Here is a 115,343-nt window from a genome sequence, read left to right on the forward strand (position 1 = left end):
TTCCCGAACCTCACACGTGGGCGATCACGATTTCGGCCATAGGGCTGTTTGGCCTGATGCGGAGTCGTAGTTCGTAAAGGGCTAGCGGTAGGGTTGCAGGCGAGAACAAAGAGTTGTTCCAAACTATGGGAAGCGAATATGAACTGCATGCAAATAGGTGACAGGAAGTTGCGAAAAGGCTCTGGCTACGCCAGCCGCGTCGTGCCGAGCGGTTTTACGTTGGTGGAGTTGCTTGTTGTCATCGCGATCATAGGCATTTTGGTAGCGCTGCTCCTGCCAGCCGTGCAGGCAGCCAGGGAAGCGGCGCGACGAACGCAGTGCCTGAACAAAGCGAAGCAAATCGCCCTGGCGTGCCATAACTATGAATCAAATCGCAAGCACTTTCCTTCAGGCGCAGTGACGACGATAGAGTCGAGCGTCACGGACAACTGCACCATCTCGGCAAACACTGCAGGTGGTGTTCCCTGGACGGTGGCCATCTTGCCCTATCTTGAAGAACAAGCCTTGTTCGACCGTTTCGACTTGGAACAGCCCTTCTTTTCCCACTACCCCAGCGGGGGAGGACAAGTTGGCGAGCCGAACGAGTCGGCTCAACTGACGCCGCTCGACAAGTTCAAGTGTCCCTCCAATGGCAGCATCGCGCCCACCGATCCCGCCAATAGTTACTATGGCGTGATGGGCGGAGGGCCGTTGCCGACTCCCGAGTACGGTGGTTGCTCCACCACGGGCAATCAACGCGTGTACTTCTACAACGGCATCTTTTTCAATAATTCCGAGTTGCGCGTCGCTCGTATCACTGACGGTACTTCCAACACCTACTTGCTGGGAGAGACTCTCTATCACCAGTTGAAGGTCAGCCATCCCAACTGGTACGAATCTTGGGCGTCGACACTGTACATTCGCCCGAGTGACTCGCTGTATCTCAATGTCGCTGCGGCGCTGGTGGGTATCAACGCGCTAGATTGCGACCCTGAGTTCAGCAACTGCCACCAGCACGTCACACGTGGTTTCGGCAGCAAGCATGTTGGCGGATGCCACTTTGCGATGGCGGACGGTTCGGTGCGTTTTGAAAACGAAGACATCGACCTGCTGGTCTATCAAGACAACAGCATTCGCGACAACGGAGGAGTGATCAAGGCGCCAAGTCCCCCGCGTAGACAATGACCCGAATTTGGTGCACTTGGAATTAGTAGAATGAAGAAGTACATGCAGAGTATCGCTTACCGTCGACTGTTGCTATTAGCAGCATGCATGGTCATGTCCGCCAGCATCGGGTGCGGCAAACGGGATGGACCGCAGAGATTCAGCCGCCAGGGTGCCATTACATTCAACGGCCAGTCGGTGGGCAAGGGCGAGATCATTTTCTCTCCAGACCGTTCGAAGGGGGCTTCTGGCCCCGGAGCGACCGTCACTTTTGAGGATGGCACTTACCGTACCCGAAAGGGCAAAGGTACGTTGAGTGGGCCACACCTAGTGGAAATATCGGGATACGACGGCAACTCCGCTGCGAAGGATCCCAATCGAGAGCCTCATCCTTGGGGAAATACTCTTTTCGAGAATTACAGGGTCGAGATAGAATTCCCGGCGGAGAATTCTACTCACGACTTCAACGTTACTGAATAGAACACGGTGGGCGTAATGGGCATTGCTACAACTCGGCGGCAGGCTGTTACCAGCCTGTCCCGTCACTCTATGGAATGGGCGGAAGCCGCACAGTCGAGGCGAGCGTTTCTGAAGCAGGGAGCACTCATACTGGCTGGCACGGCCACGTTGGGCTCCATCTCGCGCACTTCCATGGCGTGTACAGACAGCGAGGCGGACGTTGCTCTTCGCTTCGGACTGCTGACAGACTGTCACTACGCGGACAAGCCGAGTTCCGGCAAACGATACTACCAAGATTCCCTTGGCAAGATGCGGGAGGCAGTTTCTCGGTTCACCAATGCGAAGGCGGAGTTTGTAGTGGAGCTGGGTGATCTGATCGACTCCGGATCCAATGTGAAGGAGGAGATCGCTTACCTCCAGGCCATGGAGAAGGAGTTCGCGAAGTTCAAGAAAGATCGACATTTCGTCTTGGGCAACCATTGTGTCTACAACCTGACCAAAGAGGAATTCTTCGACAACTGCGCGGCCAAGAAGCCGCACTATGCTTTCGATCAGGGAGACTTTCACTTCGTGGTGCTTGATGCGTGCTTTCGTGAGGATGGCGTAGCGTATGGGCGACAGAACTACGATTGGACCGACTCGAACATTCCCGCCAGCCAAATCGAGTGGTTGGCCGACGACCTGAAAGAGACCGACAAACCGACGATCGTATTCATTCACCAGCGGATCGACAAAGATGACGTCTACGCCGTGAAGAATGCACCCGAAGTAAGAGAGGCTTTGGAACGCTCCGGCAACGTTTTAGGCGTATTTCAGGGCCATACGCACCAGAACGACTACAACAACATTCGCGGCATCCACTACTGCACCCTGCGAGCTGTGGTCGAAGACCCCGACCTGAAAAACAACAGTTTTGCTCTGGTTGATCTGTTTGCCGATGGCTCCATCCGCGTGGACGGATTCCATCGACAGAAAGACTACACGTGGAAGCCACAAGAGCAGACAACGTGAAAGTCAGACGGGCGAACAGTAGACTTCGATACGATATGGCAAACGGTCATCAACTCAATTCGTCATTGCGCCACACGCTTGGAGTGATGAATGCTTTGGCAATGGCAACTGCGATCGCTGCTGGGGCAGCGGCCAGTGAACCTGCCGCTGCAATCGATCGTGAGTTCATCACAACATTGAGCACGGCAGGTGTATTGACCGCCGCGGAAGAGATGGGACTGGACGCGTCCACCTATCTCTTGCCATTGGCCGAGCGAGTCGATCATCCCTATCGCCAGTATCGTTGGTCGGTAGACTATGCGCCGGATGGGAGTTCGATGATCAACGCCCTCCCGCCTGAGGAAGAGGTGGGCTGGATCCCGTGGGAACGCTGGTGGAGAGACGGTGACACACTGCGGCATGAGTCGTGGGTGCTGTACCCCATCAAGCGTCCCTCTCAGGGCGGGATGCCTCGTTGGTACCAGCTCGACGAAGAAGCCTCTCTCTACCCTCGAATGATGTTCCCACCCAAAGACATTGAGGAGAAACTGCGCCTGGCTCGAGTGGATGAGGCGGCGCGGGTGCTGGGGTTTGATCACCGCGAGGTGTTGCTTGAACCGCTATCGGCCAAGGGTCGCGCTCGTTATCTCGAGTGTCGTTGGGTGGTCATTCCACACATTCTCGGCGCGGACCAACCGGTGATCTACTCGCTGCCGCCGATGCATCGCTCGGACACCTGGCCGTGGGAAACTTGGTACACCGACGGCAAGCGGCCCCTGATTTTGCATGTTCACTACACGGCCAAGTCGCCTCTGACCACGGGCGAGTGGACGCTCCACCCCGGGGCGCCGCAGCGACCTGCTGAACTCTTTGGCCGGCGATGGTATTGGTACGACAAGGCGGACCCCGCGCCCGTCATGTCGAACCCTTGAAGCATTTCTTGGCAGGCGGCGTCTTGCTGCGGCCAGAGAATCTACGTTTTCTAACTGAGGCAACCATGGACAACACGATGAAGTATCTACTAAAGACCCTGTGCCTTTGCGCAACTGTGTACGCGGGCGTGAATGCGGCCCATGCGGCCGAAGAGGACACGACGCTGGACGAAACGAAGCAGCTCATCTGGAAAGCTGCACACGTCACACCGCACGATCGTCAGGTTGCGTGGCAGGAACTCGAATACGCTGCGTACGCCATCTATGGCATGCCCACTTACCATGGCGGTGTCGAGTGGGGCACGGGCAATGAAGATCCACGGTCGTTCAATCCCACCGAGTTCGATGCTCGGCAATGGATGAAGATTTACAAAGACGCGGGCATGAAGCATGTGATCTTCATGGTCAAGCACTGCGACGGGTTCTGCCTATGGCCCAGTAAGTACACCGATTTCTCGGTCAAGAACTCTCCATGGAAGGATGGCAAAGGCGATATCGTTCGCGAAGTGGTGGACGCCTGCCGGGAGTTCGATCTGAAGATTGGATTCTACATCTCCCCCTTGGACCTGCACGAACCAACCTACGGCACACCCGCGTACGACGAGTTCTTCAAGAACCAACTGCAGGAACTTCTTACCGAGTACGGCGAGATCACTGAAGTGTGGCTCGATGGTTTCTACACGGGTCCCAAAGAGGATAAGCACGATTACGACTGGGAGGGATACTACCGCATCGTTCGCAGGCTGCAGCCCAATGCCGTGATCGCCGTCTGCGGGCCGGACGTACGGTGGGTTGGGAATGAGAGCGGTATCGGCCGCGAGACAGAGTGGAGTGTGGTCCCCGCGAGCATCGCCGACCAGGAAGAGGTGTCGAAAGACTTCTTCGAGCTATTCGCGATCGTACCGGAGGGGAGATCGCTGGATCTTGGCAGTCGCCCAAAGCTCTCCGACGCTTCACGACTCATCTGGTACCCGGCGGAAACCAACGTTTCGATTCGCCCCAATTGGTTCCATCGCCCCAGCCAAGACAATCAAATCAAATCGGTACAGCAGCTGCTCGATCTCTACTACCAGTCCGCCGGCCGGAACGGCCTGTTTCTACTCGGAGTTCCACCCGCGGTGAATGGGCTAATTCATGAGAATGATGCCAAACGACTGATGGAGTTCCGCCGGGTGCTTGATGCCATCTTCAATGACAATCTGGCATTGGATGCCACGGCAACCGCATCGGAGGTGCGCGGTGACAACCCTGCACACGGCGCGGACAGAGCCGTTGACGACGACAAGGATACCTACTGGACGACCGAAGACTGGACAGAGGAAGCGGAGTTGGAGTTGGACCTGGGCGAAGAGAAGACATTCAACGTAGTTCTCTTGCAGGAACAGATCCGAGTTGGGCAGCGCGTCGAAGTGTTTGCCCTCGAGGCCTGGGACGGCCAGAAGTGGAATGAATTCGCCAGAGCGACCACGATTGGCTACAAACGCTTGCTGCGATGCAACGACGTAACCACTCGGAAGGTGCGGCTGAAAATTACAGGGTCCCGCGTTTGCCCGACTATCTCAAACTTCGGTCTGTATTACGAACCACCCCTCGAAGAGATTCTTGGGGAATGATCTCGCTTATGTGGCTCGCCCAGATTCTTCGTGGATTTCACGAGGGCTCCAACCTGTTCGGATGAATCCAGGGCGGGCGGTCGTGCGGGCTACCGGTCCCGAGTGTGTAAGAAAATCGCGGTTGAAATCGCGCGCGATTGTGATCCAATAGAAGTGCGCCGTGTTGTGCCTGCTGTGGATCCTTGGCAACTTGGGAGCGGCTCAGGGCGATGAGCTGTCGGCCGGGAGCCTGCGTTCGCGCTGTTCGCCGCTCAACCCAGATCTCCTGGCGGAGCTACGCGCGCTCGTTCGCAGAGCGAACGGGGACCATTAGAGTTTTGTCCCCATCGAAAACATGCGGGGAACAACGTGGTGGGTTTTGTCGCACCCCCTGGATGGTTTAGTCGAAAAATATAGGGTTTTCGCCACTCGGGTGGGCCCAAAACGATTGGGGTTTTGGGCCCATGGATCGATTAGTGGGGCAAAACTCGGCGGGACCGTCTGCAACCTCGGGTGAGCCCATCGGACGTGGTGCAGGAGACGTTGTTGCGAGCGCCCAGCTGGAACGATCGATGCGGATGCCAAGGTTGGCATGGCTTGCCGAGATGCGGAACACTGTGTTGCTGATGGTGTCGCTGGAATACCCCTGCACAAGACAATTTCACTCTCCTTCTGAAAGATACTGGTAGCGGTAATCAACGATCGACACGCCATCCTCGCGACGTCAAGCATGTTTCATTGACCCTAGCTGCGTATCTCATAGTACGATACGACGCCAGTTTCAGTTACCAAGATAAAACCACTCGAATGCCTGGCGGGCAGAATGGCGATCGGTTTCCCAGTGTCGTGTTTATCACCCTTCACTTTTAATTGCTGGGTATTGGATTTTTTCAGGCTTTTGTATGATTGCGATTGGACAGCAGACGAATCGGCAGCGATCAGGAACCCGCCCTGATTCAGCCAGGCGCGTGGCGTCGTCAGTTCCGCAAAGACCGTTTTTGTATAGCCCTCCATACCGAGACGAATGATCGCTACGCCAGTCTCCATCGATGCGGTGAGGATTGGAGCGGCATAGGGGCTGCCACCGCCTAGGCCAATCACGCGACTCGGCAATTGTTCGAACACTTCGACTTGACCGTTCTTCATGCGCAACAATTGGTCCGCAACGGCAATCACGACCTCGTTGCCCGCTGCATGTATAGGTACTGGGTGAGCAACATTTTCCCAGGGCGCATCGGCAGCGGATAGGAGTGACTTGGTAGACACGACCGCACCTTTCGCGTCGACGCAGACAAGGACGGGGTCGTCACGGTTTGCGATGGCCCAAGTATGCCCTGTTTTCCCCAACGCGGCTCCCCAAACCACGTCCAAGCCGCGTGGAGTGCCCGCAGTGATGGCTGACGTGCTCGGTATCGAGGATGGAAAGATCGTTGTTTCTGGGAGCGACTGCTCGCCGATGGCAAATATCCGTACGCCAGTTTGGCTGGCGTGAAGTACCACTCGCGCATGGGACGAGATCGAAATTTTCGGCCATGGCGTTCGATTGCGATCAACTCTTCCGTCCTGGTGGCAGCGGGCAAATACAATCCGACCGTCCATGACTCCCGCCGCAATGATCACGTCGCCCACCGAGACGGCACTATGCCAAACGCCTTTCAGACCGAGGTCCACGTGCTTTGTCACGTGCATTCGATCTTTTGGCGTGGCTGCAATGGGTCTCTTGGGTTCCAGGGCACGCTGGGAGTCCACATACCTCCGACCATCACGACGGAGTAGGCGATCGTTGGATTCCAGTCTCGCGAGTACCGAGACAAGTCGATCGGCTTCACTTGTGGATGCATCTCGCAGACGGTTGGCGATTAGATTCTTAGAGAGCTTTCGCGATTCCTGCTGCACTTGGGCGTCGGGATACTTATCACATACATCGGCAAGCATCGAGGCGACATCGGCGTGCATGCCAAGTGGTTCGGCGTCCGCGTATAACTCGGCAGCGCGCTGCCGAGCGTCCTGGTGGTAGGCCAATCGGCCACGCATTTCGAAGCTTGCAGCAACACAGCGCCCCGCTTGTGGTGTGTTTGGCCAGCCACCATCAAGCGTTTCTAACGCTTGCCGATAATCGTCGAGCTTCTGCTCGTAGATGCGTGATGCACCGAGCAAGTCTTGCTTCCCCTTCAGCTCGTCAGCCGCCGCGTGATAGGCTGCGGCTGCGGCCTCGGGTTGATCGATGTGCGCCAGTAAATCGCCGACTTTTTCATGGCGGCCGAGGTCGCGATAGGCCTCGATCGCCTCGTTCCACAGTTCACCGCGTTCAAGGCAACCGGCGGCGGCTTGGGCGTCCTGGATCTTATCCCGGTATAGCACGGCAGCCTCCCTGAAGTGTCGGCCTTGTTCCAAAGTAGACGCTGCCGATCGGAGGTCGCCAAGTAGTTCAGCGTAGATATACGCGGCGCGGCGATAGCGGCCGAGCCGCGTCTCGCGGGCGGCAAGCTCTCTGTATTTTGTAATCAACTCTTGTTGGTAGTCATGCGACATGTCCCAAATGTCCGCAGGCCCACCACCACCAAGGCGACTCAAGCTGAAATCGACATTACGCCTATGCAGTTGGCCGCCCGGCGCTCTAAGACCACGGTGCGCCCCCTGAGCGCCGCCAAGTGGAATGGCGAACTTCAATCCTTGGTCTGGATCGCTGTCGAGCATGTGCAAGAGCCGCCCCACCTCCTTGTGCCGCTCTGCTTCCAACGACTTATCCACCTTCTGCAACAGGTTGTTCGCGAAGTTAGCCAATCTGCCAAGGCCCGACTCCCCACCGACGACACTGCCGGCTGCAGATCGACGAGGCTGGCCATGTCCGCCCATCGCGCCGGTAGGTATCATGTTTCCGAGCGCCGATAGAATTTTGCCGACTCCTAGGACAGGCAGCGCTACGCCCATTAATGCCGCCCGCAGTGCTGCACCGGCGACTCCCGAGAATGGCTCGTGCGGCGATTTCGGCAGTTGGGGAATTTCACCTGCTCGCTCTCCAATACCATTTCGCCCTTCACCAATGATGTCCTCGAACGACGGAGGCGAGTCGGGCAGAATGGCTAGCAGCCTGTTGGGAAATGCGACTCCCTGTACCGCCTGACTCCAATCGATCATCGCATCGTCGGGAAGTGCGATCAAATCGGCTATCTCTAGTACCTCATCTGGCTCAGCCGTGGTAAGCCCTCGTCCAGGTAGCCACGCGTAGATATAGTCATCCGACAGCAACTGCTGGATCTCATCTTGAGGAGGGGTGGGGAACAGCTCTGCGTCGACCGGCAGGTAGAGGTTCTCGCCCAACCTTCCCAACGCGATGCAATGTCCGCTGGGGGCGAAGGTTGTTGTAGCCGGCACTGCAATCACGCCGGCAATACCTGTGCCATCCGTGTCGCGGATCGCGATCAGTCGAATGGCCAAGTGATCGATCGGCCAGCTTGCTATCTCTTCCAGCCATAGAAACGGCGCATCACCCGGCAGGTACCACGCCGCAGGCTCGAGGGGCCGAGAATCGCTGAGTCGAATGGTAAGTTCAATCTGCGGCACGGATGCCCTCCACAAACTGCATAACGGTCTCCTGATAGATTCGCCGCAGCGGTGCGGCACGCTGACTCGGCTTTTGCCCGTCGGGCAAGAAATACTCTTTGCCGAAGAAACGCCCGTCGCTACACCACCCTGTCAGCTCACCTTCGGCGAGCACGAGTGTAAGTTCGGCAGTTTGAGTATCGGCGGGCTGTAGGTGCAGCAAGCCACGTGAATCGAGCACGGCGCGGTCACCACTCGGCCAAGTAGCGACCGACAACCGATATCTAAATCCGTGATCCGAGGCTGCTTCTAGAAACTCTTGCTCGTTGTGCAGCACGGTACTGCGTGGTCGCTGCCGAAAAACAGGCATGCCGGTTTGCTGCTCAAAGGCGACAACGCCTTTGGTCGACCGCAACGCGAGCGCCCCATTCTCATCAATCCCTATCGCGCGGAACCGCTTGCGGATTGAGGTACAGCGGGCGATGGCGTCGACGCGTGGATCGATGCGATTCCCAGCGCACGTGCGAATCTGCGGGTTCAAGTCGAGCGTTAGTTCGTACTGGACGCGATTTCGATGTTCGTCGCTGAGAACGACTCGGGTGCCATCGTGACTGACATCGACCACGGAGCACTTTCCGATAACAGGCATTCGTGCGAGCTTTTTACGATCGGACTTGGCGGCAAGCAGCCTTCCTCTAGTAGTGACCGCGAGCGGCTCGTCGAATCCCACTGCATCCCAAACATGTACGACCGGGTCGTTTGCTACGCCGAAAGATGGCAATGGGTCAATCGTGGCGGCGTGGCCGTCATGGGACAATGCATGCCAGGCATTGGTTGTGCGATCCACAAAGTACCTGCCAGCCGCCCATTGCAGGCGCGACGGGGTGGTCAATAGGCGGCCTGACTTACCGGTTTGAGGGTTTACCTCGGTTACTCCAAATGGTTGCAGGCAGAAAAAGGCCCCGTTGTGAAAGGTAAACCCCGATGTGACCGGGCACTGAATAGGTGTTTCTAGCAGCTCGCCGTTGGGAATATTCAAGCGGTAGAGCACTGGTTTATGCGAACTGCCATAAACGAAACTGGTCGACCCTTGAATACAGTCCGGCTCTGCCCACCAGAGTTGCCCCTTTGGCAACCGGTCGCTTAGTTGTTCGCCCCCCTTACCGCGGTTCGTCCACCGTAACAGCCGTCCGTCACCGGTGATAGATAACGCCCCCCAATTGCCTATCGACCAACAGGTCTTCGGATCCAACTCAGAAGGCATTCGCAAGGGGAACGGCTCGACGCGAAGCGATGCTGGCAGATTATCGAGATCGCGAGATTCTCTGAGCCGAGAACCATCCGCCACTATCTCATCAAGCGACAACACGGCCCGCCGGATGAGTTTATCGCCACGCAGGCCACGTTCGCAGAGCCGGAACTCCCCCTGCCTATCAAGTGTCGCAACGTATACTCTCTCGGCCTTTAGATCGCGAAGCGAATCTAAAAGAGCTGGTTCGGCGAGTGAGTCGGCAGGCATCAGTACAACTGCCTCGACGGGCTCGTCCGATCTCTCAACCTGGGAAGCAAACTGTGGCAACGCATTGCCCAAATGCGGGTCGGGCTCTAGTGCAGCAAGGTGGTCGATCAGCCCCTCTTTTGATAGTAGGTCGACCGCCTTCAGCTCGCTGCCACTACCGCGATAAGCACCAAACGTGGCACCTCTTGGCGTGTTGGCCGCAAATGCCAAAGCTGCGGCTGCAGCAAGCACTCGTGGAATTCCCCACGCCCGTACGCCGGAGTCTATGAGTAGCTCGCGTCGCAGTCGGGGCGTGCTCGGCGGTGTTTCTCGATGAAGGTACATGGCCTCGTTCATCGCTACACGGACTGCCAGCGTCAGCCCGTCTTGAGCAAGCTCACTCAGTAGCAACCGATCGGGAGTGCCGCGGTTTGCGATGTCGGAATAGCCGCCCATTTCGTGCTCTTGCGACTCCGACAGTTTGCGGGGAAGCGTGGCGCTCGCGATCAGCTGCTTCGCAAGATTCGCCATTGCTACATGCTGTGGCGAGTCGAGTAATTCTTGGATGACTGCACGTGCCGTATCGCTTGGGTATACTTGCTCTGGTTCCTCTTCAATTGGAGCCAGCAAAGGTAACGCATCGAGACCGGTCTTCAGTCGCAGCCGAACGGCCTCCGGCGTCACCTTATCGAGTCCGGGCGCAAGGTCGGCAAGGTCTCGTAGTAGCAGAATAGGCCCATAACTGCTGAAGACCGTGTCGGAAGCTGAGCCCAGTATGGCCAGTAGCCCAGGTCGGATGGCATCCGCAACATAAGTAGCCTGGTCTGCATCCACCGCGAGTTCGGTGCTGTCGAACACCAGCGATGCCAACGCTGCCTTCGCTTCCAGAGAATTACGCAGTGAACGGTCTAAAGCTCGCACGCTGTGGAGCTTCTGGAGGACCTGCTGCAACAACGACAGGCGATCTTCGGCTGAGGTGTCCGAATCGTGTACGGTCCGAGACTTCTTGCGTATCAACCGTGAGGTCAATGTCTGTTGGCCTTCATGGTCAGCTTCCTGTCCGGCTGCCAACATCGACGCTAGTATGCCAGCTTCGCTGCCATCGACTGCCCAATGGTCACGTGTCGCCGCCATTAGCAACAGCAAGGATCCAAATCTTGGTAAACCATGCTGCGCCATTTGCTTGAGAACGTACGAAAGCTCTTCGCTAAAGGCGATCAGCTTTCCGTCTCGCCACTCAACGGCCTCACCATCCTCGTGCCACTGCCAGAAAGAGTCACTCGTTGTTCCGTAGTAATCCCGGATCAGTGCTTCATTGCTTTCCAAAACTACCCCCTTCGGTAAGGCGGACAGCAGAACGCGACGCCGCGACGAACTGCTCGCTACGAATAACGGTGCTGCCACCCTCTGGCAACAGTAGCGCGATGTCGCCCTGTTCTAGGTCGAGCATTTTTTTCAGGACTCCCGCGTCCACCGCGGGAGTCCAGCGGAAACCGACGGGCGCGGCAACGCCATCGCGAAGCCAAAAACAAGTGCTGCGGATTGGTGGTATTGGCTGTCCATGAACAACGGTGTAGCGGTCGCAAGTGGCGAAAACTAGACGGTCGAGCCGGGCTTGGGGCGCATTCGCTGCGTACGACAGCCAGTCGGCACGAGTAAGTCGCGCTAGTGCGGCAGGTTCAACGCGACTCGACCGGGCCAACTTAAGTGGAATGGAATTGGCAGTACGGATCGGAAACCGCCCGGTCGGAAGGACCAGCGTCAACCAGCTTCGCAGCGGAACCCAAGGGCCTTGTGGCTCGTATCCTAGCGGAATGGCCTTGCCTTCAGGCACCAATTGACCATCGCCCAGCGTTCTGTACTGTCGGCAACCCAGCATCGAACGCAAGATGTCGCTAGCGTCTGCATCGAGCGACTTCCCCCGTAGCCACACGACCTCGTTGTCGACAAACACTTCTACGCCAACGTGTTGGCGAAGCGGACTCAGGCGATCCGCTCCTCTGCTAGGCAGGCAGGCGTACCAGTCGTATGTCAAGTTTGACCGTCCAAACTGTTCCATAACTCGTTGGCCTTGTCCTCTAGAAATGTGCGCTGCTGCGCGTCGACAATCCACTGACAACGGGCGGTCAACAAAGTAAGGCGGTCGCGAAGGACGCTTAGGTCGCCTGCGGTTCCGGTGGCGAGCATGCTCGCGGCTTGCGATAAGTCGGCCTCAAGTTGATCGGGGTCGGGGGCATCGGCGACCTGCGAACGCGGGTGTCCCATTGCACGCTGCTCATCGGTCGACGACTCGAGGGCTTGCGATACCAGCGATGCAAGCAGTTCCTGTTCATCTTCGGTGTCCCAAATGTATCGGAGTACCCATAAATCGGTCTGGTTCGCCTCCAATCGTCCACAGAGCAGTGCGCTTGCCCCGATGAGCCGTTGAAGCTTCACGGCGCGGCGGTCGGAGATGGTAATGCCGGCGCTGCGCAGTTTAACAACGAGTTCGACGTACTGCGGCCGAAGTCCTGTAAACTCCACCCGCGATGTAAGTCGCTGCAAGCCACGTAGATCTTCAGCCGTGACGCTAGCCCTATGAACGGGCTCGCGACCGTCCATGCGCCAACCGGCCGCGAGGACTTCCGCCAGGCCTTCATTCGGTACATTGTCGCAATTGACGCGGACCAGGAATCGGTCGAACAAAGCACCGAGCGCTTCGTCCTCGGGCAGGTGATTGCTCGCGCCCACGACCATTAGCGTTGGCAGTGCCCGCGTTTCGCGACCGCGACGGAACACCCGCTCGTTGAGCACCAGTAGGAGACTGTTGAGAATGGCGCTGTTGGCGTTCAAGAGCTCGTCTAGGAATACGAAGTCTGCCTCAGGTAGCATGCCGGAGGTGTTTGTCTCCAGTTCGCCATCGCGGAGCTTCCGTATGTCAAAGGGACCGAATACCTCATTCGGCTCGGTGAACCTAGTGAGCAAATAGTCGAACACACGCCCGTCAATCCGTCGCGCCAACGACTGGACCAGAGCGCTCTTAGCCGTACCCGGCGGGCCAAGCATAAACAAGTTTTCGCGGGCAACCAGGCACAACCCCAAGAGGTCGATGATTTCGTCTTTACCCACAAAACTCTGCTTGAGTGGCTCTAGGACTTCTGCCCTCAGCCGGTGCCCAAGCCGTTGGGTGTCCGGCTCGGTCGGATCCTCGTCAGTGTGCGATATATTCACGAAAGTCTTAGCCTAATGGGTTTCGAGATGTGTTGCGATGCTCGGGCATAGCTGCGGATAGTGTCCTAAGGTCTCCTTGACCATTTCGACAACCCAGTCATCATCGAGCCGGGAATAGTCGCTCGTGGCAATAACCCGATCTACATACAGACGCATCAACGTGGGCGAGGTTCGTATGGAAGTTGTGTCTACCTGGCCGACCAAATCTACTCCAACCGATGACAACGGCCAGGCCACCGCCCACTCCATAAGCCGTTTGACCAAAGGATCGTCGGTCGCGGCCGACTTGGCAAGCTTAATCAAGTCAGGCAAAAACCGCATCGTCAGGTCGACCGAATAGTGAGTACCGGCACTAGCCTTGTCTGGTAGGTTTTGGCCAAAAAGTGTGGGGAATTCCCCTTCTCCAAAGTCTCGATTGATTACCAGGGCTGCCGCTGAATAAAAGGAAACAGCAGCCCAGATGGCAGCCTCGGAGTCGAACGCCGGTGGCTCGCCGGGCAATGCAAGCCGGTAGGCTTGCTCTAAATCGGCAAGGAGTTCCGCTGCTTCACTCCTCGCATCCGGCTCAACCGGCTGTGGAACGCCAATCCGGACGCGACCAACATTCCATAGGTCCCGTAAAAACACAGGCAGCATTGGTTCCTCCTTGCCTGACTTGAAAAATCGCGTCTTCAGGTGATAGGTAGTTCGAGTTCGTTGTCCGAGGATTGGCCAAATTGCAGGGGAGGACGAACAGTCGAAGTAGAGTGATCCTACGACCCTAAGGTTCGGCGGATTAACCATCGGCTCAGCGCGCCGGAGTGACTGCACAGAACGAATTGGGGGCCCGTAACCGTTTCATTTGAGCATCAACACTTTAGTATGGGCAGTTTGACGAATGCAAGTATTTCTAGATTGCCTTTACCTCCCAGACCCCTCGAGCCCATAACAGCCACCTATTAGAGCTAGAAAAGAGCGAGATGCCCACGACATCAACTATCAGCTGTCGGGCCGAAATAGGTTTGAGATGACAGAATAAGGGCGGTTCCCATCGCCAGACGACGTTAAGCAATTGCAGCAAGATGGAGGCACCAGAGTCTAGCTGCCACCGAGCCGGGTCTTTGCCGCGCTTTTGACAATCTCCTGACTAGATTTCTCGTCACTCGATAGGCACCCCGCGGTGCATTTCCGCTATTGTATCTTGGATGCGCTCGACACAACCGCATAAACGTTCACTCCTCTCATCTCTCATGGAGCCTTCCACTGGTCGTTTGCCGTTTCCGTTGCAGAGAGATAGGCCTCGGAACTGCTGTGGTTAATTCAAGTCCAACAAACAAGTTGCGCCCAGACGCACCTCCACTTTCTCTAGCCGGATGTTGCGTTTTTTGTGGTCCGGTGCCGGTCCGATGGGGTATAACCACAGTGGCCTATCGGCCTGGGTATCTCCGTTTGCGCACTCGATGGAGCTGGTATGCCGCGTCGCACAGTCTCACTGCTGCTTTCCGCGATTTTCGTGCCAATTGGCGTCACCCTCCCGCTCTCGGCGGCTACGGTCCGGGAGGCGGAGAAGCTCTTTCTGGTGGGCAAATACGAAGAATGCGTAAGCATGGCGGCGACGGAGATTGAGCGCGAAGTGCGGTACGAGCCGTGGCGACGCGTCAAGGCCGAAGCGGAAATGGAACTTGGCCGCTACGCCGATGCCCGCGAAACGGTAGAGGAGGGAGTCAAATCTTATCCGTTGAGCATCGAGATGCGGCTACTTGCCTGCAAAGTGTTTCGGTACAACAACATGCCGCAGGCGGCCGCGACTCAATTGCGTCAGGTCGCAACCATCGTCCGCACTCGACTCAGCCGCCGTGCCTCGCCTGATGAACGGTTGGCAATGGGAGCATACTTGCTCGAGCAGGGTGCTGATGCGCGCCAGGTCCTCGAACTGTGCTACGACCCTGTTTCCAAAGGATTCCCCGACTACGTCGATGTCCACCTCGCCACGGCCCAGCTCGCTCTGGACAAGTACGACAATCGCTTAGCTGCAAGCACCCTGCTCGCCGTGGCCGAGCACTCTCGCAACCATCCCGACTATCACTACTTGTTGGCCCGTGCGTTCTCGGCCGACGATCGCGAGCGTGCCACCGAAGCGCTTCAAAAAGCGCTCGAGCTCAACCCTCGACACGCCCGCAGCCTGTTGATGGTTGCAGAAAGGTTGATTGACGGCGAACAGTACGACGAGGCGCACCAGACGCTTGCCAAGGTGCTAAAGACCAATCCAAAGCATCCCAAGGCGTTGGCGTACAAAGCCGTACTGGCGAACATTCAAGGTGAGCCAGACCAGGAGAATGCTCACCGCGAGGCGGCACTGGCGAATTGGCCGCAGAACCCCGAGGTCGATTACACGATCGGCGCCAAGCTCTCGGACAAGTATCGCTTTGCCGAAGGCGCCACATATCAACGCCGTGCCCTGACGATCGACAGCCATTACCTGCCCGCGCGAGTTCAATTAGCGCAAGACCTGTTGCGGTTGGGGCAGGAAGACGAAGGCTGGCAATTGATTCAGGACGTGTTTGCTACCGATGGTTACAACGTTGTCGCTCATAATCTAGTCACGTTGCACGATAGTTTGGACGAGTACCGCGTATTGCAAAACGACTCGTTCCGCGTGCGAATGCCCCAACACGAAGCGGCCATCTATGGCGAGCGAGTCCTCGAATTGCTTGACGAAGCGAAGCGTGTGCTGTGCGACAAGTACGAAGTCGAACTCGGTGGTCCGGTCGTGGTAGATATCTTCGCTAACAAAAACGATTTCGCCGTCCGTACGTTCGGCATTCCAGGCGCCGATGGGTTTTTGGGTGTCTGCTTCGGCAACGTCATCACGGCCAATAGTCCCGCCGCCCTCGGGCAGTCCAAGGCCAATTGGGAAGCCGTGCTGTGGCACGAATTCTGCCACGTCGCCACGTTGCAGAAATCGCACAACAAGATGCCTCGCTGGCTGAGCGAAGGTATTTCGGTCTACGAGGAACTCCAGCGCGACCGCGGCTGGGGACAGACGATGAACCCCACCTACCGCCAATTCATTCTCGATGGCGAGATGGCGCCGCTTAGCGAGCTGAGCTCGATGTTTCTGGCACCAGAGAGCCCCATGAAACTGCAGTTTGCTTACTTCGAGTCGGCGATGGCGGTGGAGTACATCGTCGACAATTACGGCATCCAGGCGATCAAGAACATTCTCGACGAACTGGCCAATGGCGAATCGATCAACGAGACGCTCGTTCGCCACGTTGCACCCTTGGGCAAGCTCGATGCCGAATTCCGCGACCATCTGCTGGAGCAGGCTAGACTATTGGGGCCAGAGCTCAACTGGGATGAAACAACTCTTTCACCCAGCGCCGATTCCGATGCAATCGCTCAGTGGCTGGAAGACAACCCCGACAACTTCTATGGATTGGCTCGCTACGCGCAAGCGTTGACGCGCGAGGAGGACTGGCAGGCGGTGCTCGAACCGGCCAAGCGCCTGCGGGAGTTAGCTCCCGAATACACCGGCGCGGGCAATGCGTACGCGCTGTTGGCTCGAGCTTACCGCGAGTTAGGCGAAACGGCCGCCGAGCGCGAAGCACTCGAAGCGTGGAGCGAGCGCGATGGCGATGCGATGGACGCTTATGTACGTCTTATTGAAATTGGCGTGGCAGCCGAAGATTGGCAATTGGTAGCGGCCAATGCTCGACGGATGCTGGCGGTGGACCCGCTCACGCCGATTCCGCACCGCCACATGGCGGAAGCTGCCGAGCAGCTTGGCCAGTCGTCCGAAGCAATTGCCGCCTATCGGGCGCTACTGCAGTTCGATACGGTCAATCCGGTGAACACTCATTTCCGCTTGGCCCAGTTGCTGCGCGACGAAGGCCACACCGATCAGGCCCGACGCGAAGTGTTACTCGCTCTGGAAGATGCGCCGCGATTCTTGGCCGCGCATCGCCTGCTGTTAGAGCTTGCCGAAACAGAAAACGCCGAGATGGACGAGCCCTCGACATCGCTGGGAGTTATCGAAGAAGAAGAGGAGCCATGATGCAATTCACTCAACGTCTGCAACCGATCCGATTCGTAGCAGCCGCGTTGTTCCTGGCGATTGCTGGTGTTGTCGCCGCGCAGCGTGGGTTCGACGATTGGTACAATGACTACGACGACCGCGGCGGCGTGCCCGACTGGGAGAACGAAGCGGGCTTCGAGAAAGATGTATTTACTTTCGCCCGAGTGCAGTGGAGTTCCGATGGCGGCCGTTACGGTGGTGGCAGTCGACGAGGCTGGGGTCGCCGGCGCGGTGGTGGTTGGCGAACCGACTGGCCCCACAGCGACAACAATTTTTCATATCGACTTCAACAGCTGACTTCACTGAAGGTCAATCCGGAGCCCGTGATCGTCCGCCTGACGGATGACGGGCTGTTCGACTATCCGTTCATCTATATCATCGAACCGGGAAGCCTCAGGTTCTCCGAGTCGGAGGTGGAGTCATTGCGACGCTATTTGCTGAGCGGTGGATTTCTAATGGTCGACGATTTCTGGGGCGACTACGAATGGGCGAACTTCGAACGCGAAATCAAGCGTGTTTTTCCTAAGCGTCCCCTCGTCGAATTGCCGCCTGATCACGAAGTCTTCTCGTGTGTGTATCGCCTTAAGGAGAAGCCGCAAGTCTGCAGCTACCATCGGGCACAGGAGAACCGCGATTCAAACGGGCGTGTGTTTCCCGGGAGTGAGACTGTTACGTGGGAAGACGGTCACGGCGGCGATTGCCGGACGGTTCACTACAAAGGCATATTCGACGACAAAGGCCGAATGATGGCCATCATCTGCCATAACACTGATTTGGGCGACGGTTGGGAGCGCGAGGGGATGGCCGAGTGGTACTTCAGCGAGTTTGCTGAGAATAAGTCGTACCCCATGGGCATCAATATCGTGGTCTACGCAATGACGCATTAAGCAGTTCAGCGGGCGAAGAGAATCTCAGGCGTCAATCCTTAACGAGAATGGACAGCGCTGGGCAAGTCATCGTGGCTAGTTGTTGATTGTGGATATTCTGGAAGGCAAGTGCATTCGCAAGAAACGGTGATTAGGTAGTTTCCTCTAAATCAATGGAGATGTCGTGGGCGTTGAGATCGATAGCTGCGAGCAAGAACAAGAGGTCGTCGAGCAAATTCGTGACGGCAATCGGCGAATTCGTGAAGAGTTGTCCAAAGTCATTATTGGCCAGCAGGAAGTGGTCGAGCAGCTCCTCATCACGCTTTTTGCCGGCGGGCACTGTCTGCTAACTGGCGCGCCCGGCTTGGCAAAGACGTTGCTCGTGCGGTCGATTGCCCAAGTGTTCCACCTCAAATTTCAGCGCATTCAATTCACGCCCGATTTGATGCCAGCTGACATTACCGGGACAGAAATCCTGGAAGAATCGACCGACGGTCACCGACGACTTCAATTCGTCCACGGCCCCATTTTTGCCAACGTCATTCTGGCCGACGAAATCAACCGTACACCGCCCAAGACACAAGCCGCGTTGCTCGAAGCGATGCAGGAGCACCAAGTCACCGCTGGCGGAGTTCGCTATCCGCTTGACGAACCGTTTTTCGTGCTCGCGACCCAAAACCCAATCGAAATGGAAGGTACTTATCCGCTACCCGAAGCGCAGCTCGACCGATTCATGTTCAATGTGGTGATCGACTACCTTCCCGAAGACGAGGAAGTCGACGTCGTCACTGCAACGACTTCGCGCAAGCCTGAGCCCATCGAGCCCATCTTCAACAGCGAAGACGTATTGCGGTTTCACGAGATTGTCCGCCGGGTGCCAGTTGCCCGTGAAATGGTCCGCTACGCGGTTCGCCTGGCGGCTGCCTCGCGGCCGGGGCAGGCAGAAACCCCTGCGTTCGTCAACGATTGGGTAAGTTGGGGCGCCGGCTTGCGGGCAGGACAGTACTTGATTCTGGGTGCCAAGGCGCGAGCGCTCTTGCAGGGCCGTTCGCACGTATCGCCCGACGACATCCGTGCCCTGGCTCACGCCACGCTTCGCCATCGCACACTCATTGGCTATCGCGCCGAAGCCGAAGGAATCACGGTCGACGATGTGATCGATCGCCTGTTGAAGCATGTGGCCGTTCCCACCACGTAATGCCACCCCCCACCGCTAGTTCACTCAACCTGTCGCATTTTCAATATGCCTGCTTCGCTGGACAATCACACGACCGATGGTCTCGGGAAGAACGCCGGCACAACGCGTGGCGTGAACTTCATGGACCCGAAGACGTTGATGCAAATCAAGAATTTGCAGATGCGGGCCAAAGTGATTGTCGAGGGGTTCTACACGGGCATCCATCGCAGTCCATATCATGGTTTTTCGGTGGAGTTTAGCGAGTACCGCCAGTACGTACCGGGCGACGATGTACGCTATGTCGATTGGCGGCTGTTCGCTCGCAGCGACCGCTATTACGTCAAGCGGTTCGAAGACGAGACAAACGTGCTGTGCTACCTGCTGGTCGACACCAGCAAGTCCATGGGCTTCGGGGCCAATGGCATCACGAAGCACGAGTACGCTCGAACCATGTCCGCCACGATGGCGTACTTTTTGTACTTGCAACGCGATGCGGTCGGGCTGGCGATCTTCGACGAGCACATCAGCGAGTACCTTCCGCCACGACATCGTACCGGGCATCTGCGGCACTTGATGGCCGCCCTGCAGCGCGAGCCACAGGGAACAGGGACCAATCTCGCGCAGCCCCTCGAACAAATCTCCAAGACGGTTCGCAAACGCGGAATGGTGATCTTGATCTCCGATCTGCTCGCGCCGGTCGAAGTGCTGGCCACGCAGCTCGGATATCTCCGATCGCGTGGTCACGATGTGGTCGTCCTGCGTGTACTCGATCCGAGCGAATCGACCTTCCCGTTTACCAACCCTCGCATTTTCCACGACATGGAGTCGGGAAGGAAGATCTACATTGATCCTCAGGCGGAGCGCGAACGCTACCTGGAAGCATTCAACAACCACGCAGCCGGATTGACAAAGGTCTGCAACGACTTGGGCGTGGAATTCGTCGTCTGCCCCACGGATCGGCCGCTTGAGTTATCTCTGTTCGATCTGCTGCGAGCACGGATGCTGCAAGGCCGCACTCCCTCGCACAACGACCGTAAGGCCAGGAGGGTGACGTGAGCGTACTTGCACCACTCTACTTGCTGGGCCTGGCGGCCATCTCATTGCCGCTGCTATTTCACCTCATTCGCCGCACGCCCCGTGGCGAAATGCTGTTCAGTTCATTGATGTTCCTGCAGCCATCGCCGCCCAGGCTGACCAAACGCAGTCGACTGGAAAACCTGCTGCTGCTACTACTCCGAGGTTTGGCATTAGCGTTGCTGGCGTTGGCTTTCGCGCGACCGTTGTTTCGTCAGGCCGCTCTCGTGACTCCCGAAGACGTAGGGCGCCAGCGCGTGGCAGTGCTGGTCGACACCAGCGCCAGCATGCGGCGGGGCGACCTGTGGCAGCAAGCGGTGAAGGCCGTCGACAAAACTCTGTCGGAGTATCGCCCGCAAGATCGATTCGCCGTGTACGCCTTCGACGAGACGCTTCGGCCGATTGCAAGCTACCAGGATCTCGCCGGTCTTGATCCTGCGCGGCGTCGAACGGCGGTTGCGGGCATACTGAAACAAACCGATCCGACTTGGGCGGGAACTCATTTGGGACAGGCAATGGCCGATGCCCTGGCATCGCTAGAAGACATGCGCGATTCCGACAGCGAGGACGTCGCCACACCGCGGCGGATCGTACTCATCAGTGACTTGCAGGCCGGTTGCCGGCTCGATGCCATCAGTGGCTACGAATGGCCCGAGGATGCAGCATTGGAGGTCATACCCCTGACGCTGGACGATCCCACCAACGCCGGACTGCAGTTGCTCGGTCAGCAGACGGCCCAAACAGTGGAAGATGCCCGCGATCAGCGGCTTCGCGTTCGCGTTACGAACACCGCAGGCTCGAATGTAGAGAACTTCCGATTGCAGTGGCAAACCCCAGCGGGGCAGTCGCTGGAGAGTCCAATCGATGTACACGCTCCTTCTGGGGAGAGCCGCGTCGTCCGTGTCCCACCACCCAAGTCCACCGTCTCTAGCGTGCAACTGGTGCTCGCCGGCGACAGCTTCGACTTCGACAATACGATTCACTACTTACCGCCGGCGCGCGAAGCGCTGCACGTCGTCTGCATTGGCAGCGACGATCCCGATGACACCGATGGAATGGCTTACTACCTGAACAGGGCCATTCAAAGTGATGCTTCGCGATCCGCCGAAGTGGTTCACGTCGCACCCGGCGCACAGGCGGTCATCGAGAGCGAACCGCCACAGCTCGTGGTCGCCACAAGCCCGCCATCGGACTCACAAGCCGTCGAGCTTCGTCAGTTCGTGGAGCGCGGCGGGCTGCTTTTGTACGTGGTGACGGGCGAGGAGGATGCCGCGCCGCTGGCCACGATGCTGGAACAGAGCAAGGTCGAGGTCACTAACGTCGAGCCCAACGACTATGCCATGCTGGGCGAGATTGAGTTCGACCACCCCCTGTTTTCCGCGATGGCTGGGCCACAATTCAACAACTTCGCGCAGATCCTGTTTTGGAAGTACCGTCGATTGAACGAAGCATCGCTGCCGGACTTGAATACCATCGCCCGGTTCGACTCGGGCGACCCGGCTATTTTGCAACGTTACATCGGCACAGGTGAGCTATTGGTCATGACCGCTGGCTGGTCCCCCGGCGACAGCCAGCTGGCCCGATCGTGGAAGTTCCCACTGATGCTCGCGTCGCTCATTGCAAGTCATCACCGCGACAGCACGTTCCGCCCGAGCTACCAGGTGAACCAGCGGGTGCCGCTGCCCCATGGAATCGACTTGCCAGACAGTCCTGTCGTCACCAAACCAGGCGGCGAAGAGATTCACCTTACCAGCGATGCGACGGCCGTTGACGGATTCGACGCCCCAGGCGTCTATCGCGTGGCCACGCGGAGTGGTTCGACCGAGTTTGCGGTGCATCTCGACCCAACGGAAAGCAATACCGCTCCATTACCAAAGGAAGTATTGGAGCAGGCTGGAATTCAGCTGTCGACGGAGTTTGACGTCGCCGCCGAGCAGGCAAAGATGCAGCAGATGCGCGACGTGGAACTGGAAGGCCGGCAAAAGGTCTGGAAGTGGCTCGTGGCGTTGGCAATTGTCATACTAATCACCGAGACGTTGCTGGCTGGTTGGCTGTCTCGTCCCGCCGAGCAGGCACTTGCTGCGGCATGATCCGAAACCCGAGGTAAGTCAGGAACAACGGATGATCCAGGAACTTCACAGAATGCTCCGTTCCGTTCGCTCGCGCATGCAGATCGTGCGGCAGCGGTGGGCGCTGGCAATCTGCTGGCTACTATGGGCGGCTGTTGCCGTACTGCTGTGGTTCAATACGGAGTACTTTGGATTAACCAGTGAGCAACTTGCTCTCACGATTGCTGGTGGTGCAATTCTGACCGCCGTGGTTTGTCGGATATTCATCTTGCGGAGCTTACGTGACCCACATTGGTTAGCTCAGCAAATCGAAGCGAAACACCCAGAGCTTGGTGCTTCTCTGCTGGCTGCGCTCGAGCAGGCACCGTCACCGCGAGTTAGCACTTTGGGCTACCTGCAGTCGTCCGTCGTTCGCGAAGCGGTTAACCATGGCCGCAAGCACAATTGGAACCGCGCCGTTTCCATCGCGCAACTCGGACTTGCCCAACTAGCGCAACTGGTAGCGTTTGCTTTGCTCGTTGCAGCATGCTTGTTGCTGTTGAATCGACGCGAAGCAGTCGCACGGTCCAGTAGCCCTACGCCCGATCTTCCGATACCAACACAGCGACTCGATCTCGACGTGAGCATCCAACCTGGCGACACGGAAATCGAACGCGGGACGACCTTGCTTGTGGTGGCCGAGTTTGGGCACGAAGTTCCCACTGAGGCGACACTCATACTTGAGCCGGTGGGCGCTGCTACGGATCTCAATATGGCTGAAAGAGTAGGCTCTCTCCCCATGACTCGCAGCTTCGAGGATCCGAAGTTTGTCGGTCGGGTGGCGTCGGTCGACAGTGATCTTTTGTATTCGGTCGCGTACGCGGGCCAACAGACCGAGCAATTTCGCGTAACCTTGTTCGACTATCCCAGACTAGAACGGGCCGACGCCGAACTTGTATACCCCAACTACACTTCGCTTGAGTCCAAGGTAATTGACGACGTTCGTCACGTCACAGCGGTGGAAGGCACGCAGCTCACCTTTCGCTGCCGCTTGAACAAAGAAGTGAAGAGCGCCGCTTTCGTCGACCAGGACGGCGAGGAAGTGCCGCTACTGCGGACCGACAACGAGGCGCCGGTCGTAGCCGTGACGCTTACACTCGACGAGACTTGCCGTTACAAGCTTCTGCTCACCGATGAGCAAAACCGTCAGAACAAGCTGCCACCCGAGTTCTTGGTGAAAGTCACGCCAAACCGACCTGCCAGACTCAAGATCGCCCAACCCGCCCGCGACGTACGTGTCTCGCCTATCGAGGAACTCGAAGTGGCGGGAAAAGCGTCCGACGATTTTGGCTTGTTGCGGAGCGGCATCAGCTACTCAATCGGCGGGGACAAGCCGCACGACATTGTGCTAGTCGATCACTCTGCGGAAGACGCCGTGACTAAAAAGTCGCAGTTAGCGCACCTTGTCGACTTCGAGGCACTCGACGCCGAGCCCGATCAGTTGCTGTCGTACTACGTGTGGGCGGAGGATATTGGTCCCGATGGCGAGGTTCGACAGACGATGAGCGACATGTATTTTTCCGAAGTGCGGCATTTCGAAGAGATCTTCCGCCAAGGCGATCAACCCACCCAACAGGAGCAGCAGGAACAGCGAGAGCAGCAACAACAGCAACAGCAGCAAGGACAAGGAACCTCGCAGCAAGCCGAAGAGCTTGCCGAACTGCAGAAGCAAATTATCAATGCCACCTGGGCGCTCATTCGCCGTGAGACCGCCAATCAGCCAACGCCGTCGTTCGTTGACGATGTCAATGTGCTCATCGAGTCGCAGCAACAAGCGCAGGGGCAACTCGAGGAACTGTCGAGCGAGCTTACCGATCAGGAATCGATCGAGCACGCCACTGCAGCACAGGAGCAAATGGAAAGCGTCTTGGAACGCCTCGGAGAGGTCGTCGAAGCGGCCGGCACCAACGGACTGCGGCCCGCCCTGTCGGCCGAGCAGGCCACCTACCAGGCGCTGCTGAAACTCCGCGCGCGCGAGTTTGATGTCGTTCAGGACAATCAGCAGCAACAACAGCAACAGGGTGCGCAGTCAAGCAGCGCCTCGGGGCAAAACAGTCGTGCCCAACAACAGCTCAACCAGCTTGAATTGTCGGCGGATGAAAATCGGTACGAGACACAAAGCCGCGCACAAGATCAGCGTGAACAGGCCCAGGGTGGGAGCGAGCAGACGCAACAGATGTTGGACCGTCTTCGTGAGCTGGCCCGCCGACAGGAAGATCTGAACGAGCGAGTCCGTCAATTGCAGTCGGAACTGGAGGCCGCGCAGAACGAGGAAGAACGCGAACAGATCGAGCGGGAGCTCAAGCGGTTGCGCGAGCAACAGCAGGAGATCCTTCGTGACACCGACCAGTTGCAGAGCGACATGGAAAGCTCGGAAACTCCGCAGCAAACCGAGAATGCACAACAGCAACTCGAGGAGACTCGCGACCGAATACAACAAGCCACTGAAGCGCTCGAGCAAGGCCGGATATCGGACGCCGTTTCTGAAGGCACCCGCGCCGAGCGCCAACTCAGCGAGCTGCGCGATGAATTTCGCCGACGCGCGGCCGACGACTTCAGCGAAGAAATGCGTGAACTTGGCGACTCGGCCCGGCAGCTCGATGAGCGGCAACGCGAGTTGACCGAAGAGCTTTCGCAGCAACAAGAACAACAAAACCGATCGTTGCGAGACGGCGGCGCCCGGCAAGAAATTATGGAGGGTCTCGCCGAGCAGCAGCGAGCGTATGATGAACTTATCGAGCGCATTCAGCAAACAGTGCGCGAAGCCGAAGAACCCGAGCCACTCCTCGCCCGGCAGCTTTACGAAACCGCGCAGGAAGCCAACAACGACCAGGTTTCCGAGGCACTCGAAGTCGCCGAACAACTTCTCGATATTGGCATTGTGAATGACGCCACTGAAACCATGCGCTCCGCGGGCAGTGGCATCCGGCAACTGCGCGAGGGAGTTGAGAACGCGGCCGAGAGCGTGCTGGGCGACGAGACCGAAGCGCTCCGCCGCGCGGAGCGCGAACTGGAAGATCTCGAGTCGCAGCTGAATCGCGAAATTCGTCAAGCCCAGGGCGAAGAAAGCCCCTCTGAACAGCCAGGCGAGAGGCCGTCGGGCGAGCAGCAACGCGAGCAACAGCAAGGCCAACCGGGTGAAGACCAGTCGGGTGAAGGAGAGCAGCCTTCCGAACAGCAGGGCCAGAACGGCCGTGGACAACCTGGCCGCGAACAACAAGCCGAGCCCCAGCAAGACCCCAATGGCCAACGGCCGCAAGGCGAACAATCTGGAGAACAACAAGCGCAACAAGGCCCACAGCAACCGGGGCAGCCAGGTGCTGGTCGAGGTGGCCAACAACAAGACCAACGACCGCAAGAGGACTCCGAAGAGCAATCCGGCCCACAACAGGCAACCGACAGACAGGATGGCCAGCGTGGCGGTGGCTTGCCGCGCGACTTGGCGGAGTGGCTGGGCGCTTCGCCAGCTGGCCCCGGCGGTCCGATCACTGGCGACGATTTCCGTGAGTGGAACGACCGCATGCGTGACGTGGAGGACCTGCTGGACGATCCGGAACTGAGGGCCGAAGTCGCCCGTATTCGCGATCGCGCAGAAGCCGCTCGGGCCGACTTCAGGCGATTTTCCAAGGAGCCTGATTGGGACCGATTGATCGATGCGGTGGCCGAACCGCTGGCCGAATTGCGTGAGCGAGTTCGCCAGGAGAGGCAACGCAGAGAGTCGCCCGACTCACTGGTTCCCATCGACCGCGACCCGGTCCCGGTCGAGTACGCCGATACCGTGGAGAAGTACTACGAACGTTTGGGGAGTGGCGAATGACCGAGTGGGGTCTATGGGGCGCTCCCGAATGGGCTGGTACGGCGCTCGTGTTGTTTGGCATCGGGTTCGCAGCTTTGCTGTGGGGCTACTGGCGTGCGCCGTCATCGATTGGATGGCGTGCGGCATCCGCTGCACTCAAGGTCATTGGGTTGGCTGCACTGGCACTTTGTTTGGTCGAACCGCTCACTAGCGTTGTCCGCCCCCGTCCTGGCGCAAACTTATTTGCCGTGGCTGTCGATAACAGTCAAAGCCTGCGGATTCGCGACTTCCGCGGCGGGAAGACACGGGGAGAAGAACTTCAGCAGATGTTACTTGCCGAAACGCACTGGCAAACACACCTGGACCAGGAGTTCGACGTGCGGCGGTTTGAGTTCGACCGGGGGTTACACGATGTCAAAGATTTCACCGGGCTCGATTTCGCCGGTGAGGCATCCAGCTTCGCTTCGGTGCTAGGTGAACTTGAGCGACGTTTCCGCGGTCTACCGATGGGAGGAGTGCTGCTCCTTACGGATGGCAACTCCACCGACGCGTTTAGTGGATCACTCGACTGGTCCGGAGTTCCTCCTATCTATCCCGTCGTTGTCGGCAGCGACGATGTGCTGCCGGACGTTAGCGTCGACAATATTTCAGTACGACAAACCAACTTCGAGACCGCCCCTGTAACAATTCATGCCGACATACGATCCATTGGCGCCGGTGAGCGGGAGGTCGAGGTGGCGTTGTTGGACGAGAAGTCAGATACGATCGAAACGCAAACCATCCAGGTTCCCGCCGAATCGGAGGTTGCCACCGCGCGGTTTCAAGTCCGTCCGGAACACGCGGGCGTGAACGTTTTTCATGTGACAGCGACCGGCGGTGCCGATGAAGCGGTGGAAGAAAACAACTCACGAGGCGTCGTAGTCGACAACGGCAAAGGCCCTTTTCGCGTCCTGTACGTATCGGGTCGGCCCAACTGGGACTTCAAGTTCCTTCGTCGGGCCCTCGCCGACGACGACCAGTTGGAACTGGTCGGCCTGATTCGTATCGCAAAACGGGAACCAAAATTCACCTTCCGCCGCCAAGGCGAGGGTTCGGGCAATCAACTCTTCGAAGGCTTCAATCGCGACGACGAAGACACGGCCGAACGCTACGACGAACCAGTGCTGACACGAATCGGCACCCGCGACGAAGAGGAACTTCGCGACGGCTTCCCCAAGTCGGCGGACGAGTTGTACGAGTACGATGCCATTGTGCTGGACGACGTCGAGACCGATTTCTTCTCGCAAGACCAACTGACGATGATTGAAGGCTTCGTGAGCCGCCGGGGCGGCGGCTTGTTGATGGCCGGCGGCGTCGAGTCGTTCGCCGAAGGAGGATATCGTCGAACGGCTGTTGGCGACTTGCTGCCAATCTACTTGGAGACGGATCCGGCAAACCACCCTGATTCGCGTGAAGACGGTTTTCGGCTGATCCTAACTCGCGAAGGATGGTTGCAGGATTGGGTGCGGCTGCGAAAAACCGAGGACGAAGAGAAAGCGCGGCTGGCGAGCATGCCGTCCTTCCAAACCTCGAATGCTGTGGGAAATCTAAAGCCCGGCGCCATGGAACTCGCGAAGGTGGCCGACGCTAGCGGTACCACGTATCCAGCGCTGGTCGCTCAGCGATTTGGCCGCGGCCGCTCGGCCGCTCTGTTAATCGCTGACATCTGGCGGTGGGGTCTGCGCCGCGGAGAGGTTGAAAATGACGACCTGGAAAAGTCTTGGCGACAGACGATCCGTTGGCTGGTGGCGGATGTTCCGCGACGAGTGGAAATCGAGGTGGACGCAGCGGCCGACAACGACACCACAGCCAATGCCACGACAATCAAGATTCGTGCCCACGATGCGGAGTACTTGCCACTCGAAAATGCCACTTTGCAGATAGCGGTCCGAACGCCGGATGGCAATCAGGTTGAGTTGTCGGCCGAGGCCGACGACGAAGAGGCGGGCCTGTACGTAGCCCAGCACCACTCGCGCATCCCAGGCCCTCACCACGTATGTGTGACCGTCACCGCCCCCGATGGCTCGCCCGTCGGCCAGTGCGAGGCAGGTTGGGTGGCTGAACCGCTCGCCGATGAATTTCGGCAGTTACGGGTGAATCGCGCACTGCTCGATGAAATTGCGGCAAAGACCGGTGGCCAAGTGTTGGAGTTGGACGATCTCAATGCATTTGTTTCGGGGCTTGATCAACGCGAAATGCCCGTGACCGAAACGTGGATCAACCCGCTCTGGCACCATCCGGCATTCTTCACATTTGCCATCGCGTGCCTCGTGGGTGAATGGGGACTGCGGCGTTGGAAGGGACTAGCGTAACATGAGAACGGTAATTCGACGATTCGCGTTGGCTATCATCCTTGTGTTCTTGCATTCGCAAGCCAGCGGCGATGAAGCTATCTTTCCCAAACAGAGGATTCTCGTTGTCGTCGGCGCTGAAGGCCAGGAAGAGTATGGTCAGATGTTCCGCAAGTGGGTCGACCAGTGGCGTTACGCGGCGGATGCCGCGCAGGCACATTTGCAGGTTATCGGCGAATCCGTCGACGACACCGCCGATCGTGAACAGATCGCCGCCGCGCTGCGGCGGCAATCGAAGGATGGGTCCGACTTGTTTTGGCTGGTGCTCATCGGCCACGGAACCTACGACGGTAACTCGGCGAAATTCAACTTGCGCGGCGTCGACGTAACTGCCGAGGAACTCGCCGAGTGGCTTGCGCCGATTCAGTCGCCGACGGTTGTGATCAACTGTGCCTCGTCGAGCGGGCCGTTCCTCAATCAGCTGTCGGCCGACGGTCGCATCGTGATTACCGCCACCAGAAGTGGTTATGAACTCAATTTCGCCCGTTTCGGTCAGTTTATTGCGGGGGCCACTACCGATCCGCAGGCCGATCTCGACAAGGACGACCAGGTTTCGCTTCTCGAAGCTTATCTCACGGCGTGCCGCCGCGTTGAGGAGTTCTACGAGGAGGACGCCCGCCTCGCCACTGAACATGCCCTGCTCGATGACAACGGCGACGGGCTTGGTACTCCGGCAAGCTGGTTTCGTGGACTACGAGCAACGCAGCGAGCAAAAGAAGGCGCCGAATTGGACGGCGTTCGTGCCCATCAGGCACATCTAGTCGCCAGTGATCGCGAAGCTCGCATGCCAGTGGAACTCCGCAAACGCCGCGACGCACTGGAACTCGAACTGGAGGCAATCCGCGAGCAGAAGCCAAAGCTCGATGAGGAAGAGTACTACAGTCAACTCGAATCGCTAATGCTGAAGCTAGCCACGGTTTACCAATCCGCAGAGGCCGACAGCGAAGCGCCAGAGAACGGCCAGACCGACACGCCCGCGGAATCGAGTGATTGAGTCATATCGGTCCCCGCGTCGACTCCACCGAGCTCATCCGGTCGCCAGCAACTCGCGATTGCCGTGCGACGCGACAATCGTACTCAATGTCGGACAGTAGTCTCGAGCTTCGATTCCGGCGGCGGCGGTGGGGTGCAGGGGTCCAGATAGCCCTGAGACTTCGCGCAGTTCCGTAGCGTGTATGCCGAACTCCTTCAGCAGCTTGAAGCCCAAGCCGCCAGGATTAGAGCCTTGCCATAGAAGCTGTAGGCTTCTTCAAAATCCAATCGCGTCCCACAGCCGATCCTGGAACTTCCGTCCAATCTGCGACTCCTGGTCTCAATCCGGGACTCATTTGTTAGGCGATAGCCAAACCACCCCGCGCTAGCACGCCAATCGCATTAGCATCTAAAGTGTTTCTCAAAAAGAGCTTACAGCCGATTTGGATGCTAGAGCTGGACAAACGAGACGACTGGTCTAATAATTGCAGCAGTAGCGAGCATGATCATGCCGCGACAGAACTTTGTCCTACTTCACTATTCGAGCCGGCTATGACCGTCACGACCACCGACACGAAACAGAGAATCATCGAGGCAGCCGCACATGCGATGATCGAGAAGAGCTACAACGGCGTGGGGCTCAGCGAGATCCTCAACGAGGCCCAAGTGCCCAAAGGTTCGTTTTATCACTTCTTCAAGTCGAAGGAGCACCTCGGCATTGCCGTGGTGGAGAAGGCAGCGGCCGACAAGTGCCATCGGTTGCGCGAGCACTTCTCGAATCGGAAGTTGACTCCACTTGCTCGCCTTCGGGGAGTATTCGAGGAAGTCCGAACAGACGTGTTAGAGGGAAATGTCCGCAGCGAGTGTGTTTTGTGCAAGCTGGCATTAGAACAAGCGGCGCTCAGCGACCTGATGCGGGTGGCCATCCACTCCGCTTTCGATCAGTTCAAGGCATTGACCTCGCAAGTACTGAGGGAGGCACAAGCAGAAGGCGAGATTGACGCGAACCTTGATGCCGAAACACTGTCCGACTTCCTGACGGTCTCGTTTCACGGAGCGATGATTCGCGTTGAGATCGACAATGAACTGAGGGCGGTCGACAATTTCCTGCATTACGTGTTCGAAGTCCTGCTGAAGTGAGGAGGGCTCTGCGCCCACCTCCTTTTTTTACGACAATCACTAGACGACTGGTCTAATCGAAGAGGCTCCCAGCATGATACGCACAGCTTCCACGTTATTCACGCTCTTAGCGTTGCTCGCACCCCATTCCTGGGGACAGCAGCCTCCCAGCACGGTCAGGGCGGCACTAGTTGAGAACCGCGATGTCCAGCACCACCACCGCGTGACCGGTAGCCTTAGGGCAGTGGCGCGCGGAGACGTTTCGGCGCTCGAAGAAGGACGAATCGTCGAGATCACTGTCCGTGAGGGAGCAGAGATTCGTCAAGGCGACGTCATTGCACGGTTAGATCAGCGTCGGCTCGCCGCTCAGCGATCCGAACTAGTGGCCTCTCTCAAGGCAGCCGAAGCAACGGTTTCTCAAACGAAGCTTGAACTGATGCAAGCTCGCCGAGACCTAGAGCGTTCACGAGACTTGGTCGCGTCCCGCGCTGTGACCGTCGAGGAGTTTCAGCACCGAGAGACCAACGCTGCCGTGGCGGAGGCGAACCTCGCCACGAACGAGCGTCGTGTCGCTGAGGAGCAGAGTCAGCTGGAACTCATTGATGTTCGGCTTGCAGACATGGTGGTTCGAGCTCCCTACGACGGATTTGTCGTCTCTAGGCATGCGGAGCCTGGTGAGTGGATACGCCCTGGCGAACCGTTCATCACACTTGTTTCATCGGGAACGATCGAAGCATGGCTGGACGTGCCCGAACGCTTTTCTCAATCGCTTTCCGACAGTTCACTGCAAGTTAAAGCCGAGGGAGTGCAGGAGTCGCTTGGCGCCTTGGCTGTGAAACGAGTATCGGACGTCAACACACGAACACGGACGTTTCCGCTTGTACTAACTCTCGACGATCGTGCAGGACAGCTTGTCCCGGGCATGTCCGTGAGTGCGTGGCTTCCGTTGGGTCCACGCCAGTCACGTCTCACGGTTCCGAAGGATGCCGTGATTCGCAGCGGGCGAACCGCCTATGTCTACAAGGCAGTCGATCAGCCCTCCGGCGCCGTGGCTGTGCAAACGCCAGTGAGTGTAGCGTTTGAGACAGGCGAATCGGTCGTGCTCTCAGGCGGCAACTTGGTGGCAGGCGACCTAGTGGTCATTGAGGGCAACGAGCGGTTGATGCCCGGTTCCGCCATTGTCGTATTCACCCAGCAGTCAGACGGAACGGACGGTAATAAGCGCGTTGCATCACGCGACCATTGACTCACCATTCAGAAGACCCGCTTCCCAGGCGTTCCTAGAAAGATAATGCCATGAACGTTGTTCAGCTTGCAGTTAAACAGCCGATCACTGTTGCCGTCGGTGTCATTCTGTCGGTGATGGCGGGTGTGCTTGCGTTCAATCGGGTGCCCATCCGTATGGCGCCTGAGGTCGAGTCGGTGGTGATCTCGGTATCGACCGCCTGGGAGAATGCCTCGGCACAGGAGGTCGAAAGCGACGTCATCGAGCTACAAGAACGACGGTTGGGCGATCTCTCGGGTCTGATCACCATGACAAGTATAAGCCAGCCGGGCATGGGTCAAATACGCCTGGAGTTTCAGACTGGCACCGACATCGACGCAGCGATGGCGGAAGTAGACCAAAAGCTATCGGAGGTGCCCAGTTACCCGGAGTCGGTCGACGAGCCAAACATCGAGGACTACGATCCGGAGTCAGTCGACTACATCTCATGGATTGGCCTAGCCTCGACAGACCCCACCTTCGATGCGACAACACTGTATGACTTCATGGAGCGACGAATCAAGCCTCGCTTCGAGCGAATCAATGGCATCTCACAAGTCGGAATCCGTGGCGCGCGTGAGGCCGAGGTGCAGGTGCGGGTTGATCCCCTACGACTCGCGCAGCGTGGAGTAACCTACGCCGAACTCGTCGAGTCCCTGCAGGCGAACAACGGGAACTTCTCGGGTGGCAAACTGCCCGATGGAAAGAGCGACATACGCGTTCGTTCGATTGGCCGCTTTCGAGACGCCGAGTGGGTCTCTGGTATCGTCATCCGCCGAGAGGAAGGCCGACCGATATATATCCGCGATGTAGCAGAGGTTGTCCCGACTCACAAGGAACTCACCGAGTGGGTGCGGGCTCGTGGCCAAACGATGCCGTTCTTCAACTTTCAGCTCGCCAATGGCGGCAATCTTCTGGAGACGATGTCCGCCATCCAGGACGAAGTCAAGGAACTAAACGCCCCCGGGGGTATGCTCGAGCAGCACGCCCAGCAGTTGGGCATCAACGGCACGCTGGAACTTGTGCAAACGTATGACTCCACCACCTACGTTAAGGATGCCATTGAGCTGGTGAAGGGCAACATCTTGGTCGGTGGTCTGTTAGCCGTGGCAACGCTGTTGTTCTTTCTCCGGTCACTTCGCACGATCGGCGTGATTGCCATCGCCATTCCCATTTCCACTGTGGTAGCGGTGGTGGTGCTAGTCGTGTTGGGCCGAACGATGAACATCATCTCACTCGCGGGAATGGCGTTCGCGGTTGGAATGGTGGTCGACAACGCGATCGTCGTAATCGAGAACATCTTCCGCCACCTTCAGATGGGCAAATCTCCCAAGCAATCAGCGCTTGATGGCACTTCGGAAGTGGCCAACGCAGTGCTTGCCTCCACGCTTACAACCTTGGTGGTGTTCATTCCCATCCTGCTGATCGAAGAACAAGCGGGCCAGCTATTCCGCGACATCTCCTTGGCGATCATGGCGGCAGTGGGTGTGAGCTTCATTGTTTCAATTACAGTCATCCCGTCCGCCGCCGGGCTGTTGCTAACCACACCCAAGCAGAGGACTTCCAAGCACTACAAAGCTAGCAAAAGCATGGCAGGTAAACTTAGGGCGAAGTTGCGCTCCGCAGTCAGCGCATTAACCAATGTCCCTGCCTTGGTTGGCAAGCTGGTCTACGCACTTACCGGCAGCTGGCTTACTAGAATCGCGGTTGTTGCCGTATTCGGCACGGCGACCATCCTCGGGATCTGGTTGCTCGCTCCTCCGCTAGACTATTTGCCCCAGGGCAATCGCAACATCGTGTTTGGCTTGTTGATTCCACCTCCCGGCTACAACGTCGATCAACTGTCGGCAATTGGCGAGCGAATGGAGCAGCAGATTAAACCCGCCTGGGAAGCTGCTGGGGACAAGTTCGGCGCCGAAGCAGCCCTGCGAGGGGGGCCGTGGGATGGTGTCGACCGCCGAACACCTGTGCCCGTTGCACCGGGGTCGGACCAAGAAGTTCTGCCGCCGCCGCTGGAGCACTATTTTCTCGTGGCCTTTGATGGCCGCGTGTTCCAGGTAGGTATCTCGCAAGACAAGAAGCGAGTCGTGGACGCATTGCCCCTCATGAACAAGGCGGTCGACGGTGAGGATGCGCCTGACGTGATCAATTTTGCCTTCCAGCTTCCGCTATTTCGAACTGGTGGCACAACGGGCTCTGCAATCAAAGTGGATGTAGTCGGCGACGACCTTACCGCGGTGACCAATGCCTCCGCTGCGCTGTTTATGAATCTGGCGAACGAGTACGGTCCCTACAGCATCACCCCTGAGCCGGCGAACTTCCTTCTGCCCACCCCGGAGATTCGCGTCACTCCCGACGACGAACGGTTGCGCGATGTTGGCATGACCCGTCGCGATCTGGGACTCGCCGTGGCAGCCAGTGGCGATGGAATCCTGCTGGTGCGGGCGTTTGACGTGGGTGGTGAACTGAAGGACTTGAAGATCATCAATCAAGAAGCGTTGGGCGAGCATCCCACCGACGCCCTACAGAACACGCCTATCTCGACACCAGACGGAAACGTACTGGACATTCAAAGTCTTTCCACGATCGAGCGAGTTCGCGAGCCCGACCAGGTCAAGCACGTCGATCGTCAACGCGCGGTGACACTGCAATTTACCCCCCCACCGGGAGTTCCGCTCCAGCAAGCGGTGGACGCGGTGAACGCGCAGATCGCCCAGCTTCGCAAGGCAGGAGCGATTGCTCCTGGTGTGGAAGTCAACCTGGCGGGATCGGCGGGGCAACTGGCGATGCTAAAACAGGCACTGCTGGGCGATGGAACCATTGTAGGCACAATCGGTAGCTCGCTGTTCTTGGCATTCCTGATCGTCTACCTGTTGATGGTTGTCTTGTTCCAGAGCTGGACTTATCCGCTAGTGATCATGGTCAGCGTTCCCTTGGCGACACTTGGCGGCTTTCTGGGGCTGGCCATTGTGCATCATTGGAGCGTAGTGGATCGCTATATGCCGGTGCAGAACATGGATGTACTTACGATCCTGGGATTCGTCATCCTCGCAGGTGTTGTGGTCAACAATGCCATCCTGATCGTCTACCAGGCCATTAACTTCATGAAGGGCCGGTCGGAAGAAGGAGAAGACACCTCGCACCTCACTCCACGCCAGGCCATCGCCAAAAGCGTTGAGAGCCGAGTCCGGCCGATCTTGATGAGCACACTTACCAGTGTGGGCGGCATGCTGCCCTTGGTGCTGATGCCCGGATCCGGCAGCGAACTCTACCGTGGATTGGGGGCCGTTGTGGTCGGCGGGCTAGTGGTCTCCACCGTATTCACGATGCTACTTGTACCCGTGCTCTTGAGCATGCTGTTCGACCTACGTAGTCGCCGCGCTGTCGAGCAGTCAGAACTGCCTGATGACGCTCCTTTCGTTCCAGCTTCCAGGCCTGAGGAGAATGGGAATCACGTTGCCGAGAGAGAACTGACCCTGAAGGCTTAGCCGTGGTGGGCGTGCCAAGCTATGAATTCTTCCTCGGGGGGAAGGACAATTTGTCGATCGACGTCAGCCCTTACCAGATAAGAGTACCGGAGGTAGGACTCGAACCCACGCGCCCTTGGGCACTGGATTTTGAATCCGCTATTTGCATGTGGCAGGCAGGTAGCCTTGAGTGGACAGGTGGGTGGAATGTCCTTTTAACCGTTGGCGCCAATCCTACTGGGTAACTGGGTGGCACTTGGATTGGCTTTGCGTGCCCCCAACTGTGACAGGAATGTGACAGTATCACTCGGGCGACCAACGGGCTCTCAGTTCTTCGTTTGCATGAAACGCGCAACCACCCAACGCCGGTCGCGACTACAGATCGGCCGCTTCATCCGGCGACTCAGTCATGCCAGATTCCAGTGGTTGCGGGTGGGCTGGCTCGACATCTGGCACGGGTGTGTTCTTCGACGGTGGAGCAGGCGTGCAGCCAACCGAACACAGAAGCAAGCAGGCGGAAACAACAGGAACCGTGCAGTGCACGATAATCTTCCAGAAGTTCATGGGTAGTTATTAAACTCTCTGCGTTCTGTAGTGTAAGGTACAAGCATTTATGGCGAGGTTGCTTGAGCCAGTAACGCCAATGCGTCGAAGCTGATTCAGCGATTTGGGCCGGTTACTCCTCTCGCAAGACTTCCCCTCCCTGGTAGCTCGCGAGCGACACAAGCGTTTCAATGTCGATATCCTTGGACAGTGAGCGTACCGAGCCATCTCCGAAGCAGAACTGGACTATTCCCGAATGGAGACTGCTGAACTGCAGCAAGTACATCTCGAATGTAATTCCGTCTGGGCCGGGTGTGTTGAACTGCGAAGCGTCCAACCCGTTGGCGACGTACATCGTGGCAGTTCCCGCCCATGCGTGTCCCCACACATAGCCGCCGTGCCGTCCCCCGGCCAATGGAATGTTCTCTCCGCTCATACCCGGAGACTCGCCAAAGAACAGAGTATTGGACAACCCATCCGTGACCCTGCGGGCGGGGATCTCTTTTCTAACTCGAAAGACCCCTGCTAAATCCTCGTCTACGCTCCTGTCGGAGAAGGAATACCCTTCCACGGCGGGAGTCACGGAAGGACTGCCAATCGTAGGCCAGTAGCCCATCACGCCCAGGTAGTGGGTCAAACCAAAGGGCGCGGTCGATGCAAGATCGCCGCTGGCCTTCATCCTCCCCGTTCCAAATCTGTCCCAAAAAACCATGTTCCCCACCGACACTTCAGGTCGGATATCAGTCACGGTCGGGCAAATCAACGATTCGATCCGCGCTTGCGCTGCCACGTTAGCGTTGGGTGCTTTGGTAGGATGGCGCCAATCGCTATTGCCGTAACTCTTTACCGACAATGGAAAATCCATCGAAAAGCGATCGTAGACCTGGTTTTCCTCCATGAACGGCAGCAGAGGCACAATGACCCCGGTAATCTGGTAATGGTTCGGAGCGGGCCGAAACGGATCATTGATCGCATTGAACGGGGACGTCGGAGACCCCAGGTGTCCGGGAGGGAACTTCCCATGCGTTGACTCATATCCAAGAGCGGCCAATCCCACCTGTTTGAGGTTGTTGGTGCAAGCCACCCGACGCGCCGCTTCGCGCGCACTTTGAACGGCCGGCAACAGCATTGCGATAAGAATGCCAATGATCGCAATTACCACAAGCAACTCCACCAAGGTGAAGCCGAGTCGCGTGTGTCTGGTGTTGCGATAATTCATGTCCGTCGTCCTTGGTCACGGGTGGTTGCTCAGCAAGAGCCGGCCGAAGAGAACGCACCCGCCGGCCAGCAGCAGCGACAAGGCTGTCGGTTCAGGCACGCGCATGGCCAGCGGCGTTGGATTGTTTGCAGTGGTGGCGCCGAAGTTGGCCTTCCACCAGTCGTAGTCTTGAGCGTTTACGGCTCCAGTGACGTTGGGGTCGCGCCCTGCACCAAGTGTTTCTCCTGGAGCACCCAGGTTGTTTCGCCAGATCGTGTAGTCGGCCAGGTTAACAATCCCGTCGAGATTGTAGTCTCCGGGGAGAACTGTTGATCCCTGATCAACCATGAAGCGAATGAACGCAGGTCCCAGGAAGTTGTCATCGGTATCACTGAAGGACACCATGGCGTACACCCAGCCGGAATCACTCAACCGCGCTGCGACGAAACCAAACTCTTCCACTACCACGTCCATCAAATCGTCGCCGAAGTCCAATGAAATGGTTTCGCCTTGAGTGAGCAACGCTGTGGTGTTGTTATAGACTAGCAACTCGTCGGCACCTGGGTCGGGGTTTTCGGTATCCCAGACCCAAATGTAGTTTCCGTTGCTGTTGCCATCGATAGCGCCTGCGGCGTTGTCGTCATAGGCGTAGCCATTGGGTGCGATGTCACCAGCTTTGGCAAGCAAGTCTCCATTCTTGATCGCTACATGGTCTCCATTGGTCAAACCACCCAGGACATACCAGTCGCCATTAGATGCAAGCGTGCCGAGCCAAGCAGTGTCGAAAACGCCGTCTCCGATGGGAGTGGCGTTCTCCTGTAACACGGCCGTGCCCTCAGTGCCAACGGCCCCGTAGACGATCACATCGTCCATGGTCACACTTCCGTCGGTATCCCCCTGGAACAAGAAAGTCGCTCCATCTGGAGTAACCACGAGATCACTCTGGTCCCACTGATCCAGGATGCCATTAGGGTAGGCGGTAACTCCGACTTGAGGTCCAATGGCCGTCGAGCCGTTGTTGCTCAGTGCAACACCGTAATTCGAAGGAACGCCTTCGCCAGTGACTCCTTCGGAAAGGAACGCTACTTGCCCATTCTCCAATGCGTTTACGCCGTGCAGGCCATCGGATCCACTACCCCAGATTCCATACTGAGTGCCGGGGTAGGCGGGAATGTCGGCGTGTTCGGCGGCAACAATCGAGATCGCCGAACCATCGTACTGGTAGATGAAGGAGTTCGGCTCGCCCGTCGAATTGGAGGAAGAATTGGAGATAGCTCCGGCTACCATTCCGCTGTTATTGATGGAGGTTTCGAGTGTGAGTCCGTGAGCCGAGATGCTACCCGTCACACCGGGATATGGCAGTGGAGTCACTCCCTCCTGCCAAATAACTTCTAAAGACGAAGAGCCTTGCCCTCGCAAGTGAACATTGTCCGTGGAAGTGTTGCCCGAAATGCTGAACTCTCCCGACCACCAGTTTCCGTCGGGGCTGATGGCGAAGTTCTCCATGTTGTCGATGGGTCGATCTGCGATGCCGATGTCCGATTTGGACCCAAATGTCGCGACTAGCACCTCGGCCTCAATGCCGGTGGCTTGTGTTTCCGAAGCAAGCAGGAGAGTTGCCGCGAGGCAAGTCGCTATGACAGAACTAGGTTTTGAAATGAGCATTCGTTTGCAGGTCACACAGTGTCTTAGTTTAGTCAGTTAGTCTATTTCGCAGAGTGTCGCTCGCAGAACACTGGTCGCATGCGAACAACTCCAACCCCCACCATTGCGATCAGCATCGTGCAGATTCCTGTGGGTTCGGGTACCGCTGACAAGGAATCAATGCCGGTGGAGATCGACTCGCCGAAGTGCGATTTCCAAAGGTTGTAGTCACCGATGTCCACACCGTTGAGGCCATCGCCGCCGCCGTTCAAGGGAGTTTCGTCCTCTTTGCCCAAGTTGTTTCGCCAGACCGTGTAGTCCGCAAGGCTGACCATGCCATCGCCGTTGAAGTCGCCGTCGAGTTGCGTGATGTCGCCAACTTCAACGAGTTCGATGTAGTTGAAGTACCCTTGATGCGTAACCGGGGTGGACAGGCCGGTTGTGGTATCCAAGACGTAGACACCACTATTGTTCTCGGCTGTGGTGTATAGAATGTTGCCGTTGCCAAGCTCGTACACTCCACGACATGTGGGAGTTGGCCAGTAATTGAGTTGCTCCCCTGTGGTACCGTCAAACCGGTAGACGCCCATGGGGTGGTCGAGTCCTGCGGCAAGTATGTCGCCGTTGGCCGCGAGGTTCATTTGCACGACGTCGTCAATTCCAGTCACTCCGTCGCTATTGACGAGAGTTTCGAGAAAGGATCCATCCAAGCCATAGCGGTAGATCTTGTCGCCGACGTTGACATCGTACTCGCCGATGAGGACATCGTTCTCACGGACCAGGATGTCGAAGGACTTGATATTTTCGGTGAAGAGCGACATCGCACCGGAGTCGAGGTCGATCTCAATCCCCTTGTAGAAGAACAGTGGATGGCCCAGTCCTCCAAGATTCGATACCAGCAACTTCCCTCCAAGCATGTCGCCACCTAAGGCGTTGTACAGGCCATATTCGGTTCCCGTGGCCTTGGTGGCGATGGTGCCTAGCTCTTTGCCGTCGAAGTCATATTCCTTGGTTAGGCCGCCGTGGTCGATGACAATGATCGAGTCGCGGCCGCTGCCAAGGACATTTCGTGGTTGGGTTTGGCCGGTGCCATTCAGGTCCATGAAATTCAGGTCGACAATAGACCCATCGTATGGATCGAACGCGCAGATGCGTTTGAGCGCGGCGTCGGGAATCAGAAGCAGCTCTTCGGCGGCAGCGCGCCTCTCAGTTGCCGACGCCGATACACCAAGCAGCACACCCAGCAGCGTCGCACTATTAAGTAATTTCATTAACCTGTTCATCTACTTACCCTTGCTTCCTCTTCCCCGTGTGCGGGGTGCCTGTTCGTCCCACTAATTGCACTTCGTTGCCTGTTTCAGCTCAACGCAATTTTGCCCTTCTCCCATAGAGCCCGTCGTAAATGCACTGCAGGTAAGGGCCCCCAAAAAAGGCCCCTACCCGCAGGATAAGCACTAGCTGTGCCGCAATTATTACTTCGCCACGGCAAACCGACGCCGGATGCTGCTGCCCAGCGCGACGATCAGCCCGCCAGCAACCAGTGCAATCGAACCAGGTTCGGGAACCGCTCGCAAGCGAATGAAAGCGTTGCCATTGTTGGCTCCGGTGAGTGGATCTCCCAGCGTAACCATGGTGTAGACGTATCCATCATCACCGATCTCTGCAGCGAAGTTCCAAAACTCGTTGATGAGATAGGCTTCGGGCCCATTTCCCATGTCGAGCATCACCTCGTCGCCCTCAGTGAGAAGGACAGTCGAACCGTTGTAGACTAGGATCTCATCGGTAGTCGAATCCGGCTTATCGGTATCCCAAAGTGAGATGTAGTTGCCTGACGAATTTCCATCGATTGCTCCAAACGAGACTGAAGTATAAAGGTGTCCATTTGGAGCCAACATGCCCTCCTGCTCGAGAACCTGACCGTTCCTGATAGTGACATGCGTATTGTCCGTTGTGTCGCCACTTGCATACCAGTCGCCGTTTCCAGCCAAGGCGACCTGGTAAGACTCATCGTAAAAATCTCCTGCAATTGGTGTAACACCTTCTTGCAGGACCACGGTACCCGCTGTGCCAATGGCGCCGTAGACAACAACATCATCGAAGCTTGAACTGGCAGTCGTGTCGCCCTGAAAGAGGAAGGTCGAACCGTCTTCCGACATAAAGTAGTCCTCACTGTCAAAAATCGCCAACGGTGCATCGTTGGGCACTGCACCATAGACGGTTGCGCCCGTTTGTTGACCAGCCAGAACCGTGCCATCGGCCGTGAGGGCGACATCGTCTTCGGTGGTGGGCAAAGACCCTCCCGTGCCATTGGCGATAAACGCAACTTGGCCGTTGGCGAGCATGTTGGGGGAGTGCATGATTACACCGTAAGTTTCGTCCCCCGTTCCATAGCCTGGTGCAGGGACAAGCTGATCTTGGCCAGCGACAATCGATACCGAGCCATCGTACTTGTATATGAATCCATCTGGCTCGCCCGCGGTCTTGTTTTTGATGTAACCAGCGACCGAACCATTGTTGCTAACCGAAGGAATCAGTGTAGGAGAAATAATGTCAATCAAGCCAGTGACACCAGGAAACGAAGTTAACGAAGCAACGCCTTCCCGCACAACGATGTCGGAAACCGCATTTCCCTGCCCTCGCACATGAATGTAGTCGTTATTCGGGTCACTGTTGTCGAGGGCCAGTGTAGTAGACCACCAGCTGCCGTCTTCGCTTAGTTTGAAGTCCCGCATGATGGAAACCGTGCGGCCATCGATACCAACGTCCGCTTTTGGCCCTACGGTGGAGACGATAACCTCGATCCCTGCACCTACCACAGTAGAGGCAGAGATCGCGAACAAGCTCGCGAGGAACATGGTGGCTTGGATGGGGAGCCACTTCACACTTCGGGACATTAGGCTTTCCTTTCTCGGGGGTGATTAACTCAATGTAGAATTGTTGGACTCTTGAACCGTCGGATTTACTCAACACACAAGCGGGTAGTTGTTGTGAGCGGTCGACCGAAGATTCAGCCAGAATATCGATCTGCAGCAATCGGACGTCGGACCTAGGGTCCAAGCATGACAACCTGATGTTTCGCCTGTAGGTGTTAATACCGCCGCAGAGGCGTGGGTCGCCGAAACCCATTTTTTTTCGGATACTACGATGGGGTCCGTTCGAAAAAGCAGAAATGCTGATCAACTCTCCCATTTTGTGCGACCGTTTTGCCGCTAGTGGTATTGGGAAGTGGCAGGATTGCGTAATTTGATCGCCGAATTCTCGGTTGGCCGCAGCCAGAATGAGGATGCCGCCTAGACCACCGAGTTGTTTCCCACAGGCGTCGAATCAAAAGAACTGAGCTACATGATGTCAGTGCCCCCAGAAGACAACGCTTTAAGCACCGAAGAATTTGTCCAGTTGTTGACAAGCGAGCAAGGTCGGTTGTCTAGCTACATTCGTATGCTGGTGCTCGATCATCACGCGGCCAGCAACGTGCTTCAGGAAACCAACTTGATATTGTGGCGAAAGGTAGCCGACTTCCAGCCAGGAACCAGCTTCGCGGCCTGGGCCCGTCAGATTGCCTACTGGCAAGTGCAGGCGCACCTCCGCAATCAGAAGCGGGATAAACATCACTTCGGCGAAGAACTAGTGGAGCAGTTGGCGGAAGCCTCCGTGAATCAAGAGCAGGAGGATGAGATGCGCTCGGCACTCCGCAAGTGCATGCAGGTGCTTGGCCACCCCGAGTTGGAGTTGCTTCGCTGGCGGTATGAAGAAGATACCCCGATTGGCACACTGGCCCAGAAACTCGGACAAACACAATCGGCGGTCAAATCTCGTTTGTCGAGAGTACGCAAGTCGCTGTATGCATGCATCCAGCAACGTTTAGCCACCACTTGAAAGGGCGGTCTGGGACAACCAGCTTCTTGGTAAACTGGGGAACCGGTCGCTGAAGACAAATAGTCATCCATTCCATCCATGGTATTCGTGCAATGGACCACGAACGCTACGAAATAGTAAGACTGCTTTTCGAACTGCGAGACGAAGGCATTGCGCCCAATCGAGTAGCTCAACTCAAAGAGCTACTCGACGGTCGACCCGATCTTCAGTCGTATTACTGCCAAGCAACTCGCCTTGCGGATATGATTCCGGAGGAACTGGGAGCTGCTATTTCGGAAATGGCTGTTGCAGCACCGCAGGCTATGGCTAGCACCGTTGCATTCACCAAACCATCAACGCCCAATACTCGCCAACTCCGCACAGCGACTTGGCGGGTGCCGCTCGCAGCATCACTGCTTGCGTTTGCCACGTGGGGGGCATTCTACTGGGGCTGGATCGACAGGACTGGGAATCCCGCCCCGATTTATCAACCATCGTTAGTGCATCGAGAGTACGTCCAGTCGAGTCCAGAGGGGCTGGTGATCACCCAGCCAAGCGCACTTCGACTGCTGAGCGAGGCAATGCGTCTCCAGCCGCTAAAACGAATTGTACTACCAGATATCAATGGCGAACTCGGCGACACCTCCAGTGCATCGGGAGACAATCGAGTGTGGTTTGAAGGTACCGGCTGGCGAGGCTACGGTCTCCTCCTGGAACTGCCCGGCCATCACACAATGGAGATCGCAGGGCGAACTGGAGTGCGAATGCTGAACACGTTCGCGGCATTAGAGGTGGACTTGGATACCCCCAAGCTGATCAACCTCATTTCCACCCGACCAGCCGAAGGGATCGTGCGGATCGAGCATGAACAAGCTGGTTCACTCGGCCGGTCCGTGTTGAAGAACACCAGTTCTGAAATGCGCCATGTCATCTTGGTGGGGTCGCACGCTCCGCCAAACACCATCGCTCACGGCGATTGGAATATAAGCGACTATCGCATTCTGCACGATTCAAATGAAGTGACTGTTGTAGGCTGGCGGAATGAAATAGCTAGCAAGTCGGAAGAAACAGATAGTGCTGCGTTGTTTGGTGATATGTGCGCAGTCTTGCACGTCTCGCCCCCCAGTCACGAGTACACCTTTGACACCAGCGACATTCTGTTCGATCCCCCGGCAGCCCTGGAAGCAGGGAAATCCACTCCTCAGAGCAGTGATTTGTTGCTGAATCTCAAACCTGACGAACAACTCGTTCTACTGGTTGCCAACTCCTCGCTGGCGCCAAGTGTGATAGAGGTCATCGAACACGAGACCAATCAAGTAGTATGGAAACAAGAAGTCGGCCAGGCCCAAGAGGTAGCCAACGCCCATTCAACTCGCGCCTACACAATGGTCAATCATGCGGACCTTAGTCGTCGTTTCCGGTTGCGGCATCTGGAAAGCATCGTGTCGGACTCTACTGACGTTGCCTGGACCATTCGTCCATTCACCGTTCGTGCGACTGCAGTAGATGCCGAATTAATCGGCTTCGAAGATTCAGCAGACACCTCCCAACTCATCAACTGGGAGGACTCGTCGATACAAGTGTTTCACTTCAAGCCATGAGGGCTGGCGAGGAACATCGAGTACCTCTTCTCGGTTCTCTAGGTAACACGCACGATCTGATTCAGGGAGTCTGACCTGCTATCGAAATCCTGATCCAGTTGTTGTGAAGGTCGAACGAGTCCTTTAGCAAGGAGACCCTTGAGATGAGCACGAAGCGACGTCGGCGTCATTCGCCGGAACAGGTTGTTAAGAAGTTGCGAGATGCGGACGCGATGCTAAACGCCGGACAGGATCTGGCGGCCGTGTCGTTGCTAAGGGATTCGAGAACCAGTGCCGGTTGCATCGTCCTCGCTGAATTGGCATCCCTGGGAACCTGCAGAGGTGTCGACTTGCCAGCGACTCCTCATGCTTGGCTACCGGAATGCTCAACGGATAGCAAAGGGGAGGATTCATTGGCCGGCGAGCGTCATTGTAGCTAAGTCGTTGTGGTGATGCGAGTTATGTCCGCAGAAAAAACGATGAGCCGATTAGGCGACAAATTGTCGCTTCCAAGGACAAGGACATTGGTTCTGCGACTGGATCCATCCAGACCGAGAGTTTCAAGAGCCAAATTCAGCCAACGATAACCTCACCATGCCAACTGAGCCCAAAATGTCGACGACCTTGCCTTTCAATCACGAAATCTTGCCCCAAAACCTCACAGCCGCTGCGGCCTGGGATCGTGGTGGTGCCCACTACGATCGAATTAGTCGCCAAATCGCGGACGCCATCGAGCACTGCGTCGATCGGCTTAATCCTCAACCTGGCGATCGAGTGCTGGACGTCGCGACAGGCACGGGATGGACAGCAAGGCGTGTGTATTGTCGGGGCGCTGCGGTCACAGCGATCGATCTCGGGAAGGACTTGATCCAATCAGCTCGACAACTCGATTGTTCACTCGATTTCTGCGGCCTCCTGGCAATTGAGACCACTTCGCGGCGTCGTACTTCTCATCACCCTGCTTCCAAAACGGCAGCACACAGTCCATGATCCAGACCCTTAGTCCGATGAAGAAACCGGTCCGCCGACTCTTGATCGTCTGGGTACGGATGTACCCAAACTTCACCAGTTCCTGAACGTATCTCTGGATCGACCGCGGGCAACGGTTCATGATCGCCCCCAATGTGTTCTTCGTCGTATCGGTGGAACACCCCTTCCCCGTCCGCGCGACTAGCACCTGCAAGAGCGACTTCGACTGCGGTGTCAGTCGATCGTCCCTGGCAGCCTGCGTGGCCATTGCCTTGGAAAACTGTTTGCTAGGTCGCGGTGCCTGACGTTTGTGCCGATGTGGTAGAATCGACTAACGATCTGGTCACCAGCAGGTAGTCACTGCCATCAATTACCTGTCTACACTGTTCAACACCTGCCGTAGCTACTCACCAGAGTGGTCATCATTCTGACCACCACCCCTCCTCACCACTTCAAGAAGGCTGCGGGCTGAGAAGCATTGCCCTCCAGCAAGTTTCCGTGCTAGGGTAGTCACGCTAGTACTCAACAACCGACCAGTGAGGCCCCGTGACCGCCACCAAGTTTAACATAACCCAAGTCCACCGCATTACGGGCAAGAGCCCAACGACGATCCGCAAACATATCAAGAATGGCAATTTGTCCTGCGAGCGCGACGCGAATGGAAACCCGATTGTCGTTGGCGCGGAGCTTTCGCGAGCCCACCGAGTAGGGGTCGAGGATTTCAAGCGAGCAAACCCGTCAAGAGAATCTCCTGCGGCAGAGCAAGGTGGTGACCACCAACCTAGCCAACTGACGAGCAGTGTGCAGGCGCGACTCGGCACGGAACTCGACGAACGCAAGCAGGAGCGTGAGCGGTACGAGCGCCGGATCGAAGACCTGCACGACGTGTTGAAACGGACCCAAGAGGGTCATGAGCGTGCCATGCGTCTGATCGAGGACCGCTCGCAATCGACCAACGACTGGGAGAAACCACTCAAAGCCTTGCAGGCCAAAGTCGCGAACCAAGAGTAGGCGCAGCAGGTGTTCAAGGAGCAGGCCCGAAAACGAATCGCCAAGCTGCAACAGGCGCTCGAACAAAATCGTTCGAAGCCCTGGCTCGTCAAATTGCTAGAACGGGAGTAGGGGACTCGGAAATCAAGCGTTTACCACACCATCAACCTCCGCCAGGGGCCGATGGTTCCTTTGACCAGTTGGGGGGGAAGCTTCCACAGATTCGTTGCAACGCTTCCCACTTACGTGGCGTTGACCAGCCTCAAACAGGCTTCGTGAGCCTGCTCCGCGATAGAGCCTAATGCACGCGACTGAGAGATCTTGAACGTTGGCATTGCTGCTGAGCTGCTTGGGAGGGGGATTGCGTTGCACGCGACTAGTAGTCGCTTCTTCAAAGAAGAGCCAGTGCGGATTCAAATCCGTCCGTGCAAGGCAATCCAAAATGGTAAGTGATTCAAGACCAGATTGAATTCAGACATTTTATGGTCAGTTATCCGAACATGGCTGAACCGTATTCACAGCATTCCGGCATGACCTAATCTTCCACCTCAAGACTATTGCCAAACCACTGATACCACAGAGCTACTACACCGTGTGGTCGATGTTCGGGACTACGTAGGACTCTACGATACGATGCGTACCGTTTCCTAAGACAAGCTGTACCGGAATTGACTTGTCTATAGTCTCCACCATATTCCGATTGCCCCCTAGATTATTCGGCACATCGAAGCTCGCTGCGCATTTGCCGATAGGCGAGAGTAGGGCACATGTCAATTACTCGCTTGCGGAATGCAAGAACAAAGCAGTACAAATGCCACAGAGTATCAGAAGCGTGTCAGCTGTAGATTCTTCACCGAAATGAAGGCTAATCAGACGCAGAGCAACCATGCCAGAAAGTGACCGATCAGACGTTTGAACTCGTTTCTCACTTCCAATTTACGCCGGTTTTCAAGACCGCTATCTGCATATGGCAGATACTTGGCACTAGGTGGACACGTGGGTGGGACGGTCGACAACTCAAGCCAGTTTCGCAGGCAGTGCAATGCGACTGCACGGCACTTGAATTGGTTTGGAGTGTCACTAACAGTGTCAAAAATGTGTCAGATTCACTCGTTCGTACAGGACTTATCCTGCGTGGGGCCGGCCTGGCAACTCAGTCCGAAGTCGTTATGAGAAGATGGATGCAATGTGCTACGAAGAACGCCTGGAAAACAGCTATCATTAGTGGTTCGCAGTGGCATTAAGATGCAACGACTAGGCCAATGGAGACTCACTCGAAGAGCATTTTTGACGTCTGTAACGTGCTCCGTTACAACAAGGTTATTGGATAGCGCGATACAGTAGTTGAAACTTAGTGGCATCCGGCGAGGTACATGCTGAGGATCCAATTGCCAGAACTAACATGAGACCTACTATGTATTATTCGATTCGGATGCTGCCTCTCGTACTGGGCGTTTACTGTTTTTTTCTGAGCGGGACATGGCCAATCCTCGCGACTTCGCAAGAGGCAATTTTTGGCGTTTCAATCCCTCTCTTGGATTTGGCGAAGCAAGAGCATCGTCAAGTAGTTGTTGATCGCGAACCAGGCCAGTACTTGGGGCATCCAACAACGGTCTTGCTGGAAGATGGGAAGACCATGCTGGTGGTCTATCCCAAAGGGCATGGTCGTGGCGCCATTGTGATGAAGCGGAGCAACGATGGTGGCAAGACCTGGTCGGATCGCCTGCCAGTTCCAGAGAGTTGGGCTACGTCCAAGGAGACCCCAACCATTCACCGAGTGACCGACGCCCAGGGGCAGAAGAGACTTATCCTCTGGTCAGGGTTGCAACCGGCTCGGCTCGCGGTGAGCGAAGACGATGGAGAATCCTGGAGTGAGCTTCAACCTGTTGGTAGTTGGGGTGGAATCGTGGTGATGGGATTTGTGGAACAGCTAAGCACGCCAGGACATTATCTCGCTATGTTCCACGATGATGGGAGGTTTTTTGGGAGTCAGCCAGATAGAGATAACGAAGGAGCTATGACTCTTTTCAAGACTTTATCTAAAAATGGAGGACTTACCTGGAGTGATCCGGAAGAGATCTGGAGCGACACAGAAATCCATCTATGCGAACCCGGCTGCATTCGATCTCCTGACGGGAAGCAATTGGCAGTGTTGCTAAGAGAGAACCGTCGCCGAAAGAACTCCTGCATTATTTTCTCCAATGACGAAGGGAAAACCTGGACGGAGCCACGCGAGTTGCCACTTGCTCTGACGGGCGATCGACACACCGGGAAATATGGCCCCGATGGCAGGCTACTGATTAGCTTTCGCTGTGTATCTCCCAAGCCGCTACAGTTGATTCGGCCATTTGAGGGAGACTGGGCAGCGTGGGTTGGGACCTATGACGATTTAGTCCAAGGTACAGAGGGTCAGTACGCCGTCCGACTCGCCGACAACACCAAGGGCTACGACACCGCCTATCCAGGCGTCGAAGTACTTCCTGATGGTACTTTCGTATCAACTACCTATGGCCATTGGAAGGAAGGCGAGGAGCCCTACATCTTGTCCGTCCGCGTAAAGCTCGCAGAGTTGGACGAGTTGGCACGGAGTCAGTGAGGCAAAGGCTTACCCCCGCCGTGGATCGATTTTCAGTATCATCTCCACTTCTACTGACGCGCCGAGCGGCAGTTGCGCCATCCCCAAAGCGGTCCTGGCATGCTTGCCCGCGTCGCCAAATACCTCACGAACCAGGCTCGAAGCACCGTTGATCACCAAATGCTGTTCGGTGAAATCCGTGTCCGAATTGACATACCCAGTGATTCGCACGATACGCGCAATGTGGTCTAGCGAGCCGACCTTGTCGCGAACCATCCGCAAGACATTCGCCGCGCAAAGGGACGCTGCTTTCGTTGCATCGTCAACAGATACTTCCGAGGGAACTTTTCCACAACTCGTGAGCTCGTCACCGTCAAACGGCACTTGACCGGAAGCGTAGACCACCGAACCATCTATCACCACCGCGTCGACCAATGTTCCTTCGGGAGTGAGGCGCCCGACGGGGTACCCCATGTCTTCAAGACGCTGCTCTCTTTCGCCTATTGGTCCAGTTGTCATTGCGATATTTCTCCTCCCAAGAACCGGCTCTGCTAATCACTGGGAACAGCAGGTACGCATCGCTTGGCGGCAATCGGCAGGTGAGCGCAGGGCGAGAGTGCAAACTACGCTACTCTGGCGCGTCAAGCTCTAGACGAGCCAAATAGATACTGGTGCTTCCCTCGTGGCTGGAGTAGTAGCTTATATAAAGCTCGCCATCGTAAACTACCATTCCTGGATAACTGCTGTCGCCGCCCGAAGGAAGCTGAACTAAGGGTTGAATCTTGCCGGCATCAAGGTCTAGTTCGAAAACTACCGTTCGCGATGTACCGTCAACCGTCAGGCGACCACACCCCACCCAACGGCCGTTGGGAAGTTCAACGAAGTTGGGGCCACCGACTCTTTGCCCCAAATCGGTCCAGGTCCATTCGGTGTAAGGCGACACTGCTTTGCCGAGTAGCGATGTGGTTTTGTCACGATCCACGCGCTGAAGGCAATACGCGGTGCCATCTTTCGCAAACCGAATACGCGCTTCGGTTGGCCATCCCGAACTGAGCATCTCGTTCATGGCGATATCGTACTCTAGTCCGTCCTTGGTGGTGACAAGCTGTGTAGTCGGATAATCCGCGTAGGCAGAATATGAGACACCGTAACCGGTGCCGTTGTGCCAGGTGACCCGCCACATCCATCTTCCCTGAGGAAAAATACGCACGGGCTCCGAGAAAGTCTCTCCATCATCAGAAAGAGCCGCGAAGGTGCCCGTCGACCGTTCTCCATCCACCGTGTGTTGACTTCCTGCGACAACCAACAAGCGGTCGTCTGGCGTAACGGAAAGAGCGGCATCACGAAGGTCGAATTCGTCATCATCAATCTTAGCTACCGATACCCAATTCTTGGCGTCTTGAGAGTGCAGGATCCGCAACCACCCCCGATCGCCTGCGTGTCCTTCGCCCTCGCGGAAGCCACAATACCAGCCATCTCGCCAACGAACCAAATCGGTAAACGCACAATGCGGGGATTGGCCCCAGACTCTGGTAGTTTCAACCAGATTCAGCTCAAGTGGTTCGTCCGCCTTCGTGTCGCCACTCAAGGCGAGGAATGCGGAGAGACCTAGAATTGTTGCCAGAGCGCAGTTTGAAGCATTCATTTACCAATCGCCATTTCGTTATAGGAAATTATTGCCACTAGTGTATCAACATCGTCTGTGTGATGGTGTTGAGTATCGGAGGCGATGCTAACTCATAGTGATTCCGGCGCCAGTATGTTGTCGTGCGAGATCTGTCTCGTACTCTTTGCGGCCCAGGCAATCTTCCTTGCAGCTAACGCCCCGGAACACCATGGCGAAAGCCCGCCGTTGTCGATTCGACGCGATGTTGGGTTCAGCTCGATGAATGGTTTCACCGTGATGAACGACCAAGTCGCCAGCCTGCATGCAGACGAGTTGCTCCTCTGCGTGATCATCCGGGCCGTAGTTGGTGATACCCTGCGAAAACCCGACCACCTTGGTTGTTTGGTGGGGGCGACGGCCCATCCGATGAGAGCCTGGCACGTAGCGGAGAGCTCCGTTCTCTTCGTCGATGTCATCTAGCGCCAGCCACATCGTTACCACTTGAGGAGGCGAGAGCTGAAAGTAGTGATTGTCCTGATGCGGTGGAGTGGGATGTCCTCCGGGAAGCTTGTTAAACCACTCAGGTAAGCCAGCTAGAACTGGCTCGCCAAGCAGAGTTTCGGCCAACTCCGTCCATTGCCGGTCCGATCGATAAGCATCAAAGAACGAGTCCCTCTCCATGCGTTGAAGCTGTCTCAAAGATTCCGGCTTCCCCGCGTGCTGATAGAATGCTTCGGAGGAGGGCAACTTCGGTACAACCTCCGCAATGTAACGATCGATGTTCTGCTGCAGCTCCAATAGTCGCTCGGACGAGAGAAACCTCTCTATCACGACGTAACCGCGTTTGAGGAATTCGTCTCTATGGTCAGGTGAGTTTATCATCGACTTGTCCCATAAGGCTCTTAATCGTGTTTCCTACGAAGAAAGTAGCGCTGACCTCCCGGCGTCGATTGCTCGAAAGTGGCTCGTTGCCTTTCCGCATTTGTATAAGCAACTCAACCACCTGATCGGCAAAGACGAGTTCGTCAATGACAACCTTCGACATATTGGTGCTCAGGGAACCGGCGCGACTAGCCCCGCCAAATCCTACGATGGAAAGGTCTCTCGGAATCGAAAGCCCTTCCTTGACCGCAGAAAGATAGATCGTCTCGGCGTCGGCATCCCATGGGTCAAAAATTGCCGTTGGTCGACGTTCCATAGGCAATCGAATCAATCGCTTCAGCTCGGTTTGTACCTCGGCCACCCGCTGCGGACTTGGGAACACCGTAGCTCTCTTGGGAGGACCCGAGCCATAGTGAATACACTCGTCGAGTAACGCTCCGCCTCCCTGTTCCATCGTATCGCGGAAGCTGTTTTCGTAGATTTCCGATGCGTTCCCTCGGTGGCTGGCAAAGTAGGCAACGCGACGGTGACCACGTTCCAATAGTTGCTCAGCGGCCATCTGTGCGATCTTCGCATAGGGCAGGGCTACTACAGGAACCGACAAGCCATCTATTCCCCGATGAAGCAACACCAAGGGAATCCCGTGGTTGTGGAGCTGTCGAATATGGTGTGCTGGTGCGCCGCCCGCAGTGGGCGGTGCCAAGGCTACACCGGCAACCTGCTTATCAATAAGTTGCAGGACAATATCACCCTGGCGACGTAAGTCGTTGCCAGTCACACAAACCATGGTCTGATGATGCACTTTCCCAGCAGATTCATCGAAGCCCTGAACAAGCGCTGGATAGTGCCCCGTTCCAAGCTCCGGAAGTACGATCGCGAATAAATTCAGCACGGTGTCCGTGCAAGGAACGGGCAGGGAACTTTCCGACGGGACACGCACAACGACGGTGCCCTTGCCGGGGATACGTTCAATAAGCCCATCATTCTGCAGCTCGGCCAGCGCTTGTCTGACGGTTCCGCGTGAGACTAGAAACTCCTTTGCCAGCGCCGGTTCCGATGGCAAGAACTCTCCGCCCTCCAGCGTTCCGTCCTGGATGCTTTGGGCCAAGTGAGTTCGCAGCTGCACATGCTTTGGTTCGGCTAAGTCCACTTCAATACCAGAGTACGTATGTAAAAGGGGTCGGAAGTTTGCGTCCAGGAGGGAAGATGCCGCGGCGATGTTGTATCGAGTTCTCTAACAGCTCCCGCGCTTCACATGACACTTGGCAGTTACGACGGTCAACATGAACAAGGAAGCGACCGCGGGAATAACCAAAGGTGGTTCGGGAACCTGATGCGAATCGGAGGTGACGGTCGATAACGACTGCCCGAAGCTTTCTTTCCATTGATTGTATTGATTTGTGCCAATGGTCCCGCCTATTGGGTCGTTAGCCAGCGCGGCAGTAGAGCCCAGGTTGTTTCGCCAGAGTGTATAGTCGGCGATGCCAACTAAACCGTCGTTGTTATAGTCGCCGACAACTCCAGACTCGGGGACTGCATCAAACTGCAGTGCAAATAGGTCAGCATCCACAAGTTCGAAGTACAGCTGTATCGGCTGGCCAAGAAGCGTCGAAACGCTGGAACTCCCCCATGAAACCTCCTCCCACAGGCTGTCGCCCGATAGAGGCTGCATCGCAGAAAGTTCGAATCCTGGAATAGGCATCCCTTGTTCGTCGCGAATTTCTACAGCGACGAATCCATCCTGACTGGTCTGAAAGTTGAGCAGCAACCGATCTCCTTCGAACACAAACGTTGGGGAGGTGAACCAACCAAGTTCCTCCCCCGCCGACATGGAAGCCATGCCGTAGGGACGGAACGCCAGGCGTCGCAATCGGTTATCGCTCAGGCGGTACTTTTCGGTAGAGTAGGTCGACCATTCATCCTCCCCGGTCTCGATGATGCCCCATGCCGGCATATTGCTCCGTGTTGTATCGAATCCTTCGGGAATCCAAGGCTCCGTGAATTCACGATCCCAATTCACTCCATCTCTACTTGTGATCATCACAGCATCGCTAACCCCGGTTTGTCCCGGTGAAGGTTGATTCGTGCGAGAAGGGTCCAATCGCATTGGGAATCCGACGAGTACACCCTCGGCTCCTGGCAACTGGACGATTGCGTTGGTATAGAAGTGCTCAAGTGGCACATCGTATATAATCGGCTCGGGCGTCGTCCAGTTGATAAAGTCTTCAGATGTGCTCATCTGGATTGCCCGTTTGCCACCAATCCACACGCGACTAAAGGAGCGATACAGCCCGGCTTCAGCGTCCCACATGGCAGTATTTTGCGAATCAAACGCACCGGTAATATCGAGTGGTTCCTGCTGCATCAGCTCCCAATGTATGCCATCGGGGGACTTCATCGCATACATCTGACCGGTCCCACCCAGAGCCTTCCACTTGGCATCCGCCGTTGCGTTGGGGTTGGTATCGATGAATGGCGACAGATTGTGGCTCTGAGGTCCCGCCCAGACGATATGGTTTGCTGTCGAACCGTCTTCCTCGTAGACATTTAGCTCTGGTCGGGTGAAATTGATTCCGTCATCACTTATCGCCATCAGGGTGGCTTCGCCCGCATCGACGTTACCTCGGTAGTACAGTCGAACTTTGTTGTCTTCGTCCCGCAGAGCTGTGAAGTAAGTGGACGTTGTTGTCTCATGAGGACCGTTGAGCTGCAGAGATATCTCTTGGGCAGTTGGTGGATGCAGGCTAAGACTTGCGTTTCCGGAGTCTGCCACCAAGAACCGATCAACAAACACTTCGATTCTCGAACCGATATTGGGCGGCGGAAGCGGTTCCGGCTCAGGTGGCGCCGAAACGCCGAAAAACTCAGCCGCGCCCAGGGAGTGGAGATTAGCGATCTCGTTCGAAGTGAGAGCGCGATCGTACACCAGTACGTCATCGGCGAATCCCTCGAAGGACTCGTTGGTGAGCGAAGTCGGGGGATAGTCCTCTCCGAATCGAAGATTCTGCGCCAAACTCACATTGCCAGATGGAACACTTTCTGCAGCCCCCAGAGGCTGACCGTCGTAGTACAGTTGAACGGCACCATTGTCGTAGGTCATCGCGAAGTGGTGATAGCTGGTATCTACGAACGAAAGATCCCGCTCTACTCGCTGCCCATTGATGATCGTTCGAACCCCAAAACCAGTAACCTCGGAGGGATCGATGTCGAAGACGAATTCGTCTGCACCGACTGGTCCACCATTATATGAGCTAAAAAGCCGGCTGAAGTTGTTGCCAAGTTCGTTGGCCATCACCGAGAGCGTAAATGACGTCCCCAAATTCGAACTCGTGGGAATTTCAAGTGCGCCAAAAGAACTGGCGCCCACTGGGAACTCAATCGCACCTATCCCAAACGCGGCGGAACCGTCTTTCACAATATCATAATTGCCTAGACCAACAGCATCTTGAGATCCATCGGCGGTCAACCAATCACCAATACGGTACGACTCATCGCTATCGAAACCGTAAAGCGATTGCACGGCAATCGCGTCGTGTCCTGCCACCATGACCAACGCAACCATGAGTCCCGGAATTCGCAATCGAACCGATAGCTGACTGGCCGGAGCGAGAATCTGGAAGCAACCGATCATCAATGAATTAAGTATCTCAAGTGGCAACTGGTGGTAGTGGCATTCAGTCGTTGCGAGCCTGACTATTGATCACCGCCGGCGTGATCTCGGGCAAGTTCACTGCAAATACGTCCGCATCTTTCATCACGAATCGCAATTTGACAGGTTTGTCTGCAACCTCCTGAAGCGACGACTCTCCCCCCCAAGTCACAGTGGCGTCGCACTGGTCGCCAACCATCTCGTCGCAGTTCTCAAGGGAGTAGCCGGGTATCACTTCGTCGGTGTCGTTCAAGATTTCGCATCGAACACTGCCGATTGCCGAGGTGGAAAAGTTAAGACGCAGCTCCGAAGGGGCCCCACCCTTGCTTAGCAGCACTGGCTTGGTAGTGAATGCACCGCCACTGGCGGGTGCATTGACCGACACAAACCCGTCGAGTCGCAACGTGTATCGCCGAAGACGAACTGCCTTCCCCTTGTAGTATCCTTCCGTGAGATAAATCGACAGTTCATCGGGGGCGTCCTCAGTATCGGCCTTCGTTTGCACGATTCCCCAAGCTGGTAAGTTATTCCGATTGACCCAACGATTGGGCTGCCTGCCAGGTCTGACGAATGCTTCGTCCCATCGACGAAAGTGAGTTCCGTCGCGGCTGGTCATCAGTACGCAGTCCGATACGCCTGGGTGCCTGTGCTTCGCTGGATTCGGCGATGGGTTGAATCGCTTAGGCAGGCCCACAAAGAACTGGGGAGCTCTGGAGTAGGCAACAATTCCGTTCGTATAAAGGTGCTGCGTGGGGGCGCCGCTGTACTCCAGCCACTCAGCGTCCGACCAATTCTCGAAGTCTTCCGACGTAGAAGTCTTGATGTCGCGAACACCATTGCGGAAGTCTCGATGGAAGTCGACATACCTTCCGCGATAAGCATCCCAAAATCCGAGATTGAGTGAGTCGAATGCTCCGTCAGTGATGACGGGCTCTTCAGATAGTAGTTCCCAGCGAATCGCATCCGCGGACTTGTAAGAAACCAAGCCGCCCTTTCCACGAGTTAACGCCTTGTATTTGGCGTCGGCTGTGGCAGTGGGATTCGTGTCCTTAAACGGGGCGAAGCAATGGGAGTGCGTTGGATTGCCGATTACGATGTTGTTTGCCTTGCTACCCTTAAACTCGTGTAGGCCAAGTTCTGGTTTCTCCCAATGAATGCCATCGGTGCTTTCGGCATAGCAAAAAACTTCTGGATGGGTCGACTTTGATGTCGCTGTGTCGAAGTGCCCGCCCCGGTAGTACATCCGGTACTTGCCGTCGTCGTAAAAAACGCTGTGATAACCACAGATATTTCCCTCCCACGGTTGGTCATGAACGATGACGACCTCTTCTTCGTTGGGTTGCTGTAACTCGAGTTGCACACCGTCCATGGACTGAATCAGATAATCGTCGACGAACAGTTCACGCTTTCCTGACAAGTCAACTGGATCGGCAGCTTGTGCAGTAAGCTGAGAAGTAATCACGACAATCGCAGTGACCACAACTCGAAGAATGCAGCTAAGGCAATGTCTCATTGGTCTTCCAAGGCGTTTAGAGATCCGCTTCATCCACGATTTCACCACCAGCTCTCGTGCCGAGTGCGAAATGGGCATCCAAATCGATATCGTAACTGAGTGCACGCGCCGATCCATCGGCGAACATCACATTGAATGTCCCTGGATGTGCACTTCCCCAGTTTTCGTAGGCGTTGATTCCTTCGGTGTCTGGCAGTGGCGGCGACCCCGATGAGCGAACATTGTCGCCGTTGTGTCCGGTGAGCCACCCCTCGTCGTCGCCATGGTCGGGTGTAGCCGAAGTACTGGCTTCGTAGGCTTCCGGGCGAACTGTTTTCTCACCAACCATGTAGGTATGGGAAGTACCATCGACCACGCGCCGCATCGACACCTCGCTTCGCATGTAGATCATGCCGTCGAAGTGATCCTTGTCCGGCCAGCCAAGATACGATTCATGATTCTCGTAAGTGGGGGACATTGCTGCCCATCGCACACTCACCGAACCTACGCAGCCAACATAGTCACTCCTGGCCAAGGCACTGCCATCGTGTATCCAGTTCTTGCCGCTAAACGTGCCTTTCATCGGATAAACCCTGGGAGGACGCCGCGACGGGCAGTAGAAAATGCCAACCGGGATCTTCTGTGCAGAAAGTAAATCGCGGCGTTTTCGAATTCCAACAGGCCAGCCAGGACTTCCCCTTCCAATGTCTCGTATTGACTGCCCTTCCATGTACGGAAGGATGGAAAACATCCAATTCCCTGGTTGACTGCGCCCAAAGCCCTGATCGGGGTCCGACATCCAACCGCTGCCCCACCCGCCTGATGGAAAATAACCGTGGACGTCGTGGTGCTGATGGCACGCAAGCCCGAGGTTTCTTAGCTGGTTGATGCACTGCGTACGGCGAGCCGCTTCCCGGGCAGCTTGCACAGCCGGAAGCAGCAAAGCAACGAGGATTCCGATAATCGCAATGACAACTAGCAGTTCAACAAGCGTGAATCCACCTGGCTGTTTAGCCACTCGGCTTGGGGCCTGCGATCGAAAACCGAGAACCATCCGCCACGCCTTGCTGACACTAAGTGATGCCATAGAGCGACCTCCCAGAGATATACTTCCAGTTTCTACAAACTCAACTGGACAAGCAGTACGAACAGCCTGTACGCTGCATGCTACTCGATTCACCGATTGTTGCAATCACATTTGCCGCTTTTTTTGTTTTTTGTTGGCTCCGCTGTAAATTGTAAGGGTTAATTGCTCATGCCAGTTTTTCAAACAGCCTGCCTTCGCGGTCGGGGGCCTGGCACCACAATCGTGATACTTGCAACGACCTGCCTTCTCGGGTGCGCAGGCGACCCTGAGGAGTTCGAGATGCCATCCTTCAGCCCCGACCAGGCAGCCAAAACGGCCATGGCTGCGTTGGATTCAAACCAGGATGGGCAACTGTCTGACGCCGAGCTTGCCGCTTGCCCTCCGCTTTTGTCAGTGAAGGACGCCGTGGATACCGATGGCAACAACTCCCTGTCGGCGAACGAGATTAAGGCCCGCGTCGCAGAATATGCAGCGACAAATACAGGGCTTCAGAGCTTAGTCTGCAGTGCGACAGTCCGCGGTAGGCCTCTGGTTGGCGCAGTCGTGAAGTTCATACCCGTGGAGTTCCTAACTAGCGCGATAGGTCCTGCGGAGGCGACCATACGGACTAATGGCAGTGGAGTAGTGCTTACCGGCAAGCTACCCGGCCTTGCGCCAGGGCTTTACCGAGTAGAAGTTGAGGCTCCCAGCAATTCAGGGAGGAGCATACCGGCTGTATACAACTCGGAGTCCAAGCTTTGGTACGAGATGAATCCCAGCGAGCCACCGCACCCCGCTGAGTTTGCTGTGGAAATGCGGTAGTTCCAACCGAACATTGCTGAATTGATCTTTTTTCCTAACAAAGTCTTGCACCGCCAATTCGGTTGGGTACCATACAAGCTGTATGGATACCCTGTCCTGACCTGTTTGGGGAACTACGACCGACCAGGAGGCAAACGTTGGATCGGATAGGTGTTGGCAAGTTGCTGATTCTCTGATGGGGACATTGAAACTTAGTGTGGGCCAAAGCCTTCAAACGGCATTGGCTGAAAGGGCTTTCGAGGTGGTTGGGGCGAATCGACAGGCCACAGTAGGGCAGCACTGTCTGGTTGATGTCGAAATCGCCCCAGCCACTGGAACTCGGTTTGAGCTTTCTGGTTGGCGAGACAGCATCTTGTCGGCCGGAGTTTACTTTCGTGTGTATACCCTCGGTTGTTTATGACTTGGCAACAGGAGTTGAGATCTCATGACTTCGACAATCCGGCGATGCGTCACAGTCAACCTATTTTTCTACGTTTGCTCTGGACTCTCGGCCTCGGCGGTTGAACTTCTGTACAATTTCGAGGGGGATGCGGGGGCTGTCGCTACCGACAAGCTCACCGATGATGGGGCACAGGACGGCACATTACTGGGTAATGTCTCCGTGACAAGCGGAACGCAGGCACCTTTTGGTGCTCAGGCAGGGAAGTTTGACATACCCTTCAAAGTAAACCCGCCATTCAGTTCCGTTCAGGTGCCGGGATCGAGTGTTTTGGGCGACAGTTACACGCTGGCCGTCCACGCACAGATTGAAGACCCAACCCCCTCACCGTTTCGCATTTTCTCTTCTTATGGAGGAACTGGTGGTGTTGGTGCAGATCGAATTCTCTTTGACCACCAGCCCGATTCCCTGCGCGCGATTATTGGAGGAACTTCTGTTTCCGCTCCAACAACATCAACTTTTCCCACGGCCGGATATCACCACTACGCGTTAACTGTCGACAACGGCACAGCCACGATTTACTTCGACGGGCAATCACTTGGGACAGCACTTGTACCTACTGGCAATGCCTTGAGTACCAACCTGTTCGTCGGAGAAGATGCACACGACTTGGGGGGATCCGCGAACGAACAGATTCTTGGGAACGTGGATGACATCGTTGTTGTCGATGAGGTCTTGTCGCCCACAACAATCATGCAGCTTGCATCTGGCGGCTCCGCCAGTTCTGTACTTTCACCCTCAGGTCTCTATGCCGTGAATTACGACTTCGAGGGAGGAAGTCCACTCGATGATAAGTTTGTGAGCGATGGCTCTCAGAATGCTGTACTCACAGTTCCTGTTGCGGCCACGATCGATCCGAACCCAGCAAACGCCGCTGAAGGAATGGGTTCTTTGTTGCTCGAGAATGCAGTCAACTACATTCATCCCAAGAGCCAGATCGATACGTCGGTTTCGGGAACAGACCTTGGCGACAAATTCACTGTTTCTGCGGTGGTCAACGTTCCCCAGGGTGGATATGCCAGCGATGGACTGATTCGATTGTTCACCTCTTATCCTGGTGGTGGCTCCGCTGCTCAGTCAATGATTGTCGACTTCAATCCCGATGCGGACGTCTCCAACATTGGCATACGGTTCCTGCTGCCAGGCTCTAAATCAGCCACCTACGACGGAACGTTCACGTACGACGAGGATCACACCATCACGGCTGTATATAACGACGGGGAGATGAGTATCTACCTCGATGGTACGCTCGTGAAACAAGAAGTTCGTGACGGGGGAGTGGTGGACCTGGGCGCGGCTAGCTTGCTGATAGGAGAAGACTCAGGTGGAGGAGTAAACGAAAACTTGATTGGCATTGTCGATGACGTGTTGATCTTGGATCGAGCAGTGTCTGCAAATCAAGTACGGTATCTGGCCCGATTTGGCGCCGAAGCCATGCTGGCGGTTCCTGAGCCTACAGGCTTGATGACTTCGCTAATTGCAATGCTCACCCTTGGTGCCGCACTTATGCGCTACCGGGCTTCACAGGGATAGCGAGTGAAAGCCCAGTTTCTAGGTGATTGGAAGAGGCAGGCGTTGAACCTATAACATCATCTCTAAGGAGTTCGAAATGCTTTTCCGGTTCCGTTTGTTTGTCTTGGTTTGCTCCTTGGCAATTGCAGCAGGCAATAATGTAGTTGCCGTTGAAATATTCTACGACTTTGAAGGCGCCGAAACGGATTTCGTGATAGACAAACGCACGACGGATGGTTCGCAAGACGGCCAAATCTTCCAGAACGTATATCCCGATGACAATTTCGACCCTGCCTTTGGCAGTGAGTCGGCCCTCTTCGACATTCCTGATCCGGGGGTGGCGGTCCCTCCCTACAGTACGCTCGAGATTCCCGACTCGACACTCGGCACTGATTTCGCTTTGACTCTGGCCGCTTTTATCAAGAATGACGAAGATCCTCAAAATTTCACCCGGGCCTTCAGCAGCTACGCCGGTACGGGCCCAGTGTCGACCGAGAGAGTCCTTCTGGATTTCGATTCTCGTGGCTCCAGCATTCCTGGCATTCGTGCAATTATTGGCAATACGCAGGTGACAACTGTCGAACCGCCAGCAGGAATGTCAGACCCAGGTTATCACCACTACGCAATGACAGTCGAGCCTACTGTAGACGGTGGAAATGTAGTCGTCTATTTCAACGGCGTTGAGGTAGCAAGCGGATCCGTCCCAGCTGGTTACAGCAACATTCAAAACATTCGCCTTGGCGAAGACCCTCATGATATCGGCGGTTCGGCCAATGAGCAGTTGATCGGTAACATCGACGAGGTTTTGATGCTGGAGCGAGCCCTCTCGCCAACCGACATCGCTGCCTTGGCAGGTGGGGCGGCGGTGTCGAGCGTAGTGACCCCCATGGCGAGCGAGCGAGCCGTGTACTATAGCTTCGAAGGGGATTCCGGGACGACGGTGACCGACAGTTTCACGGTTGATGGCTCCCAGGACGGAATCGCACATGAAATTGCCATGGTAGATACAGAAGCTGCCAACGCCAGGCTGGGAAGTGCGTCGTTTGCCACTCAGGATCCTAGAGTTGGCAACCCAGACGTACTACACAGTGTCGTCGAAACGGGGCCTCTGGGCGTCATGGGCCCTCAGTTCACCATTTCAGCAGTCATCAATCCGCTTGGAGCGGGGCATTCCGGTAACGCTTTTTCTCGAGTACTCAGCACCTATGGTGGGGGCGGCAGCACCGCCGGGAGATTTATCCTCGACTTTAACTTGAACGCCGCGGAGGAAACAGACGCGATTCGTCTATTCCTGCCAGATGGTACGCGATTGAATAGCACGACTGTTCCCCAAATTGGTGTCAACCAAACGCTGACCGCGGTCTACGACTACGGTGAAGTGAAACTCTACCTTGATGGAGTTGAGATCGCGAGCGCTAGTGTGGAAGCGACGAGCATGGACTTTGGAGATTTTGCTCTTCGCCTGGGCGAAGACATCGGAGGCGGCGTCAACGAAAACTTCTTAGGAAACATGGACGACGTACTCATAATCCAGCAAGCCTTGAGCGAACAACAGGTTGCCGACCTACACACTAGTGGTGGTGCAGCGTTGTTGGCTACTCTACCTGATCCAACTCTCGATGGTGACTACAATGATGATGGAGTTATCAATCTGGCCGACTACGTTGTCTGGCGGAATAACCTCGGTAGTTCGACATCTTTACCAAATGATAGCACCCCTGGTGTCGACGAGGGTGACTACACAGTTTGGAAGCTCAACTTTGGTTTGTCGAACAACCTCAGCTCTTCTACCTCCACTACCGGGGTACCAGAGCCCAATAGCGTGCTCCTACTGACGGGTGCCGCGGTGCTGTTACGCGGCTTCTGGCGGCGAGTGAGACAATTCACCGCAGTTGGATGAAGTTTCACCAAATGCTTCAGGTCGTGCTTACCGCAAGGCATCGACCTTTAGCCAATGGCTTTGATCGTTTCGCCCTCGCGAAAGCCGAGGCTTGCTGTGAAACGGCTATCGTCGTTTAGGTGAATGTCGCCTTTGACCATTTGTTCAAGCAACTCGACTGCCTTTAAGGCGAAGTGCCTTTCGTCAAGTGTGACACTACTAATTCGACTGCTCAAAGTGCCACTCCCGCTGGCCCCACCGAAACTAACAATTGAAAAGTCATCTGGAATCTTCAGTCCGCGCTCCAGAAGAGCAAGATATATTGCCTCAGCATCGGCGTCCCAGGGGTCAAAGGCGGCTGTCGGACGGCGATCCGGCGGCAGTGCCATCATGGTCTGAAACGCCTGCTCCACATCACGCAGCCGCTGGGTGTCAGGCGAGCCCGCATCGGCCAAAGGACGCTCACCAATCCATACCAACTCCGATGGAAGGTATCCACCATCGGCTTCGATTGTCCGAGCAAAACTCGCTCGGTATCTTTCGGTCGATTCGCTTACATGGCTGCCAATAAAAGCAATCCTACGATGTCCTCGCTCCAGCAAAGCTCGCGCGGCCTTCGCAGCAATCGTTTCGTAAGGGATTTCGATAATTGGGGCGGTAATGCCTGCCACGCCTCTGTGCAACAGGACTACTGGAATTCCGTTGAGTTGAAGCTGACGCAGTTGGTGCGTGGGGACAGCACCAACTGTGGGCGGGCTCAGCGCAACCGCTGCTACTCGCTTGTCGATCAGTTGCAGGATAATGTCGCCTTGCCGCCTAACGTCATTCCCGGTAGTGCAGAAGATGGTTTGGTGCATCAAGTCGCTTGCCGCTTGCTCAAAATGCTGCACCATGGCCGGATAGTGCCCCGTCTTCAATTCCGGAAGCACCACGGTAAAGACTCCGAGCGATTCAGTCGGAACATTGGGATTTGCAACGGGTGTGCCACCCGTCGACGCGCCACCGCCCTTAAGCACCAACGTACCTTTGCCCGGGATGCGCTCCACCAGACCATCGGTTTCGAGTTCCGCAATCGCCTGACGCACAGTGCTCCTAGAGATTTCGAACCTCTTCGCCAGTGCGGGCTCCGATGGCAAGAAATCTCCCTTGCTCAAGCTACCCGTAGCGATCTGCTCAGAAATCAAATCACGTAACTTTGCGTACTTCGTCGTTCTCGCCGAGCCACCAAACGTGTCTGCACCCATCTGTTCTCCGCCAACCAATTTGAATAACACAGGGCTTGCCAAAGACAGCCTGTTCGTACAATATAGTACAATGTTAATTCAAGGGCGTCTGCGAATCAAGCCGGTCAGATTTCGAGCAGCTTGCTGGTTTCTGCTCGACCGGATATGTACAGCCTGTACATACAATCGCAATGGGAATCAACTAGGAGATCGCATGGTCCGATTGCTTTCGGAACTCGCTGAGCGTGTTGAGCAGGGCGTTTTTAATAAATACCAAGTCGGCGCCATGAAATACGAGTCCAGCCCCATCATCTCGCATTTTCCGAGCCTGTTCGACCGATCCGGTAGTCACGGCCCAGTGTTTTCCGGCTTCTGCGGCTGCCTTCGCGATTCGAGCTTGAGCGTTAATGATGGTTGGATGGTCGAATTGACCAGGACACCCCATTCGTACCGACATGTCAGCAGGTCCCAACATCAGCATGTCGACACCCCTGATGTGAGCGATTTCCTCTACGAGTTCGATGGATTCGATATCCTCGATCTGAATGATGACAAAAGTATTTGCGTTTGCCCATTCGATGTAGTCGAGCATCGATCTGTTCATGAAAGCGCTGTCAACATTCGCTCCGTCGAAGCCACGCGATCCAATCGGCGCGAACTTTGCCCATCTCACAACTTCACGAGCTTCAGAAACAGATGTGCATCCAGGATACATGATGCCGTGAGCGCCGACTTCAAGAAGGCGTGCCATGCGAGCGAACTCGCCCTTGCCGGGCCGGACCACGACATCGGTCTGCCCTCCGGCTCTTGCTCCACGAAGCAGTTCCGATGCATGCACCCCGTCGTCACTATGATGCTCGAGGTCGAGCCAGATGGCGTCGAAACCAATCGACGCTGCCATCTCGAACAGGGAAGCGTCATGGAGATGAAGCGTGACACCACACGCGGATTCGTTGGAGCGGATTCGCTCGAGGACTTTGCTGGGATGCACGGGAGTCTTCCTTTTTGCCGAGGACCGTCGCCAACCTAATTAGACAACAAGAGGTCAAACCTAACATTAACTAAGCGAAGGGCTGACGCCAAGTCGTTATTCACAGTATTCGAGTCGGCGTCCAAATTCGCAAGCTGTTACCAATCTTTGTTTCTCCCTTCGCAGCGAGATGTGCGATTTGGGTTACTGATCTTATAGACGACGAACGTGCTTTGAATGCATGGCAGGGCGTGGCAATAGGGTGGAGTAATGTGGCAGATGGCTGAGTTTTCACCAACCTCGCTTGGGATACACGTACTATGCAGCTGAAGACTATTGGGGTTGTTGGTCTCGGAATGCTAGGTCGTGGCATCTGTGCCGCTTTGGCCGGACGCGGTTTGACCGTATTTGCCGTCGATCTTCAGGAGGACGGAGTGGTTGCTGCGCGAGATGAAGTTTTTCGAGCAGTCGCAGAAATGCGAGCGCACCAAGTGGCTGGCATTGTGGACGAGAGCGCACTAGCCAGAGAATTTATCGGCACGACTTCGCTCGATGAGCTTTCGGTTTGTGACTTTGTGATCGAGAGCGTGGCGGAGGATATCAACACAAAGCATGAGGTGATGTCCGACCTGGAAGCCATCGTGTCGCCCGAGACACCAATCGCCACAAATACTTCCGCAATACCTATCGAATGTTTGCAGAGGGAGTGCAAGCGACCCGAGCGCGTGCTTGGGATGCACTGGGCTGAACCTGCGTACGCTACGAGATTCCTGGAACTCATCCGAGGCGATGCAACTAGCGAACAGTCCTTTCAGGCTGCGATTGATCTTGCAGCACTCTGCGAGAAGGAGGTGTGCGTCGTGGAGAGAGACTTGCCCGGATTTATAGCAAATCGTCTGGGCTACGCGATTATCCGAGAGGCGGCCAACCTGGTCGAGTTAGGAGTTGCTGACGCGGAGACGGTCGACCGTTCTTTCAGGAACTCTGTGGGGCTATGGGCCGGATTCTGCGGGCCACTGCGTTGGGTCGACATCACCGGGGGACCGGAGTTGTACGCCAAAGCCATGAAACCCGTGCTTCCCACGCTTTCCAACCGAGACGAAGTTCCCGATCTCTTGCGTGGCGCCGCTCAAGAAGCTGCTGACTCTGCCGACAGCTTACACGGGATTCATCGAATGGACCAACAGGACCTCGAGTTGTGGCAGGCACGCTTCCGACACCATGCTTGGTCGATATGGCAGTCTCAGACCTCCAGCCGCGAGGAAGAGCGTTAGATGTTACCTCTGATTGATTCCCATTTGGATTTGGCTTGGAACGCAGTCGCTTTCGAGCGCGATTTGACCCGTTCGGTTGACGAGATTAATGCGGCCGAGTCGGAATGCTCTGACAGTGCGGCTCGAGGGGGAGCTGTGGTGAGCCTCGAGGAAATGAGGAAGGGAGACATCTGGCTTTGCTTTGCGACGTTATTGGCCCGCAACACACCTTCGAAAGACTATCCCAGGATCGGCCCCAAGCGAATCGATCTAGATCATCGCCAACCATGGGGCGCGAACTGCGCTGCGCATGCACAGTTGGCTTGGTATCGCATGATGCAGGCCAGCGGTCAATTACGGCCGATTGGCTCTCGCAGCGACTTGTCAGCTTTCTGGGACGATCGCAAAGCGAATCGCACCAATGCCATTGGCATGGTGTTGGTAATGGAAGGAGCCGATCCCATCACTTCGCGAGACAGTCTTGTTGAGTACCATTCCGCCGGACTTAGGCAGCTCAATCTGATTCACTACGGCACCAATCGGTACGCTTCGGGCACTGGAGCCCAAGGCGGATTGTCGGCAGATGGTCGGCAGTTGCTTGCTTGGTGTTCGGAACTGGGTGTGGCCCTCGATTTGACCCACTTGGCGGATCAGGCGTTTTACGAAGCGATAGAGTGCTTCGATGGCTCCGTGCTGGCAAGCCATCAAAACTCGCGTGCATTGGTGCCCGGCGCTCGCCAGTTCACTGATGACCAGCTTCGTTTGGTAATTGAGCGAGGTGGAGTGATTGGAGTAGCGTTCGACAATTGGATGCTGGTCGATGGATGGAAAACGGGCGTGACACCTCGATCGGCCGTTGATCTTGATACAGTGGCCGACCACATCGATCACCTCTGCCAGCTAGCTGGTAGTCATGCGATCGCGGCAATCGGTTCGGACCTGGATGGAGGATTCGGGAAAGAGCAATCGCCCACTGGGATAGATAGTATTGCGGGGATTCAAAGCCTAGCGGAGGTTCTCGCCAAGCGCAACTACCCGCAAGAAGCAATCGAGGCAATATTCCACGGCAACTGGCTCCGGTGGCTCGAGCATTCGCTCCCGGTAGGTGAGGCATCCGAGGCGACAGCCCCCGTGGCTGTTGTTGAAGGCGCAGTCCCAATCGCTAATGCACAACCTCGTATTGCAAACACTAGTAAGAAACTGGTCGCCGTGGTTGGCGCGGGATCAATCGGCGAACGCCATGCACGTTGCTTGGGACAAACAGGAAGAGCCTCCATCGTCCTGTGCGACGTCGATGCAAATCGCGTGGGCGAAGTAGCGAGCCGCATCGGGACTGAAAGAACGCTCACGAGCTTCAAGGAGCTCTTGGCACTTCCGCTCGATGCTGCAGTAGTTGCCACACCCGCTCCGTTCCACATACCGCAGGCGAAGCAGTTCGTGCTGCACGGGATTCCCGTACTCATCGAGAAGCCGCTGAGCCTGTCAATGGACGATGTCGCAGAACTGATAGAAGTATCAGAACAAGAGGAAGTACCGACGTCCGTCGCCTATGTACTCCGAGGTCACTCTGTTTACTCCAAGGTTCGGGATGTCGTTAATGGCGGTACGATTGGCAACCCGCTCGAACTGATCCTGCAGTCAGGGCAGAACTTTCCTTTCTACCGACCTGCATATCGAGAGACCTACTATGCGCATCGGGAATCAGGCGGCGGAGCCATACAGGATGCCCTGACACACTTCATTAATCTGGCCGAGTGGATCTTAGGGCCCACCACGTCGGTGCAAGCAGATGCAAACCGTCTGGCGCTACAGGGGGTCAGCGTCGAAGACACCGTGCACGTAGTTGCCAGGCACGAAGACGTGATGGCTACCTACGCACTCAATCAGCACCAGGCGGCGAACGAGACAACACTCACCATCGTGGGTACCCGAGGAATGGTCAGAGGTGAAGTACACTCGAACACCGTGCGAACCATCCATCAACCAGATCAAGAGTGGGAGATACAGCGTCTGCCCGAGTTTGATCGCGATCACTTGTTTATGAAGCAGGCCAATGCGTTTCTCGATCAAATCGATCTTGGTACCCCCGCTGCGTGTAGTCTGCGGGAGGCTGCTGCTACCTTGGCGACTCAGATCGCCATCCTGGAGGCAAGCCATCAAGCTGAGTGGAGTTTCGTTGAGAGAGCCGCCACAACCGATGATCGCAAAGGTGTTTCACTTTCTGAAAGGTGAAGTCACGACCTCGTATCACCGCCCCACTGAGAATAACTTCAACCATTATCCATGCAGTTCTATACACTTCCAATTCATCTGGCGGCGATTACGACATTGGACGTCTCGATCGTCGTCATCTACCTCGTGGCGATGGTGGGAATTGGGATCTACTACTCGATATCGACGAGAAACTCGGAGGACTACCTACTGGGCGGAAGGAGGATGGCGAGTACCACAGTCGGGATGTCGCTGTTTGCTTCTATGCTGAGTACAATCTCCTTCCTGGCGTGGCCAGGGGAAATCATCCTGCACGGGCCGACAATCCTGTCCCAGGTTATCGCGTACCCAATCGTCTTTGCAATCGTCGGGTGGTTACTGATTCCGAAACTGGTGCAGTTGCCAGTCACGAGCGCCTACCAAATCCTGGAGGTGAAGCTTGGAAAATCGGTTAGGTACTTGGCGTCGTTCATGTTCGTGCTGCTACGAACACTTTGGATGGCCGTGGTCGTCTACGCGACCGTGGACAAGGTGATCGTTCCAGTCTTCGACCTGCCTCCCTCGGCAACCCCATGGTTATGCGCAGTCCTAGGAGCGGTCACGGTCGTCTATTCCGTGCTGGGTGGTTTGCGGGCCGTGGTGACAACCGATGTAGTCCAAACGCTAATCTTGCTGCTCGGGGCCCTTGTGTCTCTGGTAATCATCTCCTACAAGTTGGGAGGGATTTCGGAAATCATTCCAGACGCTTGGCCCGATAATTGGTCCGCCATTCGGGTGAACTTTCACTGGTCGGATCGAACCGTTTTGGGTTTTCTGCTCAATTTCGTCTGCTGGTACGTGGCGACGATGGGTTCGGACCAGATGGCAATCCAACGATACCTGGCTACTCCAAGCGATATCACAGCTAGGAAAGTACTCCGCACTTCGTTGGTCATCGACGCTACGGTATTCTGCTTTATGGGACTCGTAGGCCTTGCTTTGATGAGCTGGTTTCTCGCCAATCCTAGCTGGCTACGGGAAGGGGAAGAAGTCTATGTCAACGCCGATCGGCTCTTTCCTCGATTCATCACTCTCGGCTTGCCAATTGGGCTGACAGGTCTTGTGATCGCGGGGCTGATGTCGGCAGCCATGTCAAGCTTGTCTTCGGGAATCAACTCAACTGCCGCAGTGATCACCACCGACTGGCTACAAGGACTCTGTGGACTTCGGCTCGACGCGAGGAAGCAACTAGTGGCTGCTCGTGTTGCTTCAGCGTTGATGGGCTGTATCGTTGTCGTAACGTCTACGTTCATGCAGTACATCGAGGGCAACCTGTTTGAATGCACGGTGCGAGTGGCAAATCTAATGACTGGGCCACTGTTCGTGTTGTTTTTCATGGCCATGTTTGTGCCGCGTGCCCAAGCCTCAACTGCCATCGCAGCAGGGTCAGCGGCTATGGCGGTGGCCGTTTCCATCTCCTTTTCTCAACCATTACAGTTGGATTTCATTGACGGGATCGGCTTTCTGTGGATCCTCCCAACGTCCCTCGTTACTGGAATTGTCGTCGGCGTAGTGTTGAGCATCCTCTTCCCGGCCTCCAAGCAGTCAAACTATCAGCCCAATCCATAGAATGCAGACTGAGCTGCCATCCCAACGATCGATGCAACTGTGCGATGTTTCCTCGTACCTTCCGGCGGATGCGTTGCCGGTCGACTGGAGACAGGTGCTGGACTGCGGCAAGCTCCTCACGCCGTTCATAGCCATCGATGGGACCACCGCTGTCAACAACATCCGAGCTCTTAGTGAATACTGCAGCAAATGGGAGATTGCTTTTCGCCCTCACGCGAAGACACATAAATCGCGCATGATTGCCCAATTGCAGTTGAACGCCGGCGCGGTTGGCCTTACCGTGGCCAAGTCGGGGGAATTCGATACCTTTGATGGCGCGAATGTCGACCGACTGATCGCTTACCCACCAATCGCTCCGGGAGCTCTGCGGGTCGCGGGCGATTCTGAGGTGTCGGATCTCGCCATCTTTGCCGTGGATTCACGTGAGGCTATTGATAGCCTGACCGAACGAGTTGCCAGCGCCGCGAAGCCGCTTCGTGTGCTGGTGGACGTCGATGTTGGCATGCGACGAACGGGCGTGCTAACGACACAGCAGAGCCTGGCGCTGGCGCAGCAGATTGATCTGTCGCCGAACCTGCATCTGGCGGGACTCTTCGTTTATCCCGGACACGTCTGGTCACCTCCCTCTCAGCAAGAGACTGAACTGCAAGCCGTATCCAGTGGCATTGGCGATCATCTACAAGCATGGGCGGCAAAGGGACTGCAGGCAGAGATTGTCTCGGGCGGCTCGACTCCAACGGCCTACCAATCGCACTTGGTGAAGTCGCTTACGGAGATTCGCGCGGGCACCTACGTCTACAATGACATGAATACGTTTCGCGGTGGATTCTGCGACCTAACAGCTTGTGCCGCGCGGGTTATCGCCACTGTTGTCAGCACGGCAGTGCCAGGCCAGGTTGTGCTAGACTCCGGCAGTAAAGCGTTGGCCATTGACCGGTGTATTCCAGCGCCCCACACCGGCTTCGGGTACCTGCCAGATTATCCGAATGCGACTATTACCGCCTTGAGTGAAGAGCATGCACAGGTGGCCATTGGTGAATGCGATGCGGCGCCTCAGATAGGCGAGCGCGTTCAAGTGATTCCTAATCACATCTGCCCCGTCATGAATCTCGCCAACGAAGCCTGGTGGTTTTTGAGAAATAGAGAGCCTGTAGTCCTCCCAATTGATGCACGAGGTAGATCGCGATGACCCAAGTTTCCAGCACGGGCGAGTTGAGTGCTATAAAGAGCAGTGACCGTTCCAGCAAAATCCTGCAACGCAACATGCAGTGGATTCCCGGCGGAATGGCATCCGTCAATCGAGCCACGTCACCAACGCTAGCTTTCGCCCAAGCCCGCGGTGCCTACATGTGGGACGTCGATGGAAACAAGTACATCGACTATCACGCTGGGTTCGCTCCCTACATCCTCGGGCACAATGACCCGGATGTGAACACTGCGGTGCGCAACGCCATGGAATCAGGATTAAGCAACTATGGAACGGGCCCAACCGAGCAAGAAGGAACGCTGGCGGAACTATTTCTGCAATGCGTACCGACGCAAGAACGCGTTCAGTTCTTCAACTCCGGGTCGGAAGCAACCGCCCAGTCGATTCGGGTGGCAAGGGCATATACCGGGCGAGAGCACGTGATCCTGATGCAAGGTGGTTACAACGGCAACCAGAATGTGGTCGCTGTGAACCTTATGGACTCCGCCGAGGCCCTTGGTGGTAGTCCTGCGCAGGGAGGTGAGTATCCAAAATGCCCCATGACTGCCGGCATACCCAAAGAGGAGTTGGCACTGTTGCACCCCGTGGAGTTCAATGATCTAGAGGCCGTGGAGGCGATGGTGCGGAAGTACCCGATTGCGGCCCTCGTGACTGAGCCGGTACTGCAAAATGTAGGGGTGATTCATCCTGCACCTGGCTACCTTCGTGGGCTGCGACAGCTGGCAGACCAGTACGGTTTCGTCTTGGTGTTCGATGAAGTCAAAACTGGCTTTCGCGCATCGCTGGGCGGTTATCAAGGCATATCAGGCGTGGTTCCCGATCTATCGACCTTTGGCAAGGCGATGGCAAACGGATTTCCCATAGCCGCCTTGGCCGGCAAGGCCGAACTGCTGGAGTTGACAGTCGATCCAGACCCCAACCGTCGCGTGCTGGTGGCCGGTACCTACAACGCTCATCCGATTCCAGTGGCCGCATCTTTGGCGTGCCTGCAGAAGTTGGCCGACCCCGAGTTGCAGCTATACGCTCAACTAGAAGAACACACACAAACGCTTGTTTCAGGCATGCAGGCGATGTTCGATCGACTGGGCGTGCAGACGTGCCTGGTTCGAGAGGGTAGTGCTCACGTGGTTTACTTTGCCGAAAGTAGACCTACGAACTGGTGGGAATTAATAACGTCGCACGACTTCGAGTTCGATGCCAAGTATCGACAAGCATTGATCGAGCGCGGTATTTACCATTTCCCCAAACCGACCAAACAAGGAAGTGTGAGTACAGCACACACGGCAGCCGACATCGCCCGAACACTTGAAGTGATAGAGGATGCCGTGCGATCACTTGCTGATACAGTTGGGTGAGCCATGATTGTTGACGTGCATTCACACGTGTGGGATCCATCCCGACACATGACATCGGGATTCGTTGCGCAAGCGGCCCGAGCAAGAGGCGGCGATACGCCCGAACTCGACACCAGTTTGGCGGACTATCAGGCGAAGACTCCTGAAGGTGAGGAAGTTGTCTCCATAGTTTTTGGTGGCAAAGCCAAGTTAAGCGGCATCTGGGTCGACGACGACTTCGTCTCCCAGTACGTCCAGCAGGCGCCTTCCAACATGATCGGTTTCATGAGCCTTGATTTGGCCGAGGAGGGATGGGACCGAGAACTTCGTCGAGGACACCTCGAGTTGGGCTTGCGTGGTGTAAAGTTGATGCCTATGTATGCCGGATTCTCGCCAAGTGATCCAGCATTTGACGCTTTTTGGGAATATGCACAGGAGCATCAGCTTCCTGTACTGCTACATACTGGTACGACATTCGTCAGCCAGGCGCCGGTGCGATTCACCTTGCCAAGACTCTTGGACGAGGTGGGGAACCGATTTCCCGAGGTCAGAGCGATCCTGGCGCACCTGGGACATCCTTACGAAGGCGAATGCATCGCGGTGATTCGCAAGCACCCGCACCTCTATGCGGATGTCAGCGCACTCTACTACCGACCATGGCAACTATACAACAGCCTGATGCTGGTGCAGGAGTACGGCGTTTGGGACAAGATTCTGTTTGGTACCGATTATCCTTTCACCGGCGTGAGCGACACAATGGCAGGCTTGCGTCGACTTAACGACATGACAGTGGGAACCCAGCTCCCTCAGCTGTCAGAACAAGCGATCGAAGCGATGATCTATCGAGACTCTCTCTCATTGCTGGGACTTGCTTAGGGCATGCACTATGGAGCAACAAGACAGTTCACCATTCGACTTGCGTGGCAAGACAGCACTAGTGACCGGTGGCAGTGGTTATTTGGGACGGGCATTCTGCGCGAGCCTGGCCGCCGCCGGTGCTCGCGTCGTTGTAGGCAGCCGTTCCGAACAGCGCGCGCTAAATACAGCTGCCGATCTGATCAAGGTAGACGTTGGCGAGCATCATGGTGTCGAGATTGATTATCGGGACGAAGAAGTGATTGAAAGGGGATTTCAAGTTGCCCAGGAGCGTGCAGGCACCATCGACATCTTGGTCAACAATGGGCATATCCTCGACCCTCGTGATTGGAAGGATATTGATGGTCCAGGGTTTGACCAGCAAATGCGTAACGCGACAGGTTACTTCTTGCTCTCGCGTCAATTCCGTGATGCAGCGGTTGCCCATCAAAAACCAGGCTGCGTAGTGATGCTAGGATCCATGTACGGCATGGTGGCCTCGTATCCCGAAGTCTATCACGAAATCGCGCCCGCAAGTTCCGCCGCGTACCAATGTCTGAAAGGCGGCATTCTTCAAATGGTACGGCATCTCGCCGTGTATTGGGCCAAGGATCTGATTCGGGTGAATTGCCTAAGCCCCGGACCTTTCCCCAACCCCGATGGGGCTCCGAGTGAGTTGATCGCTAGACTGGAGAAAAAATCACCGATGGGCCGCGTGGGCTTTGCGTCAGAGATTGGTGGACCACTTGTGTTTCTCTGCTCGGATGCAGGCTCCTATGTCACTGGTCATAACCTTGTGGTCGACGGAGGTTGGACTGCATGGTAGATGGATCGCCAGGGGCTGACCTTCGCCAAGTTGCCTTGAATCAAGGTTTACCGCTACTCGAGGAGTTGTGCGGTGACTACCTGCCCGACACCTGTTTCGATATCCATGCCCACTTATATCGACGCGGAGATGGAAACGATTCGTTGCCGCAATTGCTGGCCGGTGCCGAACGAAGTATTGGCTTCGACGACTGGAAAAGCTCGCTGCGTACATGGATGGGTCATCGCGTTCCGAGTGCTGGTCTCTTCTTTGCATACCCCAAGGCCGATCTCAATATTCCATCGGCCAACGACTATGTGCTATCTCAGTTAGGCCCCAGCAGCGATTCCAGAGCGCTTTTGCTCGTATCTCCGAGCAGCAACCCTGAGAGCATTGAGCAACAGATCCTGGATTGTCATCCAAAGATAGCCGGCTTCAAAGTTTACCACTGCTATGCCACGAGGCGGAATACTCAACAAGCTGAGATTGGCGAGTTTCTTCCAACATGGGTGTGGTCGCTCGCAGACAAGTACTCACTCGCTATCATGTTGCATATCGTCAAGCCGCATGCTTTGGCAGACGTCACGAACCAAGCTTATCTGCGCACGCACTGCGAAACTTATTCCAATGCAAAGCTCATCCTAGCCCATGCGGCCCGAGGATTTTGCGCCGACCACACCGTTCGGAGCATCCGTTCTTTGGCTGGACTCAACAATGTCTATTTCGACACCTCAGCCGTATGTGAGTCGCCTGCTCTCGACGCCGTACTAAGGAGCTTTGGCCCCCGCCGGTTGCTATTCGGTACCGACTTTCCCGTCAGTGAGATATTGGGACGTGCAGTCAGCATTGGCGATCAGTTCGTTTGGCTCGACGAGTCAGTGATTCAAACTTGCTCGGACGGTCGCGTCAAACCGTGGTTGGTCGGCATGGAGTCCTTGAAAGCTCTGCTCACCACTTTTCGCAATCTTCAACTAAACAGCAACGATGCAGAGCTTGTCATGAATGGCAACGCGCGTCGTCTGCTGAACTTAGATCAGTCGTCCGATTCAAAGACAGGTGCTCGTTACCAGCAAGCTAAACAACGCATCCCAGGCGGGACCCAACTCCTCAGCAAACGTCCCGAAATGTATGCCCCCCAGGTGTGGCCTGCTTACTTTGCCGAAGCGCGGGGTTGCGAAGTCGTTGATCTCGATGGACGCAAGTACGTCGACTTCGCTACCTCCGGTATCGGCTCCTGTTTGCTAGGATTCGCCGATCTCGATGTAAATCGAGCCGTGGTACGCCGCGTGCAGCTTGGCTCAATGTGTTCGTTGAATGCTCCCGAGGAAGTTGACTTGGCGGAACGGCTTCTCGAGATTCATCCTTGGGCTGATAGCGCACGCTTTACACGCACTGGAGGTGAAGCCAATGCGGTAGCGATTCGGGTGGCTCGCGCGGCGACGGATCGCGACATGGTCGCGTTTTGCGGGTATCACGGCTGGAGCGATTGGTATCTTGCGACCAACTTAGAAAAGTCAGGCAGCGAAGAGTCGCACCGTGTTGATCGATTAGGTAGTCACTTACTGCCTGGGCTCGATCCGGCAGGAGTACCGAAGGGCTTAGCCGGCACCGCACTTCCCTTCAATTACAACCAGGCGGATGAGCTGGAGCAGATTGTCGCCCAGGCGGGCGACCGCCTTGCCGCGGTTGTAATGGAGCCTTTTCGCTTCACTGAGCCCGAACCGGGATTCTTGCCGAGGGTCCGAGAACTTTGTGACGCCTGTGGAGCAGTTCTGATTTTCGATGAGATTACCAGCGGATGGCGGTTCGCGGTTGGCGGAGTACATCTGCACTTCGGCGTCGCGCCCGACATGGCCGTCTTTGCCAAATCCATGAGCAATGGATTTCCGATGGGAGCAATCATCGGTCGCCAAGACGTTATGGAGTTCTTTCAGAAGACCTTTATTTCTAGTACCTATTGGACTGAAAGCGTAGGACCCGTCGCTGCACTGGCTACGATAGACAAGCTGAGCGACCATTTCGTGCATGAACATATTGCCGCCATCGGTGGCGAATTCCGTAGCCGTCTTCTCCAAATCGCACAAAGCGAAGGGGTGGCCCTCCGCATCTCTGGAAGAGACTCCTTGCAGCATATCCAATTTCAAGGCGGACAGAGCAACGCCGTGAGCACACTATTCACGGTCGAAATGCTAAAGCGAGGTTTTCTCAGCGGTTCTGGCTTCTATCCCACTTATGCCCACAGCACAACGCTTATTGACCAATACTGTCGCCAAGCAGCCGAAGCCATGAAGGTAGTGGCAAAGGCCATGGAGTCAGATCAAGTGGAGTCCATGCTGCCCGGCGGACCACGCCAGACTGGATTTGCACGACTCGTAAAGTAGGTGATTATCGCTTGACGAGAAGCGTCACTCAGCGGTCTTCAAGAGTTTCGCTGCCGCCAATCCTTATCTGTATCCTCAGAAGTGCATGCGCTGCGCTTACTCGAACATCTTCATGATCGGAAGAAAGCAACTTCAGTAAGCGCTCAGCATCATCCGTCGTTCCAAGCTCAGCCAGAGTATCGGCAAGTATTTTCTCGACTTCTTCCGATTGTTCAGCTGCTTGCTTCAGTGCAGTACTGAGCTGCTGAATACTCTGTTCCTTACCTGCTTCGATGTCGTCGTCCACTCCAAACCGTTCAGCAACCTTCCACGCCAAGGCGATGTTCCGCGCACCAGCCATCTCCTCCAGATCCGATTCGAGGTTCAACTGCGCTGTTCGAACCCCAGTGTCAATGATAGCATCACGAATCATCGGCGATTCATTGGACAAATGCCACAGTGCGTAGGCCGAACGAAGTTTGGTCATTTGGTCATCGCTCAGCAGGAGCGAGGCCAGTCGCACATGATTCTCTTCTTTGTCCTGGTTCTGCTTCTGAACCACAGCAAGCCATAGTCCGTAGGCGAGTTCTCCAGTTCCTTTTTCGCGGGTTTTCGTAACGATAGTTTGTAGCTCGCCACTAGGAAGTTGGATCCCCAGCTTGGCAAGCGATTCTACTGCGTGCAAACGATCAGAAGCTTCGGGGTCCGCTGCAACTCCGCGCAACTTCGCTTCGAACTCGAGGCGGACCTGATCAGAGTCAGCCACACGATACGCTAAACGCCAAGCTCCGATTCGCTCCGGCTTGTTATCGGCGTTTTTCTTTAGTTCCCGCGATACTGTTGCTTCCACTGCTTGCTGATTGCCACAATCGAGTAGGAACTCCGCCGCGTGCACCCGAACCCAGAACCCCTTCGCTTCCAAGCCCTGGTGAAGCACTTCGTGCGCCATTGCTTGAGCGCGTCGGGATAACCCTTTGCCTTTTTCGATGGGATTCGCCAGGGCGGTGGAGTGACAAGCCGCCATTAACAAACTGAACACCAGCGCGAATCTACGGACCATGGTAGGAGTTCCTGATCTGGGCTCTGACGAAGACTGGTCTCGAGAGGCAACCACCAACTGGGTACATTATGTCCGAACAGGATGTTCTCGTCAAATCTGAATCTGCTCTCGGATACCCACGGCAGGGAGAAAAGACCAGCTCGCCTATTTTTAAGGGATAGATCGTCATCCAAGCCAGAATCTAGAAGCGGTGTGGAGTAGCACTTACAGCGGGTTGCAGGCTGGGAAGACCCAGGATAGCATACAACCTGTATGTACATAGTGAGCGGCCTAGCTCCAAATCCGAGGTACTATTCCAGGCCCCGTTTCGAGCACGACCATGTCTCCTTATTTAAAAGCACTAACGTTGCTCCTGCTGGTGCCATGCAGCCTGCTGCGTGGCGAGGTAATTCTGTTTGCCGATGACGAACAGATCAGCCAGCAAGAATCCTTAAAGCGAGTCGTCTTGCCCGCTGAGAAGTTACCGCAGCCGGTCATTCGGGGTGACAAGCCTTGGGCCCAGAATCCGTACGCATACGGCTCTTTCCACTTCGATGACGCGACGAAGGAATACAAGGGGTGGTACCAGAGTATCAACAGTGGTGTAGAGCTCCGCATGGTGATGCTGTACAGCCTTAGTACAAACGGCCGTCGATGGGAGCGGCCGAACCTGGGGCTCGTCAGGTTCCAAGGAAATACGCACAACAACATCCAGCTGGCCATTGGTCATCTCTATAGTCCAAGCGTCGTCCGACTACCGGATGCTGTTGATGGAGAAAATCCTTATCGGCTTGCATTCTGGGATATTCGGAATGGCTCCACGTACGATGGAGGTGGTGGAATGTACACAGCCATCTCCTCCGATGGCATCCATTGGGAGCAAATGAGCGAGGAGCCTCGCTTGATTGCGAAAAAGGAGAGCCAGTCTGTAAGCGACGTTATTGATCTCATGTACGATCCTGCGATCGAGAAGTTTGTAGTGCACGCGAAGTGCTGGAAGTGGGACGGTGAGAAGGCGCTCTATCGTATGATCTGTCGCAGCGAGAGTGAGGACTTCAGCAAGTGGTCGACACCCGAGGTAGTTTTCGACCCGCGTGCAAACGATCCAACTTCTGCCCAAACCTATGGAATGCCAGTATTCAAGTATGGTGGCCATTACTTTGGGCTATTGCGCGTTTATCACAAACCTGGAAACGAGACGATTGAAGTGGAGTTGGCACATAGCCGCGATGGGAAGACTTGGCGTCGCGTGGCTCCTGGGGTGTCGTTTGTACCAGTGGGCGCGGAAGGCGATTGGGATGACGGCATGGTTTTCGTTGCCCCTCCTGTGATTCGCGAGGACGAGATGGAGTTCTTCTACGGGGGATGGGACGGCCCGCACAATGTGGGTGCTCGGCGAGCGAACATCGGCTTGGCCACGGTACCGTTAGGTCGCTTGGTTGCTCTTACTCCCGAAAGTGGATCCGGAAAAGTACTGACACAAGTTATTGAGGGTGATCCTTCGCAACTCACAATCAACGTGGACGCGAGCGGCGGAGAGGTTCGAGTTGGGATACTCGACCGGCTGGGCGAAGCCGTGCCGGGCTGTAGTCTCGAAGACTCGGAAGTCTTTCGGGGCGATACCACCAACTACTCGCCCCAGTGGGGAAACCAGTCGGAACCGCCAGCCTTCCCAGCGCGATTTCAGTTGCTGATCGAGTTGACGGGAGACGCTCGCCTATTTGAAGTTAGATACTAGTTCTCTCACAGGAATCGCCATTCCAACACAAGCGCGTGACGTTACGGCGAGCGCCAGAATTGCCCCACAAATCCAGCGGTCGGGGAGGGATTCGAACCCCCGGTACTCTTTCGAGCACGCCGGTTTTCAAGACCGCTACTCCTATGTGGCAGACGAGTTGCATTAGGTGGACAATTGAGTGGAGCGTCCTATACTTGCAGCCATTATCGCCAATACTGTAGGGCAACCGGATGGCACTTGAATAGGTCTCACGTGTCCAAAAGTGTGTCAGAAATGTGTCAGAGTTGTTCGGCTGAACGCCGAATGGTTCATTCGTTGGTCGAGGTTCACAGCCTATCGCGAGGGCGTGAGAGGAACCGCTAACAGCCCGCAGACCGGAAGTACCATGTGGGAAAGTATGGCTGACGCTTGTTCCTCCTTTCCCCGCACCATCCCGTCCTTCAAACACAACAATGACACGTATCCTTTGTGTTTAACCCAACCTGCAAGGCACACTGTTCGGCCTGAAACCTGCGCAATTCAGCTTCGTACTGCTTGCGTCTTAGCGTTTTGCCAATTCCCATCTTGTTCTTTTTACGCTTCGCAGCCATAAAGCACGAGCTCTTGGAGGGGTTGCACGACCTTGCTTTATCACTGCCCGAAGGAACTAGTTCGTGTCAGGCTATGTACTCTGTTGATACTCTCGAAGAGTCGACTCATCGATGAAGTACAGAGTTTGGCCGTCGACTTCGAGCGTCGCTCCAGCTGCGTACTTGGGGAACCTGACCATGGCGATGGGGTCTTCTACCATGTGTTCCTTTAGGTAGTATTGGTTTTCGTTGAGCGAAAGGTAGGTCTTGACGAAACTCACGATCCGATCATCAAACCACTGTGCGACCGCAGACTCGTCGACAGCATCCAATGGGAACTCGATCTCATCGTGTGTATCGAACTTCATAAGCACTGGAATGATCTTCAAGTCATAGGTGAAGATAGCCCTACGCACGTCGGTATCTGGTACGACGGCAAATCGCAGCTGAATGCTGGCCAACTCCGACTTGAAAGACAACGTAGCGCTGCGCCGCCCTGGTTCGATGTGGGGATCTACTTTCACTCGTTCACCGAATTTCTCCGCTAGCGCTGCAAGACGCGGTTTCCACACTTCACGAAGTTGGTCCAATAGCCCATCAAACTGTTCCAATCGTTCTTGGCGTCCTTGATACTCCTGAACCCGATCGGTCCTCATCTGTTCGATTCGCTGATTGGCAGCAGAGAACTCAGCGTCAATTCGACTTAGCAAGTCGCTGGTATCCGGCATTTCTCACCTCCTGGTCGTTTCCCAAAATACTGCTGTGACTGAAATCGCAGTCTGATCGACAGCCCCTAAAATCGTTTCGATGGAAGCAGGAGAGTATCCCTCGGACCCTGCATTCGATTCACTTGTGGAAGACGCCAATGAACTTCCTTAGTGACTTCCAACATACCACTAAATGCGACAATGCCAAGCGTTTATCGCTTCTCGCCACCGGCCCCAGTAGGCAGGTCCAGAAGTGCGACCCCCCATGCCATGCACCTTTCCCAAGGCAAGCTCCAATGAATGGTAATCAATGACGAAATCTGTGGCATCAGGCAGAATAGGGGGCGTCGAGGCTACGACCTGCACGAAGTAGAGGGCGTCAACCTGCGAGACATCGAACTAAGCACTACGATCGAACCAACGAGTATCGTGCAGACCGACGACGGTTCCGGCACTCCGGATGCCATGCGAGCGAATGCTCCCGGACCGAGCGTTGCATCGTACAGCTCTTCGAACAACAAGAAGTCGTACTCATCAACTGTGCCACTGCCATCGAGGTCACCCGCAGCGTGCGCATCCACGGGAAGCAGGCTGGACACACTTGCGAATAGGTTGCTGCGTAGCAAAGGCCAATCATCCGCCGAGATGCGTCCGTCAGCGTTGAAATCTCCAACCTGTATAGGTGCGAGAATCTCTGTGCCCAAATAGACGACTTCGACAGAGAGGTAGCTTCCATTCGTGAGGGACAAGGTCGCCTCAAGTTCCTCAAACGGACTAGTGATCCAGGCGTTCCCCAATTGAAGTTCCGCGTTGTTTGCAAGAGTCAACTCGCCGAAGGTGCCTTCCGCCAGATCTGTTCTACTTCCCGGAGCGCTAAAGCGAATCCACGCGTCATCCGCATCAACCGAGCCATCGCCACCATTGCTTACCGCGTCAGTACTTTCCGCGATCGGTGTCCAAGCTGCAGCGTCTAAGCTGCCAGCGATAGAGATAATGTCGTACTCGTAGAAAGAGATGTCTCCCCCCGTGAGATTCACGAGCGTCATCTCCCCTGAATCGCGGTCGACCTGAAGCTTCACAGACGGAGGCTCTACCAACAGCGGGGCGACCAGGGCGCCACCGGATCCATCGTCGGTCACACTCAGGTTAACTCCCACCACCGGCGAGCTTCCGAACACCGTGAATTTGTTAAGGTGTTCGGAGAGCACATTGGCTGATGACTCGGCCAGGAAATGGATCGAGGCGGAGAGATCAGAAATATCGACAACAGATTCGTTGACCGGGTTTCCCGAGCCGGAAAGTGTAAGTAGGGCCCCTTGGCCAAGCGACACCTCAAGTTCGGCCAGGTACTGCGTCGATAGTTCGCCATTGGAAATCGTGATCGACCCGATCGAATCTGGAGTCTCCAGCACTCCCACCCCGTTGCCGTTAAGAATGCTCAACGATCCTGCAGACTGGATCAAGCCTCCTCCCGCCCGGAACGCTATCGTGGTGGAGCTGGTAATCACGCCAGTTGCCGTATCCACGACGTAGGTGTCAACAAGATTACTTGAATTGATGAATCCGCCAGTGGGAGTGCCCGACCAATTTGCCAGTTGATTGAAGCTCTGCCCATCTCCCCCGCCGGTCCAGGTGAGCGTCACCCCATACGCAGCCTGCACGCAACATCCTCCGCAAAGGATAGCGGCCAGCAGCAGTCGCAGTTGAGTTACGAATTGCATGGAGTTCACCGCGAGTTCGCGTTACGTGAGATCAGGCCACCGGTGATCGTGGTAAACCGGGTGGCAATGCCGAGCACCGCAAATCCTGCCACAGCGACGACCGTCCCACTCGGTTCGGGCACGGCTTGGACTGCAAACTGGGGCGCAGGCAAGTTGGCTGACAGGAATGCCGAACGCAGCAGGGTCCAGTCGTATCGGTCCACAGTTCCATCGAGGTTCAAATCGCCGTTGCGATAGGAAACAATGTCCGGAACGGGTTGCTGATAGAGCCACCCTTGGACAAAGGCGTTCACATCCGACTGATCGAGTTGGCCATCGAGATTGATGTCGCCCGGTTTCAACTCGAAGTCGCCTGCTACTAATACAACCAGCGACCCTGTGTACCGCACCGAAAGCTCCACGCCTGGTACGTCGGGAATCGAGATAGAATCGAATTCTCCAGCTAGGGCTTCTGCACGCAGGAGGGGAAAGAAGTCGTTGTCTTGAGGCTGGAAGCCAGAGGTAAACAGGATGTCCAGAGCGCCACCCAGGTTGGCTTCTCCTTGAACCTCCAGTTGGTCGAACTGAGTTCCGCCGGCAGTTCCCCCAACCTTGAATTCGAGAAGTCCGCTGTCGAGCTGCCGGTAGTCGCCTTCAACGGTCAGGATGTCTGTTCCGCCGCCCTCGCCATGAATGGCGACTCGACCAAAGTTGTAGACGTCGGCCACGACTTGGCCGTTACCCGTTAGAGCGCCGTCGCTAAGCACATCCACCCAACGCACTGATCGTAGCGTTGCATCCTGCAATTCGATCAAGCCATTTTCGCTGATCCGTATTTCGTTCCGCCCCGTTAGTTCTGCTCCCTGCTCGACAATTACCGTCTGGCTGGCAGCGGGACCATTTCCGCGGACTTCGAAGCCCAGAGTGTCTACGTTCTGATCCACGTGGGCGATACGCGAGCTGCCAACTGTGTTAAATACGACCGCCGACCAATTGCCCGCAGGGTTTCCTGTTCCCGACCAGTTGGAGTCCGATGCCACGCTGCCGTTGTGATCGCCAACCCACGTGTGGTACTCAACACTGTACGAGTCCGGTTGCTCGACTCCTTCAGCCAGTGCAATCGACTCGAGCTTTGACGCTAACTCCAGATTGGCAGACACTTGCAGATCCAGTTCATTGACTTCGCTCGGGTCTGCCTGCAGGTCATACAGTCGCAGAGTTCCATCGCTGTACTTGATCAGCTTGTGATCGTCCTTGACGATGGCCCACCTTCCGTTCTTGCTATCGGGGTCTGGACCGTTTCCCTCGTGATGCTCTTGGATGATGTAATTCTTGGGTCGGTCGATCCCCTGGCCGGTGAGTTCGTGCACCAGGGAGACTCCATCGAGTCCTACCGGTCCACGCGTGCCCGCCAACTCTAGCGCAGTTGGCATGAAATCGGGGAGGTCGGTGTAACGATCGGACACACCGCCTGGCGTGATGGTGCCCTTCCAATAGGCGAAAGCGGGCACATTGATTCCTCCGTCCCATAGGTCTCGCTTTCCGCCTCGCTTCTCACCGCCTGCCTGAAAGAAGGATATCGGCGAGCCATCTTCGGCTGTGGCACCGTTGTCGGAACTGAATAGGATCAACGTGTTTTCCAGAACACTATCCGACTTGTCGTTATCGCCGTTGGGGTCGTTTAACGCTTCGATAAGTTGGCCGACAGCCGTATCTAGACGGGTGATCATCGCCGCGTAGGCTTTTTGGTCATCTGTCCAGGATTGTGCACCTGGAACACTGTCGTACGCGGAAAACCAGTCGGAGTACTGTCGAATGGCGTCGATGTCGAAATGGGGGATCGTGGAGGCGTACTGTAAATAGAACGGCTGGCTGCTACCGGCATGCGACTGGATGTAGTCCAGGCTCTTTTGCGTGACCAAGTCGGCCGAATAGTTCGCGTTGAGGTTCGCGTTATTGTTGCCCGTCTTTTCGAGCCATAGACCATGGTCTGCGTTGGGTTGGTACTTCTCCCCGACTTCGTCCATTCCATCCAAGTCGTCATCGGCGGGCTCTTGGGTCGTCCACAACGAATCGACACGGTAGGAATGAGCCCGGGCGTGGTCCAGGTAGCCATAGAAAGTCTGAAACCCTTGTGCGGTCGGTATCGAATTGGGGCCGTCCACCACGGGGTTGGGACTAAGCCCATCGCCGCCGGAGCCCGTTCCGCCGAAACCCCATTTCCCAAAGACAGCCGTGCTATAACCAGCGGCCTGCAAATAGTCGCCTACGGTGTGCCCTTCGGAACGAAAGACATCGCCGTTTAGATTCGCATTGCTATCGACCAGTGTGTGACCGTTGTGAAAGCCCGAATACAACATGGCGCGACTAGGCCCGCACACGGTGGCCGCGTAAGAGTTGGTGAATCGCAATCCCTGGCCAGCAAGTGCGTCCAGGTTGGGAGTCTGAATCAGAGTTTGCCCATTGAATCCAGCACTGCCGTAGCCAAGGTCATCGGCGAAGATGTGAACGATGTTGGGCGATTGTGCGGAGGTATCCGTCGGGCGAAGCACACCAGACGCAACGACTGCGCAGACCACGAAAGCAAAGTATCTCATGATGCATTCTCACGCACTGGGAGCGGCTTGAGTGTGTCGAAGATCCCGGCATCGAGCCGCCGGCACTATTGCCGCGAGGATTCGTCTTGTTTGGTAAGTCGAATCATGTCCGAAGGAACATGAGCGGACTGGATGTCTTGAAGCAACTCCGTAACGATCTGAGGGTGCTGTGCGGCCACATTGTGTTGTTCGCCGGGGTCCGACTCGAGGTCGTACAGTTCGAATTGAGGATCGCTGTTGACGTCCAAGCGGACTCCCTTCCAGTTGCCCTTTCGAATCGCCTGCTTACCACCCTGTTCGTAGAACTCCCAGTACAAGTAGTCATGCCTCTCCTGGTCGCGATTGCCCAGAAGTGTGGGTACGTAGCTGATGCCGTCGACCTCTGGCGGGCAGGTAACACCAGCTAGTTCACACGCGGTTGGCAAAAAGTCCCAGAACGCCGAGACATGATCCGATGTGCTGTCAGGGGCGATGGTGCCCGGCCACCGTACGATGGTAGGCACGCGAATACCACCCTCGTAGAGATCCCGTTTGCCGCCGCGATATGGTCCCCCACTGTTGAAGTTGTCGCGACTCCATCCGCCTTCGGACATGGGACCGTTGTCACTGCAGAAGATGACCAGCGTGTTCTCCGAGATATTGAGCTCTTCGAGCTTCGCTAGCACCTGCCCGACCGAATGGTCGAGGTAAGTTACCATCGCCGCATAGGTTGCCTTGGGATGCGACTCTCCGCGATAGTGCCCGCCATCGTAAGGTTGCTCCTCAAACTCCCCAATGAACTTCTGTTTCCACTCTTCAGGGACATTCAGATCGGCGTGGGGTTGCTGCAACGAGAGATGCAAAAAGAACGGATCATCGGCATGGATTTCCAAGTACTCGAGGGACTTCTCCAAAAACAACTCGCCGCTGTAACGGGTGCCTTCCTTGCCGGAGTTCTGCGGATATTCGATTCGCTCGCCGTTGCGCCATAGAAACGGAGGGTAATAACGGTGAGCATGGGTATGGCTGACGAAGCCAAAGAAATACTCGAATCCCTTCCGGTTAGGGAGACCTCCATCATCGCTGTTGCAAGACAAACCGCTCTTGCCAATCATGGCAGTGTGGTATCCACCCTTGGCGAGCAAAGATGCCACGGTAATGTCGTGCGGATCTTCACGGAATTGAAGCTCGCCGTTGATGCGCTGATAGACGTGACCAGTATGTCGCCCTGCCATCAAGCAAGCGCGCGATGGTGCGCACACAGTGCAGCCTGCATAGTGGCTGGTTAGCAGCATACCATCGGAAGCCATTCGGTCGAGATTCGGCGTCTCGAAGTTCTTCTGCCCCAGGCAACTCAAATCACCGTATCCGAGGTCATCGGCAACGATGAGAATGATGTTCGGCTGCGCGCGATCCTTCGCATGCAAGCAGTTCTGCCATCCGAATACCGAGGCCGCCGCAATGACACTTAATTGCAACGCCCATCGCACACCCCAGCTCATACTACAACTTGAAACCACTATTTGGTCGCCCTGATTAAGTCGAAATCGAAGGTATCATCCGCCGGCGAATTCAATTCAATCGTGAGTTCGGAAGCGTTGTTATAACGATCCGGAATCGATTCGCGTATCTCTTCCATCTTGCCGCCAGGCGCGTCGGGGTGGCTGATCATCTTTCCCGTCGGTTGAGGGGATGATATCCGAACCACAAAGGAGGTGGGGTGCGACTCGACGCTCAGTGGTATAGTGTAAGCCCCTTCCGTGATCGCGGCACTTGCGGTCGAACCACTTTGCGTTGGCTGCAAGGAAATGCGTCCATCGGACAGTGGTGTACCATCCAGAGTTACGGTTCCCTTGATCGTCTGCTGGCCATCCGCCCCGCAACCACTTGTAGCCACGAGCAATAAGGCTATCCCCAAGATTGCCAATGGTTGTTTGTGTATCTGCTGGAAGTGTTGCACTGCTTTTTCGAATGCGGGATGGCAGACTGCTTGCTGGAGTAGATCGTTCATTGCAAACTTGCCGTAACCTCTCCACCATTGATCGTACTGGCTGCTTGCCAGACGGTTAGGTTTATGTCGTCGGAGATGAACTGGACGGAGGCGTCGCAAAGCAACACGACCACTCCGCCCGGGTGTCGGCTGCGGGACATCATGCGGCCTTCCTTGACATCAGTGCTTTGCTGACAAGGGAAATCAATGTCGGCCGACGAACAAGCCGACACGTCCGCACCCGAGCTATTGGGCGTTTCTCGGGTGTTGATTTGGTAGGTGCCGAAGTCGTCGTTCCAGATTCGCCCTCGACGGTCGCACGTCGTTAGTTCAGGAGTCTGCACCATCTCCATCATGGCGAGTGTGTTGCTGGTGCCATCGGTGATATGACGGAACTTTGCTCCCCACTGTAGGTGAAATGGAGCACCGTGCATTTTTACAGCATCGGCAGAGTTGGAGTTGCAGCCTCGCGTCGGCACCACCCCTTCGCGCGTTGAACGCAGTTCGACCACTTGGCAATCGTAGCTCCATGGTCCCCAGTTCACGCCGTAGTTTCCTTTGAAATCTTGGGCCGTGCCGGCATCGCACTTTTGGGTGCGCTGCGGCTGGTCGCTCGGGCAGGTGTAGACGGGTTGTGAAACTACGAACGGCGAGTTCGGATCATTGATGGCCGAATGGTAGTCGTTGAACTGGTACTGCGAATGCAAAGTGCCTTGTTCGATGTAGGGAAAGAGATGGATCGCCATCGGCGAACGCCGGTTATAGGTTCCCGACAGGTTGTAAGAGAGCGATGGAGAAGTAGGGTCTCGTCCTTCCGCACCGAGTGGGAAGGCGCCCTTGGTGTCGTGGTGGTTGTGAAGTGCGATTCCCAGCTGATGCATCCTGTTCTTGCAGTCGGTCCGTCGCGCTGCCTCGCGAGCCGCCTGTACCGCTGGCAACAGCAACGCCACCAGAATACCTATAATGGCGATTACCACCAGCAGTTCCACGAGTGTGAATGCTCGCTTCTTCAATGCTATTTGAACTCGAACAAATCGCATGTCTCTATTCCTTCCCTGCATGCGGGTCTTAAACAATCTAAGTTCAGTTAGAGGTGGGACTGTCTTGAATGGAGTCGTCTGCTTGCTGGACAGAAATGCCATACTTCCCACCCAGGTAAGTACTGACCTTCGCGACGTCCTCTTTCGCAAGTGCCTCGTTGTAGATCAGCAACTCGGCGATGTCGCCACGGAAACACGAGCCATGCAATGGGTGGCGGCCAATGATCTTGCGAGAAGTGAACGACTCACCTGTGGGAGCGTTGCTGCTCCCCTGACTCTGCCCGTTAGTCCATAGTTCCGCGTGATTCTTCTCCGGGTCGTATACATAGGCAAGGACGACAGGATCGTTGTTCTCGGCAGCCTGCTTCATGCGCACCTCGCCCAGATGGGCGTATACACCTTGCTGTTCCAATCCGGCGTAGATGTACGCCCGGTACTTGCCGGGGTTATCCATATCGTCAATCTGGAGAATACGAAACGCTCGCATCGTCTTGGGAAGATCGAAGGGAGGGCCGTTGTAGTTGAGTATCTGCCGTTTCTCGACCTTCGCGAGCGGAGCCTCATGTCGCTGGAACACGACAAACACCGTTTGCTTGGGGGTCGTCAAAAACGGGGTGGTACTCAAGTAGCTCTTCATGCCATCGAAACGCAGCGCTGGCTTGTCGTTGATCGCCTTGTCGACCCAGAGCGGGCGGGAATCCTCGTCGTGCTGCCAGGCATCTTCATCAGACTGATTATCCCCGACGAGAATATCCCGCCACGCAACAACTCGATTGGCACCGTCCCTCTTCACAAGTACATCAGCAGCCAACCATAGCTGCAGTCGTCGATCCGCGGGGAGTGGAGGCAAACTATCCTTGTCCAGATGAGCCGAGATATCACGAACGAAGCGATTGGCCTCGGCGAAGTCTTGTTCCCGGGCGAGGCCTTTCTTGAATCTTGCGGCTTCGTCCTTGACCAGGGAGAGAGCCTCATCGGTAGTATTGCCATCCGTATCGACAGGCCACGTGAGCACTTCGCCTTCGAATACGTGGACCTCGGTATCTCCTTCAGAGTCCACTTCCATCCCGAATTCAGTACCCAAATCTACGACTCGCGCCGTGGGGGTCGAGACACTAAACCCATGGGCTTGAACGGGGCACACCGCGCTGAGCTTGCCAAACGGCATCGCGCAGTCCATCGGCGATTCGACGACGAATTCCACGGGCCCCTGAAGAATCAACTGAGCGCCACTTTCGAACGTCAGCTTGGCGATGCCGGAATCTAGTTTGAGAACTCGTCCTTCCTCGAGTGGTTCCCCATAGGTTGGGGCAGGAACGCCTTTCGCCCAGCGACAATCGGACAAACCGGTTAGTGTAGCAGCTAGCGTCGGCAACGCATCGCTCGTGCGACGGCTATCCTCCGAGCTTGCCACCGTGCCTGGGCCTGCCTCACCGCCGGGAAAATGCAGCCAACCTGCAAGGTACAACAAAAGCGAGGCTGCAATTGCGGACGCCACGGCGCTTACTAGCGGGTAGAAGCTTCGTCGCTGCCTTGCCTGTGGTATTGGAGTGATTTCTTGGCGCTGTGCAGCGGAAGGCAGTGAAGCGGCACGGTCCCGAAACAGCCATGCCAAGTCGCCACACAGCCACGCCATCTTCACGTAAGCTTTGCGAGTGCTGGGGTCTTCGACGATAAGCTGCTCCAGCCGCCGCAATTCGTTGGTGGACAGTGGCTCGTCAGCCATGCGTTCGACGACTTCTTCCATTCGAGGAGTATGTTCTGGCTCGCTCATGTCACGTGCTCCTCCTGCTTGAGCGACAATTCCACGCACTGCAGCAGAGCGCGGCGGATTCGACGAAGCGATTTGTACAGCGTGCTGAGCGGGCGCCCCAACTCGGTGGTCAACTCCGCCGCCGATCGCCCGTTCAGGTAGCGGGCGGCGAGTAGCTCACGGTCGGAATCGGACAGCTTTTTGACACAGCCTTCCAACTGTGCACTGCGACTTGATATGGCGGCTGAGTCCTCTTCAATCTCACGGGCCAGCAGTTCAACTGTTTCCGAAGTGAAAACCAACTTGTCTGCACCTCGTTTTTTTACATGAGCCAACACACGAAAACGGGCAGTCGTTCGCGCCCATGCGCCGAAGTCAGTACCTGGTTGGAACTGATCGAACGACCGCCAGAGCGCAATGCAGGTCTCCTGAAAGACATCTTCCACGTCATCAGGTGAATGGAGCAGAGTGCGGATATACGAGTAGACAGCCCGCTGCTCTTGGTTGTAGAGCCGCAGGAAATCTTCCGTTACCTTCTCGTTACGGGTTTCCATATTCACCTCGATGGTGGGTAGAGTGGCACCGCTGTCGCCTACTGTTAAGCGACCATCTGCGTCCTTTTTACCCCCGAATCTCGGGAGAACACCAGAAAATACAAAAAAAGCCTAAGTGCGTGCACTCATCCTTACCTGCTTCGTTTGCCCCTCTCCGAACCGGAATCGAATTCCTGTGATTTTTTCTTTTTTGAGTAGAAGTTGGAAGCATGGTCGCACTAATCCCTTTGACAGACGTGGTGTTCGCTTGAAGCAGCGTCCATCGCAGCTAAGCTCAATCCCCCTCTGGTGTAGGAAAACCCACATCGCCACACATCTGGGAGAACTGAACCAATGACACGACTTCTCGGAACTCTTCTAACCCTCCATTTCTCGTTGCACCTAGCCGCAGTATCTCAGGCAGCTTTGATTGCCCACTACACATTCGATACAGACGGCACTGCATCGGTCGGCGCCGACGCCACGCTGGGGGCGGCTGCAAGCATCGACAACACGGACTTCGCCGTGGGCACTGGAGCCCTTGCACTGTCCGGAGCTCCTACATCTGATACCCCGGGCGCCGACGGCGCTGTATCGGGAGATGTCTTTGACTGGAGCACTTCGGATACACGCACGGTTGCCTTTTGGATGAAAGCCTCGGCTGGGGACGTTGGAGATAGTGGAAGCACGATGATCTCCCTCGGTTCCGGCACGTCGGCAGGCAATCGTTTTGACGTACGTCTATCGGGAGATGCACTCCGGCTAGAAGTCCAAGCCGGCGGAACTACAACTTCGAACGTCGTCGCCGATGGCCACTGGCATCACATCGCTTTGGTCGTTACCGACCCTGCTACCGTGAGCAACGTTGAATATTACATAGATGGCGTTTCTCAAGGCACTTTCGGGGGGTCGGGAACGGCTATCGCCACAGGTGTTGGGCCACTCCGTATCGGCGACAGCTACCAAGATGTTAGTCGCGATTTCAAGGGTCTCGTCGACGATGTTCGACTGTACGACACGGCGCTAAACTCCGAACAAATCGGCACCCTAATTCCCGAACCCAATGCCATCGCCCTGATCGGCCTGGCCTGCGGCGTCGCCGGACTAGTGAGGCGCAAGAAATAACATCTCTTTCAGGCAATGGCACCGGGCGTGGGCTAACACCGTGCTTACCACCAGAGTTACTTTAATTGAACGGATGAGGAGTCATAGTGGTTAATCAATTGAAGATGGTCCACTTGGTCTGCTGGTTGTCGACGTCCTTCATCGTCACACTCGCGGCTGACTGCCAGGCCGTGATCTCATGGACCGGCGGAGGGTTGGATCCTTCGCTCGTCTTTGCTGAAGACAACTACGATTTGAGCGGATCGACCGTAACAGCAATCGACCCGAATGTGGCTGTGTTCGACGACGTTGTATTTTCGGGCGCCAACATCTCGGCGTCAGACTTTGGTGGAGGCGCGCTCCAGATCGGCGATAGCTACTCGCTTTCTCTCAACAGCACCACCTTCGTTACGGACGCAACGGGCGGCATCTCTGGAGTGGCAGGGGGCACCACTTCGGCCGTCCATCTAAGCAACGGCAGTAGCTTGAGTACTCAATTTGCGACCGTGGGCCTGACAGTCAACGTAGATGCGACGAGCGCTATCACGTTTCGTGGCGGTGGAGATCCCATCAATTCGCAAACGAGCCCGACTCAGGTGCACCTCACCCCGGGGGCCACAATCACCATGGCATCCGATACCGAGTTCAGCGAGCACCTAGCCGAGATTTTCGTCGATGGTGTATCGGCCGCTGACGACTTTTCCATCCTTAGTTTTGATGGAACTGGGATGACCGCCACCGCCGTGGCTCCCGCCCCCCGCTTATTCGTTGAGGTCGATCGCCAGTCAGGCGCGATGACGATCGTCAACCGGTTTGCAACGCCGTTGACGCTAACCAGCTACTCTATTTCCTCGCCTATTGGAGCCTTGAACTCGGATGATGGGGTGTGGAACTCAATTGCCGATACCGGCAGTCCTGACGACGACTGGATCGAATTCACCGCCCCCGGAGATCGAAACAACATCGGCGAGAGCGAATTGCCGGGCGGCACCGGTATCACGCTCGCACAGAACCAATCCATCAATTTGGGCAATGCCTGGATTCAGAATCCTAGCGAAGATTTAACGGTCCAGGTAATCACCTCAACAGGGCCCGCCGCTGCTTCCGTCAAGTGGATAGGGAATCCGTTTGTCGATGGCGACTTCAACTTCGACGGCGAGTTCAGCGCCGCGGACTGGCCGGCCTATCTCAGTGGGATGTTCCAGGATCTCTCTGGCCTCACTCCTGCCGAGCAGTTTCAGAGAGGCGATTGGAACGGAGATGGCTTTAACAATGAGGAGGATTTCTTGATCTTCGAAAACAACTACGACGCCCTGTTTGGCGCTAGTGCGTTCGCTACCCTCGTCAATGCATCTACCGTCCCAGAACCCGCTACGTGGTTGTTGGTCGTGCTGGGCAGCGCGTTTGGATGGACTTGGCGGTATCGCCAGAAACTGGCTCTCGCACCCGTGCGATGCCTGGCCTTGGCGTTCCTTCTGTTCACTTTTGTTCTAAGCCAAGACGCCACGGCAATTACCATCCTTTCGTCCAATTTCGACGCTCACGGATCAACGGACGGCGCGACAGAGTTCACAGGCATCAACTGGACCACGAATGGAGTCACCTCTCCGGGGTCTACGATTGCTCTGTCCGCCGGCGCCACTGTCCAGACTAGCGGGGCAGCGCAGAACGCGGATCGTCTGGCGGTCGCACGCAACATCGACACAGCTGGTCCCTGGAACATCGACCTGACATTCGACGCCACGCAACCTGGTATCCAATTGAGCAACCTGAAGTTTGATTACCAGTTCATCTCTGGCGGTGGAGCGAACCAACTTGGCGCACATCCAAACAGTGGCATCGTGGATGTAAGCATCCTGGATGCGGGCCTCAGTCCGATCTCTACCGTTCAGATTGGACCGCTGGGAACCGTAGACGCCGCCAGCAACGTTGGCACAGGGATTGTGGCCGACTTTCCCGATGTATCACTCACAAATGGGGCAACTTACACGCTGCGATTCGCAGTAAGTAGTGACGCAACTTCTGGAAACAACTTCGCCTTGGACAACTTGTCCCTCAACGCCCCCGCCCCCTTGCTCTCGCTTGAGATCAACACAGGATCGGGGGTGGCGACGCTGAAGAACGACACGTCGACGGACATCGATCTGAACTTCTATAAGCTGACGAGTGCCACCAACTCGCTGGATGTGAACAACTGGCTTCCCATTTCAGGCCAGGGATTGACCGATTTCCCTGCCGGAGACGGCTCGGGCAACGGATGGGAAACGGCGGGCGGGAGCAACGATGGCGAAGTGGGTGAAGCGTGGCTTAGCGGTGACTCAGCGTTCGCTGCAGGTTCGTCGATCACACTGGGAAGCGTCTACAAGCAAGGTTCCGGCATCCCCGATGTTATGCTTCGCTATCGAGACACGGGCAGCACTGCATTCATCGATGTCGAACCTACCTACGTTACCTCAGAGGGAATATACGGAGACTACAACAATGATGGTGTGGTAAACCTGGCCGATTACACCGTGTGGCGCAACAACTTGGGATCGAGCGTGGCGCTTGCCAATGAGAACCCCGACGCGACGACCCCCGGCGTGGTCGACGAGGAGGACTATGCGTTCTGGAAGAGTCGCTTCGGAGCAACCTCCAACCCCGGTGCAATAGCAACAGTACAGGCCGTCCCAGAGCCTTCGACGATGGCAGGAGTGCTGTGCTTGGCGGTCGTATTATTCGCTCGCCGCAGTCGCATGCTGGTTCTTGCGTTGGGGCTTCTGGCGATCCTGCCGGCGGCTGTTCAGGCCAAGCAGATCGATCGTTTCTATCAGTTTGGCGATGACTCTTCCGAAGTAGCTTCGCCTGGCGTCGTGATCGGCGACGGCATCGGTACTTTGGTAGACGGTGCGACATTAGATTCAGAGGGTCCAGGCACCGACCTCGACAACTTTGTTGACCTCTACTTAGCAGGCGGCGACCCCAAGTACATCGACGTCAACCAACTCTCCCGTCCTCTCTCCAATTCGGGCGATTTGGGGGTCGAATTTCTCGGCACCGGTGATTACTTGGATGCGTTTCGACTGGGCTCGCCCAGTTCGTCTTTCAGCGCCGCCACCCAATCGGGCGATCGCAACTACGCCGGCATCGTTGATCGTGGCATGCAGTTCTGGGCGATGCCATACGGCGCCGGAAACGGATCCGCCCAGTCACTGGTCGCTGATACCCCACAACATGGAGTGCGAATCAACGCATCCGGGCAGTGGGAAATGCAATACGCAGGCTCCTCTTACGATTCGGGAGTTGGTGTCGACTTCGACCAATGGTCCCACGTAATGTTGGTCCGCCCCAATGGTGGCGCCAACGGAGCAAGGCTCTACATCAATGGTGAAATCGTCGCTGCTGCCGGCGGCGGTTACACCGTCGTCGACGAGTCTCCCCTCGTAGTCGGGGCCAATTCGGGCGAAAGTCCAGGCACAGCGGAATACTACCAGGGTGTGCTGGATGACCTTGAAATGTTCATCCTGGGCCGCGCCAGCGGCTATCCGTTCGACGACTATGGGACCTTTACCCTGGGCGGGGACAACACCTACGTGAAGGACCTCTTTCTGCCAACCGCCACTCCTGGCGACCTTACGGGCGATGGGCAGGTCCTGGGCGACGGAAGCGGTGGTGTCGACGACGATGTGGCGGCGTTTATTAGCAACTGGCAAGCAGCGTTCCTGGTCGACGATCTCCGCATTGCTGGTCAGCAACTGCGTGCAGGAGACATCAACAGCTATGGCCAGGGAGACTTCAATATGGACGGTGTTGTTGACTTGCTGGATTGGTACGTTATTCTCTCCGAGCACGAAGGAGCCGCGCAACTGAACCTGGGGCAACTGCTGGCCACCAGCCAGGTTCCTGAGCCCTCGAGCCTAATCCTGATAGCCGGTGCTGCAGTGGCACTGTCTCGTAGGCTTCGACGGAGGACTAGCGCCCAATCGCACGTATAGTGTGTGGCTTGCTTACTTTCGTCGTGGTGGTAGTTCACCCTAGGCTGTGTGGCGACACCACAGGCAACTGATGTGAAGGAAAACTTCACTCCGCGGGTGCCGCCCACGGAGAATCTCGCTCCGCCGAGCACCTGTATGGGCGGCAAAAAACGAACATCGGATACAAGAACTCATGGAGGACGTCTTGCGAACGTGATCCAGCAACTCCGACAGTTCGCTAGTCGTGAGAAACAAGGCCGACCACAACTCATCCTGTTCGAGCGCCGAGAGACCGCCGCGGGCAATTCGGCGCTCAATTTCCTGGAGCGTTTGGAATGGCGGCCTGTCTGCCCCCTTGGGGAACCGAACGCCCTTCAGGCTAAACGGACCACTCAAATGTCCGGCATCTCCAGCCCAGTTCCACAGCGTCCGCAAGGTAAGTTCTTTCTTAATCGTCGCCACGCTGAGTTGCCTGCCGCGTTGGCCTGGTTCCCTACCCCGCTTCTCTACATACGCTTGCAAGTCTTCAAGCTGAAGCGTCGGCAAGTCAAACGATGCGCCCATCACTCGCTTCAGATGGCGCAGGTGCGCCTTCATCCCCTTGATTGTCGAAACCTCTAATGCACCCTTGGGTATTGCAGCCAGGAATGCCTCGGACAGTTGCCCCAGCCGACGAAGTTTCCTCTTGTTGACAGTCGGCTCGGCCTTGGTGATGTTTCCGTCCGTCAAGAGAAATGAACCAATGTCGGCGTCCGTTGGCAGCACCAAGCGACCGGTCTCCAGCAACCTCAGGTTCTCCGATACACGCTGAACACGTGCATTGGCTGCACGCAAGTCCTTTGTATGCAGGGTTTTCTTGCACTTAAGCCCCTCATACCGAAAGCCAACATGAAGGTGTCCACTACGGGTCTCAACTCGCGAAGACCAGCAATACGACTGCCCTACAAATGCCAGCGCGCCCCAAATGCGCCCCAAGCTCTGAAGTCTGCTCGGGGAAGGACAATTCGTCGATCGACGTAAGTCCTTACCAGATAAGAGTACCGGAGGTGGGACTCGAACCCACACGCCCTTGCGGGCACTGGATTTTGAATCTGCAACCCCTGCATGTCAATTGGAGGGCATGAGCAGGACATTTGGGTGGCACTACGCGGCGAATTGAGCACATAGCACTTGAGCTCATTGCATTGGGAACGCAGTTGGATTGGCGTAGGAATGCCAATTTGGTACTGAAATGGTACCGAGCACTTTCTATTTCGCAGTCGGGGGCCGCCCGGTGGAGAATGCACCCGAGATTCTCTAAATGCGCTCCGGAGCTCGCTCCACAGCGGAAAAGTCCGTTGTGAGTGGCGTATGCCACAGGCGACGCTGGTCCGAGCGACACGAAGCAGCACGGTCGAGAAAACGCAATTATCATACAATTATGGAGGCGAGTACGACGAAGCCCCCAATCTTAAAGAACACTATCAGAAACGATGCAAGCCCCAGCGAATGCGAACGTCCTTACGATGCTGGGGTGAGGAAGTGCGAGGAAATCTAGCACAAGCGGGCGTTCCGAGTGAGGCAAGGCCCTCACTGCATAGGAACCAGATTCGACGTTAGAGCTGGTAAACTTCGGCGAGCTGCATCCTTCCCTTAACTCACTCCCCAGTCAGCAGATCCGACAACAGAGCCTTGAGTCCCTCAGCGTCTTGCCTTCCGAGGCGACGCTTATAGACCTTGCCATTGCAAAAAACTATCACCGCTGGTGGTGAATCCACTTTGTACGCAGCTACAGTTCCCGGGTTTTCGTCGATGCGCATCTTTGCGACCTTAACACGACCGGAGAAGGCCTGTGCTATCAGCTCGATGGCTGGTTCCATCTCTCGGCACGGCTGGCACCAAGGAGCCCAGAATTCCACCAGAACAGGTTCGTTCACCTGAAGCACCTCCTGCTGGAAGTTTGCGTCGGTCACGTCGACTATGTCGTCCGACGCCGCACCTTCGTACTCTTGCAGACAGCCTAGCTCTAGCGCTAGCGATACAATCGCTACGATAAGCATCGGCCAAGGCACCCCGCCGAACTGCTGAGGGGGTGCCAGGCCGGGTCTGGTCTCTGCCTCGGAGCAACGAGCTTGCTCACTACGCATCATGATTCGTGATCGTGATCATCGTGCTCATGCCCGTCATGATCCCCATGCTCGGCGGATGGCTCTGGTGGCTTTTCACCGAATTTGGCTTCATACTGGGCCGCGAACTTATCTGCTAGTTCTGGGTGACAAATGAAGCACTGGGAATCGGGGCGGCTATGCTCTTCGCACCAGTCGCCCTTGGCCTGGTATTCTGCGGCTAGCCTCGTGTCGCATTGCGCACAAATGTCCTCTGGCACGCCGTGCTCCGAACACCAGAAGCCGTGCAGGTTGTGACCTTCCGCCTCTTCGGAAGCGACCGGGTTTGCTTCTCCGGTTTCTTGGCTGCAGCCAGCCGTCAAGAGTAAGCCGCATGCCATCACAGGCACTATCATCAATCGTGTCCATGCTTGAAACATCATTTCACATCTCCCTGGGAATTGAAAAAGAAAACGTCACACCGAAACCGTCTCTGGCACGCGCCTAGAATCTGGACTTTTCGGTTCTGTAACTTCAAGTGGCTCACCGTCTCCGCCGCGATCTTCCTCCCGTTTGGTTGGGAGGTTAAAAATCACGTACAGCACGCGGAGAACGAGCAGACTCATGATCGTGGCGCTACATACGCCGCCGATCACCACAGTGGCCAGCGGCCGCTGTACCTCGGCGCCCATCCCTGTGCTGAACGCCATGGGCACAAAGCCAAGACTGGCCACCAGCGTGGTCATGAGGATGGGACGAAGGCGGGTCATCGCCGCTTCTTCTACCGATTCGTCCAATGAACGGCCCATCCGGCGAAGGCGGCGAATTGTCGATACCAGCAGCATGTCATCCAACACAGCCACCCCAGACAGGGCGATGAAGCCCACCGCTGCGGAAATCGAAAACGGCATGTCGCGTATCCACAGTGCGACGATGCCCCCGATCCAAGCGAACGGCACGCCGGTAAAAACGCGGATGGAATCGATCATGTTGCGATAGGTCATGTACAACAGACCAAAGATCATGAGCATGGCCACAGGAACCACAATCATCAATCGTGCTTGAGCCCGTTGCAGGTTCTCAAACTGCCCACCCCATTCCACGCGATACCGGCCGGGTGGCAGTGTGATCTGTTCATCGACCCTGCGTTGTGCCTCGGCAACGAAACTTCCCATGTCGCGACCTCGCACGTTCGCTTCAATCGTGATACGGCGTTGATACCACTCTCGCTTGATCGTGTTCGGCCCCTCAATAACTTCGACATCTGCTAGCCGAGAGAGCGGTATACGCTCGCCTGAAGGCGTAGCGACGAGAATGGCACGGATCGCTTCTGGGTCGGCACGCACCTCCTCGGGGAGCCGTATGATCAGTGGGAAGCGAAGCTGGCCCTCGTAGACCTCTCCAACGTGCCTGGTGCCGAGCGACTCCACAAGGTCCAGTACCGTTTTCGCTGGAATGCCGTAGCGAGCGACTTCGTCTTGCTTTACCCGTATCTGCAGCACGGGTTGTCCGGTCACTTGTTCGACCTTGACGTCTGCGGCACCATCGATCGACTTTAGCACCTGCTCAATCTCGCTGGCTTTCGACACCATCAGATCGAGGTCGTCGCCGTAGAGTATCGCGGCGACATCAGACCGCACGCCCGAGATCATCTCGTTCATCCGCATCTCGATCGGCTGGGTCATGGCCAGACGGGGGCCAGGCAGATCCCGAAGTTCTTCTTGGATGAGGGTGGTCAGTTCCTCCTGTGTCTCCGCCCGGGACCATTCATCGCGCGGACGAAGCGTTACAAACAGGTCGGTGAGTTCGGTCCCCATTGGATCGGTCGCTACTTCGGCCATTCCCACTCGGCTCCAGACGTGCACGATCTCGTCGGGGAATTTTTCGAGCAGGACCTTCTCCATTTGGGTGTTGTAACGGATGGTCTCTTCCAGGTCGGTCCCAGCGAGCCGCACGACGTTGATGACGACCGCTCCCTCCGATAAGCGTGGCACGAATTCGGTTCCCAGATTGGGAGCGATCATGCCAAAGGCCACCAGGAGGGCGGAAGCTGCGAAACCCATTACGGCAACCTTGTGCTTCATCGTAAATCGCAACACCGGCGCGTAGAGCCACTTCAGCAGCCGAATAAGGAGCGGCTCTCGCTCCTTTAGATTCTTGGGGAGGAGAAGACTTGCCAACACCGGCATTAGGGTTAAGGAGAGGACCATGGAGCCAGCAAGTGCCATAATGACCGTCAATGCCATCGGCCGAAACAGTTTTCCCTCCACACCCTCTAAGGTCAGGATGGGAAGGTAGACGATCATGATGATCAGTTCGCCAAACATGGTCGGCTTGCGGACTTCGATGGCGGCGTCGCGGATGATCTCCAACCGACTGCGTCCGTCACGGCCATGCGAGAGGTGCCGCACGCAGTTCTCGATCATCACCACCGAGCTATCGACCACAAGGCCGAAGTCGATGGCCCCCAGACTCAACAGGCTGGCGGCGATGCCAAACCGTAACATGCCGGAGAACGCGAACAGCATCGATAGCGGAATCGCGAGGGCGACAATCAGACCTGCGCGGAGATTGCCTAGGAAAATGAAGAGGACCGCAATCACGAGCAGTCCGCCTTCGAACAGATTTTTCTGGACGGTGTCGATGACGTGGTCGACGAGTTCGGTGCGATCATAGACCGTTTGAATCGTGACCCCAGCCGGTAGAACGTCCTTGATTTCCTGCACTTTGTTCTTCAGGGCCCAGGTTACCTCGTGGCTGTTCTCCCCCATGAGCATAAAGCCCAGCCCCAGGACGGCCTCACCTTGTCCATTGGCCGTTACCGTGCCGCGTCGTATTTCGTGCCCAATCTCGACGTCGGCCACATCCCGAACCCTGATCGGCACGCCGTCTTGGGCGGTGATAACGACGTTTTCAATCTGCTCGACATTTACGGTCCGCCCCACTCCGTGCACCAGCAGCATCTGGCTGCGGTCCGTGATAGTGCCTCCGCCCACGTTGTGGTTGTTTTGTTGTAGCGCCGTGGCGACTTCATCAAACGTCAGCTGGTACTTGATGAGCCGATCGGGATCGAGGCGGACTTGGTACTGTTTTTCATAGCCTCCCCAGCTATTCACCTCTGCCACGCCGGGCACCGAACGGAGCTGCGGCTTAACGACCCAGTCGTGCAAAGTTCGGAGCTCGGTGAGCCGCTTCACCCGTTCTTCGTCAGAGACATTGGAAAAGTCGACGCCTTCGTAGGTAACGAGGTAATGGAAGACTTCTCCCAAGCCGGTGGATACGGGTCCCATCTGGGGTCGCTGTATCCCGTCAGGGAGTTCGACGGTGCTCAGTCGCTCGCTGATGAGCTGACGGGCAAAGTAGATGTCGACACCATCTTCAAAAATGACGACCAGCTGCGAGAGCCCAAACTTCGAGATGGATCGCAGATCCTGCAGGCCGGGCAGACCACTGATCGCTTGCTCGACGGGAAACGTGATCTGCCGTTCCACTTCCTCTGGCGACAAGGCCGGGGCCACGGTGTTGATCTGGATTAATACCGGAGTCGTGTCCGGAAACGCATCGATGTCGAGTTGCCTGAGGGAAAAAACGCCGATAACTGCAAACACGACCGTCGCCAGGATAACGAGCGCGCGATGGCGGAGCGAAAAATCAATAAGCGCATTAAGCACGGCTAAGAGTCCTTTCTATTCGGCGCAGCAGCCTGCTCCGAGGCTGTTCTTCAGTAGCTGAGCACGAAGCACATCGCCCCCTTCGGTAACTACCACCTCTCCAGGCAGCAGACCTACGATGACTTCCACGTCGTCGCCATTGACGGCCCCCGTTCGCACCGAACGCAGGTGGAAGAGCTTTGGACTGTCTGGGTCACTGAAGTAGTTCCTGTCGCGGACGAACACGACCTGACAGCAGCCTTCCCAGTGCACGGCACTTTTAGGAACGATCACCGCGGCTTGCTCCTCTCTGAGCATAATGCGGCCTTCTCCAAAGGTCTCGTCTCGTAGTTGACCATGGGAGTTGTCTAGCTCTGCACGGACTTTGACCATGCGAGTCTGCTTGTCGGCCGCAGTGCTAATCCAGCTCAGCTGTCCAGCTACCTCTTCACGACTTCCGTTCGGCAGGAATCGAACCGGCTGCCCGATCTGCAGCAACCAGGCTTCTTCGAGAGGGATGTTGAGCATCAACCACATCTTGCTCGGATCAGCGACGTCAAACAACACCTTGCTCGGGTCGACGACCTCTCCTGCAACCACCTGCCGGTCGACGATGACGCCAGCCATTGGGCTACGAATTGGAATCAAGTTGGCCGTCGCGGTTTGCGATTTCATCTGCTCGGCAAGCACCTCGGAAAAGCCGAGGAAACGCAAACGTTCAACCACCTCTTGCTTGGGCAGCCCGGCATAGGACTCGGCATCCACGGCCAGCCCTAGATTGGCCAAGGCCTGTTCGGCACTAAGCACTTCCGCTTCCGCTTTAGCCAGCACCGCTTCGTTTTCAAGTATTTTCTTTCCCGGAACCACGCCTTCGGTGAGGCCGGTAAGCCTGTCCACGTTCTTCTGGGCAAGGTCCTTCTCGACGATCGCCTTGACCAGGTTACCCTTTAGGCGTCCAACCTCCATCGCGTCAACCACTGCCAGGACTTCGCCTTCCTGCACGGTGTCGCCGATACTCTTGAACACCCGCCATGCGGTACCAGGGACACGTGTAGAAAGCCGGGCAAAGCGGGTGGCGTCATAGCGAATCTCTCCGTTACCGGTCACCCATTCGGTGACCGGAGCCTGATCCACAAGCGTGACCTCCACGCCCGCCTGCTGAACGGCGTCCACGGAAGCGAACTGGATAAACCGCTGATAGACCTTGCAGGCGGCGTTGTTCGTTGGTCGTTCGCGTAGTGACAGAGCTACAGCCGCTTGCTCGAAATCAGCACTCGAGACGACCGGGGTCTCTTTGACCTCGGCGACGTCTGGGTGGTGCAGCGTACAGTTGTGTACGCCGTGTTCTGCACACCAGCCATAGTCTGGTTCCGCAGGCAGCAAGCCTGGGTTGCAGGCAACGCATTGCGATTCAGGAATCCCGTGTTCTTCGCACCAGTCACCCGGTGCACTGGTGGCGGTACCCGTCAGTGCCGAGAATTTGGGGAGCTTCCAATCGGAATGGTGCCCGTAATAGAACAACCCTCCAAACGTCGCCAGGACGAGTAGAGTGGGAATGCGGTCACGAACCCAGGTTGCCGTGCCTCGCAAGCGGGGCTCTGAACGTGTCGTTCGCTGTCGATCTGGAACTGCCGACGGCGTCGTGGATTGTGGCGTTTCGATGACGGTCTGACTCATGGTCGACGTCCCTCGGATGTGAAGTGCAGATAGCGCAGCACATCGCGCAACGGATAGGCACGAAAGGCTGCATGGCTGTCGAAGCAGGTTGAAGATGCTCTACTGATTCAGCAGAGTCGAGCGAACAGCTAGACCGACTGGGGTGGTCGGAGGAGTCGTGTGCAGGGAGACTCTGGCATCAGAATCCACACTTCCGCGGCGTGCGACTCGACCGCTTCAGAATGTGCGGCCACGGTCGTCAACGGCGTTACGCACTTCACACAGTGCATGCAGAAGCACGGACCGTCGGACGGGCAGTTGGGGCAAGGGCAATCGCTAGGATGTTGGTCCTCGCCATCCTCCTCGCCGCAGCAGCCCCTATCTTCCACTTGGCATCCGTCCACTGCAGACATTTCAATAGAACAATTGTTCGCGCCAGCCGCGGCGATGGCGACATCATGCAACAACGCCCCCGGAGCCACGAGTGGTAATGTGGCCAAAAGGCCTAGCGCGATCAAGAATGGGCGAACTGCGGATGACATTAGAGTCAATTTCAATCTGGATACGGAATCTTAGAAGTATAGACTATTGGGAAGAAAATATCCAATTGGAAATCACCCCCCCCAGACGCGGGGTTCCAGGTCGTTTTCCTCGATCACTAGGCGGAGACGGAAGCGGGGTCAACGCCCCCTCTTGGGGGCCACTTAAGCCAAATATCGTAGGGGCAGCAGCCTCATCGAGTCGTGCTCACAAGATTCTATTGACGTATCGAGGTCCACTGGCGATTCACGTCGTCGATGGTTCAAGGCCCTTACCAAAGCTCAATCGATCCGGTGTGCGCTTAACGTGAACAACAGCCAGAGGCACAGCCGCGTGACGGACTTGAACGTGCTCCGCCATACTGCGGAACGGACCGAGCTCCGATCGTTCTTGACGAATATTCTCTCGCCGCGTAGCCACCTTCTTCATCAGCGGATTGGGGCCAATCTTCTGGGTAGAATCCTCGAAGCGGATCATCATTCAACGCCGCGGCCGTCCCGCCCTCGATTGCTGTGGCTGCCTCTGCTGATGGCACGGAACTCGCGGCCACCGTCGGCTGGGCCTCGATAGGAGTAGCACGCGAGTCCGAGCCGAACCCCGGAATTGCCATTGTCGCGCTGTGGCACCCGACTGTGACAGTCATCAGGGTCAGCAACAGAGCGACGTTCAAAAAAGGCCGTGAGTACATAGTTTTATACCCTCACTAGATTTGCGGAATTAGAAAGCTAAAACACATCGTTCACCTTACAAATTGCGACTGCCACCAGGTGCGGCTGCTATGCCACGCAACTCAAAGATCGATCGACGGAGACGCCAAGCTGTCCGCCTGTGATGAGCAATTGGCGCTTGGCCCGACTGGCAGCAGCGGGATCGTGGGTAACGGTGACGATCGTCCGCCCCTCGGCGACGAATTCGTCGAACTTGGAAAGGACCATTTCGCGGCTCTCTGGATCCAGGTTTCCAGTCGGCTCATCCGCGAGGATCACTTTGGGGTCGTTGGCCATCGTACGCGCGAGTGCCACTCGCTGTTGCTGACCAACACTCAGTTCACTCGGTTTGTGGTCAATCCGCTCGGCCAGGTCGACCTCTTCGAGCAACTCTTTCGCCCGCATGTTCTGCACTGCTTTGGGAGCACCGTTCAGCAGTAACGGAATCGCGACGTTTTCAAGAGCCGTCAGATACGGCACGAGGTTAAACGTCTGGAACACGAAGCCAAGGTATTGTCGACGAAGTTCGGTGCGCCTCGCCACAGACAGTTCATACATGGGATGGCCATCGAGTAATACCTCTCCCTCGTCAGGCGAGAGCATTCCTCCCAGCAAGGAAAGCAGCGTTGTCTTGCCGCTTCCACTAGGTCCAACGATTGCCACATATTCACCAGAATCGATAGCGAGCGAGTCGACCTCAAATGCCACGACTTGCTGCTGGCGACGGCGATAGGTTTTCGACACGTTGTTCAGTTGAAACATCATGATTACACCTCTTGAAAACAAATACAGGGATCAAGTTTAGAAGCCGTTCGAGCTGGCCACAGCGCTGCGAGAGTCGTGATTTCGATCGCTGAAGTGACAGCAAGGAAGAGTAACCCGGGAAGTGGAGCGACATGGACACCGGCCCATTGCCATCCCAATACCTGTGCTACCACTACGCCGACCACGCAACCCACGGTTGCACCCAGGATGCCCAGCACCCAAGCCTTGACCAGGAACAATCTTGCAACTCTTCCGGGAGTTGCTCCGAGCGCCATCAGAGTGCCAATCTCTCGACGACGTTCCCGCACGTTCGAGGCAATGGTGCTGGCAACACTCGCGCCACCCACAATTACTAGCACTACGAGGACCATCAGCGACATTCGCTCCATCAGGCGATTCACCCCAACTTGGGTGGAAACGACTTGAGAAATCGTCACCACCTTGGCGTCGGGCAAAAGCTTTGTGAGCGAAGGTACGAGATCGCCAGCTGCATCTTCACAGCAACCGATGACCTCAATGGCGTTGACGACTTCGCCTGCGTTGCTGAGCCGCTGAACCGTGTGAAGGTGGGCGAATGCGCGGGAGTCATCGACCGTGCCCGTACGGGGCAGGACGGCGAGCACCGCGAAATCTTCGCCAAGCAGGTTTGCGTTTTCCCCCGGCTCGACACCGGTGGCCTCCGCTATGTCCGCGCCTAGCACCACCTCGTTTCCCTCTAATTGGTCGATGGAGCGATTGTTGGCCAGTGACTCCGGCGAGTCGTCGTAGGTTTTCGAGCCACAACTGGCCTTGCCGCACCCACCCCCGAGTCCACCATCGAGCAGTGACACCGATTGCCAGGCCGCCTTGGCCTTGAATTCGTCCTGGGGAAGGATGCCCGTGAGGGTCACCTTTTCGCCATCAAGATCCGCCGCGACGCATAGCCGAGGGGATAGCCGTTCGACACCTTCCAGATTCGCCATTAGGATGCTCGACACGTGCGATTCGGGTAAGGTTTGGTCGGTCAGGTCAGCGGCATAGTAGTCCTGCAGCGTCGCTTCCTTGGGCAGCACCAGCACGTTTGCCCCAAGTGATTGAAGCTGCTTGCCTACCTCCTGCTGAGAGAAGTGCGTAACATGACGAATGGCTACCAGGGCAGCCACCCCCAACGCGATGGCGAGCGTGCTGGTGAGCATGGCCGATGGCCGCGCCCGCATCTCTCGCCACACGAGACTTATGAAAGACATAGGATTCTTCCTTGGAACCTGTTAGTGAGTATGAAGTTGCAAGAAAATCGAGGTGAGTGCTCCGCGATGGAACAACGTCACCCCGATCTCCCACGATTTTTCCAGGGATCAGACTACTGCTTGCGCTTGCAGTTGGGGTCGTCGCAGCACCTGCCGGCTTTGGCCAATGCAGTAACGATCGCTTCCTTGCTGGCGTTGGCTTTGAACTGGCCGACCATCACGCCCGGCGGTGCGATCACTACCGTCCTGGTTTCCGTCGCCTGCGGATCGAGTTTCATCTGTTGAATAAACTTGGCCTCCTGAGGATCGGAAACCTGCATCGTTACGGATACAACTCGTCCTTGAAACTCCGGATCCCCCTGAAGTTCCTCAATGGCGGGCGGAGCTGGGGAGTTGGCCAACCCGTGGGCACTTACCAACACTAGCTTGCCTTCCTGTAGCGACTTCATGGTGAACATCATGGTCGGCGTTACGAACGCGGCTTCGACCCTTTCCGGTGTCGTTTGTTTCGCAAACATCCCCGTAATAGCCCCGTTGGGAGCCAAAACTACAGTGAGTGGCATCGGAGCCCTGGCCACGTCGTACTTCTCCACCAGCGCCTGCTGTGCCGGATCGCCAACCTGCACGTACTTGACCGTCGCCTGGTCGGCCCGCGTGGCGAGCGCTTCCTGTAGAGCGGACGCCATTGCCTGCGTGGCCCCGTCGTTTTGTTTGTAAAACACTAGAAATGTATACGGTTGCTCCGCGGCGGCCTGCGGACGACGGACGCTACTATGGGCCACCTGTTGTGCCGCCACGTTGGCGGCAATGGTAAGACCCACCAGCAGTGTTCCGACAGCGCATAGTATGGATAGTTTATATGTCATCTTAGACTCCTTCCTAAGAGGCTAGCTGCCCTAGCGCACTGGTTGCGCTAGCGGTCATCGGATGGCGATGCGCAACGTCGCGCACCGCTTAGCGAGCTTAAAAGTCGGAATGCGTGGGAAGCGCAAATCTTAAGGCTGAAGCATGGACAGCCGTAGGTTAGTTGCTAACTACGCAGGGAGACGCCACCCACGAGGTTGAGTCAACGTGGAGGCGACGTGAACGCGCTACAGCAGTAGAGAAGCGTGCGCAATGCGGGTAGCACGACCCGTTAGGAATGCACCTTGGAAGCTTGGAGTTACGAGGGAGGACTCCAAATGTGCCGACAGTTCAGCCGACAAGGAAATCTCCAGTAGCGGTTGGAGCAACTGCTGCGTTTGGCTAAGCACCCAGTTATCCTGCAACAGAACTGCGCCATGGCAGAAGCAGTCGCCGCAACCGTGACGCTCTGGTTGTGGAGCATCATCGTTAGTCGGCGCGGGGCGCGGGCAGCATGGGCACGCGGGCTTTCCCGATGTTTCTTGCGCATCTCCCCCCGCCATGCACCGTAAAGGGCACGTCAGTACTAGCAAGACAAGGCAGATGGCTTGAATGTTGCGAAACATGACGACGGTAGCTTATAACAGTTCGCGCCCGAGATAAAGAGCAACGTTGCCCCATATGTATTCGGTATTTTCACATTATCTGCTCCAGTTGGAACACTTTAATTCACTCAGATCCAGGTCGTCGTGCAGCCTGGTCCTGGCGGTTCTGAATGGAACAATCGAGGGGCCCTTTATATGCTGCAATTCTTGTCTGCTAGCGCCACCTTCAACCCTCAAGCGTGAGGTCCACAGCCACAACGGCGGCAGATTATCCGCACGCGTGTGGCTTTAGGCCCTCGCCGCCTTCCTATTGCCATGCTGGCCTTTTTTCTCTGCTCCGGTTTGTGTGTTGTTGGAGTAATTGAGTCATGCTCATTAGATTGATTCCGAACCTTCTATGGAATGCTATCGATTAGGAGACCTAATACGCATTCTAATTAAGAACTGCGAGTTGCTAGCAGTCGCAAAGTACTGAATGGCAATTGCTTGCGGAATCTGCTAGCTGCGAGTCTTAGTTAGAAAGCGTATAAGAACCGCGAAGTAGAACCCATCGTTAACTTTCTTTCGGAACGGTTCCACGCAGTTCGGAGCATGCGAGTCTCGCATATCCGCGACACCCACATCGTTTCCAGAGAGCGTGGCCAACGAGTCGAGCGGTAACCTACAGCAGGCACTGGGTGATTGCCATCACCCTTGTAGCCAGTTCTCAGGACTTTGTTTTTTCTCTCGGAACAGTTGAGTGTGGCCTGAAAAGTGGCCCGATAAAGGATCACGGAGAAAGCAATATCGTGCAGCTCACAGCTAAGGGATTCATGTCGGCGGCAGGCTGGCTTAAATAGTTGTATGGCCATTTTGGAAACTCGTCTGTCCACACTAATAAAAGAGCCGCGAAATCTATTATGCAACGCCTCGGGATTGTCAGATCCACGGTAGCTTTCGATCCTGCGCCATGTGATGCAGTTCAGCATGTTCCACAAAGGGTGCAACCATTCGGTGAGAGCTCCCCCGACATGATTGCCTGTCGGGGGAATATCGCCGACCCCAGAGCACTCAAATTACAGCTATCTTTGATTGCACGACGCCCTCGATTGACCACCGAGTCTGCGTCCCAACATCAACTTCCTTAGTGTTGTGAACCTCATCTAACCGGGATTAGATTGGCCATAGGCCAGCAGGCGGAGTGCGTTGAACACGACAAGCAGTGTCGATCCTTCATGGAACAAGACGGCCGCGCCCATCTGCAAACCGAGAACTGTGGCGGGAACCAAAAACAATACCATGCCGAGACTGACCCAGAGGTTCTGGCGAATAATCCGGCTGGTCTGCCGGCTTAGGCCCACGGCGAACGGTAGATGGTTCAAATCGTCCGCCATGAGCGCAACGTCTGCCGTTTCCAGGGCAACGTCGGAACCGGCGGCTCCCATGGCGATACCGACGGTCGCATTGGCCATCGCCGGCGCATCATTAACGCCGTCGCCAACCATTGCGACATCTTCCTGCTTGCGAAGCCTCTTGATGGATTCGACTTTGTCATCGGGCATGAGATCCCCCCACGCTTCATCAATACCAACTTCTTTAGCGACAGCCTCGGCGACTTGCTGATTGTCGCCGGAAATCATGATCATCCTCCGCACGCCCAGCTCGTGCAACCTAGCGACCGTCTGTTTCGCCGTTTCACGGGGCGTGTCCATTAACCCCAGCACGCCCAAATATGTTTCGCCCCGGCGCACGATCATTGTCGTACGACCATCCGCTTCCAGTGCCTCAACTTGCTCCCGAACGGACTCCGGCAACGGAGTCCCCTCAACTTCTCCGAACAAGTCATCCTTTCCGATGTAAACCGCTTGTCCGTCGACCCTGGCTTTGACGCCCCGGCCAGTGATACTTTGCAAATCATGGGCTTGAGGTATCGATTCTCCTCCCAGACGTTCGCGCCCATCGCGAACCACAGCGGCGGCCAGCGGGTGATCGCTGAGTTCCTCCACGGCCACGGCGACCCTCAGCAACTCGTCTTCCGCAACGCCCTCGTGCCCGATTGCATCGGTCAGGCGTGGCTTGCCCTCGGTCAGTGTGCCAGTCTTATCGAAAGCGATCGCTCCCAAGGTACCCAGGTGCTCCAGCGGTCCGCCCCCTTTGACGAGGACGCCGCCGCGAGCGGCGCGGGCAATCCCGCTGAGGACAGCGCTGGGTGTTGAAATCGCCAGTGCACAGGGACTGGCCGCCACGAGCACCGCCATCGCACGATAGAACGATGCGCTGAACGGCTCGGGGATCACGACCCAGGCGAACAGGAGGATTACGGCAAAGGCGAGCACGGCCGGTACGAAGTATCGTTCGAACTTGTCCGTAAACCGCTGTGTGGGCGATTTCTGAGTTTCCGCTTCATTGACCATTTTAACGACGCGGGCCAAAGTGCTATCAGAGGAAAGCTTTGTGACCTGAATTTCCAACGCACCGCTTTCATTGATCGTACCTGTATATACTCTATAGCTTGAATCAAGCTGTTCTGGGTTCTGTGCGGCCTGCTCAGGTTCGTTGACAGGTTGCTTGTCTACCGGAACGCTCTCGCCGGTAATTGGCGCCTGATTGACGCTGCTTTCACCTTTGATCACGAAACCATCCGCAGGAATCCTTTCATTCGGCTTGACAATCACCACGTCACCGACTTGAAGCTGATCCACCGGGACCTCTTTGGAACCACCCTCACGCCGAACGAGCGCCGTTTGTGGGGCGATGTCGGCGAGCGCCTCAATTGCCTTCTTTGCGCGACCCATTGCGTAATGCTCCAATGAGTGCCCAAGGCTAAACAGGAACAGCAGCAGCGCGCCTTCAGCCCATTCACCCAACGAGGCGGCGCCGATGGCTGCCACGAGCATCAAGGAGTCAATTTCGAAACGTCCGGCGCGGATGTTCTGGATCGCCTCGCGGAGAGTGAAGAAGCCACCGAAGTAATAGGCCCCGATATAGATCGCCAAAGGCACCCATACAACAGCTTCGGTTGAGATTGACAACAGCCAACCGATGAGAAGCAGCCCCCCGCAGAGCAAGGAAAACACGAGTTCCGTCTTCTCACGAAACTGGCCACTATGCTCATGACCGTCTTCTTTCTCGGCACCTTTGGTCTCAACCTCAGCGGACGGAGCGAACTTTCGATTCTTCTCCTCAGCGGGTTCTCCAAAGCCGATCTTTTGCAGGCTCGTTCGTAGCGAGTCTTCATCGACAACATGCCGATCAAATTCGATCCGCAGCATTCCTGCAGGAGACATCACAGCTTCTAGGACGCCATCGATTTGCTTGACCCGCTCTTCGGATGAGAGGGCCTGCCGCGCGTGCATCGATTTAGAAGGGATCATCAGGTGCCCATAGCGCTGGTCGAGATCGGCACCCGCACGCATCGCCAGTTTACGCACTTCCCCCAGCGCGACTCGGTTTGGATCATAGTGAATGCAAATCTGCTCCTCATCGGGCGGCTTTCTGTCCGTAAGATGTGCGACCTCAATGCCTTCCACTGTGGCCAACCGCTCGGTCAGTCGCTCGATACAGGCGTCTCGCGTATCCGGCACATTGGGAAGAACCAGCTCAATTTCAATTCTCGTCTTGTTCGTCATCATCCTATCCTACTGTTTTCATCGTCGATGCTGCGATTGCGTTTCTAACGGTTCTGATCAAGTAAATCTGGGCCGCCGCCGTTGTAACACTAACCATAGCAAATACGACCACGACTGCCGCACATCGACAAGTAAGAACTATGCCGCTCTCGACGACTCAAACGCATCACCGCCAGTACTGTTCTCGGTCTGACGGAATGTATACGACTGCGGAGGCCGTGGGCGGGCACTGCGAAACCTGGCATGCAATGTATCCCAATCCAGTATGAGAGCGCCTCCGGTTGACTCATGCTGCTGTTCCCAATCCATCAGGAGTTGGAGGCACGCGTGGTCGATGTAGCTCAAGCCTTTCAATTCGATATGCAGGTTCGTGCTCGGCGGCACCTGTTCCAGCGCCGCAGCCAACTTTGGCAGACGAAGAAAAGTTGCCGATCCCTCCAGCACCAACGTTCTCCGATCACCATTCATGTCGCCACGCGGGACAATAGAAAGTCTGGAAAAGGTATAAATCAACTTGGCTATCGAGAGCCCGATTCCAATCAACACTCCTGTGAGCAAGTCCAGGGAGACGACAGCACCAGCGGTGATGACACAGATGATTCCCTCGCTCCGACTTTCTTCCCACAGCGCTCGAATCGCACGCACTCCAAGCAGTTTGACGCCTGTCAACACAAGTATTGCGGCCAGAGCGGACGTAGGCAACATGCGAAGAATTTCGGGAAACAAGAGAGCAAACACCAGCAGCCATGCTCCGTGAAACACCGTGGACCAACGGGTTCGAGCGCCGGCATCGACGTTGGCCGAACTGCGAACAATTACTCCCGCCATAGGCAAAGCGCCCATGAGGCCGCAGACAGCGTTACCTACTCCCTGAGCTGCCAGCTCGCGGTCATAGCGTGTCCGAGGACCTTGATGCATTCGGTCAACGGCGGCCGCGGTCAAGAGTGTTTGTGCACTCGTGATGAAGGCAACCGTTAATGCGACTTTCCAAACCGATGGACTCGCGAGAAGGGCTGGGAGCGAACCAATATCAATCCAATTCACAGCCGCTCCCAGGCTGTCAAACTCAACCCGCTCGATGGGCAACGACAGATAAGCGGCAACAGCAGTCACAGCAGTGATCGCTACAATCACAGCAGGTATCGCCGCGAGTTTAATTGGGACGACCCTCCTCCAGAACACTAGGATGAGTAGTGTGGCGGCACCAACAAGCGCAGCAGGCAAGTGCCCCGGGTGCCCGTCGTGACCGACGAAGACATGTGCAACGGCTTGTGGAATATTGACAAGATTAATGAGTGGATTCTTGGCAGGAGCGTCGTCCAGGGCAACATGGAATTGCTGGGAGAAGATGACCGCCCCAATCCCAGCCAGCATCCCAAGAATGACTGCAGGTGAAACAGCTCGAAACCACTGGCCTAACCGCAACAGGGCAGCGGCAACTTGAATCAACCCGGCGAGTAGCACGACGACTCCTAACATCCCGATACCCTGTCTCTGGATTATGTCGAGCAAGATCACGATGAGCCCCGCCGCCGGCCCGCTCACCTGCAATGGGCTCCCAGTAATCAACCCCACCAGAATGCCGCCGACGATGCCGGTAATTAATCCAGCTTCCGCCGGGACACCGCAAGCCTTGGCAATAGCTAGGCAAAGCGGCAGTGCAACCATAAAGACCACCAAAGAAGACGGGATATCGCTCTTAAGTACCTCGAACCACTTCGGACGCGCAGCGACTCGCGAAGCCTTCAGCGACCCCAAATCTTCGAGAACTCGTGAACTCGAATTCGCATCAGAGCGGTCAGCATGAACGATCAGCGTCTCCGCTAACGGGGCGAATGTATTGCTGCTATGTTCGTAGGCGAGCACGTCGCCGGTTTCGAACCGTAAGACCCAAGCATGCAGACGAATGGTTCCGCCAGCCAAAGCAGCGGCGACTGCTGGATGTTTCGTCAGGTTCTCGACCTGCAAGAGTACGTTCCGCTCGACCGCTTTGTCCCACAAGGCGTCTCCTTCAACACCGGGGTGTTCCCTGCGGATTGTCTCGCCCGTCTCAGCCGCTCGGGCCAGCCACTCGCTAGTCTTGCACAGGCCAACCGCCTCTTCCGGATACAGAATCGCCCGCACCGCACCGCAACGATAGTGTCCGCAAACAATGATGTCAGTCACATTAAGAGCGGAGACGGCGTATTCGATCGTCGCTGCTTCACCGGTCGGACCCTCACACGGAGGAACCAAATTGCCTGCATTACGTGAGACGAATAAGTCACCAGGGTCAGCCTGCATCAAGGTCTCGGGAAGGACGCGAGAATCCGAGCAAGTGATCAGTAGCGCTTGTGGCTTTTGACCGTGGGCGCTTCGTTCGAATTGTTCACGTCGCTCCCACAGGACGTGGTTTTGAAAGTGACGCAGACCCTCAATAAGCTTCTCCATACGGAGCTCCAGTCCTAATAACAAGGTTGATCACGCGCACGTGGTAGCGTCCCCAAGTTCTGTGACATTCACGGCATAGCTAGGGGGGGAAACGCACCTGCCCAATCGAGCCTCTCGCCAAAGAGGCTGCAAAGAATCAGAGAAAGTACTGCGCGGTACTTCACGATCAGTCGACCAAGCTGATGGTTGAGCGGGAGTGCCTCTACCGCTAGTCGTGGTTTCCGGGCGACTATTGCTGTCCGAGGGTTAAACCTCGAAGCGAGTCATCTCCGCTGCCATCGATCACGGAGTTGAGGGCTCCGGATAACAGGTAGCCATCAACGCGTGACTGAGCCATGGCAAGTTCTGCGCGAGAAGCAATGGCTGCCAGTCTTGTGTCAAAGTATGTGCGGCGTGTTACTAGGAGCTGGATAAAATCTTGCTCACCACCTTTGTAGGCAGTCTCTGCCATATCTAAGGTTTGTTGAGCAGCAGGTAGCAATTCGCCTGAATACATGTTGACAGCTTCCGCAGCCCTGGCGTACTCACCCGATGCCACCGCCAGGCGGGCACGTATGGCATTGTCGATGCGGCGGGCGTCTTCGATGGCTCGGCAGTATTCGGCATTAGCGGCGGCTATGTTTCCCTGATTGCGGTTAAAAACTGGAATTGGTGCACCAACTTGAAGATTCAGCATTCCCGAGTCCGTGCCATTATCGACTCCGGCACCAAGCTGTACGGCGAGATTAGGGATAGGTTGAACTCGTTGCCGCCGCAAGGAAGCGGTTGCTTGTCGGATCCGAGCCTGCGCAGCCGCGTACTCGGGGCTTGATGTGACAAGCTCTTCTTCCAGGGATCTCCAATCAAGCGACTGTGGTTGGACGGGAAGCTCGCCAACAACCCCTTCAAGAATAAGCGATGGCGAGCCACAGAGTGAAGAAATCTCTTTCAATCTTGCTTCGAGTGTTGCCATGCCTTGCCGACGATCAAGCTCAAGCTGCTGGCGTTGCACACGCGTCTGAAGCACATCAATTTGAGTACCTTCGCCTGCCTTTCTACGCTCTTCAGCAGCTTGCACGCCTTGCTGAAGCAAGCCGGAGAATCCGTCAATCGCCACTATCTGCTCTTGTAGGCGCAGGCAGTCGTAAAATGCGATCTTAATGTCCGTGGCAACGCGGAGCTTCTGTGCCTCTAACTCCTGGAGCTGAGCTCGTAGCGCCTCGTTCAGTACGACGCGATTCAACCGTAGCTTGCCACCCGTAACAATCTCCTGCTCGATAAATGCAATGTGTTGGTCTGTGCCCTGGTCTGCCAACTGCTGTCCCTGGTAACCCAACAACGGATTCGCATAGAGCCCAACCTGAGTGCGATAGCCTGCGGCCTTTTGTGTGGTGGCAGCCAGTGCCTTTATTGAAGGATTATTTGCAAATGCCACTGCTAGTAAGTCGTCAAGCGAAGCGTAGCCGCTGCGGACCTTAAGACCCGCGGGGTTCTCAAGTTGCTCGCTCGGTATTTCTGCATTGGCGAGTTCGAGGTGAGACTCCTCCTCATTGTTGGCATCAGGATTGGTCAAGCCTGAATCAAACGCCTCAGGATCCCACTGAGAGTGGCTTGCGAGTTCGACGGAGCCTTCATCTAGCTTCTCTTTTACGGCTTCAGTTGGCGACGCCGATTTAGGAAGTCCATTCTGAATCGATATGTCGGAATGCAGCGAAGCCGGACTAAGGTAGGGCTGTTCAGCAGCACACCCCAGGCACACGCATGCCAATCCTACACCAATCCAACCTTTAATTGAATGTGCCATTGTTACGGCCTTTGGTTTTGGAGCTTTAACGAATACGCCAACCGGCAAAACCTCAAACCGAGGGCATGCCACGTCATCTTCGATTGCGCACCTAGACCGGATTGGCAAACGGAGAGATACAGGGGTTAGCATTCCGGCTCAGATACGCAGAACCACAGGCCTACAGGAGGCGGAGAAGCCGATCAATGAGTCGGCGGTTTTCTGACACCAAAACTTGCTCTGGAAAGCAACTTTCGCGACGTCATGAAGGAGATGTTCACACTGATGCTGAACTTGAATCCCGGTAGCAGTCAGCAGTCCGACAGCACCCATTCTCGTACTTACGCAGGAATGCGGGCATGTCCCGTGGCCTTGCCCACAAGGAACAGAGCTGGGTAGGGGGAGGATGTCAAAAGTCCCCGAGGATACGCTATCGGCAATGCTGCCATTATTGGATGTATCCGTCCCCGACTCTTGTGCCGCCAACATCTGATCGCTGTGCCATTGGCAGTGTTGACAGGGGATTAAGTGAGCAGGAAATACCCCCGTAACAATCGCAACCAGCAATGCGAAGCAGAGCA

76 protein-coding genes, 1 tRNA gene and 1 pseudogene (1 of these 78 cut by a window edge) are annotated in these 115,343 nt (G+C 56.1%); 36 read left to right on the plus strand and 42 right to left on the minus strand.

Annotated features, from left to right (window positions below; all coding sequences use genetic code 11):
- From ACQK2L_RS20730 to ACQK2L_RS20755, 6 genes are all read left to right on the plus strand, one after another.
- On the plus strand, positions 1–77 hold the 3' portion of the coding sequence (locus ACQK2L_RS20730; RefSeq protein WP_425398956.1) for a LamG-like jellyroll fold domain-containing protein. It extends 2,485 nt beyond the left edge of the window; only the last 77 of its 2,562 coding nucleotides appear in the window; its start codon lies beyond the left edge, outside the window; the stop codon is at positions 75–77.
- 61 nt (positions 78–138) lie between these two features.
- Entirely contained in the window at positions 139–1,164 is a 1,026-nt protein-coding gene (locus ACQK2L_RS20735) for a DUF1559 domain-containing protein (protein WP_425398957.1), read from the plus strand.
- A 30-nt stretch (positions 1,165–1,194) separates the two neighbouring features.
- Complete coding sequence (locus ACQK2L_RS20740) at positions 1,195–1,623, plus strand: hypothetical protein (RefSeq protein WP_425398958.1); 429 nt, start codon at positions 1,195–1,197, stop codon at positions 1,621–1,623.
- Positions 1,624–1,794: 171 nt separating this feature from the next.
- Positions 1,795–2,613 (plus strand): metallophosphoesterase family protein, encoded by an 819-nt coding sequence (locus ACQK2L_RS20745; RefSeq protein WP_425398959.1) that lies wholly within the window; start codon positions 1,795–1,797, stop codon positions 2,611–2,613.
- Between the two features lie 101 nt (positions 2,614–2,714).
- On the plus strand, positions 2,715–3,524 hold the full coding sequence (locus ACQK2L_RS20750; RefSeq protein WP_425398960.1) for a hypothetical protein: 810 nt from the start codon (positions 2,715–2,717) through the stop codon (positions 3,522–3,524).
- Positions 3,525–3,601: 77 nt separating this feature from the next.
- Positions 3,602–5,137 carry an alpha-L-fucosidase gene (locus tag ACQK2L_RS20755; RefSeq protein WP_425398961.1) on the plus strand — a complete coding sequence of 512 codons (1,536 nt, stop codon included), beginning with the start codon at positions 3,602–3,604 and terminating at the stop codon, positions 5,135–5,137.
- A gap of 723 nt (positions 5,138–5,860) precedes the next feature.
- Here ACQK2L_RS20755 and ACQK2L_RS20760 read toward each other — a convergent pair.
- From ACQK2L_RS20760 to ACQK2L_RS20780, 5 genes are read right to left on the minus strand one after another with little or no spacing between them, the layout of a single operon-like run.
- Positions 5,861–8,740, minus strand: a complete 2,880-nt coding sequence (locus tag ACQK2L_RS20760) for a hypothetical protein (RefSeq protein ID WP_425398962.1) — start codon at positions 8,738–8,740, stop codon at positions 5,861–5,863.
- A complete protein-coding gene (locus ACQK2L_RS20765) occupies positions 8,667–11,483 on the minus strand; it encodes a hypothetical protein (protein ID WP_425398963.1) in 2,817 nt (938 codons plus the stop codon). Before ACQK2L_RS20765 ends, ACQK2L_RS20760 begins: the two co-directional genes overlap by 74 nt.
- Positions 11,470–12,192, minus strand: coding sequence for a hypothetical protein (locus ACQK2L_RS20770; RefSeq protein ID WP_425398964.1), 723 nt, complete (start codon positions 12,190–12,192; stop codon positions 11,470–11,472). Before ACQK2L_RS20770 ends, ACQK2L_RS20765 begins: the two co-directional genes overlap by 14 nt.
- Positions 12,189–13,367 carry an AAA family ATPase gene (locus tag ACQK2L_RS20775; protein ID WP_425398965.1) on the minus strand — a complete coding sequence of 393 codons (1,179 nt, stop codon included), beginning with the start codon at positions 13,365–13,367 and terminating at the stop codon, positions 12,189–12,191. Before ACQK2L_RS20775 ends, ACQK2L_RS20770 begins: the two co-directional genes overlap by 4 nt.
- Before the next feature lie 12 nt (positions 13,368–13,379).
- A complete protein-coding gene (locus tag ACQK2L_RS20780; RefSeq protein WP_425398966.1) occupies positions 13,380–14,003 on the minus strand; it encodes a hypothetical protein in 624 nt (207 codons plus the stop codon).
- 814 nt (positions 14,004–14,817) lie between these two features.
- Between ACQK2L_RS20780 and ACQK2L_RS20785 the strand changes: the two genes are divergently transcribed.
- From ACQK2L_RS20785 to ACQK2L_RS20835, 11 genes are all read left to right on the plus strand, one after another.
- Complete coding sequence (locus tag ACQK2L_RS20785) at positions 14,818–17,403, plus strand: tetratricopeptide repeat protein (RefSeq protein ID WP_425398967.1); 2,586 nt, start codon at positions 14,818–14,820, stop codon at positions 17,401–17,403.
- Complete coding sequence (locus ACQK2L_RS20790) at positions 17,400–18,311, plus strand: DUF4159 domain-containing protein (protein ID WP_425398968.1); 912 nt, start codon at positions 17,400–17,402, stop codon at positions 18,309–18,311. The genes ACQK2L_RS20785 and ACQK2L_RS20790 overlap by 4 nt, the downstream gene beginning before the upstream one ends.
- Before the next feature lie 163 nt (positions 18,312–18,474).
- Entirely contained in the window at positions 18,475–19,488 is a 1,014-nt protein-coding gene (locus ACQK2L_RS20795) for an AAA family ATPase (protein ID WP_425398969.1), read from the plus strand.
- 45 nt (positions 19,489–19,533) lie between these two features.
- Positions 19,534–20,523 (plus strand): DUF58 domain-containing protein, encoded by a 990-nt coding sequence (locus tag ACQK2L_RS20800; RefSeq protein WP_425398970.1) that lies wholly within the window; start codon positions 19,534–19,536, stop codon positions 20,521–20,523.
- The gene (locus tag ACQK2L_RS20805) at positions 20,520–22,631 is read left to right on the plus strand and encodes a BatA domain-containing protein (RefSeq protein ID WP_425398971.1); all 2,112 of its coding nucleotides are present in this window, start codon (positions 20,520–20,522) and stop codon (positions 22,629–22,631) included. Before ACQK2L_RS20800 ends, ACQK2L_RS20805 begins: the two co-directional genes overlap by 4 nt.
- Positions 22,632–22,683: 52 nt before the next feature.
- Positions 22,684–26,466, plus strand: a complete 3,783-nt coding sequence (locus ACQK2L_RS20810) for a hypothetical protein (protein ID WP_425398972.1) — start codon at positions 22,684–22,686, stop codon at positions 26,464–26,466.
- Entirely contained in the window at positions 26,463–28,796 is a 2,334-nt protein-coding gene (locus ACQK2L_RS20815) for a glutamine amidotransferase (RefSeq protein WP_425398973.1), read from the plus strand. Before ACQK2L_RS20810 ends, ACQK2L_RS20815 begins: the two co-directional genes overlap by 4 nt.
- Before the next feature lies 1 nt (position 28,797).
- A complete protein-coding gene (locus tag ACQK2L_RS20820) occupies positions 28,798–29,829 on the plus strand; it encodes a hypothetical protein (RefSeq protein ID WP_425398974.1) in 1,032 nt (343 codons plus the stop codon).
- Between the two features lie 530 nt (positions 29,830–30,359).
- Complete coding sequence (locus tag ACQK2L_RS20825; protein ID WP_425398975.1) at positions 30,360–30,947, plus strand: TetR/AcrR family transcriptional regulator; 588 nt, start codon at positions 30,360–30,362, stop codon at positions 30,945–30,947.
- Between the two features lie 73 nt (positions 30,948–31,020).
- The gene (locus ACQK2L_RS20830) at positions 31,021–32,172 is read left to right on the plus strand and encodes an efflux RND transporter periplasmic adaptor subunit (protein WP_425398976.1); all 1,152 of its coding nucleotides are present in this window, start codon (positions 31,021–31,023) and stop codon (positions 32,170–32,172) included.
- Between the two features lie 50 nt (positions 32,173–32,222).
- Complete coding sequence (locus tag ACQK2L_RS20835; protein ID WP_425398977.1) at positions 32,223–35,678, plus strand: efflux RND transporter permease subunit; 3,456 nt, start codon at positions 32,223–32,225, stop codon at positions 35,676–35,678.
- A gap of 354 nt (positions 35,679–36,032) precedes the next feature.
- Here the strand turns inward: ACQK2L_RS20835 and ACQK2L_RS20840 are convergent, their stop codons facing one another.
- From ACQK2L_RS20840 to ACQK2L_RS20860, 5 genes are all read right to left on the minus strand, one after another.
- Complete coding sequence (locus tag ACQK2L_RS20840) at positions 36,033–36,221, minus strand: hypothetical protein (RefSeq protein WP_425398978.1); 189 nt, start codon at positions 36,219–36,221, stop codon at positions 36,033–36,035.
- A 112-nt stretch (positions 36,222–36,333) separates the two neighbouring features.
- The gene (locus tag ACQK2L_RS20845) at positions 36,334–37,419 is read right to left on the minus strand and encodes a DUF1559 domain-containing protein (RefSeq protein ID WP_425398979.1); all 1,086 of its coding nucleotides are present in this window, start codon (positions 37,417–37,419) and stop codon (positions 36,334–36,336) included.
- A gap of 15 nt (positions 37,420–37,434) precedes the next feature.
- Positions 37,435–39,063, minus strand: a complete 1,629-nt coding sequence (locus ACQK2L_RS20850; protein WP_425398980.1) for a hypothetical protein — start codon at positions 39,061–39,063, stop codon at positions 37,435–37,437.
- Positions 39,064–39,104: 41 nt separating this feature from the next.
- Positions 39,105–40,313, minus strand: coding sequence for a hypothetical protein (locus ACQK2L_RS20855; protein ID WP_425398981.1), 1,209 nt, complete (start codon positions 40,311–40,313; stop codon positions 39,105–39,107).
- A 201-nt stretch (positions 40,314–40,514) separates the two neighbouring features.
- Positions 40,515–41,936: a PEP-CTERM sorting domain-containing protein gene (locus tag ACQK2L_RS20860; RefSeq protein WP_425398982.1), complete on the minus strand. Its 1,422-nt coding sequence runs from the start codon at positions 41,934–41,936 to the stop codon at positions 40,515–40,517.
- Positions 41,937–42,384: 448 nt separating this feature from the next.
- On the opposite strand from ACQK2L_RS20860, the gene ACQK2L_RS20865 reads away from it, so the two are divergent.
- Together ACQK2L_RS20865 and ACQK2L_RS20870 are read left to right on the plus strand one after the other, a co-directional pair.
- Entirely contained in the window at positions 42,385–42,918 is a 534-nt protein-coding gene (locus ACQK2L_RS20865; protein ID WP_425398983.1) for a sigma-70 family RNA polymerase sigma factor, read from the plus strand.
- Positions 42,919–43,478: 560 nt separating this feature from the next.
- The gene (locus tag ACQK2L_RS20870) at positions 43,479–44,498 is read left to right on the plus strand and encodes a hypothetical protein (protein ID WP_425398984.1); all 1,020 of its coding nucleotides are present in this window, start codon (positions 43,479–43,481) and stop codon (positions 44,496–44,498) included.
- An 817-nt stretch (positions 44,499–45,315) separates the two neighbouring features.
- On the opposite strand, the gene ACQK2L_RS20875 is transcribed toward ACQK2L_RS20870, so the two are convergent.
- Positions 45,316–45,714, minus strand: coding sequence for a hypothetical protein (locus tag ACQK2L_RS20875; protein WP_425398985.1), 399 nt, complete (start codon positions 45,712–45,714; stop codon positions 45,316–45,318).
- A gap of 278 nt (positions 45,715–45,992) precedes the next feature.
- Between ACQK2L_RS20875 and ACQK2L_RS20880 the strand changes: the two genes are divergently transcribed.
- A complete protein-coding gene (locus ACQK2L_RS20880) occupies positions 45,993–46,457 on the plus strand; it encodes a hypothetical protein (protein ID WP_425398986.1) in 465 nt (154 codons plus the stop codon).
- A gap of 1,393 nt (positions 46,458–47,850) precedes the next feature.
- Positions 47,851–49,032, plus strand: a complete 1,182-nt coding sequence (locus ACQK2L_RS20885; protein WP_425398987.1) for a sialidase family protein — start codon at positions 47,851–47,853, stop codon at positions 49,030–49,032.
- A gap of 9 nt (positions 49,033–49,041) precedes the next feature.
- On the opposite strand, the gene ACQK2L_RS20890 is transcribed toward ACQK2L_RS20885, so the two are convergent.
- The 7 genes from ACQK2L_RS20890 to ACQK2L_RS20920 form a co-directional block, all read right to left on the minus strand.
- Complete coding sequence (locus ACQK2L_RS20890; RefSeq protein WP_425398988.1) at positions 49,042–49,530, minus strand: RidA family protein; 489 nt, start codon at positions 49,528–49,530, stop codon at positions 49,042–49,044.
- 109 nt (positions 49,531–49,639) lie between these two features.
- A complete protein-coding gene (locus ACQK2L_RS20895; protein WP_425398989.1) occupies positions 49,640–50,656 on the minus strand; it encodes a sialidase family protein in 1,017 nt (338 codons plus the stop codon).
- 87 nt (positions 50,657–50,743) lie between these two features.
- A complete protein-coding gene (locus ACQK2L_RS20900; RefSeq protein WP_425398990.1) occupies positions 50,744–51,499 on the minus strand; it encodes a phytanoyl-CoA dioxygenase family protein in 756 nt (251 codons plus the stop codon).
- On the minus strand, positions 51,483–52,649 hold the full coding sequence (locus tag ACQK2L_RS20905) for a GntR family transcriptional regulator (RefSeq protein WP_425398991.1): 1,167 nt from the start codon (positions 52,647–52,649) through the stop codon (positions 51,483–51,485). The genes ACQK2L_RS20900 and ACQK2L_RS20905 overlap by 17 nt, the downstream gene beginning before the upstream one ends.
- Positions 52,650–52,733: 84 nt before the next feature.
- Positions 52,734–55,157 (minus strand): LamG-like jellyroll fold domain-containing protein, encoded by a 2,424-nt coding sequence (locus ACQK2L_RS20910; protein ID WP_425398992.1) that lies wholly within the window; start codon positions 55,155–55,157, stop codon positions 52,734–52,736.
- Positions 55,158–55,173: 16 nt separating this feature from the next.
- Entirely contained in the window at positions 55,174–56,661 is a 1,488-nt protein-coding gene (locus ACQK2L_RS20915) for a hypothetical protein (RefSeq protein WP_425398993.1), read from the minus strand.
- A 16-nt stretch (positions 56,662–56,677) separates the two neighbouring features.
- Positions 56,678–57,727 (minus strand): DUF1559 domain-containing protein, encoded by a 1,050-nt coding sequence (locus tag ACQK2L_RS20920; protein ID WP_425401110.1) that lies wholly within the window; start codon positions 57,725–57,727, stop codon positions 56,678–56,680.
- A gap of 222 nt (positions 57,728–57,949) precedes the next feature.
- On the opposite strand from ACQK2L_RS20920, the gene ACQK2L_RS20925 reads away from it, so the two are divergent.
- The 3 genes from ACQK2L_RS20925 to ACQK2L_RS20935 all read left to right on the plus strand — a co-directional run bounded on the left by ACQK2L_RS20925 (position 57,950) and on the right by ACQK2L_RS20935 (position 62,379).
- Positions 57,950–58,528 carry a hypothetical protein gene (locus tag ACQK2L_RS20925; protein ID WP_425398994.1) on the plus strand — a complete coding sequence of 193 codons (579 nt, stop codon included), beginning with the start codon at positions 57,950–57,952 and terminating at the stop codon, positions 58,526–58,528.
- Positions 58,529–58,952: 424 nt separating this feature from the next.
- The gene (locus ACQK2L_RS20930) at positions 58,953–60,500 is read left to right on the plus strand and encodes a LamG-like jellyroll fold domain-containing protein (protein ID WP_425398995.1); all 1,548 of its coding nucleotides are present in this window, start codon (positions 58,953–58,955) and stop codon (positions 60,498–60,500) included.
- Between the two features lie 76 nt (positions 60,501–60,576).
- Complete coding sequence (locus ACQK2L_RS20935; protein WP_425398996.1) at positions 60,577–62,379, plus strand: LamG-like jellyroll fold domain-containing protein; 1,803 nt, start codon at positions 60,577–60,579, stop codon at positions 62,377–62,379.
- Between the two features lie 47 nt (positions 62,380–62,426).
- Here the strand turns inward: ACQK2L_RS20935 and ACQK2L_RS20940 are convergent, their stop codons facing one another.
- The 3 genes and pseudogenes from ACQK2L_RS20940 to ACQK2L_RS20950 all read right to left on the minus strand — a co-directional run bounded on the left by ACQK2L_RS20940 (position 62,427) and on the right by ACQK2L_RS20950 (position 64,572).
- Complete coding sequence (locus tag ACQK2L_RS20940; protein WP_425401111.1) at positions 62,427–63,290, minus strand: substrate-binding domain-containing protein; 864 nt, start codon at positions 63,288–63,290, stop codon at positions 62,427–62,429.
- Between the two features lie 93 nt (positions 63,291–63,383).
- A pseudogene (locus tag ACQK2L_RS20945) lies at positions 63,384–63,602 on the minus strand (GntR family transcriptional regulator); the annotation flags it as partial.
- A gap of 181 nt (positions 63,603–63,783) precedes the next feature.
- Entirely contained in the window at positions 63,784–64,572 is a 789-nt protein-coding gene (locus ACQK2L_RS20950; RefSeq protein ID WP_425398997.1) for an HpcH/HpaI aldolase family protein, read from the minus strand.
- A 299-nt stretch (positions 64,573–64,871) separates the two neighbouring features.
- Here ACQK2L_RS20950 and ACQK2L_RS20955 point away from each other — a divergent pair, with 299 nt between their 5' ends.
- The 8 genes from ACQK2L_RS20955 to ACQK2L_RS20990 are packed head-to-tail and all read left to right on the plus strand — an operon-like array spanning position 64,872 to position 76,205.
- The gene (locus ACQK2L_RS20955; protein WP_425398998.1) at positions 64,872–65,825 is read left to right on the plus strand and encodes a 3-hydroxyacyl-CoA dehydrogenase family protein; all 954 of its coding nucleotides are present in this window, start codon (positions 64,872–64,874) and stop codon (positions 65,823–65,825) included.
- Positions 65,826–68,036, plus strand: coding sequence for a membrane dipeptidase (locus ACQK2L_RS20960; protein WP_425398999.1), 2,211 nt, complete (start codon positions 65,826–65,828; stop codon positions 68,034–68,036).
- A gap of 51 nt (positions 68,037–68,087) precedes the next feature.
- Entirely contained in the window at positions 68,088–69,623 is a 1,536-nt protein-coding gene (locus ACQK2L_RS20965; RefSeq protein WP_425399000.1) for a sodium:solute symporter family transporter, read from the plus strand.
- A gap of 31 nt (positions 69,624–69,654) precedes the next feature.
- Complete coding sequence (locus ACQK2L_RS20970) at positions 69,655–70,812, plus strand: alanine racemase (RefSeq protein ID WP_425399001.1); 1,158 nt, start codon at positions 69,655–69,657, stop codon at positions 70,810–70,812.
- Positions 70,809–72,185 carry an aspartate aminotransferase family protein gene (locus ACQK2L_RS20975; RefSeq protein ID WP_425399002.1) on the plus strand — a complete coding sequence of 459 codons (1,377 nt, stop codon included), beginning with the start codon at positions 70,809–70,811 and terminating at the stop codon, positions 72,183–72,185. The genes ACQK2L_RS20970 and ACQK2L_RS20975 overlap by 4 nt, the downstream gene beginning before the upstream one ends.
- 3 nt (positions 72,186–72,188) lie before the next feature.
- Positions 72,189–73,040, plus strand: a complete 852-nt coding sequence (locus ACQK2L_RS20980) for an amidohydrolase family protein (protein WP_425399003.1) — start codon at positions 72,189–72,191, stop codon at positions 73,038–73,040.
- Between the two features lie 10 nt (positions 73,041–73,050).
- Complete coding sequence (locus ACQK2L_RS20985; RefSeq protein ID WP_425399004.1) at positions 73,051–73,845, plus strand: SDR family oxidoreductase; 795 nt, start codon at positions 73,051–73,053, stop codon at positions 73,843–73,845.
- Between the two features lie 35 nt (positions 73,846–73,880).
- Entirely contained in the window at positions 73,881–76,205 is a 2,325-nt protein-coding gene (locus tag ACQK2L_RS20990; protein WP_425399005.1) for an aminotransferase class III-fold pyridoxal phosphate-dependent enzyme, read from the plus strand.
- Positions 76,206–76,233: 28 nt separating this feature from the next.
- On the opposite strand, the gene ACQK2L_RS20995 is transcribed toward ACQK2L_RS20990, so the two are convergent.
- Positions 76,234–77,244, minus strand: coding sequence for a hypothetical protein (locus tag ACQK2L_RS20995; RefSeq protein ID WP_425399006.1), 1,011 nt, complete (start codon positions 77,242–77,244; stop codon positions 76,234–76,236).
- A 319-nt stretch (positions 77,245–77,563) separates the two neighbouring features.
- Between ACQK2L_RS20995 and ACQK2L_RS21000 the strand changes: the two genes are divergently transcribed.
- Positions 77,564–78,961 (plus strand): hypothetical protein, encoded by a 1,398-nt coding sequence (locus ACQK2L_RS21000; RefSeq protein WP_425399007.1) that lies wholly within the window; start codon positions 77,564–77,566, stop codon positions 78,959–78,961.
- 79 nt (positions 78,962–79,040) lie between these two features.
- Here ACQK2L_RS21000 and ACQK2L_RS21005 read toward each other — a convergent pair.
- The 9 genes from ACQK2L_RS21005 to ACQK2L_RS21045 all read right to left on the minus strand — a co-directional run bounded on the left by ACQK2L_RS21005 (position 79,041) and on the right by ACQK2L_RS21045 (position 89,850).
- Positions 79,041–79,142: transfer RNA gene (locus ACQK2L_RS21005), tRNA-Ser, on the minus strand.
- 480 nt (positions 79,143–79,622) lie between these two features.
- Positions 79,623–80,258 (minus strand): hypothetical protein, encoded by a 636-nt coding sequence (locus ACQK2L_RS21010; RefSeq protein ID WP_425399008.1) that lies wholly within the window; start codon positions 80,256–80,258, stop codon positions 79,623–79,625.
- A 332-nt stretch (positions 80,259–80,590) separates the two neighbouring features.
- Positions 80,591–81,958 carry a hypothetical protein gene (locus tag ACQK2L_RS21015; RefSeq protein WP_425399009.1) on the minus strand — a complete coding sequence of 456 codons (1,368 nt, stop codon included), beginning with the start codon at positions 81,956–81,958 and terminating at the stop codon, positions 80,591–80,593.
- Between the two features lie 5 nt (positions 81,959–81,963).
- Complete coding sequence (locus ACQK2L_RS21020) at positions 81,964–84,534, minus strand: sulfatase-like hydrolase/transferase (RefSeq protein ID WP_425399010.1); 2,571 nt, start codon at positions 84,532–84,534, stop codon at positions 81,964–81,966.
- A 65-nt stretch (positions 84,535–84,599) separates the two neighbouring features.
- Entirely contained in the window at positions 84,600–86,015 is a 1,416-nt protein-coding gene (locus tag ACQK2L_RS21025; protein WP_425399011.1) for an arylsulfatase, read from the minus strand.
- A gap of 17 nt (positions 86,016–86,032) precedes the next feature.
- On the minus strand, positions 86,033–86,524 hold the full coding sequence (locus ACQK2L_RS21030; RefSeq protein WP_425399012.1) for a hypothetical protein: 492 nt from the start codon (positions 86,522–86,524) through the stop codon (positions 86,033–86,035).
- The gene (locus ACQK2L_RS21035; RefSeq protein ID WP_425399013.1) at positions 86,521–87,543 is read right to left on the minus strand and encodes a DUF1559 domain-containing protein; all 1,023 of its coding nucleotides are present in this window, start codon (positions 87,541–87,543) and stop codon (positions 86,521–86,523) included. Before ACQK2L_RS21035 ends, ACQK2L_RS21030 begins: the two co-directional genes overlap by 4 nt.
- Positions 87,544–87,586: 43 nt before the next feature.
- Positions 87,587–89,317 carry a LamG-like jellyroll fold domain-containing protein gene (locus tag ACQK2L_RS21040; protein WP_425399014.1) on the minus strand — a complete coding sequence of 577 codons (1,731 nt, stop codon included), beginning with the start codon at positions 89,315–89,317 and terminating at the stop codon, positions 87,587–87,589.
- Positions 89,314–89,850 carry a sigma-70 family RNA polymerase sigma factor gene (locus tag ACQK2L_RS21045; RefSeq protein WP_425399015.1) on the minus strand — a complete coding sequence of 179 codons (537 nt, stop codon included), beginning with the start codon at positions 89,848–89,850 and terminating at the stop codon, positions 89,314–89,316. Before ACQK2L_RS21045 ends, ACQK2L_RS21040 begins: the two co-directional genes overlap by 4 nt.
- Before the next feature lie 333 nt (positions 89,851–90,183).
- On the opposite strand from ACQK2L_RS21045, the gene ACQK2L_RS21050 reads away from it, so the two are divergent.
- Positions 90,184–90,954: a LamG-like jellyroll fold domain-containing protein gene (locus ACQK2L_RS21050; protein ID WP_425399016.1), complete on the plus strand. Its 771-nt coding sequence runs from the start codon at positions 90,184–90,186 to the stop codon at positions 90,952–90,954.
- Positions 90,955–91,040: 86 nt separating this feature from the next.
- A complete protein-coding gene (locus ACQK2L_RS21055; protein WP_425399017.1) occupies positions 91,041–94,907 on the plus strand; it encodes a PEP-CTERM sorting domain-containing protein in 3,867 nt (1,288 codons plus the stop codon).
- A gap of 39 nt (positions 94,908–94,946) precedes the next feature.
- Here the strand turns inward: ACQK2L_RS21055 and ACQK2L_RS21060 are convergent, their stop codons facing one another.
- The 8 genes from ACQK2L_RS21060 to ACQK2L_RS21095 form a co-directional block, all read right to left on the minus strand.
- Positions 94,947–95,720, minus strand: a complete 774-nt coding sequence (locus ACQK2L_RS21060) for a hypothetical protein (protein ID WP_425399018.1) — start codon at positions 95,718–95,720, stop codon at positions 94,947–94,949.
- 803 nt (positions 95,721–96,523) lie between these two features.
- Complete coding sequence (locus tag ACQK2L_RS21065) at positions 96,524–96,925, minus strand: thioredoxin family protein (protein WP_425399019.1); 402 nt, start codon at positions 96,923–96,925, stop codon at positions 96,524–96,526.
- Between the two features lie 86 nt (positions 96,926–97,011).
- A complete protein-coding gene (locus tag ACQK2L_RS21070) occupies positions 97,012–97,413 on the minus strand; it encodes an RND transporter (RefSeq protein WP_425399020.1) in 402 nt (133 codons plus the stop codon).
- 33 nt (positions 97,414–97,446) lie between these two features.
- Positions 97,447–100,641 carry an efflux RND transporter permease subunit gene (locus ACQK2L_RS21075; protein WP_425399021.1) on the minus strand — a complete coding sequence of 1,065 codons (3,195 nt, stop codon included), beginning with the start codon at positions 100,639–100,641 and terminating at the stop codon, positions 97,447–97,449.
- Between the two features lie 15 nt (positions 100,642–100,656).
- The gene (locus tag ACQK2L_RS21080; RefSeq protein ID WP_425399022.1) at positions 100,657–102,297 is read right to left on the minus strand and encodes an efflux RND transporter periplasmic adaptor subunit; all 1,641 of its coding nucleotides are present in this window, start codon (positions 102,295–102,297) and stop codon (positions 100,657–100,659) included.
- A gap of 1,295 nt (positions 102,298–103,592) precedes the next feature.
- Complete coding sequence (locus ACQK2L_RS21085) at positions 103,593–104,288, minus strand: ABC transporter ATP-binding protein (RefSeq protein ID WP_425399023.1); 696 nt, start codon at positions 104,286–104,288, stop codon at positions 103,593–103,595.
- A gap of 2 nt (positions 104,289–104,290) precedes the next feature.
- Positions 104,291–105,514 carry an ABC transporter permease gene (locus ACQK2L_RS21090; protein ID WP_425399024.1) on the minus strand — a complete coding sequence of 408 codons (1,224 nt, stop codon included), beginning with the start codon at positions 105,512–105,514 and terminating at the stop codon, positions 104,291–104,293.
- Between the two features lie 113 nt (positions 105,515–105,627).
- Entirely contained in the window at positions 105,628–106,380 is a 753-nt protein-coding gene (locus ACQK2L_RS21095) for a hypothetical protein (protein WP_425399025.1), read from the minus strand.
- Positions 106,381–107,639: 1,259 nt separating this feature from the next.
- Between ACQK2L_RS21095 and ACQK2L_RS21100 the strand changes: the two genes are divergently transcribed.
- Positions 107,640–107,801 carry a hypothetical protein gene (locus ACQK2L_RS21100; RefSeq protein WP_425399026.1) on the plus strand — a complete coding sequence of 54 codons (162 nt, stop codon included), beginning with the start codon at positions 107,640–107,642 and terminating at the stop codon, positions 107,799–107,801.
- Positions 107,802–108,104: 303 nt separating this feature from the next.
- Here ACQK2L_RS21100 and ACQK2L_RS21105 read toward each other — a convergent pair whose 3' ends face one another.
- The 3 genes from ACQK2L_RS21105 to ACQK2L_RS21115 form a co-directional block, all read right to left on the minus strand.
- Positions 108,105–110,573, minus strand: coding sequence for a heavy metal translocating P-type ATPase (locus ACQK2L_RS21105; RefSeq protein ID WP_425399027.1), 2,469 nt, complete (start codon positions 110,571–110,573; stop codon positions 108,105–108,107).
- A gap of 135 nt (positions 110,574–110,708) precedes the next feature.
- Entirely contained in the window at positions 110,709–113,000 is a 2,292-nt protein-coding gene (locus ACQK2L_RS21110; protein ID WP_425399028.1) for a SulP family inorganic anion transporter, read from the minus strand.
- A gap of 229 nt (positions 113,001–113,229) precedes the next feature.
- On the minus strand, positions 113,230–114,783 hold the full coding sequence (locus ACQK2L_RS21115; protein WP_425399029.1) for a TolC family protein: 1,554 nt from the start codon (positions 114,781–114,783) through the stop codon (positions 113,230–113,232).
- Positions 114,784–115,343 lie beyond the last annotated feature (560 nt).

Origin of the sequence: Aeoliella sp. (genome assembly GCF_965227375.1) — a bacterium.
Taxonomy (GTDB): domain Bacteria; phylum Planctomycetota; class Planctomycetia; order Pirellulales; family Lacipirellulaceae; genus Aeoliella.

Bases quoted from the DNA above. Each gene is read 5' to 3' on its own strand.
- ACQK2L_RS20735 (WP_425398957.1), top strand. From the start codon at position 139: ATGAACTGCATGCAAATAGGTGACAGGAAGTTGCGAAAAGGCTCTGGC.
- ACQK2L_RS20740 (WP_425398958.1), top strand. From the start codon at position 1,195: ATGAAGAAGTACATGCAGAGTATCGCTTACCGTCGACTGTTGCTATTA.
- ACQK2L_RS20745 (WP_425398959.1), top strand. From the start codon at position 1,795: ATGGCGTGTACAGACAGCGAGGCGGACGTTGCTCTTCGCTTCGGACTG.
- ACQK2L_RS20750 (WP_425398960.1), top strand. From the start codon at position 2,715: ATGGCAACTGCGATCGCTGCTGGGGCAGCGGCCAGTGAACCTGCCGCT.
- ACQK2L_RS20755 (WP_425398961.1), top strand. From the start codon at position 3,602: ATGAAGTATCTACTAAAGACCCTGTGCCTTTGCGCAACTGTGTACGCG.
- ACQK2L_RS20780 (WP_425398966.1), bottom strand. From the start codon at position 14,003: ATGCTGCCTGTGTTTTTACGGGACCTATGGAATGTTGGTCGCGTCCGG.
- ACQK2L_RS20785 (WP_425398967.1), top strand. From the start codon at position 14,818: ATGCCGCGTCGCACAGTCTCACTGCTGCTTTCCGCGATTTTCGTGCCA.
- ACQK2L_RS20790 (WP_425398968.1), top strand. From the start codon at position 17,400: ATGATGCAATTCACTCAACGTCTGCAACCGATCCGATTCGTAGCAGCC.
- ACQK2L_RS20800 (WP_425398970.1), top strand. From the start codon at position 19,534: ATGCCTGCTTCGCTGGACAATCACACGACCGATGGTCTCGGGAAGAAC.
- ACQK2L_RS20810 (WP_425398972.1), top strand. From the start codon at position 22,684: ATGCTCCGTTCCGTTCGCTCGCGCATGCAGATCGTGCGGCAGCGGTGG.
- ACQK2L_RS20815 (WP_425398973.1), top strand. From the start codon at position 26,463: ATGACCGAGTGGGGTCTATGGGGCGCTCCCGAATGGGCTGGTACGGCG.
- ACQK2L_RS20820 (WP_425398974.1), top strand. From the start codon at position 28,798: ATGAGAACGGTAATTCGACGATTCGCGTTGGCTATCATCCTTGTGTTC.
- ACQK2L_RS20825 (WP_425398975.1), top strand. From the start codon at position 30,360: ATGACCGTCACGACCACCGACACGAAACAGAGAATCATCGAGGCAGCC.
- ACQK2L_RS20830 (WP_425398976.1), top strand. From the start codon at position 31,021: ATGATACGCACAGCTTCCACGTTATTCACGCTCTTAGCGTTGCTCGCA.
- ACQK2L_RS20835 (WP_425398977.1), top strand. From the start codon at position 32,223: ATGAACGTTGTTCAGCTTGCAGTTAAACAGCCGATCACTGTTGCCGTC.
- ACQK2L_RS20840 (WP_425398978.1), bottom strand. From the start codon at position 36,221: ATGAACTTCTGGAAGATTATCGTGCACTGCACGGTTCCTGTTGTTTCC.
- ACQK2L_RS20845 (WP_425398979.1), bottom strand. From the start codon at position 37,419: ATGAATTATCGCAACACCAGACACACGCGACTCGGCTTCACCTTGGTG.
- ACQK2L_RS20850 (WP_425398980.1), bottom strand. From the start codon at position 39,063: ATGCTCATTTCAAAACCTAGTTCTGTCATAGCGACTTGCCTCGCGGCA.
- ACQK2L_RS20855 (WP_425398981.1), bottom strand. From the start codon at position 40,313: ATGAAATTACTTAATAGTGCGACGCTGCTGGGTGTGCTGCTTGGTGTA.
- ACQK2L_RS20860 (WP_425398982.1), bottom strand. From the start codon at position 41,936: ATGTCCCGAAGTGTGAAGTGGCTCCCCATCCAAGCCACCATGTTCCTC.
- ACQK2L_RS20865 (WP_425398983.1), top strand. From the start codon at position 42,385: ATGATGTCAGTGCCCCCAGAAGACAACGCTTTAAGCACCGAAGAATTT.
- ACQK2L_RS20870 (WP_425398984.1), top strand. From the start codon at position 43,479: ATGCGTCTCCAGCCGCTAAAACGAATTGTACTACCAGATATCAATGGC.
- ACQK2L_RS20875 (WP_425398985.1), bottom strand. From the start codon at position 45,714: ATGGCCACGCAGGCTGCCAGGGACGATCGACTGACACCGCAGTCGAAG.
- ACQK2L_RS20885 (WP_425398987.1), top strand. From the start codon at position 47,851: ATGTATTATTCGATTCGGATGCTGCCTCTCGTACTGGGCGTTTACTGT.
- ACQK2L_RS20890 (WP_425398988.1), bottom strand. From the start codon at position 49,530: ATGACAACTGGACCAATAGGCGAAAGAGAGCAGCGTCTTGAAGACATG.
- ACQK2L_RS20895 (WP_425398989.1), bottom strand. From the start codon at position 50,656: ATGAATGCTTCAAACTGCGCTCTGGCAACAATTCTAGGTCTCTCCGCA.
- ACQK2L_RS20900 (WP_425398990.1), bottom strand. From the start codon at position 51,499: ATGATAAACTCACCTGACCATAGAGACGAATTCCTCAAACGCGGTTAC.
- ACQK2L_RS20915 (WP_425398993.1), bottom strand. From the start codon at position 56,661: ATGAGACATTGCCTTAGCTGCATTCTTCGAGTTGTGGTCACTGCGATT.
- ACQK2L_RS20920 (WP_425401110.1), bottom strand. From the start codon at position 57,727: ATGGCATCACTTAGTGTCAGCAAGGCGTGGCGGATGGTTCTCGGTTTT.
- ACQK2L_RS20930 (WP_425398995.1), top strand. From the start codon at position 58,953: ATGACTTCGACAATCCGGCGATGCGTCACAGTCAACCTATTTTTCTAC.
- ACQK2L_RS20935 (WP_425398996.1), top strand. From the start codon at position 60,577: ATGCTTTTCCGGTTCCGTTTGTTTGTCTTGGTTTGCTCCTTGGCAATT.
- ACQK2L_RS20955 (WP_425398998.1), top strand. From the start codon at position 64,872: ATGCAGCTGAAGACTATTGGGGTTGTTGGTCTCGGAATGCTAGGTCGT.
- ACQK2L_RS20960 (WP_425398999.1), top strand. From the start codon at position 65,826: ATGTTACCTCTGATTGATTCCCATTTGGATTTGGCTTGGAACGCAGTC.
- ACQK2L_RS20965 (WP_425399000.1), top strand. From the start codon at position 68,088: ATGCAGTTCTATACACTTCCAATTCATCTGGCGGCGATTACGACATTG.
- ACQK2L_RS20970 (WP_425399001.1), top strand. From the start codon at position 69,655: ATGCAACTGTGCGATGTTTCCTCGTACCTTCCGGCGGATGCGTTGCCG.
- ACQK2L_RS20975 (WP_425399002.1), top strand. From the start codon at position 70,809: ATGACCCAAGTTTCCAGCACGGGCGAGTTGAGTGCTATAAAGAGCAGT.
- ACQK2L_RS20980 (WP_425399003.1), top strand. From the start codon at position 72,189: ATGATTGTTGACGTGCATTCACACGTGTGGGATCCATCCCGACACATG.
- ACQK2L_RS20985 (WP_425399004.1), top strand. From the start codon at position 73,051: ATGGAGCAACAAGACAGTTCACCATTCGACTTGCGTGGCAAGACAGCA.
- ACQK2L_RS20995 (WP_425399006.1), bottom strand. From the start codon at position 77,244: ATGGTCCGTAGATTCGCGCTGGTGTTCAGTTTGTTAATGGCGGCTTGT.
- ACQK2L_RS21000 (WP_425399007.1), top strand. From the start codon at position 77,564: ATGTCTCCTTATTTAAAAGCACTAACGTTGCTCCTGCTGGTGCCATGC.
- ACQK2L_RS21010 (WP_425399008.1), bottom strand. From the start codon at position 80,258: ATGCCGGATACCAGCGACTTGCTAAGTCGAATTGACGCTGAGTTCTCT.
- ACQK2L_RS21015 (WP_425399009.1), bottom strand. From the start codon at position 81,958: ATGCAATTCGTAACTCAACTGCGACTGCTGCTGGCCGCTATCCTTTGC.
- ACQK2L_RS21020 (WP_425399010.1), bottom strand. From the start codon at position 84,534: ATGAGATACTTTGCTTTCGTGGTCTGCGCAGTCGTTGCGTCTGGTGTG.
- ACQK2L_RS21025 (WP_425399011.1), bottom strand. From the start codon at position 86,015: ATGAGCTGGGGTGTGCGATGGGCGTTGCAATTAAGTGTCATTGCGGCG.
- ACQK2L_RS21030 (WP_425399012.1), bottom strand. From the start codon at position 86,524: ATGAACGATCTACTCCAGCAAGCAGTCTGCCATCCCGCATTCGAAAAA.
- ACQK2L_RS21035 (WP_425399013.1), bottom strand. From the start codon at position 87,543: ATGCGATTTGTTCGAGTTCAAATAGCATTGAAGAAGCGAGCATTCACA.
- ACQK2L_RS21040 (WP_425399014.1), bottom strand. From the start codon at position 89,317: ATGAGCGAGCCAGAACATACTCCTCGAATGGAAGAAGTCGTCGAACGC.
- ACQK2L_RS21045 (WP_425399015.1), bottom strand. From the start codon at position 89,850: ATGGAAACCCGTAACGAGAAGGTAACGGAAGATTTCCTGCGGCTCTAC.
- ACQK2L_RS21050 (WP_425399016.1), top strand. From the start codon at position 90,184: ATGACACGACTTCTCGGAACTCTTCTAACCCTCCATTTCTCGTTGCAC.
- ACQK2L_RS21065 (WP_425399019.1), bottom strand. From the start codon at position 96,925: ATGCTTATCGTAGCGATTGTATCGCTAGCGCTAGAGCTAGGCTGTCTG.
- ACQK2L_RS21070 (WP_425399020.1), bottom strand. From the start codon at position 97,413: ATGATGTTTCAAGCATGGACACGATTGATGATAGTGCCTGTGATGGCA.
- ACQK2L_RS21080 (WP_425399022.1), bottom strand. From the start codon at position 102,297: ATGAGTCAGACCGTCATCGAAACGCCACAATCCACGACGCCGTCGGCA.
- ACQK2L_RS21085 (WP_425399023.1), bottom strand. From the start codon at position 104,288: ATGATGTTTCAACTGAACAACGTGTCGAAAACCTATCGCCGTCGCCAG.
- ACQK2L_RS21090 (WP_425399024.1), bottom strand. From the start codon at position 105,514: ATGTCTTTCATAAGTCTCGTGTGGCGAGAGATGCGGGCGCGGCCATCG.
- ACQK2L_RS21095 (WP_425399025.1), bottom strand. From the start codon at position 106,380: ATGACATATAAACTATCCATACTATGCGCTGTCGGAACACTGCTGGTG.
- ACQK2L_RS21105 (WP_425399027.1), bottom strand. From the start codon at position 110,573: ATGATGACGAACAAGACGAGAATTGAAATTGAGCTGGTTCTTCCCAAT.
- ACQK2L_RS21110 (WP_425399028.1), bottom strand. From the start codon at position 113,000: ATGGAGAAGCTTATTGAGGGTCTGCGTCACTTTCAAAACCACGTCCTG.
- ACQK2L_RS21115 (WP_425399029.1), bottom strand. From the start codon at position 114,783: ATGGCACATTCAATTAAAGGTTGGATTGGTGTAGGATTGGCATGCGTG.